This is a genomic window from Nitrobacter sp. NHB1 (assembly GCF_036964665.1).
GTDB lineage: Bacteria > Pseudomonadota > Alphaproteobacteria > Rhizobiales > Xanthobacteraceae > Nitrobacter.
In genome coordinates this window covers 1,314,736-1,430,078 of the sequence record NZ_JBAMDA010000001.1, presented here as the reverse complement: position 1 = coordinate 1,430,078, position 115,343 = coordinate 1,314,736, and the positions used below count along the sequence as shown (strand labels likewise).

Here is a 115,343-nt window from a genome sequence, read left to right as displayed (position 1 = left end):
CCGGGCGCATGGGATTCGTATGTCTGATTATAGTTCCAGCGAAAGAGCTTTCCGTCGCGAGTCACGGTGGGCCAGCGATTGAGCAAAATGTCGAGTCCTTCAGCCACGTCCGATCGAATATGCGGATCGCGCGAAGTGCGAAATGCATACATGAGAGAAAGCAGCCGGGTGGAGAAGGTGAGTGGACTACCTCTCGTAATCAGGGCCTGCCAATCGGTTTTGACCGTATCACGCGGGCGGAAGATGAGAGGCCCAATAACGTCCGGAGCGTAGTTGAATACGGAACCCGGAATCTCAGATTGGTGAGATTTTTGAGCGTGAGCAGCGTTGTTGCAACACATCAACGATATCAACGCAAATGTCGCGGCAATCATTCTGAACAAGTAAAAGCCGCCCGAAATTGAAAATTTTTTTGAACAGTAGTTGGTGTCCGGTTCTAATGCAACGCGCCCGCCCAGCGCTTGGGCCCAATGATTGATGGCCGGGTAGTCGCTGCAATGGAGTGATGTCCGCTGCGTGCGTCCCATTGCGACAGGCCGCCTCGATTAGCCCCGAGTTCAACAAATCGTTTCGGGCTTGCTGCCCCCCATTATGGGCCGCCACGCGATTGATCAGATCGCGCTGCTGCAAGCGGTTATTCGTGAGGCGACCCGGCGCGAACCCAGACTCTCGGCATCCCGTCGTAAACCACCCAAAAGGACCAATCCAATGCCCAGCGCAGCCTTGGCCGCGAGCGCTCCCGCTATGCCTGATTTCGAGGCGGCGTTGCGGCGCCTTTGGCCGCGCGGCAACAGCAGTATCGCCGGGCTGATCGAGGGCATGACGGCGACGGCGCCCGCGGTATTCGACAAGCACGGCATCGCCGCGCCGCTGTTGATTGCGCATGTCATGGCGCAGATCAGCCACGAATGCGGGGCCGGGACTGCGGTGATAGAGAACCTGAACTATTCGGCGATCCGCATGACGCAGGTGTGGCCGTCGCGCTTTTCGACCGCCGCCAGCGCTGCTCCTTACGCGCACAATCCGCGCGCGCTCGCCAACAAGGTCTACAACGGCCGCATGGGCAATCGCCCCGGCTCCGATGACGGCTGGAATTTCCGCGGCCGCGGCGCGGTGCAGACGACCGGGCGCGAAGGCTATGCACGACTGGCGGCGGCAACCGGGCTCGATGTCGTTCGCGAGCCGGGCCTCGTCAACGATCCCCGTTATTTCCTTGAGTGCGGCGTGGCCGATTTCGTCAATTGCGGATGTCTTACGTTCGCTCGGAAAGACGATTTGCGCGGCGTCACAAAGCGGCTGAACGGCGGGTTTGTCGGGCTGCCGCAACGCAAGGCGTGGCTTTCGAAATGGAAAGCCGCACTGACGATCTAACCGCCGCGCGACGGTCTCGCGCAATCAACACGCATAGTTGGAGATACAACATGACATCGGATTCGGTGTGGCAGGTCGTGCGCTATCTGCTGATCGCAGCCGGCAGCTTCGCGACCGGCAAGGGCTGGGTCACCTCCGATCAGGTGACCGGCATCATCGGCGCTATCGGCACGCTCTTTACCGTGGCGTGGGGCCTCTATGTGAAGTTCGGCACCCGCGCGACCACCGCGGACACCGCGGCGCGGACCGATGTGCCGGTCATCAGCGCCGCGACCGGCGCGGTCAGGTAATCCACCAACAACAGGAGGTCTCATGCGAAAGCTTGTCGCCGCGATAGCGGTCGTCTCCGGTCTGGCGCTGGCAGGTTGCCAGACCGCCGCGCTGCCGTCGCTGAATCTGAACACGTCGGTTGCGCTCAATACGATCTACGGCATCGAGAACGCCTACGGCGTCGCGGTGAACGCCGCCAATGCCTACAAGGCGCTGCCGCTTTGCCGGACCGGCACCGAGCCGGGTGCGGCCAACATCTGCGCCAGGCGGTCGGTGATCGAAAGGTTGCAGGCGGCGATGCGCAAGGCGCGCCTCGCCGTCAACAATCTGGTCGCGCTGCAGAAGGCCTATCCGTCCGTCGACATCACCAACGCGCTCTCGGCGGCGCGGTCGGCGCTGATCGGCGTCCAGCAAGTCCTCATATCGGGAGCACGGTAACATGGTCACCGCAGCAGAAATCGAGGCCGGCCTCGCAGCCGCCGAAGCCATCGTCAGCGCCATCGTCAAGGTCGCGCCCGCGATCGAGCAGGGCGTGGTCTCGTCGATCCCCTACGTCCAGGCCATCGCCGGCCTGATCGGCGGCAGCAACGCCACGCCCGAGCAGATCGACGCGGTGCTGGCCCGGGTCAACGCGGCGGCCGACGCGTTTTTGAGCCCGTTGCCGCCGGACGACGGCTCGACCACGACGTGAACACCGGGGGGAGAGCCGGGCGGCTGCGCCGGGCTCTGACCGCTTCCTGCGGAGGCGGCAGGAGCACCGAAATATGAGTATAAGCGGCTTTTGGCGTTCATTTGCCATTCACACGATGACGGTTCATCTTGGCCAGGCAAACCGGAATCAGCGGAGCCTGCCTTGCGCCTTCTCGTCGTCGAAGACGATCCCGATCTCAATCGTCAGCTCACGACGGCGCTGACCGACGCCGGTTATGTGGTCGACCGAGCGTTCGATGGCGAGGAGGGGCATTTCCTCGGCGACAGCGAACCGTATGACGCCGTCGTGCTCGATATCGGCCTGCCGAAGATGGACGGCATTTCGGTGCTGGAGGCCTGGCGGCGCAATGACCGCACCATGCCGGTCCTGATTCTCACCGCACGCGACCGCTGGAGCGACAAGGTGCAGGGATTCGACGCCGGCGCCGACGATTATGTCGCAAAACCCTTCCATCTCGAGGAAGTTCTGGCGCGGATTCGCGCGCTGCTGCGGCGGAGCACCGGACATGCGCAATCCGAACTGTCCTGCGGGCCGGTGACGCTGGATACCCGCACCGGGCGCGTCAGCGTCGGCGGCAATCCGGTCAAGATGACATCGCATGAATACCGGCTGCTCGCCTATCTCATGCATCATACCGGGAGGGTGGTGTCGCGCACCGAGCTGGTCGAGCATCTCTACGATCAGGATTTCGATCGCGACTCCAACACCATTGAAGTCTTTGTCGGCCGCATCCGCAAGAAGCTGGACGTCGATATCATCCAGACGGTCCGCGGGCTCGGCTACCTGCTGACGCCGCCGGCAGATGCGCGCTAGGCGATTTCGGGGCGGCCGCTCGAATTCGCTCGCAACGCGGCTGTTCCTGTCCGCGACCGCCTGGGTGGTGGTTATTCTGTTTATCACCGGCGTGGTGCTGTCGTCGGTCTATCGCGCGGCGTCCGAGCGCGCCTTCGACCGCCGCCTCAATCTCTATCTCCGCACCCTGATCGCCGAAGCGGCGACGCCGGACGAGCCGCTCGATCACCAGTTCCAGTCGCTCGGCGAGCCGCTGTTCGATCTGCCGCTGTCGGGCTGGTACTGGGAGATCGTCCGCACCGATCCGGACAAAAAAGAGATTCGTGCGTCCCGCTCGCTGTGGGACAAGAAGCTGCCGAAGCTGGAGGATCAGGGCATCGAGCTCTCTTCGTCGGGGGTCCGCGTCGGCTATGTCGACGGCCCCGAAGGGCAGACCCTGCGCATGGTGGAGCGGCCGGTCGATCTCGGCGCCGACGGCAAGTTCCGCGTCACGGTGGCCGGAGACGCCACCGAGATTTTCGATGAAACGCGGACCTTCGACTATTACCTCGGCGGCACGTTTGCCGCGCTCACGATCGGGCTGCTGCTGACCACGATCTTTCAGGTGCGATTCGGTCTCGCTCCGCTGAAACGCATTTCAGACGCCATCGCCGACATCCGGTCCGGCCGCGCCGAGCGGCTGGAGGGCGAGTTTCCGGTCGAGATCGCGCCGCTCGCCCGCGAGACCAATGCGCTGATCGATGCCAACCGCGAGATCGTCGAGCGCGCCCGCACCCATGTCGGCAATCTCGCGCACGCGGTCAAGACGCCGCTCTCGGTCATCATCAACGAAGCCAACGCGCACGAGCGCGATCCCTTCGCCGCCAAGGTGCTCGAACAGGCCGAGGTCATGCGCAATCAGGTGGTCCATCATCTGGAGCGCGCCCGCATCGCCGCGCGACTCACCGTCGTTGCAACGGTGACCGATGTCGCGCCCGTCATCGAGGCGCTGCGCCGGACCATGGAGAAGATTCACCGCGACCGCGGCGTTGCCATCGAGGTCGACCTCAGCGCGGCGGCGAAATTCCGCGGCGAGCGCCAGGACCTTGAGGAAATGGCCGGCAACCTTGTCGACAATGCCTGCAAATGGGCGCGGTCGCGGGTGTTCATCGAGGCATCCGTGTCTCCAATTGCCGGAGCCGGGCCGGCGATGCTGCACATCGTCGTCGACGATGACGGCAGCGGACTGTCGGATGCCGAGCGGATGCAGGCCTCGCAGCGCGGCCGGCGGCTCGACGAGACCAAGCCGGGATCGGGACTGGGGTTGTCGATCGTCACCGATCTCGCGGCCCTTTATGGCGGCAGCCTGACGCTCGGCTCGGCGCCGATCGGCGGCCTGCGGGCCGAACTGGTGCTGCCGGCGGCATGATAGTCCGCTGAGCGGAGACGAGCGGCCGCACCGCCGCAGTCCCGCCCGAATTGCCCGCTCCTGTGCGACCGGATGCAGAATCGTCCCGGCGGGTGGGCGCCGGAGGGGTCATGAGCAAAACGAATAGGCTGTTGGTTGTTGCGGTGGCGCTCGCTCTCGGCGGCTGCGACATGACGAGTTCCGGCGGCTCCGACGGTCCGGGGCTGCTGACCGATCCCGCGCGCGGGTATGCGGCGACGGCGACGGCGACCGCGCTCGGCGGACTGATCGGACCGAAACTCGGTTCGGCACTTGATGACGGCGACCGGCGGCTGGCCTATCGGGCCCAGATCGATGCCCTGGAACACGGCGCGCCCGGCGCGCCGATTGCCTGGCGCAATCCGGATACCGGCCGCCATGGCAATATCGTCGCCGGTCCGGAGTATGAGCTGAAGGGCGAGACCTGCCGCGGCTACTCCCACACCGTCACGATCGGCAGCCAGCTCGAAACCGTGCGCAAAACCGCCTGCCGGAACGCCGATGGGCGCTGGGCTGCGGTGGGCTGATCCGGCGACAAGGCTGAATCAAAAGCCGCGCCTATCCTTTTGTCGTGGCACGCTCTTTTTGCGAAAAGAGTGTCACCGCCTGACGTCGTCCGCCTTTGGTCAACCCATCCTTAAGACCGCTCCTGCTATGACATGCCACCGGCCCTTCCGGCGCGCGATCGTTCGCGTCAAGATTGGTATGCATGGACCAGGCCTCGATCGAACGGCTGAGGAACTATCTCGCGCAGCTCCCGCCGAAGTCGCAGGCGCTGCTGATGCGGGAGTTCGAGCGCGCCGTCGAGCGCGGTGAAGATGCCGCGGTCGCCAGCTTCGTGCTCGGGGAGCTGCGCAGGATCGCCCGTAGATCGGATGGCGGCGAGCGGCCGCGGGGCGACGATCCGGCTTGGCATCTGTTCCGTCCGCTGGAACCGTTTCTCGTTGAAGGCGGCTCCGCGCCGCGCCCCGGGCAGATCCGGCGCACGTCGCTCATGCCGGTCTGGCAGTGGCTGGCGCAGGACGGCGCGGCGGATGCCGCGCGTGCGTTCGAGGCCGTGCTCACGGCTGAAGCCGTGTCGGCGTCCGGGATCGAGGCGGCAGCGCGGACCTTCCAGGCGGCGGCTGCAGCCGCCATTCAGCGGATCTTTGCGGACGGAGCCGGTCCTGACCGCCAGCGGGCGCTGGGCCGTATCGGCGGTCCCAGCGTCGTTGAAGATCTGGCCGCGATCGGAGCGGTTCTGAACGCCCGCGAGGCCCTCGATACCCTCAATGGCCGGCTGCCGGGTTTTCTGCGCGTCTTCGGAGAGGCGCAGATCGCCGCCCTGGTGACCGCGCTCAACGTTCCCTCCCTGCAAACCCCGCTGGCGCTGCCGTTCGCGCTATCGCTGGTGATGCAACGGTTGTCGGCATCGTGGCAGATCGTCCGCCTGGCGATCAGGGTCGCGGGTTCGGACGACGAGATCCGGGTGGCGACGACGCCTTATGGCGTGGCGGTCACGCTGGCGCTCGACGATTTGTCGCGGACTTCGGCCGGTCTGCGTGCCGACATCCGGCGCGGACGTTTCGAAAATGTCTCCGAACATCTCAAGACCGTGTACGATGGTGTCCGGGGGCTGCGGACCGAACTCGATATCCGCGCCGATTCAAGCTGGGGCCGTCAGCTCGCGGCGATCAGGGTCGATATTTCCAATGGCCTGCAATCGGAAATCGACGGCGTCTCCGGCCGGGTGAGGCGTCTGCTCCGCCAGCGGTCCGACAAGGACATTCCGCCCGGAGCGCGGCTCGACCCGATCGAGGTCGAGGAAACCGCCGCGTTGATCGATTTCGTCGCGGTGTGCCGGACCTACGCCAGCGAACTGGCCATTAACGAGGTCACGATGCGCACCTATTCGGATTTGCAGCATTACGTTGAACGGACCGCCGAAACCCTGGTGGAATCGCTCCGCAACGGCGATGAGCGCGTCCGCGCGTTCCGGCAGCAGCAGGTCAAGGCGGCGATTCGCTTCTGTGAGGTTCTGTTCGGCCAGGATTATTCGTCGCTGATGAGCCGGGCGGCCGACAACGCGCTCACGGTCGAACGCAAGACGTCGTCGCGGGCGAGTTAAGTCCGTCAATCGCGCTTCTGAACCCAAACTATAATAAAAATCATAGGGTTGCTGGTACTCACCGCCAATTGTGCCGCAATTGTCAATTGCTTCCCCCTTCCAGTCGTGATGTAACCCCGCCATCGGGTCGGCCGTTTCCTGCGCCGGTTCACCGGAACCATGATGAAATGACGCTGTGGTTTGTGTTTGCGCTGATGACCGCTGGAGCGGCCTTTGCTGTGCTGTGGCCGCTCGGTCGCTCGGCCAGGCCGCGGAGCCCGGGAGGCAGCGAGACCACCGTCTACCAGGATCAACTCGCCGAGGTCGGGCGTGATGCCGATGCGGGCCTGATCGGCGCGCCGGAGGCAGCCGCGGCGCGGGTCGAGATCGGGCGGCGTCTTCTGGAGGCGGCCGATGCGGAAAGCCATCAGCCGCAAGCGTCTAAACTCTGGCTGCGACGCGCGGTGGCGGTCTTCGCGCTGGTCGGGATTCCCGTTTTGGCGCTCGGCGTCTACTTGCCGCTCGGATCGCCGCGACTGCCTGATTTCCCGCTCGCGGATCGCGTTCAATCAGCCGACGCATCGCAGCCGCTCGAAAACCTCGTGGAGCAGGTCGAATCGCACCTGGAAAAAAATCCCACCGATGGCCGCGGCTGGACCGTGCTGGCGCCGGTGCTGGCAAAACTCGGCCGCTTCGACGACGCAGCGCGCGCCTATCGCAACGTGATCACCTACGAGGGTGAAACCAGCGATCGCCGCGCCGATCTCGGTGCGGCGATCGCCGGGGCCGCCAATGGCATTGTCACCGCCGACGCGAAAAAGGAGTTCGAGCGGGCGGTCGCCCTGAATCCCCAGGAGGCGAAGGCGCGCTTTTTCCTCGGAATGGCCGCGGAGCAGGACGGCCGTACCGCCGACGCATCAAAGATCTGGCAGGCCCTGCTGGCCGATGCGCCTGCGGACGCGCAGTGGCGTGGCACCGTGCAGCAGGCGCTGGGGCAGGTCCGGGGCGGCGCGCCGGGTCCGACGCAGGGCGCGGTGGCCGCGGCGAGCGGCATGAATGAAGCGGATCGATCCGCGATGATCCACAAAATGGTCGGCAGGCTTGCGACGCGCCTGAAGCAGAACGGCAACGATGTCGAGGGATGGCTGCGTCTGGCCCGCGCCTATAAGGTGCTCAACGAGCCGGAGAAGTCGCGCACCGTGCGCGACGACGCCCGTCGCGCGCTCGGACAGAATGAAGCGGGTTTGCGCCAGCTCAACGAAGGGCTCAAGGCGCTTGGGATAGATGGATGACCAAGGTGTTCACTTTGCGCACAGGTGAAACGGCATGACTCGTAAGCAGCGGCGTTTGACGATGATCGGCGGATCGCTCGTGGTGCTCGGAATCGCTGTCGCGCTGGTGCTGAATGCACTGCGCGACTCCATCGTGTTTTTCTCGACGCCGGTGATGGTGTCGGAACAGCACATTCAGCCGGGCCAGCGCTTCCGGCTGGGCGGGCTGGTGCAGGATGGCTCGCTGGTCCGCGGCGACAATCTCATGGTCAAATTCAAAGTGTCCGACGGAAGCGCGACGCTTCCGGTTACCTATAAGGGCATCCTGCCGGACCTGTTCCGCGAAGGGCAGGGCGTGGTTGCCGAGGGTGCGCTCGACAGTTCTGGCGTGTTTCGGGCCGACACCGTGCTGGCCAAGCATGACGAGACCTACATGCCGAAGGAGGTCGCGGATGCCCTTAAAAAGCAAGGCCACTGGAAAGACGACTATGGCGCGCAAGCCAAAGCTGTTGAAGCCTCAGGCAAGCAGGGGGTATCGCAATGATCGCTGAAGCCGGACATTATGCGCTGGTGCTGGCGCTTGGCCTTGCGCTGATCCAGTCCACGGTGCCGATCATCGGCGCGAGACTGCACGACGGCGCACTGATGAACGTCGCGCGCTCGACCGCGCTTGCGCAACTGCTGTTCGTCGCCGTTTCGTTCCTCGCGCTGGTGACGCTGCACGTCACTTCCGACTTCTCGGTCGTCAACGTGTTCGAGAATTCCCATTCGCTGAAGCCGATGCTCTACAAGATCACCGGCGTCTGGGGCAATCACGAAGGCTCCATGCTGTTGTGGGTGACGATCCTCGCGCTGTTCGGCGGGCTGGTCGCCGCGTTCGGCAATAATCTTCCGCTGTCGCTGCGCGCCCATGTGCTGGCGGTTCAGGGCTGGATCCAGACCGCGTTCTATCTGTTCATCCTGCTGACCTCGAATCCGTTCATGCGGCTCGTCAATCCGCCGCTGGAAGGCCGCGATCTCAATCCGGTGCTACAGGATATCGGCCTCGCGGTGCATCCGCCGATGCTCTATCTCGGCTATGTCGGATTCTCGATCTCGTTCTCTTTCGCCATCGCCGCTCTGATCGAAGGGCGCATCGATGCCGCCTGGGCGCGCTGGGTGCGGCCATGGACGCTGATGGCGTGGATCTTCCTGACGCTTGGAATCGCGATGGGGTCGTACTGGGCCTACTACGAACTCGGCTGGGGCGGCTGGTGGTTCTGGGATCCGGTCGAGAACGCATCGCTGATGCCGTGGCTGGCCGGAACGGCGCTGCTGCATTCCTCGGTGGTGATGGAAAAGCGTAACGCGCTCCGGGTATGGACCATCCTGCTTGCGATCCTGACCTTCTCGCTGTCGCTGCTCGGCACCTTCCTGGTGCGCTCCGGCGTGCTGACATCGGTCCATGCCTTCGCCACCGATCCGACGCGCGGCGTCTTCATTCTGTTAATCCTGTGCACCTTCATCGGCGGCAGCCTGTCCTTGTATATCTGGCGGGCCTCCTCCTTGAAGCAGGGCGGGTTGTTCGCGCCGATCTCGCGCGAGGGCGCGCTCGTGCTCAACAACCTGTTCCTGACCACGGCCTGCGCTACCGTCTTCATCGGCACGCTGTATCCGCTGGCGCTCGAGGTCATCACCGGCAGCAGGATTTCGGTCGGCGCGCCGTTCTTCAACCTGACATTCGCTCCCTTGTTCGTCCCGTTGCTGATCGCGGTGCCGTTCGGCCCGATGTTGGCGTGGAAGCGCGGTGATCTGGCCGGCGCCTCGCAACGGTTGATGGCCGCCGGGATCGGCGGCGTGATCGCGGTGGCCGTGCTGTGGGCATGGACGCGCGGCGGCAGCACCTTCGCGCCACTGGCGATCGGACTCGCCGTGTACGTGATTCTGGGTGCGCTGAGCGATCTCGCCGAGCGCATCAACCTGTTTCGTGCGTCGCTTCCGGTGTCGTTCCGCCGCGCGAAGGGACTGCCGCGCTCGACCTGGGGCAGCGTCTTCGCCCACGCCGGTCTCGGCGTGGCCCTGATCGGCATCGTCTGCGAGACCACCTGGAACACCGAATACATCGCCTCCATGAAGAAGAACGACGTGGCGCAGGTCGGCGGCTACAGTCTGACCTTCGAGGGCACGGTGCAGCGGCAGCGATCCAACTTCCGGGAACAGGTTGCACGCTTCGCCGTGAGCAAGGACGGGCAACCGATCGCGGTGATGACGCCATCGAAGCGCAACTTCACCACGCGCGCGGCGTCCACTACGGAAGCCGCGCTGCTGACGCGGGGCGCGAGCCAGCTCTACATCTCGCTCGGCGATACCGCCGCCGATGGCTCGGTCGCGGTGCGCATCTACCACAAACCGATGGTGCTGTTGATCTGGTTCGGGCCGGTTCTGATGGCCTTTGGCGGCGCGCTGTCGCTGTCCGACCGCCGTCTGCGGGTTGGCGCGCCGAAACCGGCGAAGGTCAGCCGCATACTCCAGCCGGCGGAGTGAGACCGTCATGCATGGACTCATGCAAAGACTGTGGTTCGCGCCGGAGCTTGTCGTCGGGCGGCGCTGTGCGCCGACCCGTTGGCAGGGACTGTTCCGTGCGCGGGGCAGGCTCCTGCCTGTTTTCGGCGCACTCCTTTGCCTCGCGCTCGCGATGGCGTCTCCCGCCCATGCGGTGCAGCCAGACGAGATCATGTCCAACCCCGCGCAGGAAGCGCGCGCACGCACCCTGTCGCGCGAATTGCGCTGCATGGTGTGCCAGAACCAGTCGATCGACGATTCCGCGGCACCGCTGGCGCGCGACCTCCGCCTGCTGGTGCGCGAGCGCATCGCGGCGGGCGACAGCAATCAGCAGGTGCTGGACTTTCTGGTCGCCCGTTACGGCGACTTCGTGCTGCTGAAGCCGCCGTTCGAGAAGAGCACGTTGCTGCTCTGGCTGCTGACTCCGCTGCTTCTGGTGGGCGGCGGACTCGGGCTTTTGGGATTCAGCCGGCGACGCTCGAAAGCGATGCAGGCAGCCGCGGATGCGCCGCCGCGATTGAGCGAGGAAGAAGAGGCGCGGCTCGCGAAGCTGGTGGCGACGGAATCGTCTGCGGGCGAACCGGTCTAGCGCTATAGCGTTTTCCGAGCGAAGCATGTCCTCGGGCTTGACCCGTGGATGGGTACCAGTGCGCGTCAAAACAAAAAGCTGTGGAGCCCGGCTTTGACTCCATATCTCCATCAAAGCTGAAATAACTTTAGCCGTGCACCAAACAGCCGCACGAGGGCGCTCGCCCATTGTTACGAAACATTAATTTCCCGGCCAGCCCGCTGTAAGGCGCAAATCCCCATCTTCAAACCATGAAGTGCTGCCTTCGGCACTTATATTTCAAACTGGTTCTGGAGACCCCGCATGACCGACAGGCCCACTGATCTCTCGCCGCCTTCTCCGCCCAAGCCCGCCCGCCGTTCCGAGCTTACCGCGCGCAAGTTCGCGCTGATGGCGTCGGCCGTTGCCGGCCTCGGCCTGGCCGCATACGGGTTCAGTCCTCCGACGGACAAAGCCGATCTCTTCACCACTCCGGCTCATGCGCAGGTCGCCAACGACGTCAGCAAGGTCGCCCAGCCGATCGGCTTTGCGGATATCGTCGAGCGCGTGAAGCCGTCGGTGATTTCGGTCAAGGTCCGTATGAAGGACAAGGTGATCGTCGGCGACGACGATTCGCCGTTCCAGCCGGGTTCTCCGATGGAACGGTTCTTCCGCCGCTTTGGCGGACCGGACGGTCTGCCGCCGGGAATGCATGGCCGACATGGCCACGGCGTCGTGACGGGACAGGGCTCCGGCTTCTTCATTTCGGCCGATGGCTATGCCGTAACCAACAACCACGTCGTCGACGACGCGGACAAGGTCGAAGTCACGACCGATAGCGGCAAGACCTACAGCGCCAAGGTGATCGGAACCGATCCGCGCACGGACATTGCCCTGATCAAGGTCGAGGGCGGTTCGAATTTCCCGTTTGCGAAGTTGTCGGACGACAAGGCGCGGATCGGCGACTGGGTGCTCGCGGTCGGCAACCCGTTCGGCCTCGGCGGCACCGTGACCGCCGGCATCGTGTCGGCTATCGGCCGCGACATCGGCAACGGTCCCTATGACGATTTCATCCAGATCGACGCGCCCGTGAACAAGGGCAACTCCGGCGGCCCGGCCTTCAACATGAAGGGCGACGTCATCGGCGTGAACACCGCGATCTATTCGCCTTCCGGCGGCAGCGTCGGTATTGCGTTTTCGATTCCCGCCAACACCGTGAAGAGCGTCGTCGCGCAGCTCAAGGCCAAGGGTTCGGTGAGCCGCGGATGGATCGGCGTCCAGATCCAGCCGGTGACCGCGGACATCGCCGACAGCCTCGGCCTCAAGAAAGCCGAAGGTGCGCTGGTGGCCGAGCCGCAGGCCGACAGCCCGGCGGCCAAGGCCGGCATCGAGTCCGGCGACGTGATCACGGCGGTCAACGGCGCTACCGTCAAGGATGCGCGCGAACTGGCGCGGACCATCGGCGGCCTTGCGCCGGGGACCTCGATCAAGCTGAACATTCTGCACAAGGGGAACAACAAGGTCGTCAACCTGACGCTCGGCACCTTGCCGAACACCGTGGGCGCAAAGGCCGATCGGTACGGCGATGACCACGGGCCGTCGCATGGCGACGACGTTCCCAGGCTCGGCATGACGGTTGCCCCGGCGGGGTCGGTTGCGGGCGCCGGCACAGCGGGTGTCGTCGTCATCGATGTCGATCCGAAGAGCGCCGCCGCAGATCGCGGCTTCAAGGAAGGCGACGTGATCCTCGAGGTTGCGGGAAAGAACGTCTCCAGTTCTGAGGACGTGCGCGAGGCGATCAAAGCGGCGCACGCGGACCACAAGAACAGTGTTTTGATGCGGGTTCGCACCGGCGGTACGGCGCGTTTCGTCGCGGTTCCGATCGCGAAGGGTTAGAGCATGATCCCGAAAAGTGGAGACCGGTTTTCGGATAAGATCATGCTCAATCAAAAACAGGTGCGAGTCCTGCAAGAGGTGGGAAGCGTCGCCGGCACCGGTCGCCCCCGCTGACGGCACTTTCCGGGGGATGGGCCAAAAGCCCGTCCCCTTGAGTTTCCTTCCGATGGGAACAGCCCCCCTCCGTCGGAAGGACTAGGGCGGTGGAGTCGCCCCAAGCTCCACCGCCCGCTTTTTTGTGAATTGCGGGGGTTTGTCTCGCAGCCTTGCGCGCGGACGATGAGCGGGCCATGGTGATGGAAAGACAATACATCTTGGGCAATTCCAGCGACCAGATGCGCCTGCTGATCATCGAGGACGATCGCGAGTCCGCGGACTATCTCGTGAAGGCGTTTCGCGAGGTCGGTCATGTCGCGGATCTCGCCAGCGATGGCGAGGAGGGCCTCTCGCTTGCCGACGGCGGGGACTACGACGTGCTGGTGATCGACAGGATGCTGCCGAAACGCGACGGGCTCTCCGTCATCGGCTCCCTGCGCGACAGGGGCAACCGGACTCCGGTGCTCATCCTCTCCGCGCTCGGCCAGGTCGACGATCGCATCAAGGGCTTGCGCGCGGGCGGCGACGACTATCTGCCGAAACCCTATTCATTTGCCGAATTGCTGGCGCGGGTGGAAGTGCTGTCGCGCCGCCGCGGCGGTCCGGCCGAGGAAACCGTCTATCGTGTCGGCGATCTCGAACTCGACCGGCTGTCGCATCGTGTCGCGCGGGGCGAGGAGGAACTGACGCTACAGCCGCGCGAGTTTCGCTTGCTGGAATACCTCATGAAACATGCAGGGCAGGTCGTGACCCGGACCATGCTGCTCGAGAACGTCTGGGACTATCACTTCGATCCACAGACCAACGTCATCGATGTGCATATTTCGCGGCTGCGGTCCAAGATCGACAAGGGCTTCGAGCGGCCCCTGCTGCATACGATCAGGGGCGCCGGATACATGATCCGTGACGGCATGCACTCATCGAGAATCTGAAAATCATTCTGCTCAAAAGTCCATACCGGAAAAGGCCATGACCGATGCCGAATGGCGATCAGGCGGCAATAGCTAGAGCGTTTTCGAGCGAAGCAGGTCCTCGGGCTTGACCCGAGGATGGGTACCGGTTCGCGTGAAGAAAACGCGTCAAATCAAAATCATAGAGCCTCCCTTCTGATTCCATCAGAAGGGAGGCTCCAGGCGTGAAGATCGGCCTTTCGGAAATTGATAGACGCGAAGGCCGCGAGAAGGTACTATGTAAACTAGTTAACATTGTGGATTGCCAAGGACCGCATACGAAGTATCGTCGGGGAGCGTTGTTTGCCCGCTACGATGCGTAGGCGGAAGCGAAGCGTAATGTATTGGTCAAGCGCGATTCTCTATTAGTTGGGAGCAGTCGTCGTGGAAAATCCGGTTATCGGAGCTGATGCGGCCGAGCCGCAGGGCAACACGAGAGTTTTGTTTATATCGACCGTGGCGTTTTCGCTCGGTTTTGCGATTTGGGGCATGTTTTCGGCGCTCGCCCCCTTTCTGATCGAATGGTACAATTTCACGAGCACCCAGGTGCTTGTTCTGGCTGCGATGGAGCCGCTTTTCGCGGCCGCCATCAGCATCCCGCTCGGCATCTGGACGGACAAGTTCGGCGGCCGGACGGTTTTCACGCTTTTGCTTGTTTGCCTCTCCGTTGCCCTGCTTTTCGGGAGCTTCGCCGAGGGCTATTACTCATTTCTGGTTCTGGGAATGATGCTCGGACTTGGAGGCGCGACCTTCGTGGTCGGCAACGCTCATGTATCGTCCTGGTATCCCAAATCGAAGCAGGGGACGGCCCTTGGCCTCTTTGCTTTAGGCAACATTGGAATCACCGTCGGCATGATGGCGGTTACTTTCCTGATTACCCGCGTGCTGGACCTGAGTGACCCGGACGGGTGGCGCCTGATATTTCCGATCTTCGCCATCCCCACGCTGCTGATGGCGGCGGTCTACATGTTTTTTACATCCGACGCGCCGAACACGAATCTCAAAAACACGTCGACGAAAGAGATCTTCGCCGTATACCGGTCGGGCGTCATCGTATGGCTGGTGCCTGCACTTTACTGGGTAGCTTTCGGCACGCTGGTTTTCTTCGCGTCGACGATGCCGACTTATCTGGTCGACCACTGGCATGTGGAGCCCACCAGCGCATCCGCGTTTTACACCCCGCTGCTGGTCGTCTGCGTCGCCGTCACCCGGCCGCTGGGCGGCTGGCTCGCTGATCGTTATGATGTTCTGGGCATTCTGAGCTGGATGTTCGGGTTGATGTCCGCGCTGGCAGTGCTCCTGGCCTTGCAGATTTCACTGAACCTCGAACTGGTCGCCATTTATGGGCTTGCGTTGCTGTCCGGCGCCGCCGCGGCGGCGGTCATCAAACTGATCCCGATGTACTTCGTGCACGTCGGCGCGGTCAGCGGACTGGCCAAGGCCGCCGGCGCGGCCTGCGGCTTCACCATGACATCCGTGCTGGCCGCCGGCAACTTTCTGCTCGGTGGCTACACCCTGGGCTTTGTCGTCTGGGCGCTCATGAACATCGCTGCGTTCTACGTCTCGTTTTCGCGAGTCGGCTTCAGGAATGCCAAACTGGTCCATGGAGCGATTGCGGCTGCTCCCGCACATTGAAGCCGTCCATTTGGACGGCCTCCGATCTGCTGCGCATAGCAGCCGCAATGACGGTCCTGCGGAGGAAGAGGGGCATCGTCCAACTATGGCGTTTTGGTATTACTTTCAGTGTCTGCTTTGGCGGTCCCGTTTTTGATGGTCCCGTTAAGATAGTCTGCCATCGCCACGAGGTCGAAGCGGCCGTCGAGCGCGACAATTCCGTCCTTCCCCAAGGTGCTGCCGTATGCGTCCAGGTCTGCGGCCGCCTCCCGCAGCGCATCGTATAAGTCTTGCGGCGTTATCGGTTCCATTGTCGCCATTCCCTTCGCAGCCGTCGAAAGAAATAACATAATCACGATGGCCAACATTGCGCGGCCGGAGGAGGATTTGTGAGAATCGGCGTATGCCCGCGCCGAGGTTGAACGTAAACCTTCAGTAAGCCCGGGTGCCTTTACGATGGCGAGCTTTTTGTCGTTTCCAGGTTATTCGGTCGCACCGTTCCATCCGGCCAAGCCGATCTCGCAGGCATCGCGTCGGCTGGAGCATTTCCCGGTGAAGTGGACACCGGTTCACCGTAAAGGAAATGCGACCACTCGATAGCTTGGAGCGCCCGTTCTGATTCCATCAGGACGGTAAGCGCTCTAAAGGCTCATGACTTGGCGTTCATTACAAACCCCTCATGAAACTGGCCTATTGGCCGCTCATCTGGTCTGTTAGACTTCTGAATAACTGGCGGATGGCAGTGTTTTCAATGGTCTTATCGCGTTTTCGAGCGAAGTGGGTACCGGTTCGCGTGAAGAAAACGCGTCAAATCAAAATCATAGAGCCCGCTTCTGATTCTATCAGAAGCGAAAAGGCTCTAGAGTGATGACCCGTGACGGCGCTCGGTAAGCTGTTCCGCACTACGGCGTTTCGGCTGACGCTGGTCTATCTGTTGCTGTTCGCGCTGTTTGCGGCCTCTCTCCTTGGATATTTCGCCTGGAATACCCGCCGCCTGATCACCGACCAGATCGCGGCGACAGTGAGCGAGGAAATCGGCCTGCTCACGGGGGTCTTCAACCGCCGCGGCTTGCGCGGCCTGGTCCGCGCCATCGAAAATCGCGCGCTGCGGCCCGGCTCCAATCTTTATCTGGTGACGACGCCGGCCGGATTGGCCGTCGCGGGCAATATCGGTTCGCTTCAGCCCGGTGTGATGGAGACCACCGACTGGACCGAGACCGTCTACCGCCGGCTCGACGAGCAGGACCAGGCCCATCACCACGCGCTGGTGCGCGTGACCGAGCTGTCGAACGGTTTCCGGTTGCTGATCGGCCGCGATTTGGAAGAACGTCATCGTATTGTCGGCGTGGTCGCTTCCGCCGCGCAGTGGTCGCTGCTGATCGTCGTGGTCCTTGGTCTTGGCGGCGGCATCTTCGTGGCGCGGCGCGTGCTGCACCGGATCGACGCGATGACCGGGACCACGCAGCGCATCATGGCGGGCGACCTGAGCGGCCGGCTTCCGGTCGGACGCAGCGGCGACGAACTCGACCGGCTGGCCGGAAATCTCAATGCGATGCTCGAGCGCATCGAAGCGCTGATGAACGGGCTGAAGGAAGTCTCCGACAACATCGCTCACGATCTGAAGACGCCGCTGACGCGGCTGCGTAATCGCGCCGAGCAAGCGCTCGCCAAGTCCGGCAATGAAAGCGACTATCGCGCCGCATTGGAACAGACCATCGAGGAGTCCGACGGCCTGATCCGCACTTTCAACGCGCTTTTAATGATCGCGCGGGCGGAATCAGGACAGGCGCGCGACAACATGGCGGATTTCGACGCCGCGGACGTCGCGCAAAGCATTCACGAATTCTACGAGCCGCTGGCCGAAGATAACGGGCTGACGCTCCGGGTTCAGACCGAGCCGGCGCCGCTGCACGGCAATCGCGAACTGATAAGTCAGGCGCTCGCCAACCTCGTCGAAAACGCCATCAAGTACGGCCAGCCGCAGCAGCCGGCCGCGCAGCCGCTCGGTGCGGATGCAGCCGCTGCCGACGGCGCGATCCTGATCGAAGCCGGCCGCGATGGCGACCGCATCGTTCTCGCCGTAACCGATCATGGCTGCGGGATACCCGAAGCCGACCGCAAGCATGCCGTCGAGCGGTTCGTGCGGCTCGAGACCAGCCGCACCCTGGCGGGATCCGGGCTTGGCCTGAGCCTCGCGTCGGCGGTGGCCACGCTGCACGGCGGCGGCCTTACGCTCGACGATGCGCGTCCGGGCTTGCGTGCGACGCTGTCGATACCCGCGCGAAGCGGCGAGGGGCTTGCGGCGCCGACGCCGGACGTGCAACAGATTGGTGCATGATTTCATCCGCGAAGGGCGACGCGGACCGGGCCAGTCTGGCGGCGAGGCTTGCGGACGGACCAAAGGTGTTCGCGCCCGCTGAATCCGAACACCGTCTCAACGATTGGTTGTCCGACCTGACGCCGGAGCAGTCCGGCGCGATCGGGACTCTGATCGCCGGGTTTCCGCCGGTTCGGACCATCCTGCTCGGTATCGCGGAGTCGTCTCCCTATCTCTTCGACCTGATGCGTGCCGATCCCGATCGGACGCTGCGCCTGTTTCGCGGCGAGCCAGAGGGTCGTCTCGCGCGGCTGATCGCGGAGATGTCGGAAGCGGCGGAGGCCGGCGATGAAGCCGAGGCCATGCGGCGACTGCGCGCCGCCAAGGCAGAGGCAGCGCTCTTGATCGCGTTGTGCGACATCGGCGAGGTGTGGCCGGTGATGCAGATCACGGCGGGGTTGACCGACATTGCCGTCGCCGCGGTCCGGAGTGCGTTGCGATTCCTGTTGCGGCAAGAGACGGGGCGTGGTCGCTTGCAACCTCCCGACATCGACCGGCCCGAGGATGGCAGCGGCCTCGTCGTGCTCGCGATGGGCAAGATGGGCGCGGGCGAACTCAACTATTCCAGCGACATCGACCTGATCGTGTTCTTCGATCTCGCGGCGCCTTCGCTCGCGCCCGGGATCGAGCCGCAGCCGTTCTTCGTGCGCCTCACGCAAGGTCTTGCGCGCATGCTGCAACAAAGGACCGGCGACGGTTACGTCTTTCGGGTCGATCTGCGCTTGCGGCCGGATCCCGCGTCGACGCAGGTCGCCGTTTCGACCGCCGCTGCGCTCGACTATTACGAGCGGGAAGGGCGGACCTGGGAACGCGCCGCCATGATCAAGGCGCGGCCCTGCGCCGGCGACCGGACGGCAGGCGAGACCATGATCGCGGAGATTTCGCCCTTCGTCTGGCGCAAGCATCTCGATTTCGCCGCCCTTGCCGACGTTCACGACATGAAGCGGCAGATGCAGACCTTTCGCGGACAAAGCGAGATCGCGGTCGAAGGCCACAACGTCAAGATCGGACGCGGCGGTATCCGCGAGATCGAGTTCTTCGCACAGACCCAGCAGTTGATCGCCGGCGGACGGCATCCCGAATTGCGGGTGCGGCCGACGCTGGACGCGCTGAATATTCTCGCCTTAAGCAACTGGATCACGCATCAGGCGCGCGACGAACTGACCGCGGCATATCTGTTTCTGCGAAAGGTCGAGCACCGCATCCAGATGGTCGCCGACGAGCAGAGCCATGTTCTGCCTGCCGACGCCGAGGCGGTGGAACGGTTCGCGCGCTTCCTCGGGTTCGACGATCGGGCGAGTTTTGCCGCTGAATTGCTAATGCATCTGGATTGCGTGCAGGGGCACTACAGCCGGCTGTTCGAGGGCGACCCGGCCGGCACCGCTAACCTGCCGGCGGTGGATTATAGTGCCGGACCCGATGACGTGCGGGTTCTCGATCATCTGGTGAAGCTCGGCTTCAAGCAGCCGCGAATGGTCGCCGCCACCATCCAGCATTGGATAGCCGGCGGATATCGAGCCCTCAAGGTCGAGGCGATACGCACCGCATTCGAGGCGTTCGTGCCGGCGCTGATCGACGGTCTGGCGCGTGCCGAGGAGCCGGATAGCGCAGTGACGGCGTTTGATCGCTTTCTGCAAGCGCTGCAGCGCGGCGGCCGGCTGATCTCGCTGCTCAGCCAGAACAGGGATCTGGTCGCGCTGGTCGCGCTCGTGCTCGGTGCGGCACCCCGGCTCGCCGACATGCTGGCGCGCCGGCCGCAGATCATGGACGGGCTGATCGATCCACGATTCTTCGGCGCCATGCCGGACCGGCAGGAATTGTCGGCGCGGCTGGCGGCAACGCTCGAGGAAGCGAATTCCTATGAGGAATTTCTCGACCGGCTTCGGCTGTTCGGCCAGGAAAGTCTGTTCCTGATCGGGACGCGCATCCTGTCCGGCACCGTGTCGGCGCGGCAGGCGGGGCTTGTGTTCGCCGACGTGGCCGAGGGTATCGTCGATACCGTGCATGGTTTGGTGAAGGATCAGTTCGCCGACCAGTACGGCCGGATCGCGGGGCAGGAGACCGCGATCCTTGCGATGGGCAAGCTCGGCAGCCGCGAGATGACCGCATCGTCCGATCTCGATCTGATCCTGCTATATGATTTCGATTCCGAGCATCCGGACTCCGACGGAGCACGGCCGTTGCAGGGCACGCAATACTTTGCGCGCTTCACCCAGCGCCTCATCAGCGCATTCACCACGCGGACCAACTACGGCGTTCTCTACGAGGTCGATATGCGGCTGCGGCCTTCCGGACGCGCCGGCCCCGTCGCCTCGCATATCGACTCTTTCGCCGACTATCAGGATCATGAGGCATGGACCTGGGAGCACATGGCGCTCACGCGCGCGCGGGTGATCTCGTCGTCGCCGGAGTTTCGCGCCCGGATCGAGCGCGTCATCCGCAACGTTCTGACGCGGCGGCGCGATGCCGGCCTCATCGCCAGCGATGTCGCGGAAATGCGCCGCGCGATCGCGCTGGAAAAAGGCGAGCAGGACATCTGGGATCTGAAACACGCCGCCGGCGGCATGGTCGATATTGATTTCATCGCGCAGTATCTTCAACTCGTCCACGCGGCGGACAAGCCGGACATTCTCAGCGTCAATACCCAGCAGGCGCTCGATAACGCGCAGCGACTGGGTGTCCTGTCGTTGCCGGATGGGGAAGTTCTGCGGTCCGCGGCACGGCTCTATCACGACCTGACCCAGATCCTGCGGCTCTGCGTCAGCGACAAGTTCAAGCCGGAAACGGCGGGCGACGATCTGCTGCCGGTGATGGCGCGGGCGGGGGACGCCCCGGACTTTTCGGCGCTCGAGGCGCGCGTCCGCGATACCCAGGAAGATGTGCGCGGCGTATTTCTCAGGCTGATGGAAGGCCGGTCCTGAAGCCAGGTTGGGTCGATCTATCGTCATTGCGAGCGAAGCGAAGCAATCCAGACGCCACAAAGCACAAAAGAAAGAGCTGGATTGCTTCGTCGGCTATGCCTCCTCGCAATGACGCCGGCTCAACTCTGAGCGCATCTTGCTTTACGCGGCAACACTCGCTGCCGGATTGTCCAGGCGGCCGTGACGGGGCAGGGTGACGCGGACGACGGTCCCGGTTCCGGGCTTTGAGCGAAGCCGCATCGACCCGCCGTGCAGGTTGACCAGCGACTTGGCGATCGCCAGCCCAAGTCCCGATCCCGCGTAGGTTTTGGTCAACTGGCTTTCGACCTGTTCGAACGGCTTGCCCAGCTTTCTCAGCGAATGTGGCGCGATGCCGATGCCGGTGTCGGCAATCGTCAGGGCGATGGAATTCGCAAACACCTGGCTTCGCGCTATGACTCGCCCGCCGTCGGGCGTGAACTTCACCGCATTGGACAGCAGATTGACGGTGATCTGCTGGACCGAGCGATGGTCGGCAATGATGGAAATGTCATCGTCGATCCTGACGTCGAAGGTCAGCTTCTTGTCGCTGGTGCGACCTGTGACGACCCGCAGCGATTCCGCCAGCATCCTGGAGAGATCGAGCGGCTCCATGTCGAGCTTCATGCGGCCGGCTTCGATCTTGGACATATCCAGGATGTCGTTGATGACTTCGAGCAGATACTGGCCGCTGGTCAGGATGTCGTGGCAATATTCGCTGTATTTCTCCGAGCCGAGGGTTCCGAACATGCCGTTGCTCATGATCTCGGAGAATCCGATGATGGCATTGAGCGGCGTTCGCAGTTCGTGGCTCATGTTGGCGAGAAATTTTGATTTCGCCCGATTGGCGTCCTCGGCGCGATCCTTTTCCTTCGCGTATTTCTGCGCAAGGTCCGCAAGCTCGATCGCCTGTTGTTCGAGCGTCGCCTGCGTCCGTTTCAGATCGATGACGGTCGCCCGCAGCCGGAGATCGTTGTCGACGAGCTTTTGCTCGTGCTCCTTGATCCGGGTGATGTCGGTTCCGACCGACACATAACCTCCGTCCTTGGTGCGGCGTTCGCTGATGTTAAGCCAGCTTCCGTTATCGAGCTGCGCTTCGAAGGTCCGCGCGCCTGGAGCGGTTGTACCGGCTTCGGGTGGCCGTGCGCTGATTTCGTGCATGCGGCCGACCTCGATCACGGTCTCGTAGGAGGTGCCGGCCGCGACCGCGCTCTCGGGCAGCTTGTGCAGGCGCTGGAAGTGAGAGTTGCAAAGGACCAGACGATCGTCGGCATCCCAAAGCACAAAAGCCTCTGGGATGGTTTCGATCGCGTCCCGCAGCCGCAGATCGGCTTCGACGGTTTTCTCGGCGAGGCTCTTTTGTTCGGTGATGTCGACGGCGATCCCGATCAGATGAGCGGTGCCGCCGCCCGCATTCTGATTGAGTTCGCAACGGACGCGCAACCAGATCCAGTGTCCGCCGCTGTGCCGCATCCGGAAACTCTGGTCGATGTGGTGGATTCTCCCCGAGATAAGCTGATCCGCGATTTCGAACAGGTCGATGTCCTCGGAATTGACCAGCGCGTTGACCTCTCCGAAGGTGAGCAGGTCGCTGCGGCTTTCCAGCCCGAGCATGGTGAACATCGATTGCGACCAGAATATCCGCCCGCGCGACAGATCCCAGTCCCAGAGGCCGCATCGGCCGCGGTTGAGCGCGGTATCGATGCGACCGCGGACCGCATCATTGATGAGATCGCCCTCGCGCGCGCGGGTGGATTGCCAGTGAAATGCAAAGCCCAGGATCAGAACCACGAATCCGGTGGTGGCCGATAGCGTGATCGACAGCGCAGTATCCGGCCGCCACACTGAATCGGTTTTGTCCTGGATAACGGTGACATGGCCCAACAATGATCTGACGACGCGCTGGGTCGCGAGCGCGCTGCTGCCGTCGAGCAGGATGACGTCGGTGACGCTCGCGGGCGACGTGCCACGCAAGGCCGGCGATTGCGCGGTGCTGATGAGTTCGAGAATCCGGTTGCTCTCGCCAGGCGAAGCATCGATCGGCATCCGCGCGAGAACGCGCTGATCGGCGCCGGTGACGATGACATGGCGGCCGGCGGCGATGCCCCAGGATGGAATGAGGCTTGGCAGCAGGTTCTGGAGGCGTTCGATGGAGGCGGGGCGGTCCTGATGGATCACGCCGACATGCTCAAGACGTTCGGCCAGCAGATCGGCGAGCGCCAGCAGATCGTGTTTCGTCATCGCCTGTTTTTGCCGGGTCTGGTCGATGACCTGCACCAGGGCGCCGACACATATCGTAACCAGGAAAGCGATTATCAGGGCGGGGACGGCGCGGCGAAGCACGGGCTCGGCGATCAGCAGCCTGTGGTAGGCTGGTTTTGCGATCGATTGCGCCAATCCCTTGATCGAATCGGATTGAGCGCACGCGTTCGCCGCCTGAGCGCGCGCCATGCCTTGGACCCCCGCGAGAATTTTCCGTACACGCGATCGGAAGGACGCCCCGGTCTTTCCGAATCGCAGCGATTTGAATCCACTTTTTCGAGGCTGTCGAGAGTCAACGATTCGTTAATACGAAATAAATTTTGTCCAACGGAGAATCCCAGCACTCCGCGGTCGCCGCCGGTGAGTCCGAAACGGGAACGTGCGCCGTGTGGTGGTTCGGAAGGTCGCTTCATCGTCCCGGCGGGTCCGTCAAGCGAACTTCGGAATTGGGACACCAGGGCGACGGCCTTCGGCTTCAGCGCGCCGGCTCCGCGTGGCTGATGACGCGCTTGACGCTCGGGAAGGCGCGGCGCAACGCGCGTTCGATCTCGTCGACCTGCTCATGCACCCTGGCGACGCTCATCGACGGCGCGGCGCGGCAATGGAAGTTGACGATCTCGCCGGCTTCGGTGTCTCTGACGCGCACGTTGTGAATGTCATGGATCGCTCCGCCGGCGGCGAAACTTGACAGGGCCGTCCGGACGGCGGCGATCCGTGCGGGGACGGCATCCGTCCCCAGCGGAAGCTCGGGCTCCAGCGGCTCGATGTGCGTGTCCACCTCGACGTTCGCGCCGAACTCGTGGCGAATGTCGTGCTCCAGCCGGTGCGCGATCGCATGGGCGTCCACCAGCGCCATTTCACCGTCGACTTCGAGGTCGATGCTGACCGTCAGTTTTTCTCCGAGATCGTGCACGGTGACGTGATGAATGGCGAGGCCCGAATTGTGGGCGATCACCATGATGCGCTCGCGGATGCTTTCGTTGTCGCGCGCGACCGGTATCGCGGTGAATGTCAAATCGGCATCGCCGAGAGCGGCGGACACGGCGTCCTGCGCCTGCTGCTTGATGGCATCGATGCGGTCGATCGGATAGGTTCGCGGGACGTCGGCGATCACGTCGACGAAATGCCGGGGGCCGACCATCCGTACCCGCAACCGCTCGATATCGATGATACCCGGCAGCGCCCTGATCGCGGCTTTAGCCCTTTCCGCAGCGCCTTCCGGCGCGCGATCCAGCAGCGTTTCGATCGTGGCGCGTCCGAGCCGCAAGCCCAGCACGGAGATTAGGATTGCGACGCCGATCGCAGCAGTGGCATCGCCCCACGCATAGCCCAGTCCGGACAGCGCCAGCCCGATGATGACGGCGATCGATCCAAGGACATCGGAAGCAAAGTGCAGGGCGTCGGCCTCCAGCGCCTGACTGCGGGTGTCGAGCGCGGTCCGGTGCAGCGCGCGGGCACGCCAGACATTGACGGCGATGTCGACAATCAGCACGACAAACGGAATGGCGGAGAGCGTCGGGGCCGGCGCGCCTTCGCGCAAGTGGGCATAGGCCTGGACCACGATGCCGCCTGCAAGAACATACAGCATCGCAATGACGCCAAGGGCCGAGAGGCTTTCGATCTTGCCGTGACCGTAGTGATGTTCGTCGTCGGCGGGACGGTCGGAAACCCGCACCACGAACCAGGTGACGATCGTGGCGACCAGATCGACCGAACTGTGCAGCGCCTCGGAAATCAGAGCGAGACTCCCGATAGCCACGCCGACCGCGAATTTGATCGCCGCCATGCTGGCGCTGGCGATCATCGAGACGGCGGCTACTCTTGTTTTCGAACTGGAGGCGAGGCGTGGCATCCGCGGGGGTTTAGCAGTCCGCTACCCAGGATAAAAGCGCGCGCGATTGCGCAATCGCCACTCATTCGCGGCTTGGCTTGTTTGTTGCGAACTATTCCGATTTCAGGATGTTGCCGCCACGCGACCGCTCGAGCCGCCCGCCGAAACTCATCGGGATCTTGATCTGCGCCATCGCGCGGCAAGCCAGCCCATCGCGGCAGCGATCGCGATGCCGACACACGCCGTCGCGGCATCGACCAGAAAATCCTCCAGCCGCGCATGGCGGCCGGGCGCCCACAGTTGCATGATCTCGAGCAGGCCGATCAGCACGACGGATAGCGCCGCGACGCGCAATGGTCGCTGCGGAAACGCGAGGCCGACGGCGAGACCAACCAGAACGAAGGCAAGGGCGTGTTCGCCATCCTGTCCGAGCGGGGAGTGCGGGCGATAGCGCGCCGGCCCGAGCGTCGCGAACACGACCGCCGCGATCAGGATGGACGCGCCAATGCGGAAGATAATCTTCATCGCCAGCGCATAGCACGATTTGCCGCCACGCAAAGGCCCGCGTGAACCGTTCGCCGCCTCACATCTGTGCAAGATCCGGGGGGGCCGGCGCCTGTCGGAGGCGCCGGGGCGCTCGAAGTAAGCTGTTATAAATCTCATAAGGTGTGTTTTTTTAGCTGGATTTCGAAATATTGTTTTTCCGGGCCGAATCAACAGACAGGATCGATGATGGCAACCCAGATGACGAAATCGCAGCTCATTGAGAAAATCTCGGCTCAGGCCGAATTGTCCAAAAGGGACGTAAAGGGCGTTCTCGAGGCGCTTGCGACGACAGGTTACAAGGAGCTCAAGAAGACCGGTGTCTTTATGCTCCCGGGTTTCGCGAAGTTCGTGGTTATCAAGAAGCCGGCGACCAAGGCGCGCAAGGGCACCAACCCCTTCACCGGCGAGGCGATGACGTTCAAGGCGAAGCCCGCCCGAAAGATCGTCAGGGCGCGGCCGGTCAAGGCCGCGAAAGATGCGGTATGATGCAGGGGCCCTTCGGGGCCCTTGTGTTTTTGACCCACGCTGTTTCAGGTCGGATGCTTGCCGGCAGCCGGTGGCCGGCTGGCGCGGCGGTTTTATTGCCGGTTTGGTGCTCCGCGCCAAGATCATCAAATTTCCGTGCGGGACGCCGGGCGCGCGTCCCGCACAGGTAACGGGACAACCAGACATTGGGCGAAATGGCATACGACGAAGATTGAGAGTTACAAAATTCTCGGGCCATGGTTCTATTTGACCCATGAAAAACCGCCTGGGAGGGTCCTGTGTCCACGATCAGGCTGACCGTCAATGGCAAGTCGGTTTCGGCTGACGTTGAAGACCGGACGCTTCTCGTTCATCTGCTGCGCGACCATCTGGGACTGACCGGTACGCATATCGGCTGCGATACCAGCCAGTGCGGCGCATGCACCGTTCACATCGATGGCCGCGCGGTCAAATCCTGCACGGTTCTGGTCGGGCAGGCGAACGGTTCGAGCATCACGACCATTGAAGGCATCGCCAAGGGCGACGAACTGCATCCGATGCAGGCGGCGTTTCGCGACAATCACGGCCTTCAGTGCGGCTACCGCACGCCCGGCATGATCATGGCCTCGATCGACATCGTGCGCCGGCATGGCCGCGGGTTGACCGAGGAAATCCTGCGTCAGGAACTGGAAGGCAATATCTGCCGCTGCACCGGCTATTACAACATCGTCAAATCGGTGCTCGACGCCGCCGGCCGGATGACGACGGCGCAGGCTGCGGAATAGCCGCCGAGCAGCTCACGCAGGAAACCCGTGTCCGCCGCATTCGACGGAAGCGGCGCGACAACACTCCGGCAGGGAGAGCGGATCATGGGAATCGAGGGAATCGGCGCCCGCGCGCTGCGCAAGGAAGACAAGCGTTTCATCACCGGCAAGGGCCGTTACGTCGACGATATCCGTCTTCACGGCATGACCTATGCGGCGTTCGTTCGCAGCCCTCACGCCCACGCCAAGGTGGCCGCGATCGACACCGCGCCCGCACTGGAGATGCCAGGGGTGGTTGCCGTCCTGACCGGCAAGGAGCTGGTCGACGACAAGATCGGCAATCTGATCTGCGGCTGGATGATTCACTCCAGGGACGGATCGCCGATGAAGATGGGCGCATGGCCCGCGATGGCGCCGGAGACCGTGCGCTTCGTCGGTCAGGCCGTTGCCGTCGTCATCGCCGAGACCCGCAACCAGGCGCGCGATGCGGCCGAGGCTGTTGCGGTGACCTACAAGGAGCTTCCCGCCGTCGTCGACATGCGCGAGGCGGTCGCGAGCGGCGCGCCGCAGCTTCATCCGGAGGCGCCGGGCAATGTGATCTTCGACTGGACCCTGGGCGATGAAGCCGCCACCGATGCGGCCTTCAAGGCCGCCGCGAACGTGGTCTCGCTCGACATCACCAACAATCGTCTGGCGCCCAACGCGATCGAACCGCGCGCCGCGATCGCCGAATACGATCCGGCGGAGGAGCACTTCACGCTCTATACCACGTCGCAAAACCCGCATGTGGCGCGGCTCGTACTCTCGGCGTTCTACAATATCGCGCAGGAGCACAAGCTGCGTGTGATCGCGCCCGATGTCGGCGGCGGGTTTGGTTCGAAAATCTTCATCTACCCGGAAGAAATGGTGGCGCTATGGGCCTCGAAAAAGACCGGCCGCCCGGTGAAATGGACCGCCGACCGCACCGAGGCCTTCCTGACCGATGCTCACGGCCGCGATCATTTGAGCAAGGCCCAGATGGCGTTCGACAAGGACAACAGGATCACGGGGCTGCGCGTCAAGACCTATGCCAATCTCGGCGCCTACATGTCGCTGTTCTCGTCGTCGGTGCCGACCTATCTCTACGCCACGCTGCTGTCGGGCCAGTACAACATCCCCAGCATCTTCGCCGAGGTGATCAGCGTCTATACCAACACCACGCCGGTGGACGCCTATCGCGGCGCGGGCCGCCCTGAGGCGAGCTATCTCGTGGAGCGGCTGATGGAGACGGCGGCGCGCCAGCTCAAGGTCGATCCGACCGAATTGCGGCGCAAGAACTTCATCACCCAATTCCCGCATCAGACGCCGGTCATCATGGCTTACGACATCGGCGACTTTAATGCGTCGCTCGATGCGGCCATGAAGGCGATCGACTATGCCGGCTTCGCGGCGCGCAAGGCCAAGGCAAAGAGCGAGGGCAAGCTGCGCGGCATCGGCGTGTCCTGCTATATCGAGGCCTGCGGCATCGCACCCTCAAAGGCCGTCGGCAGCCTGGGGGCGGGGGTCGGACTTTGGGAATCCGCGGAGGTGCGGGTCAACCCGGTCGGCACCATCGAAGTCCTGACGGGATCGCATAGCCACGGTCAGGGTCACGAGACGTCGTTCGCGCAGGTGGTCGCCGGCCGGCTCGGAATCCCGATCGATCAGGTTCAGATCGTGCATGGCGACACCGACAAGGTGCAGTTCGGCATGGGCACCTACGGTTCGCGGTCGGCGGCGGTTGGGCTTTCCGCCATCGTCAAGGCGATGGAGAAGATGGAAGCCAAGGCGAAGAAGATCGTGGCGCATCAGCTTGAGGCGTCGGAGAACGACATCGTCATCGAGGAAGGCCAGTTCAAGGTGGCCGGGATCGACAAGGCAATTGCATTTCCGATGGTGGCGCTGGCCGCTTACACCGCACACAACCTGCCCGACGGCATGGAGCCGGGCCTGAAGGAGAGCGCGTTCTACGATCCGTCCAATTTTACGTTCCCCGCTGGGTCCTACATCTGCGAGGTCGAGGTCGATGCCGGTACCGGCAAGACCACCTTTGTCAACTTTGTCGCTGCGGACGATTTCGGCCGCCTCATCAATCCGATGATTGTGGAAGGGCAGGTCCATGGCGGTCTCGCGCAGGGCATCGGCCAGGCGCTGCTGGAGCACGCGGTCTACGACGAGAGCGGTCAGTTGCTGACCGCGTCGGTCATGGACTATGCGATGCCGCGCGCGGAGGATCTGCCGTCGTTCAACGTGCAGCACACGATGACGGAGTGTCCGGGCAATCCGCTCGGCGTGAAGGGCTGCGGCGAGGCCGGCGCGATCGGCGCATCTGCGGCGGTCATCAACGCCATCACCGATGCCATCGGCAACAACGATCTCGCGATGCCGGCATCGTCCGACCGCGTCTGGCACGCGATCCACGGCTGAACGGCGGCAGGGAGAAACGGCCATGTATCAGACCACCTATCATCGCCCCGCCAGCATCGACGAAGCCGTTTCGCTGTTCGCCAAGGGTGCCGATGCGACGTATCTCGCCGGTGGTCATACGTTGCTGCCGGTGATGAAGCAGCGACTTGCGGCTCCGTCCGACCTGATCGATCTTACGAGGATCAATGATCTGGTCGGCATTGAGGTGTCCGGAGACACGCTCACGATCAGGGCGGCGACGACCTATTACGACATCATGACCAATGCCGACGTGCAGAAAGCGATCCCGGCGCTGGTGCATCTGACGTCGTTGCTCGGCGATCCGGCGGTTCGTTACCGCGGCACCATCGGCGGATCGATCGCCAACAACGATCCGGCCGCCGACTATCCGGCCGCTGTTCTGGCGCTCGGCGCGACCGTGAAGACCAACAAGCGGTCGATCGCAGCCGATGATTTTTTCAGAGGACTGTTCACGACGGCGCTGGAAGACGGAGAGATCATCATCCAGGTCGCTTTCCCGATTCCGGAAAAGGCCGGCTATGCCAAGATGCGTCATCCGGCGTCGCGCTTCGCGCTGACGGGCGTATTCGTTGCCAAGACCAAAGCCGGCGACGTCCGTGTGGCCGCGACCGGCGCGTCGCAAGACGGTGTCATGCGGGTCGGTGCGATCGAGGCGGCGCTCAAGGCCGACTGGTCTTCGTCGGCGCTGGACGCAATCAACATTCCGGAAGCGACCATGATCGCCGACATTCACGGGTCGGCCGCTTATCGCGCCAATCTCGTCAAGGTGATGGCCCAGCGCGCCGTCCAGCAGGCTGGCTGATCCGGGCGATCTGAATCCCACGCATTATTCGGTCCGCGTTTTATCGCGCGCCCTTGCGGCGCGCGGTTTTCGTTTTACGGCGATGCTATGCGTAAAAGATATATTGACAGTGTATCTTTATAGAGCGAGTATGCCTTCATGTAAGGGTTATCTTACGCCGCCGGTTCTTGAGGACCGGCCGGACGCGGAGTTCATTCCGACGAAGCCATCAACGGGCGACGACAGGAGCGGCCATGTGTCAGACAAGTGAAGAGACGGATGTCACCGAGATCGACGTGCGCAGCCTGGTTCCGGCGCAGCGCCACGCCAGGTTTTTTCAGATCGTCGGCGATCTGAGGGCAGGCGACTCGTTCGTTCTGGTGAACGACCACGATCCCAAGCCGCTCTACTATCAACTTCAGGCCGAGCACCCCGACGCGTTCTCCTGGACTTATCTGGAGCAGGGCCCCTCGGTCTGGAAGGTGGAGATCGCCAGGCAGTTCAAGGTCGCTTGATTCGCACGCGGTTAGCTCACGAACCGCGTGCCTTTGTCGACAAGACCGATCTTCCGCAGAGATCGCTTGTCGACCGCGCCGGCGGCCTCACCCCGCCGGCGCTTCCCTTTCGAAAGGAGTGCCGCCGTGGTCGGCGTAGCGCTATCCCGCTGGACGATGTCCTATTTCGCGGCAGCCGTGATCGCGCTGCTTGCCGCCGAGGGACTGATGCTGGCGGGTATCGGCTATCCGCAGGCACCGGTCGGCGCGCCGGCTTCCCTGTTGCTGGTGCATCTGATTGCGATCGGCTGGCTCAGCCTGCTGATGTGCGGGGCCCTGTTTCAGTTCGCGCCGGTGCTGGTGGCCAAACCGCTCTACAACAACGCGCTGCCGCTGCCGACGCTCGGCCTGCTGATCGCAGGTCTGGCGGCGCTGTTGCTGGCCTTTCTTCAACTCGGCGGCACGATCCACGCGGTGTTCGGATTGTTTCCGGCGGCTGCGGTCCTGCTCGGCGCGGGGTTCGGCCTGATGCTGTGGAATCTCGGCCGCACGTTGTGGGCTGCGCGGCCACTGCCATTGCCGGCGCGCTTCGTCGTGGTCGGGCTGTGCTGCCTGGCGGCGACGGTGTTGTTCGGCATCGTCTTCGCGCTGGTGCGGGGCGGCGTCACCGCGCAATCGCAATTAGTCGATGTCGCCACGCTGGGCCTGCCGATCCATGTGATCGCGGGCCTCGGCGGCTGGCTTACTTTTACGGCCATCGGCGTCAGCTACCGTTTGCTGGCGATGTTCATGCTGGCGCCCGAGCTTGAAGGCCGCACCACGCGTGGTACGCTTTATTTCGGCACCGCGGCGCTCGCGGTCATCATCCTCGGCGGTGTAGCGGCGATCTGGACGGCCACCAACCTGATGTGGGCAGTCTGGGCCGCCGGTGTGCTCGGCATCATTGGGCTCGCGCTCTACGGCGGCGATATCCTGCATCTTTATCGCGCGCGCAAGCGGCGCGTCATCGAACTCAACAGCCGCATGGCCGGCGTGGCGTTGGCGAATCTGGCGGCAACCGTGGTTCTCGGTCTCGGCCTGCTGCTGACCGGACGTTTCACCGATCATGTCGGCGTCATCGTCTTTCTGGTCGCCTTTGCGTGGCTGACGGGCTTCGGCCTCGCCAAGCTCTACAAGATCGTCGCCTTCCTGACCTGGCTCGAATGCTACGGCCCGGTGCTTGGTAAGACCGCGACGCCGCGCGTGCAGGATCTCGTCAACGAGCCGCGCGCCAAAAAATGGTTCGCGCTGTATTTTGTCGCGGTGTGGGTCGCCGCCGTCGCCTTGCTGTTCACGCTGCCATGGCTTTTCCGACTCGGTGCCGGCGCGATGCTGGCGGCGACTATCGGCGTCGGCCTCCAGTTGCTGCGCACCCGCCGCCTCGCCAACGTCGCGCCGGCGTTGCGGCTGCCCCGGGGCGCACAGCCGCCACACCTGTTGCATTCATCGGTCCAGCCAAGCTGAAGGAGAGACGCATGACAACTCAATTCATGGACGTCGACGTTCGCCCGATCCTGCGCGCCGGCGGCGAGCCGTTCGGCGAGATTATAGCGGCGGTGGCGAAGCTGCAGCCGGGTCAGGGTCTGCGGCTGCTCGCGACCTTCAAGCCGACGCCGCTGTTCCAGGTGTTGGGCTCGAAGGGTTTCAGCTACGAGGCGCGGGAAATCGGGGGCGGTGACTGGGAGGTGCTGTTCACGCCGGGCACGGCGGCCGGCGCCGCTCCGGCGCGGACGACGACCGCGACCGACGACGGCGCGTGGCCGGAGCCCGTGCAGCACATGGATAACCGCGATCTCGATCCGCCCGAGCCGCTGGTGCGCATTCTCGCCGCGACCGAAGCGATGGCGCGGGGCGAGGTGCTGTCGGCGCTGCTCTGCCGTGAGCCGGCGTTCCTGTTGCCGGAACTGGCGAAGCGCGGTCACGCCTGGCACGGCGGCTTCGAGCCGGATGGCAAGACCTACAAGATCCTGATTCGCGTCGGCGCCGCCAAACAGGCCGCGTGAAAGGAGGCGGCATGACGCCCGAAGCGAGCGAAGCCCTCGCCGGCGAGGTCAAGGAGGCGTTGCGCCTCGTGATCGACCCAGAGCTGGGCTACAACATCGTCGATCTCGGACTTATTTACGACGTCGCCGTGGAGGACGGTGGCGTGGTTCGTGTCGCCATGACCACGACGACACGCGGCTGCCCGGCCACTGACTACCTCACGAACGGCGCGCGCGACGCGGCGTCGAGCGTGCCCTCTGTGGGTGCCGTCGATGTCGCGCTCACCTACAATCCGCCGTGGACGCCGGACATGATGACGCCGGACGCCAAGAGCCATCTCGGCATCGCCTGATGGCGGCCGGGCAATCGGCACGACCACGTCCCGAGTCATGGTCCGGGCGCGGCCGTCGCTGCTGGCATCGGCATCAGGTCAGGGGAATAGTCCAGATATCCTCGGCGTATTCGCGGATGGTGCGGTCGGACGAGAACCACGCCATGCGCGCGACGTTGAGAATGCTTGAGCGGGCCCACCCCGGACTATCCCATTTCATGTCGACGGCGCGTTGCGTGCGGTAATAATCCTCGAAATCGGCCGACACCAGATAGTGGTCGAGAAAACGCAGCGCGTGGGCGATGGGCGCGAAACGCGAAGGGTCGTCGGGCGAGAACACGCCGCGTTCGATGGCCTCGATCACACCAGTCAGCATCGGCGATGACGAGATGATGCCGGTGGCATCCAGTCCCGTGGCGCGGCGCTGGACAACCTCATCCGCTTTCATGCCGAAGATGAAGATATTGTCCTCGCCGACATGCTCGAGAATTTCGATGTTGGCGCCGTCGAGCGTTCCGATTGTGATTGCGCCGTTCAGTGCGAGCTTCATGTTGCCGGTTCCGGAGGCTTCCATGCCGGCGGTGGAAATCTGTTCGGACAGGTCGCTCGCCGGGACGATGATTTCAGCGGCGCTGACATTATAGTTCGGGATGAAGACGACCTTGAGAAGATCCCTGATCGCGGGATCGTTGTTGATTACGTTGCCGATGTCGTTGATGAACTTGATGATGAGCTTGGCCTGCCGGTAGCTCGCCGCGGCTTTTCCGGCGAAAATCTTGATGCGCGGCGTCCAGTTGCCTTCCGGATTCGCTAGGATGGCCTGATAGAGCGCAACCGCCTCGATCGCGTTGAGAAGCTGGCGCTTGTATTCATGGATGCGCTTGATCTGGACGTCGAACAATGCCGACGGATCGACGACAATGCCGAGCTGGCTGGCTATGACTTGGGCGAGCGCGACCTTGTTTGCCCGCTTGACCGCCTCGAAGCGCTGCTGGAACGCGCGGTCGTCCGACAGTGGCTCCAGCATCCGCAACCGCTCTGGCTCGTCGAGAACCGCAGCGCCACATGCATCCTGAAGCAGGGAGGTGAGTCCCCGATTGCATTGATGCAGCCAGCGGCGGAACGTGATGCCGTTGGTCTTGTTGGTGATGCGACCGGGATAAAGGCTGTTCAGATCGGCGAACACGGTTTCGCGCATGAGTTCGCTATGCATGGCGGAGACGCCATTGATGCGGTGGGAGCCAACGAAGGCGAGATGCCCCATGCGGACGCGGCGCCCGCCTGTTTCGTCGATCAGCGACACCGATGTCCGGGAGCAGGTGTTCGCTCCAAAATGCTTTTCCGCTGCGGCAAGATGGTCGACGTTGATCCGGTAAATGATGTCGAGATGGCGCGGCAGCATCCGCTCGAACAGTTCGACCTGCCAGGTCTCCAGCGCCTCCGGCAACAGCGTGTGATTGGTGTAGGAGATTGTCTTGGTGGTGATGTCCCAGGCGCCGTCCCAGCCGATCTGATATTTGTCCACCAGCAGCCGCATCAGTTCGGGAACGGCAAGGCTGGGATGGGTATCGTTGAGCTGGATCGCCGCATGGGATGGCAGCGACCTGATGTCGCCATCGGCGTGAAGATGGCGGTCGAGGATGTCCTGCAACGAGGCAGAGACGAAAAAGTACTCCTGACGCAGGCGCAATGCGCGGCCGGCCGGCGTTTCGTCGCTTGGATACAGAAATTTCGAGATCGCTTCCGCCCGCGCCATCTCCGACATCGCGCCGAGGTGATCGCCGCTGTTGAAGGTGTCGAGGCGCATCGGATCGACCGCGCGTGCGGACCATAGCCGCAGCGCATTGACGTGACGGCCGCGCCAGCCGACGATCGGCGTGTCGTAGGCGACCGCCTGAATGGTCTCATCCGGTACCCAGAGCGTCCGCGATGGTTGGCCGGTCTGCTCGATGCGGTCGAGATGTCCGCCATACTGGATATCGAACACCACGTCGCCGCGTTCGAATTCCCAAGGATTTCCGGAGAGCAGCCACTGTTCCGGAAACTCTTCCTGCCATCCGTCGGAAACGATCTGGCGAAACAGCCCGTGTTCATAGCGAATGCCATAACCTCGCGCCGGAATCGCAAGCGTCGCCATGCTTTCCATGAAACACGCGGCGAGCCGGCCCAGGCCACCATTGCCGAGCGCGGCGTCTGGCTCGACGTCGCGCAACGCGTCGAAATCAATGCCGAGGTCCTCGATCGCCGTGCGGAACGGTCCCATCAGCGACATGTTCGTCAGGGCGTCCGTCAGCAGTCGTCCGATCAGGAACTCGAGGGACAGATAATAGACACGCTTGTCGCCACGACTCTGAGCGGCATGATCGGATTGAAGCCATTGATAGACGATGCGGTCGCGCAGCGTCAGCGCCGCTGCGATGTACCAGTCGTGGAGATTGGCGCGCTTGACATCCTTTCCTGCCGCCAGCACGATTTTGGACAGTATCGCGCTCTTGATCTCCGCGACGATGTCGTCGTCTCCGGATTCGGGCCGGGTCGATGCGTCATCTTCGAGGATGCGATCTTGCTTGGGGGGGAATTCAAAGACCATCCTGAAATTCCGATCTGTTTCCGCCCATGTCGGTGGGCAGGTCGCGAACTCGCCAGACTTTAGAAGTTTGTGATGCCTTGCGCAGTCCGCGATCAGCGTGCGTTTTTGCCAAAATGGCCCTTGACCGGGATCGTATCGCGCTTGCTCCGTTTTTGGAACTCTTGTTCCAGCCGCCTGGAGCGAGCGATCTCGGACCTTGTAGAAATTCTCGCCGACAGCACAGCCGCCGGCAGCCGGTCAAACAGTCGCTTGAGGTCGAGTTTCCGTTCCATCACCGCCGGATGAATGAGAGCCAGGTTGCCCAGATCGACGCGGGCATCGAGGCTGTCAAACGTCGGCCACATCATGCCGGCGTCCGTGAATGACGAAAAATGCCGTAAGGCTACGACAACGACGGCTTCGCTGCGGTGGGTGCGGGCAAATGCGATGACGTGGCTGCGATGTGCGCCTTCGACGGTAAGCGGCCTGTAATCTCCATCGGTGAAGACTTTCGCATGGCGCGCCCGCATGTCCAGAAGGTGATGCGTCCATGCGAGCTTGACGCGACCGTCGCTCCAGCTCTCGGTGAGCACTGCCATATCAGCGTGTCCGGCGTCGAGAAAGGCTTCGCGCGCCGCAAAATCCACTGGCCGTCGGTTATCCGGATCGACCAGCGAGAAATCCCACAGTTCCGTGCCTTGGTAGAAATCGGGGACGCCGGGCATCGTCGCCTTCAGCGTGATCTGGCTCAGCGAGTTCAATGCGCCGATCAGCGAGGCCCGGCGTGCGAAGGTTTTCAGGGATTGAAGAAATTCGGACGACCTGCGTTCGTCCAGGATGCCGGCCAGAAATTTCCTGACGCCGGCTTCGTAAGATGCGTCCGGATTGAGCCAGCTTGTTTGCAGCTTGGCCTCGCGGCAGGCTTTTTCGGCGTAGGCCTGCATTCGCGCTACAAATGCAGGCGGGGTATTATCAAGGGGCAGGGGCAGGGTGCCGATCAGCGCCTGATACAGCATGTATTCGTCCGCCACGGACGGGCTGCGGACGCCGTTGTTGGTAGAAACCAATCCCGCATTGAGCGTCTTCCATCGCCCGACCATGCTCGCCCATTCGTCCGACAACTCGGTCAGCGCGAGGATCCGCGTGCGCGCGTCCTCTCCGCGTTTGGTGTCATGGGTTGCCGTGGCTGTCAGTCCGTGCGGTTGGCGGCCGGCGCGCTCCAGCATCTTGCGGTGAAAACCGGCAACATCGAGAGCCGGCGCGGCCGGGTTTCCGCCGACCTCGTTGAAAGCAAGAAGGCGGTGATAACGATAAAAGGCGGTGTCTTCGAGAGACTTGGCCATCGTCGGTCCGGTAAACTGCTGGACCTTGAGCGCAAACCGGCGGACCCGCTGACGGCTGTGCGTCGGCCTTCCGGCGGCCAGCAGATCGAGCGTCAGCGTATCCTGCAGGAAGTCAAAAATTCCGTCATCGGCGGCAAACCACTCCTGCCGCGCTTTCGCTATCGTCCCGGAGATGAGTTTTCGTTCGCCCTCGGTCGGTCCCGCCTGCGTGATGTAGGTGCGGTAAACCGGAAAATGCAGGACGAACAACTCGAAGGCCTGGCGAAGGCTGTCCGCGGAATAGTCGCGCGTGGAATAATGACCCGCCGCGATGCGGGCCAGCAACCGGGTGAGAACGGTGAATTCGCTTGCGAGCAAGGTCTCGATCACGCGCCGTTTGGCAGCGCGCAATACGGGATCGAAGGCGGGCGCGATATCGCCGGCCTGACGCCAGACCTCGTCGAGGTTCTTGAGACCATCCTCGTCGGCCAGGACATGGGTGATGGCGTTCAGCCACTCATAGCCCGTGGTGCCGTCGATGCCGGCGAATTGCGGCGGCGCTTCGTGATCTCCGAGAATTTTTTCGATCAGCAGATAGAATGGGCGGCGATCCGCGCCCTGGGCTTCGCGGATCAGGCGCCGCAAACGCCTGCAATACTGCGCAGGGTCGTACAGCCCGTCGATGTGATCGAGCCGCAAGCCCTGAATCTTGTTTTCGGCGATGAGCCGGCGAACAAGACCATGAATGCGGTCGAACGTATCGCGATCCTCGACGCGAAGTCCCGCCAGAGAGTTCACGTCGAAAAATCGTCGATAGTTGATTTCGCTGGTTGCAAGCTTCCAGTGCGCAAGCCTGTAATGCTGTCGTTCCAGCAATTGATGAAGAGCATTGGTCTGCGCGGGTTTGTCGGGCGCGGACCGGTAGGCCTCAAGGCCTTGATCGATCGCAGCAGGGCCGCCGGCGACAGCCGCAATGTCGCGTTTGAGGGCAGATGCATGATCGCGCCCGGGATTATCCCGACCGGCGTAGCGCCCGGCGATCGCCAGCAGATCGTCCCGGGCGGACGTCGGCGAAAGCTGGCTCGCGATTGTTTTGAGGATATCACTGTAGCGTTCCGGTGCGATCGGCAGCCGGTGCTCGAAATACCACGCTGAAAAACTTCCGCCCCGCGGATCGTACTTTAATTCGATGTCGCCTCGCGTGAGCGAAACGCCGTAGGCCGATCCCAAAATCGGAAGCAACAGTCCCGGCTTGTTGCGGAACGGAAGGATATCCCATTCGATATCGAAGGAATCGGCGAACGCCGACTTCGGCCCCCATTCGAGCACGTCCAGCCACCAGGCGTTGTCGGCATGGTGCACGCCCATGTGGTTTGGAACGAAATCAAGGATCACGCCGATCTCGTGAGACGTCAAAGCTGCACTCAGGCGATTGAAGCCGTCTTCGCCGCCGAGTTCGGGGTTGATGACATTGTGATCGACGATGTCGTAGCCGTGTGTGCTGCCCCGCCGCGCCTTCATGAACGGCGATGCATAGAGATGCGTGATGCCGAGTTTCTTGAGGTAGGGGACGATGGCCGCGGCATCGTCAAAAGTGAAACCGGACGTGAATTGCAGGCGATAGGTTGCACGGGGAATGCCGCCGTCCATCAGATCGCTCCCATGGACCAGAAGACCGACCAGGCCGGCAAGCGCGCCGGCGGCTCTCCGCCCCAGATCGGGCGACCCGGCATTGGAGGCACGTCATTGGTGACGTTGTGATCCGAGATGTTGGCGCGAAGATGTAGGAGTGCGCTGTTGCCGAGGCGCCAGTATGCGATCAGCAGGCGATCGTTTTGACGCAGCTCGGCCGAGGCGAACGTTGCGCTGCCAAGATGCGGCATGAGTTCGTGCCGGCGGATTCGCAACAGTTCCTTGACGAACTCATGCCGCGGCAGGTGTTGGTCCTCCTCAGGCCACACCAGAACCGCCGACTCGAACGTTGACTGCGCAAGGGGATCGGGGACGTCATCCCCGAACGCCTCATAGGCCTCGGCGTATTCCCTGCGCCGCCCGGCTCGCACCGCATCGGCAAGGTCGCCCTTGAAGTCGCAGAAAAATGGAAAGGGCGTGGTCGCTCCCCATTCCTCGCCCATGAACATCAAGGGCGGCATCGGCGCGAGCAGCGTGATCGCGAGCGCGGCCTCGATAGCCCGCGCGTCGGCGGTCCATTCGAGGCGGTCGCCCAGCGCGCGGTTGCCGATCTGGTCGTGATTCTGAAGGAAGTTCACGAAGGCGGCGGGCGGGAGCGCGCCGATCCGTTCCCCGCGAGCGCGCCCGCCGCGATAGGCCGAGGGTTCGCCCTGATAGGCAAAGCCGCCGCGCAACGTTCGCGCGAGCAGATGGCGCGGCTGCGTGGCATAGTCGCCGTAATAGCCGTGGGTCTCCTGGGTGAGGATGACATGCCAGACGTGATGGTAGTCGTCGTTCCACTGTGCGCGATACTTTCCCTCGGGGATGCCGGAAGAAGGATCGAGCAACGCCGCGCGGTTGTCGTCGTTCTCCAGCACAAGGTGGATATGCCGTCCGCTTTGCCGCGCCAGAACCCCGACCGCGCGGCTGATATCGTTCAGGATCGACGGCTCGCCAACCTCGGCGAGGGCATGTACCGCGTCGAGGCGAAGGCCGTCGAAGCGATAGTTGCCGAGCCAGTGCAGTGCATTGTCGACGGCGAAAGCGCGGACTTCCGGAACGCGATAGTCGATCGCAGCACCCCATAGCGTTTCCGAGCGGAAAAACTGCGGTGCGTAGCGCCCGAGATAATTTCCCTCCGGCCCGAAGTGGTTATAGACGACATCGAGAAAGACCATCAGTCCGCGCAGATGGGCCTGATCGATCAACTCCCTGAGATCGTCCGGCGTGCCGTAAACATGATCGGGCGCGTACCACAGCGCGCCGTCGTAACCCCAATTCCGCCTCCCCGCGAAATCGGCGACCGGCATCAATTCGAGAGCAGTGATTCCGGTCGAAACCAGATGATCGAGCTTGCCGATCATGGCCCGATACGTGCCTTCCGGCGTAAACGTGCCGACGTGACATTCGAGGATGACCGTTTCGTGCCACGGCCGCCCGCGCCAGTCGATTGCTTTCCATTGGAAACGGCTGTGGTCGACAACTTCGCTGGGACCGGACACATCATCGGGTTGATATGACGACGCCGGATCCGGCGCATTCAGGCTGCCGTCGATCCGATAGTGATAGCGTGTACCGGGCCGGGCCGCGGCCACCTCGGCGATGAACCAGCCGTCACTGTCTTTTGCCATCGTGTGCGCGGTGTCGGTGATGACCGCGACTTCGTCGGCCGCGGGCGCCCAAAGCCGGAACGTCGTGCCGTCCGGCCTGAGAACGGGGCCGAAGCGGCCGGCGCTCATGGCTGGCCTGCGAAGGCGATCACGCTGCGAGGCGGCGCCTGCATCGTCGCGTTGGGGTCGTGCGCGCTGCCTTCGGCATCATCGTCCGTGGTATGAAGCACGATCGACCAGGTCTTATACTGTTCCATGCTTGGAAGCCTGAATTCGACCGGCTCCGGCACCGCGTTGAGGACGACGTAGAGCGCCTGCCCACCGTGCTCCATCGGGCCGAGCACGTAAGAGAGAAACCGTCCTTCCGGGAAATTCCAGTCGGCTTCGGTCATTTCGTTGCCGTGCGGGGTCAGCCACAGCACGCCATAGGAGCCGTCCACCTTCTTGCCGACCACCCATTGTCGCGCCCTGATCTGCGCAAAGCGTCTTCGGATGGCGGTAAGGCGTCCGACGAAGCCGGTCATGTCGTCGTCCTCATGGCCAAGGCCGCTCCAGTCGATCCACCCGATCTCGTTGTCCTGGCAATAGGCGTTGTTGTTTCCATGCTGGCTGTTGCCGACCTCATCGCCCGCAAGGAGAAGCGGAACGCCTTGGGCGAGCAGCAGGCAGGCGAGCTGGTTCTTGCGAAGCTGGCGGCGGAGCGCAACGATCGCAGGGTCGTCCGTCGGTCCTTCGTGGCCGCAGTTATTGCTGAGATTGTCATTGGAGCCGTCGCGATTGTCCTCGCCGTTGGCCTCGTTGTGTTTTTCGTTATAGGAAAACAGATCGGCGAGCGTGAAGCCGTCGTGGACGGTGACGTGATTGATGCCGGCGCGAGGCGCGCGGTCGTCATGGTTGAAGAGGTCGGACGATCCGGTCATGCGGCCGCCGACATCGCCGATCAGATGTCCTTCGCCGGCCCAGTAGCGGCGTAGGATGCTGCGATATCGGTCGTTCCACTCCGACCATTGCGAAGGAAAGCCGCCGACCTGATAGCCGCCGGCGCCGACATCCCAGGGCTCGGCGACAAGCTTGACCGCGGCAAGAGCGGGATCCTGCCGGATTGCAGTAAAAAAAGAACTGTTGCGGTCGAATCCATGGGGACCGCGCGCCAGCGTGCTGGCGAGGTCGAAGCGGAATCCGTCGATGTGGCAGACTTCGACCCAATAGCGCAGCGAGTCCATCACCATCTGCAGCACGCGGGGGTGAGTGAGGTTCAGCGAGTTACCGGTGCCTGTGAAGTCGTCGTAGAAGCGTGGGTTATCCGGCATCAACCAATAGTAGGATGCGTTGTCGATGCCGCGGAACGACAGCGTCGGCCCGAGGTGATTGCCTTCGGCAGTATGATTGTAGACGACGTCGAGTATGACCTCGAAGCCGGCGTCGTGCAGGCGGGCAACCGACGTGCGGAATTCGTCCAGCGCGGCATCCTTGGCGTAGCGCTGCTCCGGTGCGAGAAACGAGATTGAATTGTATCCCCAATAGTTGCTCAGCTTGCGCTCGACCAGTTGACGGTCATCGATGAAGCCATGAACCGGCAGAAGCTCGATGGTGGTGACGCCGAGCCGCCGCAGGTGATCGATCATGGCTGGCGCCGCGAGCGCGCGGTAGGTTCCGCGCAGTTCAGGAGAAATATCCCGACGCGTCCTGGTCAGGCCTTTGACGTGAGCTTCATAGATGATCGTATCTTCCCAGGAAATGCTGGGTCGCGGTTCGCGCCGGCCCCAGTTGAATGTTTCGTCGATGACGGTGGCTTTCGGCATGGCGCGTGCGTTGTCGCGCCGGTCGAAGGACAGATCCTCGCGCGGGCTTCCGGTGCGGTAGGCGAAATGCGCATCGCTCCAGACGAGCCGTCCGCTGACTTTCTTCGCGTAAGGATCGAGCAGAAGCTTGTGGGAGTTGAACCGATGCCCGTGCTGGGGATCGTAGGGGCCATAGACGCGGTAGCCGTAGAGCTGACCGGGCGAAACGTCGTTGAGATAGCCGTGCCAGACGTCTTCATTATGCTCGGGCAACGCGACGCGTTCGATCTCCCGTCGCCCCTGGCTGTCGAACAGGCATAGCTCGACTTTTTCCGCATGTGCTGAAAAAAGCGCAAAATTGGTTCCGCGCCCATCCCAGTTCGAACCAAGGCGGACATGTGTGCCTTCCGAGATTTTCATCATGCGTGTTCCGGTACCAGAAAGATCACCGCGAGCGGCGGAAGCATCAGGCTGAGTTCGGGGATGACTCCGTCCAGCGTCTCGACCAAGCCGTTGTTCCCGACGTTGCTTCCGCCATAATGCGCGGAGTCGGTATTGAGCGCCTCGCGCCACCTGCCGGCGAAGGGTACCCGCACGCGGTAGTCGCGATGGATGGTCGGCGTGAAATTGGCGATCACCAGACAGCGCGCCCGTCCGCCTTCGCCTTTGCGCATCCATGCGAAGACGCTGCGATTGGCATCATTGGCGACGATCCATTCGAATCCGGCGGGATCGCAATCCAGTTCATGCAGCGCCGGCACGTCGCGATAGAGCGCGTTGAGATCGCGAACGACGGCCTGGACTCCCCGGTGGCTCGCCTGATCGAGAAGATGCCAGTCAAGTGCGTGGTCGTGGCTCCATTCGCGCTCCTGACCGAACTCCGCGCCCATGAACATCAGCTTTTTTCCGGGATGGCCGAACATGAATGCGTAGTAGGCGCGGAGGTTTGCGAACCGCTGCCACTCATCGCCCGGCATGCGGCCGAGGATCGAGCGCTTTTCGTGCACGACCTCGTCATGCGATAGCGGCAGGATGAAATTTTCCGAGAACGCATAGTGCAGCCCGAACAGGATCTGGCCGTGGTGATGCTTGCGGTAGATCGGATCCTTGCCGATATAGTCCAGCGTGTCGTGCATCCAGCCCATGTTCCATTTGTAGCCGAAGCCAAGGCCGCCAAACTCAATCGGGCGCGAGACCTGCGGCCATGCCGTCGATTCCTCCGCCACCGTGGTGGCTTGCGGAAACTTGGCAAATACCTCCCTGTTGAATCGGCGCAGAAATTCGATGGCTTCAAGATTTTCCCGGCCTCCGTGCTTGTTGGGAATCCAGCCGCCTTCGGGGCGGCTGTAATCGAGATAGAGCATGGACGCGACGGCATCGACGCGAAGGCCATCCACGCCGTAGCGATCGAGCCAGAACAGTGCGTTGGCGACGAGGAAATTGACGACTTCGGTGCGGCCGTAGTTGTAGATCAGGGTATCCCAGTCGAGGTGGCGTCCCTGCAACGGGTTGGCATGTTCGTATAGCGCCGTGCCGTCAAAATGGCCGAGGCCGTGAGGGTCGTCGGGAAAGTGGCCGGGCACCCAATCCAGCAAAATACCGAGTCCTTCGCGATGGCAGGCATCGACCAGATGCGCGAAATCCTCGGGCGGACCGAAGCGGCTGGTCGGTGCGTAAAGACCGGTGGGCTGATAGCCCCAAGAGCCGTCGAACGGGTGCTCGTTCACTGGCATCAGCTCGATATGGGTGAAGCCGAGGTCGCGGGCATAGCGCGGCAGCGTGTCCGCGAGTTCGCGATAGGAGAGCCAGCGGTTGTCGTCGCCGCGACGCCACGATCCGAGATGGACCTCGTAGATCGAGATCGGCGCGTTGCGTGCGTTGATCGTGGCGGCCGCAGGCGTGGGGCGCGGCAGCGCCGCTTCGTCGAATACGATCGACGCGGTGCTTGGTCGAACTTCCGCAGCGAACGCCATTGGATCGGATTTCAGCGGCAGCAAACCGCCGCCCTGATCCGTGATAGCGAATTTGTAGCGGTCGCCCGTTCGCGCGCCGGGAACGAACAATTCCCAGTATCCGTTGCCGCGCACGCGCATCGGATGGCGGCGGCGATCCCAGTAATTGAAATCGCCGACGACAGCGACGGCCCGTGCGTTGGGCGCAAGCACGACGAATCCGGTGCCATCCACGCCGTCCATTGTTATGGGATGAGCACCGAGCTTGTTATAGAGCCGCTGATCCGTGCCTTCGCCGAGCAGATAGAGATCGAAATCGCTGAGGATCGGGGGGAAGCGGTAAGGGTCATCGAGCTCGACGATGTCGGCGCCAAACCTGGCGCGCAGGCGGTAGCGCTCGGCGCCGTTCGGCAGGTCGCCGAGGAAAAGCCCGGCGTCATGAATGCGCGTCAGCGTCGTCTCTCCGCCGTGCTCGTCGACGACACGCACCTCGGATGCTTCGGGCAGATAGGCGCGAACCACGTTACGGTCGTTCTCGCGATGACGGCCGAGATAGTGAAAGGGATCGGAATGCCGCCCTTCGACGATGGCGCGGGCTTCGGAAGACAGTTCGATCATACGTCATCTCGCTTCCTATTTGCGTAGCACGCGAAGGGCGCCGCCCAATGCGACACGAAGCCAGTCCGGGCGATGTGCGAGTTCGTAGTCGATTTCATAGAACGCTTTCTCGAGCAGGAAGAACCGCAGCGCTCTGTCGGTGTCGTCCTCGTCCTGCGGCCATAGCCGGGGATCGGACATCGCATCACGGTAGGCGGTCAGGAAGGTTTGCGTCGCCTCGTCGCGCCATGCCGACAAGGCTTTGGCCAGTCGGCCGTCGTCGTCCGTTCCGCTCTTGAGGGCGCGCTCTTGCGCTGTGGTGACGGAATAGTCGATGGACCTGATCAGCCCGGCGACATCGCGGGCCGCCGGCGCCTTCATTTGCCGCTCGGGGAGGCTTCGACGGGGCTCGCCTTCAAAGTCGATGATAAAGACATCGTCGCGGACGACGAGGATCTGCCCGAGGTGAAAGTCGCCATGATGCCGAATGTTGTACATTTGAATTGAGGGCGGCAGCAGCTCGGTGAGCCGGCGATGCAACGCTGGGCGGATGCTTAAAATTTCGTCGGCAAGAAGCCGATCCGAATCGGAAAGCTTGGCTTGAGCGAGGCGATCGAACGTTTGCCCGGCGCGCACCATAAAACGATCGATGAGGTGCGCGACGTCCGAAGGAGCCACAGGTTCAGGGCGGAAATTTGCGATGTCGTCGCGGCTGGCCAGCGCGACGTGCATTTCCGCGACGCGCTTGCCGGTTTGCATCATGTAGCGCTGATACGCCGCCTTCTCTTCAAGTGCCGGAGCCGAATCGCTCGCTCCGACCAACCGCTGCTCGTCGATAAAGCGATCCAGTGCACCGCTGCTGACGGTCCATGCGTCACCCTGGTTGCCGACAAAGGCATGGACGATGGCGACGGTGGCCTGGACATCGGGTCCCGTCAGTTCGGCGCTGCCGAGCAGGGCAGGCGTATTGGCGAATCCGGCGACGTCGGTCAGGAAGCGTCCGACTTCCACTTCCGGATTGATGCCGTTTTCGAGCTTGCGGTAGATCTTGACGACGAACTTCTGGTCCACCAGCGCGGTGCTGTTGGATTGTTCGGTCTGGACGGCGCGCACGTTGGCAATCGGCTCTTCCGCAATCGAGGCCAGCCGTTCCGTTGGATGGTAGGCAAGCCGCAATTTGCCTTCCTCAAAGATCGCCCGGTGCCGCAGATCGTCGATGATGCCGGCGATCAGGTCGTTCTCATGGGCCGCGTCGATCAGGGTTCCCTCGCGCGAGCCCTGCCGCACGGCGGCGATGTTCTTGGCGTCATAGTTGCGCCGGTCGAGCCGATCCCATCGAATTCGGATCGGCATCGCGTATCGTCCCGATTGCCCCCGATAAGTGACGTCGAAGATCACCAGCCATGGCCGTGACACCTGGTCTTTCGTGAGCGGTATCGCCGCCGGGACACGCGCGGTGATGGCGCCGGCCGACCGCTCGGGGAACCAGCGCGAGCGGGCGAGATACGAGGGCAGAACGTCGCGCTCGAAGATCGATCGGGTCCGCGCCAGCGACATCCAGGTCGAGCCCAGCGGAACCACGAGGGTCTCATAGTCGGGCACGATCATTGGCGCGACATTTGGCGACGGCGGCTTTTCGTTCAGCCGGAACCAGTAGAATCCGTAGGGCGCCAGCGTGATCAGATAAGGCAACTCGCCGATATCTGGAAACGTCGTTCGTCCCAGCATTTCGAGCGGTGAGCGGCCCTTCCAGTGCGACAGATCGAGTTCGGAAGCCTGTGCCGATCGCGACAGGTTCGCGACGCAGAGCACGACCTCGTCGTCGTATTGCCGCACGTAAGCGAGAACGCTGCGATTCGAGGACCGCACGAAGGACATGGTGCCACGGCCGAAGGCGTAGCTGGATTTTCGTACCGAGATCAGCTTCTTCATCCAGTTCAACAGCGAGAACAGGCTTCGCGACTGCGCCTCGACATTGACGGACTCGTAGCCGTAGACGGCATCCATGACCGGAGGTGCATAGAGCCGCGCGGGATCGCATCGCGAAAATCCGCCGTTGCGGTCCGGTGTCCACTGCATCGGGGTGCGGACGCCGTTGCGATCGCCAAGATAGATGTTGTCGCCCATCCCGATCTCATCGCCGTAATAGATGATCGGGGTGCCGGGGAAGGACATCAGCAACGAATTCATCAGCTCGATCTTGCGCCGGTCATTGTCCATCAAGGGCGCGAGGCGGCGGCGAATGCCGAGATTGATGCGCGCGCGTGGATCGGCGGCATAGGTCGACCAGAGATAATCGCGCTCGATATCCGTCACCATTTCGAGTGTCAGCTCGTCATGGTTACGCAGGAACATCGCCCATTGGCAATTGCCGGGAATATCGGGCGTCTGCCGCAAGATGTCGGTGATCGGAAAGCGATCTTCCTGCGCGATCGCCATATAGATGCGCGGCATCAGCGGGAAATGATAGGCCATGTGGCACTCGTCGCCATCGCCGAAATAGGACTGGACATCCTCCGGCCATTGATTGGCTTCGGCCAGAAGCACCTTGCCCTTGGCGTAGGCGTCGAGTTCCGCGCGAATGTGTTTGATCACCGCATGGGTTTCGGGAAGATTTTCGTTGTTGGTGCCGTCCCGCTCGCAGAGATAGGGAATGGCATCCAGCCGAAAGCCGTCGACGCCTGCGTCGAGCCATCGCTTCATCACCTGAACGACCGCCCTGACCACGCGTGGATTGTCGAAATTGAGGTCCGGCTGGTGCGCGAAGAAGCGGTGCCAGTAGTAAGCATTGGCCTCGGCATCCCAGGCCCAGTTCGATTTCTCGGTGTCGGTGAAAATGATCCGCGTGTCCTGGTATTTCTTGTCGGTGTCGCTCCAGACATACCAGTTGCGCGCGCTCGATCCCGGCGGGCTGCGCCGGGCGCGCTTGAACCACCTGTGCTGGTCGGAGGTGTGATTGATGACGAGTTCCGTGATCACCCGAAGGCCGCGCCGCTTCGCTTCGGAGATGAAGCGGCGGAATTCCTTCATCGTGCCGAAGTCGGGGTTGATCGAACCGTAATCGGCAATGTCGTATCCATCGTCGCGTCCCGGGGATGGATAGAACGGCAGCAGCCAGAGTGTAGTAACGCCCAGTTCCTGAAGGTAGCCAAGCTTGTTGGTCAGACCGGCGATGTCGCCGATGCCATCGTTGTTGCTGTCGGCGAAGGCCTTGACATGAAGTTGATAGATGATGGCGTCCTTGTACCAGAGATCGTCGGTCTGGACATATCTGTCGGCATCGATTTGGGTCATCTCATTCATGACGGACCTCACGCCAGACAGCGAAACAAAAGCGCGGGATCGCGGAGCGGATCGATCCTCAAGCGCACGCCGCCCCACTCGATGGCGTGCCGCTCGCCGGTCATGAGGTTTTCCAGCGCGACCGGAGGCCTCGATTCGTTGGCGGTCCGGATCCGGATTGAATCCAGCGGCAGCCAGAATTCACAGCCGTCGCGCGACAGCGCGATGGCGCCGACGATCGTGTTGCTCGCGTCCGTGGTTTGCTTGGTGAACGCGACGATCTGGTCGTTGTCGATCGGGATAAATCTCAGATTGCGGGTTTGCAGGAACGCCGGGTTGGCGCGGCGCGCCTGATTGAGCGCGGTGATGTAGGGCTTGATGTTGCCGGGTGCATTCCAGTCGCGGACTTTGATCTCGTACTTTTCGGAATTGAGATATTCCTCGCGTCCCGGAATGGCTTCGTGCTCCAGAAGCTCGAAGCCGTTGTAGATTCCATAAGTGCTCGACAGCGCCGCCGCCAGCGCCACGCGCGACTTGAACATCCAGGATTCGCCGCTTTGCAGGTGGAAGGGCAGGATGTCCGGCGTGTTGACGAAAAAATTCGGCCGATAGTAGTCGCGCTCGGGATATCCCGTCAGCTCGTTGAGATAGGACTCGATCTCCCACTTCCGAGTGCGCCAGGTGAAGTAGGTATACGACTGCGTGAAGCCGAGCTTCGCCAGGCCCTTCATGACTTTCGGCCGGGTGAACGCCTCGGCGAGGAAGATGACGCCGGGGTCTTTCGTCTGGACCTCCCGGATCAGCCATTCCCAGAAATTGAGCGGCTTGGTGTGCGGATTGTCGATACGAAAGATGCGCACGCCCTGATTGACCCAGAACAGGATAGTGTCCCGTAGCACATTCCACAGCGAGCCTGCATCGTCGCAACCGAAATCGGGATTGACGATGTCCTCGTATTTTTTCGGAGGATTTTCCGCATAGCGCATCGAGCCGTCAGGACGCCGCTTGAACCAGTCGGGATGCTCCGTCAGCCAGGGATGATCGGGCGAACACTGCACCGCGATGTCGAGGGCGATCTCCATGCCGTGGGTTTTGCAGGCGGCGATCAGATCGCGGAAGTCGTCGAAGGTGCCGAGGTCCGAGTGGATCGCATCGTGCCCGCCCTCCTTGGCGCCGATGGCGTAGAGGCTGCCGGGGTCGCCCTCGGCGGCGGTCAGCGCATTATTGCGCCCCTTGCGATTGATCCTGCCGATCGGATGAATCGGCGTAAAATAAAGAACGTCGAATCCCATCGCGGCGATATCGGGGAGGCGGGCGATACAGTCACGGAACGTGCCGTGCTGGCCGGGGACCGCGCTCTGGCTCCGGGGCACCATCTCGTACCATGCTCCCGCCGCGGCGAGGCCGCGGTCGATCGTCAGCGGGTAAAGCTGCGATCGCGTGAGATCGCCGCGTTCGCGGCTTTCGGTCATCGCGCTCGCGAGTTCCGGCACCAGCAGGCTCGCGGGATCGCCGCCTTTCAGATAATCCTCGCACTGACGAACAATGACCGTCGTGGCTTCCTTGCCGCCATACTGCGCGCGCGTCAGTAGCGCGGCGCCCTCCAGCGCATCGAGCGCGACGTCCTGGCCGGCCTTCTGCTTCAGCTCGAAGCCATGCTTCCATGTGGCGAATTCATCGGTCCAGGCCTCGATGGCGTAGACATAACGTCCGGGTTCGTTGGGCGCGAAGCTGCCGAACCAGCGATCGTTGTCGTGCAGGGTCATCGGCGACTTGTGCCAGTCGCGGTCCTCTTCGCGCCGCCAGATCAACTGAGCGGCAATGATGTCGTGACCGCTTCGGAATATGTCCGCCCAGACCTCGACGGGGTCGCCTGCAAGCCGCTTGACTGGAAATCGTCCGGCGTCGACGTTGGGATACACGTCCTCGATGTGGAAGCTGCCCGCCGCTGCGCCCCGTTCGCCCGCCCGCAATGGTATGTTTTTTTGTGTCGATACGGACATCACGCGCCGCCAACCCACTTGTGAATGAAGGACCCGTCTATTTAACCCTCCCGTCGCTGCAAAGTTCCCGATGGAACCGCGATCTTGTTATGGCGTTGCCTCTCTTTGTACGAGACTCGTGTCCGGACGAATTCACGGACAGGCGTGCCGGGGTTTGAGGCGTGGGGATGGATGTTTATTCAAAAGCGCGCGACCTTGGCATCGATCTGGAATTTGTGGACGGGCAGGGCCACCGCCATGTGGTGAACGGCGAGCGGCTGAGCGCCATTCTCGATGGTTTGCCGTCTCTTTCGCAACGTCTCTATCTGAAGCAACCCGTTGTAATTGTAATCGGCTCCGGCGCGTGTCGCGTGCCGGTGGACGCCGCAGCGAACGGAATCGGTTGGCGGATCGTTGAACGTAATGCGGTGGTCGCGCGAGGACGCGTGGCCGGGGCGACAATCGAACTACCGCAATCGATGGCAATCGGCGCCTATCGGCTGGAGCTTGAGATTGGTAGCGGCGATACGTTCGATGCAGTTCCCTTGCTGGTGACGCCCGCGGTGGCCTATCAAGGTTCGTTCGATCGGGTCTGGGTGCTGTCGGTTCAACTGTATGGGCTGTCATCGTCGCGCAACTGGGGAATTGGCGATTTCACGGACCTCGCCGCGCTGATCGAATTGGCCGCCGAATGGGGATGCGCGGGAATCGGACTCAATCCGCTTCATGCGCTGTTCGATGATCGCCCCCTCGAATGCAGCCCCTATGCACCGAACAGCCGGCTGTTCCTCAATCCGCTTTACATCGACCCTGAGCGGTTGCCGAACCTTCCGCGCGCGTGGCTGGCGCAGCATCGCGAGCAACTCGATCAGGCCCGCCACGGCGAACTGATCGACTACGCGGCCGTCGCGGAATTGAAATTCGCCGCGCTCCGGCACGCGTTCGAGACCTTTAGCACCGCAAATACGACCGCTCGAGTCGAATTCGAGGCGTTCAGGCACGACCGCGGCGAATTGCTGCAACGCTTTGCCTGCTTCGAGGTGCTGCGGCGGCAATTCGGCTCGCTGCCGTGGTGGCAATGGCCGGAAGAGTGGCGCCGCCCAGACGGTACGCGAATCCAAGCCTTTCGAAACGGTCCGCGGCGTGCAGAGGTTGAATTCGTGGAGTTCGTGCAATGGTGCGCGGCGGCCCAGTTGCAGTCATGCGCCGACCTCGCCGTTGAACGCGGAATGGCGGTCGGCCTTTATATCGATGTCGCCGTCGGCGTTCAGCCCGGCGGGTTCGACGCCTGGAACGAGCAGAATGCCATCTCGCGCGGGCTTTCGGTTGGTGCGCCGCCCGATCAACTCAACACGGCCGGGCAGAACTGGGGACTGGCGGGGTTCAATGCTGCTGGACTCGAGGCGAGCGACTTCGCACCGTTTCGGGAGATGCTGCGCGCCTCGATGCGTTTTGCGGGAGCCATACGGCTGGATCACGTCCTCGGCCTCAACCGACTCTATCTGATACCGTCCGGTGCGTCGCCGCGGGATGGCGTGTATGTGGAGATGCCGTTGGAGGCGCTGCTCGGCGTCATCGCGCAGGAGAGCGTCAGTCAGCGCTGCATCACGATCGGGGAGGATCTGGGAACGGTGCCGGACGGCTTTCGTGACACTCTCGCGGATTGGGGCGTGTGGTCCTACAAGGTGATGATGTTTGAGCGCGGCCATGACGGCGCTTTTATCGGGCCGTCGAGTTATGCCGCAAATGCCCTTGTCACTTTCAACACGCATGACCTCGCGTCGTTTGCAGGCTGGCAATCGCATTCCGATCTCAGGGTCAAGCGAGAGCTTGGTCTCGATCCCGGCGAGACGGACGCGGTGCGGGCGGATACGCTCCTTGCGTTCGAATGGAAGATGGGCGAAGAACATATCGCACTGAGGAATTTTTTCGGGGTCGTCGAATTTCTCGCGCGTACGCCGTCGCGCATTCTCGCGGTCGCGCTCGACGATCTGATTGGATTGAAGGATCAACCGAACATTCCAGGCACGGTGACCGAGCACCCGAACTGGCGGCGGCGGCTTCCGGTCGAGCTGAACGATCTCGGCCTTCGCATCGATCTCGACGCACTTCGGCACGCACTCCGCGACCGCTGAAGCGCCACGCTGTTCGCAATGAGGCGCGCAGGCCACCGCTCCGCGCCGTCACAATGTGATTCGAGAACTTTTCAGGGATAGCCGTTCAGCATCAATCGATCTGGACGGACTTCCCAGCTTTCGAGCCGATTGAGAAAACTCATCCCCAGCAGGTTGGTTTTCATCTGGCCGCGCGGAACCACCAGCGCGGGCACGGATCGCTCGACGAGCTTGCCGACCGCAAGCCGGTCAAGCGTCAGCCGCGCCGCGCGCGCATGCCCGCCGGCCGTCTCGACATCGACGTCGTAATTCAGCAATTCCAGCGGCAACCCCGCCGCTTTCGCGGTCTCGTAGGTGAGGACGACGGAGGTTGCGCCGGTGTCGATGATCATCGATGTTTTCACACCGTTGATCTTTGCGTGCAGACTGAAATCGCCACCCTGGGCGCGGGGAATCTGGACGCTGCGTGGCGGCCCCGCGCCGGCCTCGCGCAGCATGGTGGAGACCAGGTTTCCCGCAGCCGATATTCGCGCGGGATCGCCATAGGCGACCACGGCTCCCGCCGTCGCCGCCAGCATTCCGATCACGAGCAGGATACGGATCACAACGCACCTGCCATGTTTTCGGCTACGCGCATGATCTTATCCGAAAGCTGGTTTCCACTTTTCGGGATCATGCTCTAAAGGCCCGTGCCGGCATTCATGATCGGCTTGTTCCGCAAGCGGTGTCTCGCATCCGCTGCCGGATCGGCCGTTTGTGCGGGTTGAAGCGGCGGAGCTTCCTCCGCCATCGGCGCGAGAGCGGACATCACGCGCTCCGGCGGAAAGGTGACGATGACTTCGGTGCCGATACGGAGCTTGGACCGCAGGGTGAACGTACCGCCGTGCATGTCGATCAGGCTCTTGGCGATCGGCAATCCGAGACCTGCGCCTTGCTCTGCGGACTTGATCGAATTCGTCCCTTGTCCGAACGACGCCAGCACGATCGGGATTTCGTCTTCCGCGATCCCGGAGCCGCTGTCCTTGACGCTGAGGTATTGCCCGCCTGAAGCGGTCCATCCCGCCTTCAGCCAGATCTCCCCGCCCTGTGGCGTGAACTTGATCGAATTCGACAACAGATTGAGAACGATCTGGCGCGTGGCGCGCTCGTCGCCCCAGATGCGCGGCATACCTTGTTCGAACACCTCATGAATGGTGATGCCGCGGCTGGAGGCTCGCAGCTTCAGCAGGTGGTGACAGTCCGCGACGACATGGACGAGAGACACTGCTTCTTCGTTGAGTTCGTAACGGCCGGCCTCGATCCGCGACAGGTCGAGGATCTCGTTGATCAGATTCAGCAGGTGAACGCCGGAATTATGAATGTCGGCCGAATAGCTCTTGTAGACCGCGACCGCGTGCTCGCCGAAAATTTCGCTCTTCATCACTTCGGAGAATCCGAGAATGGCGTTCAGCGGCGTCCGCAGTTCGTGGCTCATTTGCGCGAGAAATCGTGATTTTGCGACGTTGGCCGATTCCGCGCGATGTCGCGCTTCATCCGAAATGGCCTTGGCCTGCTCCAGTTCACCGATCAGAGCGTCCTTTTCCGCGCGTGCTTCGAGTGTCGCCAGCGTCGTGGAATGCAGGCGATGCGCAAGCAACGCGAAGTAACCCTCTGCGGCCAAAGCGAGAACGGCGAGAATGTAGTTGTTGAAGGTGCCGCCGATCGCAAACTTCAGTGCGATCGCCGAGGTCACCGGGGCGGTCGCGGCAATGGCGGCAATAGGCAGACTGGCGGCGAGCATGCTCGATACCGCTACGACCAGCAGCATCAGAAACATCATCAGGGTATTGGTGACCGGGTCTGTACCGGCTGGATGAATCAGAATCATCGTCCAGCACAGGCCGTACAAAAGATCGAGCAGGATGAAACGCGCGCGCCATTTGCGCGAACTGTTGAAGGACGATGGCTTCTTGAGGTAATTGTTGCAATTGTAGATGGTTACGGCGTGGATGCAGAGCATCCCGAACGTCCATACGGCCGCCGACGCAGGCTCCATCCAGAAGCCGAACAGCACGCCGGTCGCGACCACAAGCAGCATCACGACGAACGACGCCGACAGCCGTGTTTGCGCGTACTGCCGGAGCAGTTCGTGATCGAATGCCGGGCGGGTTCCGCTTGTCGAGGTCAACCGGTCCCGCGCCTCGCGGACCCGCTGCGTGGCGGCGCGGCGATGGCGTGCGGACGGCACAATCGCGGGGGCGACCGGAAGCTGGACGACTTCAGGTTTATCGGCGGGGGTACTCATCAACAAACACAAATCCTGCACGCGGCCGCGCGAGCCTTTACTCGCCTAATTCTGGCGCTAAATCATTAAGGGCTACCTTAAAGAGCAGGATATTCCGGTTAACTGGAGGTTAATTCCCCTGCGAATACGACATTTGGCGGCAATCGACCCGGGCCGCGGCCATCGTGAATCCAGTAGCCCTTAACGCTCGAGCCGCGCCAGAAGACTGGACGTGTCCCAGCGGTGGCCACCCATTGTCTCGACTTCCGCGTAAAAGGCATCCACCAGGCTTGTGACCGGAAGGCTGGCGCCGTTGCGGCGGGCCTCAGCGATGCAGATCGAAAGGTCCTTGCGCATCCATTCGACGGCGAAGCCGAGATCGAACTTGCCTTCGCTCATCGTCTTGTAGCGGTTTTCCATCTGCCACGATTGGGCAGCGCCCTTCGAGATCACTTCGACCACCGAATTGACGTCGAGTCCCGCCTTCTTGGCAAAGTGGATGCCCTCGGACAGCCCCTCCACGAGGCCGGCAATGCAGATCTGATTGACCATTTTGGTCAACTGACCCGCGCCGGCCGGGCCAAGCCGTTTGCACATCCTGGCATAGGCTGCGATGATCGGTTCGGCACCGGCGTAAGCATTCTCCGTTCCGCCGCACATCACGGTGAGAACGCCGTTTTCGGCGCCGGCCTGTCCCCCCGAGACCGGGGCGTCGACAAAGCCGAAGCCGCGCCTGGTCGCCTCGGCATCGAGTTCGCGCGCGACCTGAGCGGAGGCGGTCGTATGATCGACAAAAATTGCGCCACGCTTCATTCCGGCAAAGGCGCCGCCGGCGCCGATCGTGATCGCGCGCAAGTCGTCGTCGTTGCCGACGCACGCCATCACGAAATCCTGACCTGCGGCAGCCGCTTCCGGCGTCGGCGCTGTTTTCCCGCCGAATGTCTCAGCCCATGCCTTGGCCTTGGCCGGCGTTCGATTGAACACGGTCACCTCGTGGCCGCCCTTTGCGACGAGATGTCCTGCCATGGGGAATCCCATGACGCCGAGACCGAGAAATGCGACTTTAGCCATGTCCGAACCTTGTTCACTGGGTTTTCGCCATCATCGCGGCTGAGCCTGCTGAACGGCTCTTTTGCGGATCAGAGCGGGATGGGGATGCTGCGATCAGCAGGTTGCAAAAAAAATCTCGCCAACTGTGCGGCCGCCCAGCATAATCCTTGAGACTCCAGCGGCAAAGACCGGAAAATCCTGAAACAGCGGGACGTGGCGTTGACCGGGGTGAGGCGGGTAGCCATGTTGAGCCTGTTTTGAAGCAAAGTGCGCCCCCGGAGAGACGACTTGAACGTAACACCGCAACAGGTTCTCGATCGACTGGCCGGCGTCCTCTCTCCCCGCGGTGTGGCACTGACCGGCGCCGACGTTCTGTCGGAGATCGTTGTCAACGGCGACAAGGTGTTTTTCTCCATCAACGTTGAGGCGTCGGAGATCCGGGCATGGGAGGACGTTTGCGCCCAGGCAGAGGTGGCCGTCCGCGCGATCCCGGGAGTGTCGGTTGCGATGGTCGCCTTGACCGCCGAACGCAAGCCGGGCAGCGCCGCTCCGCCGCGACGGTCGGCGCAGGGGATTCCTCCTGTGTCGACACATCGCACGCCGCAAAATCCGGCGGCAGGTTCGCCGATGGCGCGACAGGCGGATATTCCCGGAGTTGCCGCTGTCATTGCCGTTGCATCCGGCAAGGGCGGCGTCGGCAAATCGACTACCGCGCTCAATCTCGCGCTGGGCCTGCGCGATCACGGCCTGCGCGTCGGTCTGCTCGATGCCGATATCTATGGGCCCTCGATACCGAGACTGACCGGTATTCGGGAAAAGCCGCATTTGAACGACGACAAGAAGATGGTCCCGATCGGGCGTTTTGGCCTCGCGATCATGTCGGTCGGCTTTCTGGTCGAGGAAGAAAGCGCAATGATCTGGCGCGGTCCGATGGTGACGTCCGCGATCAGGCAGATGCTGCGGGATGTCGCCTGGGGCGAACTCGACGTTCTGGTCGTGGACATGCCGCCTGGGACCGGCGATGCGCAACTGACGCTGGCTCAGACCGTGCCGCTCAAGGGCGCCGTCATCGTTTCGACGCCGCAGGATTTATCGCTGATCGACGCGCGGCGCGGGCTGGCGATGTTCAGAAAAGTCAATGTGCCGGTTCTCGGCATTGTCGAAAACATGAGTTTCTTTCAGTGTCCGCATTGCGGGACGCGAAGCGATATTTTTGGCCACGGCGGCGCGCGACAGGAGGCGGAACGGCTGGGGGTGCCGTTTCTGGGCGAAATCCCGCTTCACATGTCGATTCGCGAGACATCCGATTCGGGTCATCCGGTGGTGGAGAGCGAACCTGACGGACCGCACACGGCGATCTATCGCGTCATTGCCGGACGTATCCGCGACCGGCTCCAGGGTGCGACCGCCGCAGCATAGAGCCCCGTTTCATAGGCCGTTCCGATTTTGATTTATGGACCATCGGACGGCATGCCGTGCGTTTTCAACGGCCGAACTCTCTGTTAGAGATCGCGCTAGGGCGTTTCGTGTTTTTGACAGAACCGCTTTGCAACGTCATTGCCGGACATAGCGGTTCGAAGAACGGCGTCGCTTCCGCTTGTCTATGCGGCAATCCATCTTTCGTCAAAAAGTATTGGGTGCGCGGATCAAGTCCGCGCATGACGATTATTGATTCCGTCAAAAGCAGAAAGACTCTAGAGTCGACTCCGGTTGTGCTGAAGCCGCGCGCGTCTGCGACCGCTCGCTCGAATTCAAAAGAAACATCCTCATAAGGAGAGTCCGTATGAAACGTCGTGATTTTTTGAAGGTTTCAGCAGCCGGCGCCGCTGTCGCGGCCGTAGCCTCGCCGGCAATTGCACAATCGGCGCCCGAGATCAAATGGCGCATGACGTCGAGCTTTCCGAAGTCGCTCGATACGATCTATGGCGGCGCCGATTATTTCGTAAAGCAAGTTGCGGAAATGACCGACAACAAATTTCAAATTCAGCTCTTTGCTGCCGGAGAGATTGTCCCCGGATTGCAGGCGTTCGATGCAACGGCCAACAATACGGTCGAGATGAGCCACACGGTGTCCTATTATTATGTCGGAAAGGATCCGACATTTGCGATCTTCGCGTCTGTCCCGTTCGGTCTCAACACGCGTCAGCAGAATTCCTGGCTGTATCAGGGCGGAGGGAATGAACTCGCCAATGAGTTCTTCAAGAAGTTCGGTGTCATCGCTTTTCCCTGCGGCAACACCGGCACGCAGATGGGTGGCTGGTTTCGCAAGGAGATCAAGACGGTCGCCGACTTGTCGGGCCTGAAGATGCGGATCGGCGGTATTGCCGGGCAGGTGCTCCAGAAGGTCGGTGTCGTACCGCAGCAGCTTGCCGGCGGTGACATTTACCCCTCGCTTGAAAAAGGCACGATCGATGCGGCCGAGTGGGTCGGCCCATACGACGATGAAAAGTTGGGTTTCCAGAAAGTCGCGAAGTACTACTACTATCCCGGCTTCTGGGAAGGCGGCCCGACGGTTCACGCTTTTTGCAATCTTGAGAAGTGGAATACGTTGCCCAAGACCTATCAGGCGATCCTGATGAATGCCGCGGCCAACGCCAACACCTGGATGACGGCTCGCTATGACATGCAGAATCCCGGCGCCCTCAAGCGGCTCGTCGCAGGGGGTACGCAACTACGGCCGTTCAGCAACGAAATCCTTGATGCCTGCCTGAAAGCCACGAATGAGTTGTGGGGTGAGATTTCCGCGACGAATCCCGGCTTCAAGAAGACCATCGAGACCATGCAGGCCTATCGCTCCGACGAGTACCTGTGGTGGCAGGTGGCTGAATATACCTACGACACTTTCATGATCCGATCGCGCACGCGCGGCTGATCGCGCAAGTCGTAGACTGTCAGCGCCGGGGCGCCCGGCTTTCGCAAAAAAAAGCCGGACGTCGTTCCGTCACTCCCGCTCGTCGCCGATCGTTCTCTTCGGAGAACTCTTTCCGACTCGCATTAATGATTCAGTTATTGCCGTGTTTCGGCCCGGGACCGAAATCGAGCGGTGCCATCTCGATATCGGGGACCTCGATCTTGATCTTGTTGAGATCGACAGTCGTCGGTTTGCTGAGCAGGCTCGTCACCGTCGCGGGGAACGCGATGACAAGAACGACCATGATGACCTGCAATCCGATCCAGGGCATGGCGCCCCAGTAGATGTCGGAGCTCTTGACCTCGCGCGGCGCGACGCCGCGCAGGTAGAACAATGCGAAACCGAACGGAGGGTGGAGGAACGAGGTCTGCATGTTGACGCAGATCATGACGCCGAACCAAATCAAGGCGGCGTCCGCGCCGACGATCGGAGCGAGAAGCTTCTGGGCCACCGGCGCGATCATCGGCAGGATGATGAAGGCGATCTCGAAGAAATCGAGGAAGAACGCCAGGAAGAAAATGAAGACGTTGATGAAGACGAGAAAGCCCCACGCGCCGCCCGGCAGCGACGTCAGCAGGTGTTCGAGCCACTCGCCGCCGGATACGCCGAGAAACACCACGGAGAAACAGGTCGAGCCGATCAGGATGAACGTCACCATGGTGGTGAGGCGCATTGTCGATTGATAGGCCTGTTTGATGAGGTCGCGAAGCTCGGGAATGCGGACGGCTTCCAGACCGATCCACACGACAGCGAGATAGGTGACGGCGAACGCGATCTTGAAGACCGGTCCCTCGGGCACGAAGATCCCGACGAGCGTGCCGATGCCGCCCGCGATCGCGCCGACGATCAGGAATTTCCGGCCGGTGCTGCTGAAATCCGTGTGGTGAATGGCCGCCAGCACGATAGCACCCACGGCGCCCATTGCACCTGCTTCCGTCGGCGTCGCAAGCCCCATCATCATGGTGCCGAGCACGACGAAGATCAGGACGGCGGAGGGAATGATGCCCATCAGGCACTTGCGCCAAAGCGGCCAGCCGGTGAGCGTGCGAAATTCCTTCGGCACCGGGGGGACATGATGGGGTTTGAAGAGGCCGAGCAGGAACGTGTAGCCGACGAACAGCACGATCTGGAACAGCGAAGGCCCCCAGGCACCGAGATACATGTCGCCGACCGACTTTCCGAGCTGGTCGGCGAGAACGATCAGCACCAGGGAGGGCGGAACGAGCTGGGTGATGGTGCCGGATGCCGCCAGCACGCCCGTGATGTAGCGAATGTTGTAGCCGTACCGCATCATCACGGGCATCGAGATGAGCGCCATGGCGATCACCTGAGCGGCGACCGTACCGGTGATGGCGCCGAGGATGAATCCGACGAGTATGACCGAATATCCCAGACCGCCGCGGATGGGTCCGAACAGTTGGCCCATCGAGTCGAGCATGTCCTCCGCGAGGCCACAGCGTTCGAGCACCGATCCCATGAACGTGAAAAACGGAATCGCGAGTAACAATTCGTTGGACAGCACGCTGCCGAACACGCGCCCCGGAATGGCCTGAAGGAAATTCAGGTCGAAGAAGCCAAGATGGATGGCGAGGAAACCAAATGAGAGTCCGACCGCAGCCAGTGTGAAGGCTACCGGAAAGCCGATCAACATCGCCAGAACCAGGCCGCCGAACATCATCGGCGGCATCATCTGGAGCGTAATCATTGAGTCGGTCTCTCGTACCTGGCGTCGATCGTGACAACGCCTAGTAGCGCCGCGACGCGCTTGATCACTTCCGAGACGCCTTGAAGCGCGAGCATGACGAATCCGACCGGGATGACAAGTTTGATCGGCCAGCGGACCAGACCGCCGGCATTGCCGGATATTTCGCCGACCGCGTAGGACTGCATGAAGAACGGCCACGACAGATAGCTCAGCAACAGGCAGGCCGGAATGAGAAGGAAAAGGGTGCCTATGAGATCGAGCCAGAGCTTGCCGCGCTCGGACAGGAACATATAGAAGATCTCGACGCGGACATGTTCGTTGCGTTTGAAGGTGTACGACGCTCCGAACATCACGAGGACGGCGAACATGTACCACTGCAATTCGAGCCAGCCATTGGAGCTGTAATCGAAGGCATATCGGACCATCGCATTGCCGGCGCTCACCAGAACGGCGAGCAGCACCAGGATATTGCAGACATATCCGACCTTTTCATTGAGCTGGTCGATGGCCGCGCTGAGAGCCAGTAACGGACGCATCAGACCTCCTCGCGGCGACCGACCGCGATCGCGGAAGCCGGGCTCCCGAACCTGCATCGCGCGCGAAAAGCCGCAGATACCGTCTCCCTCATGGTGCCACTGCGGGCCTCGCCGCATCCCCAGAATGCAGCGGGCCTTCGGGACGCGCTACGATAAAGCGCACCATTCCAGCGCGACGTTGCCGCCGTCAATCGGACGTTTGGTAATATTCTGGGGGTTTGTCGAGCGGTCGGGCCGTCACGAAAACAGGCGCTGCCGCCTAGCCGCCGGTTACGCTCATGTGCCGGCTTACGCTCGGACGGTTGTGACGGTCGATGATGAAGTCGTGGCCTTTCGGCTTGAGGCCGATGGCGCGATCGATCGTCTCATACAGCAACTCGTCGCCGGCCGATGCGCGGAGCGGCCGCCGCAGGTCCGAGGCGTCTTCATGGCCGAGGCAGGTATGCAGGGTGCCCGTACAGGTGATGCGGACGCGGTTGCAGGATTCGCAGAAATTGTGAGTCATCGGTGTGATGAAGCCAAGCTTCCCACCGGTTTCGCTTACCTTGACGTAGCGGGCGGGGCCGCCCGTATTGTCGTCGACGTCGGTGAGGGTGTACTGGCCGGCGAGCCGCGCGCGCAACATGGACAGCGGCAGATACTGGTCGGCGCGGGACGCGCCGATATCGCCCATCGGCATGACCTCGATGAGGGTCAGTGCCATGCCTCGGCCGTGCGCCCACTCCATCAGGGATGGAATTTCGTGGTCGTTCAGGTTTTTGAGTGCGACCGCATTGATCTTGACGGCGAGGCCCGCGGCTTGCGCGGCATCGATGCCGGCCATGACCTTCTGGATATCGCCCCAGCGCGTGATCTCGTGAAACCTGGCCGGGTCGAGCGTATCGAGCGACACGTTGATCCGCCGCACGCCGCAATCCTTCAGCTCGGCCGCGAAACGGGCCAATTGCGATCCGTTTGTCGTGAGCGTCAGTTCGTTGAGCGCCCCGGTCCCGAGGTGGCGGGACAAGGAGCGTATCAGCGACATCACGTTGCGACGAACCAGTGGTTCGCCGCCAGTCAGCCGCAGCTTGCGCACGCCCTTGGCGATGAATGCCGAGCACAGGCGATCGAGTTCTTCCAGCGTGAGCAGGTCCGCCTTCGGCAAAAACGTCATGTCTTCGGACATGCAATAGAAGCAGCGAAGATCGCAGCGATCCGTGACCGACACGCGCAAATAGCTGATGGTCCGGCCATACGGGTCGACCATTTTCCGGGAGTCCGAAGTCTCAGCGAGGGTAGAAAAACCGGTCATTCAATTTGCCTTGTCGCAACGGCGTAAGTGGTACTGTCCTGCAATGTAGGCGCGTTGTAGCTGCCATACAATGCGCAATGCGCCGGGTTACGGTTTGCTGCGGTGCGCAAGAAATTAATGCTCCGGGGCGGGCGCAGGAGCGGCGGTTGGTTTAGGGAAAGGCGACGCCGCCGCCGCTTTGGGTGCGCGCGGTTTGCGTGGCCTTTTCTGCACCGGTTTCGGCGGCGTCACCGGCTGCAGTTCACGGACCACCGGGTTAGGGTCGGCCGTCGTGGTCGCACGGGATGTCAAACCACGAGTTGAATTCCATAAGCTAAATCAGCCGGTTACGTTCAGCGTCTCGGCCTGTAGCGCGGCGACGGCGTCCGGCAGCTCCCTCATGTGGCCGATGAGGCGATCGGGTTTGAGTTCCGCGATCGGGACCTCGGTATAGCCGAACGTGACCCCAATGACCGGAATCCCGGCCCGGCGCGCTACCCCTATGTCGGGGCCTGCATCGCCGACCATGATGGTGGCCTTCATGCTTCCGCCCGCGCGCGCGACCGTTTGCTGCAAAATCGCCGGATCCGGTTTGGATACGCCAAAGGTATCGCCCCCGCAGATCGCAGAAAACCGCGAACTCAATCCCAACTGGTCAAGCAGCAGCTTGGCAAGCGGTTCCAGCTTGTTGGTGCAGACCGCGAAACGGTATCCTCGCGCCGACAGGTCGTCGAGCGCCTCGATGAGTCCCTCGAACGGACGCGATGCGTCGGCGATATGCGCCGTATAGTAGTCGACGAAGTCGCCCATCATCCGCGTGACGTCATCCGGCGTCGCGGCGCGATCCTCATGTTCGAGGCCGCGTTCGATCATGCGGCGAACCCCCGCGCCGATCATCGAGCGAGCCGTCGGCAACGGCAGCGTGCGCAGACCCTCACGATCCAAAACGAAGTTGAGCGCGGCGGCGAGATCTGGCGCGGTATCGACCAGCGTCCCGTCGAGGTCGAATACGACCATGGGAGGGGGGGAAGATGTCATGATGGCGGATCGGTACCCGCCTCCCGCCGGACATGCAAGGGCGACTTGCGGATCTGGTCGGGTGCTGGAATCGAGACGTCCGGAAAACGCCCGATTGCCCTGTTCCTTACGGTGGAACGACGCTAATGTGGTGGCTTCCCGGGTTCGCTTGTCCTTGCGGCACCCCTTGACGCGAACTTTGGAATCAAAAAGGGGCGCCAGCAACCCCATAACCACAGAATTATGATGCGGGTCCGGAGTTCGCTTGACCGAATTCCCGAACCACCCCGGAATGCCTCGCCGGACAGGGCGCGGCTGCGCAAAATCGAGGTCGTGATGACGTTGGATGCATTGAAAAGACAGGCTGCGGCGCGTGCCCTTGAATACGTCGAGGACGGCATGAGGCTGGGTCTTGGAACGGGATCCACCGCCAAGCATTTTGTCGAGCTTCTGGGCGAGCGCGTCCGGGACGGGCTGAAGGTTGTTGGGGTGCCGACCTCCGAATCAACGCGAGCCGATGCGGAGCGGTGCGGCATTCCCCTAACCACGCTGGACGACCTCGACCGGCTCGATCTGACGGTCGATGGCGCCGACGAAATCGACGCCGATTTGAATCTGGTCAAGGGCGGCGGCGGGGCGCTTCTGCGCGAGAAGATCGTGGCTGCGGCGTCGGAGCGCATGATCGTGATCGCGGACGAGACAAAGTGGGTGGCGGGGCTTGGCCGCTTCCCCCTGCCGATCGAAGTCATTCCCTTCGGGCTCGCGGCGACGCGACGTGCCATTACCGAGGCGTTTGCGAAAGTCGGCGCTTCCGGTCAAATGGTCGTCAGAAAGGGGCTTGACGGCCATGCTTTCGTCACCGATGGCGGCCACTGGATTTTCGATGCCCATCTCGGGCAAATACCCGATGCATCCCATCTGGCCGGGCTGTTGAATCCGATACCTGGCGTCGTCGAGCACGGCCTGTTCATTGGCCTCGCGCGCGTGGCGATGTTAGCGGGCGCACAGGGAATTCGCGTTGTTGAGCGGCGATAGCACCGCAACCAGGAGAATTGAGATGAAGGGTCTTTCAAGGTTTCTGCCGGCGGCTTGCCTTGCCGTGGCGCTGGTGTTCTCAGGCAGCGTTCAGGCTCAGAAGCCCGCGCAACCGACAGCCGCCGCAATCGCTTCGGCCAAGGAACTTCTGACGCTGAAGCACGCGGACGCGATGTACGCGAATGCCGTTCCGGGCATGGTCGAGCGGACCAAGACCACGCTGCTTCAATCCAACTTGAACTATCAGAAGGATCTCAACGAGGTCGCTCTGATCGTTGCCAAGTCGCTGGCGGGCCGCGAAAAGGAGATCGGTGACGGCATGGCGAAGATTTATGCCAGCCATTTTACCGAGCAGGAGTTGAAGGACCTGGTCACGTTTTACAAGTCTCCGCTGGGGCAGAAGTTGATCGCGCAGGAGCCCAAGGCGATCGAGGCCAGCATGGCATTCATGAACAATTGGGCGCATCAGTTCGCGGGCGTGGTGAACGGAGCGTTTCGCGCGGAAATGCGCAAGCGCGGCAAGGAAATCTGAGTTCGGTCGAGCTCCGGCATGGCTGATTTCGACGTCGATCTGTTCGTCATCGGCGGTGGATCGGGCGGCGTGCGCGCTGCGCGCATCGCTGCCGGATATGGCGCGCGCGTCATGATTGCCGAGGAGTACCGGATGGGCGGCACCTGCGTCATCCGGGGGTGCGTGCCGAAGAAGCTGCTTGTCTATGGATCTCACATCCGCCACGACATAGAGGATGCCGCCGGTTTCGGCTGGTCGATCCCGTCCGCGACGTTCGACTGGCCGACGCTGATCGCCAACAAGGACAAGGAGATCGCCCGGTTAGAGGCGGCCTATACCTCCAATGCCGAGAAGGCGGGCGCGCGCATCGTCAAGACGAGGGCGGTGTTCGAGGATCCGCACACGCTGCGACTGGCGACGGGCGAAACCGTCCGCTCGAAGCATGTTCTGATCGCAACGGGCGGCGCGCCCAACCACGGGCGGGCCATTCCCGGCATCGAACATGTGATCTCCTCCAACGAGGTGTTTCACCTCACGGAGTTGCCGAGACGAATTGCGATTCAGGGCGGCGGATATATTGCGCTCGAGTTTGCCTGCATCTTTGCCGGATTCGGCAGCGATGTGACGCTGATCTATCGCGGCGACAATATCCTGCGCGGTTTCGACGACGATGTTCGCGCGCACGTTCGCGCGGAGATGGAGAAAGACGGCATCACGGTCCTGACGGGCTGCACCGTCGACAGGGTCGATCGGCAAGGCGACGAATTCACGTCTCATTTGTCGAATGGGTCGAGCGTTGCCTCCGATCAGGTGCTGTTTGCGATCGGCCGGCATCCCAACGTTGCAAATCTCGGTCTCGAGAACGCGGGCGTCGCCATCAATCCGAACAACGGCGGTATTGCCGTTGACGGCTTTTCGCAAACCAACGTGCCGCACATCCATGCGGTCGGCGATGTCACGCATCGCTTCAACCTGACTCCGGTTGCCATCCGCGAGGGCCACGCGTTTGCGGATACGGTGTTCGGCAACAAGCCCACGCGCGTGGATCATGCGGACATCCCGACCGCGGTCTTCTCGCAACCCGAGGTCGGCACGGTGGGCCTGACCGAGGCGCAGGCGCGCGCGCAGTTCACCAACGTCGATATCTACAAGACGACCTTCCGGCCGATGAAGGCGACAATGTCCGGTCGCGATACCCGTATCCTGATGAAGCTTGTCGTCGATGCGACGACGGATCGCGTGCTGGGTTGCCACATCGTCGGCGATGGCGCCGCCGAGATGGTGCAGGTTCTCGGTATTGCGATCAGGATGAAGGCGACCAAGGCCGACTTCGACGCGACGATGGCATTGCATCCCACGGCGGCCGAAGAACTGGTGACGATGCGGACGCCGACCGCACGCCACGCGCGTGAAGCGGCGGAGTGAAAGGCTTTAGTTCGGCTTTAACGGCATCAAAGCCGGGCTCCAGCTTTTCGCCGGAGCCCCGCGGTGCTGGCAGAAATTCCGCAAATACGAATTCGGCTTTTGCCGCAAGCTCTTGTACGGTAAGACTTAATTCCAACTGGCGCAGCGTGGCCAGCCTGTATATATACCGGCTCCTCACGACCAGCTAGAGAGTCTGATTCAACTGTATTGAATCAGACTCCAGCCGTATCCTTTTGATTGAGCATGATCTTATCCGAAAACCGGTTCCCACTTTTCGAGATCATGCTCTAAGCGACTGTTTTTGCTCAGGAGTTGACCTCATGTCCGAGCGGTGGACACCCGATAGCTGGCGCACCAAGCCGGTGCAGCAGATCCCGGTTTATCCGGATGCGAAGGCATTGGGTGAAGTCGAGGCGCAGCTTGCCGCGTTTCCGCCGCTGGTTTTTGCCGGTGAGGCGCGCAATCTGAAGAAAGTCCTGGCCCGAGTCGCAAACGGCGAGGCGTTTTTGCTGCAGGGTGGCGACTGCGCCGAGAGCTTCGCCGAACACGGCGCCAACAACATCCGCGACTTCTTCCGTGTGCTGCTGCAGATGGCGGTGGTTCTGACCTATGCCGGCGCGCTGCCGGTAGTGAAGGTCGGCCGCATTGCCGGTCAGTTCGCCAAGCCGCGCTCCTCGCCGGTCGAAAAGGTCGATGGCGTCGAATTGCCGAGCTATCGCGGCGACATCGTCAACGACATCGCGTTCAACGCGCAGTCGCGAACGCCGGATCCGCACCGTCAACTCATGGCCTATCGGCAATCGGCGGCGACGCTGAACCTGCTGCGCGCCTTCGCGACCGGAGGTTTCGCCAATCTTGGCAGCGTGCATCAGTGGATGCTGGGTTTCCTGAAGGATTCCCAGCAGTCGCGGCGCTACAAGGAACTGGCCGATCGTATTTCCGACGCGCTCAATTTCATGCGCGCCTGCGGGCTCAACCTCGAGAGCCATCCGGAACTGCGGGCGACCGATATCTATACCAGCCACGAGGCGCTGCTGCTCGGCTACGAAGAGGCCTTGACGCGGATCGATTCCACAACCGGCGACTGGTATGCGACATCGGGCCATTTCATCTGGGTCGGCGATCGCACCCGTCAGCTCGACCATGGCCACATCGAATATTTCCGCGGCATCAAGAATCCGATCGGCCTGAAGTGTGGCCCGTCGCTCAAGCCGGATGAACTGTTGAAGCTGATCGACGTGCTCAATCCGGACAATGAGCCGGGGCGTCTGACGCTCATCGGCCGCTTCGGCTCGGACAAGATCGGCGATTATCTGCCGCAACTGATCCGCGCGGTGCAGCGCGAGGGCCGCGCTGTCGTATGGTCGTGCGATCCGATGCACGGCAACACCATCACCGCGACCAGCGGCTACAAGACCCGCCCGTTCGACCGCATCCTGTCGGAGGTCAAGTCGTTCTTCAGCATTCATGCCGCGGAAGGCACGCACGCCGGCGGCGTTCATCTGGAAATGACCGGGCAGAACGTCACCGAGTGCATCGGCGGCGCACGCGCGATTACGGACGAAGATCTCAACGACCGCTATCACACCGTCTGCGATCCGCGCCTGAACGCCGAGCAGTCGATCGACATGGCATTCCTGATCGCCGAATTGCTCAGACACGATCGGGAAGGCAAGGTCAAACCGATCCCCGCGGTCGCGGGGTTTTGAGATTGCGTTTATGGCGCGCCACCATCAATAGCTGGAACGGATTGATCTTTGCCATCCGTTCCGAACATGCCATCCGGGAGGAATTGTTCGCGCTTCTGCTGGCATTGCCACTGGCGTGGCTTGTCGGAGCAACAACGGTCCGCCGTATCGAACTCGTTGCGGTGGTCCTGCTGCTTCTGGCGGTTGAGCTTTTGAATACTGCGATCGAAAAATTGGCGGACCGATTGACGACCGATCACGATCCGCAGATCGGGCACATCAAGGATATGGGCTCGGCTGCAGTGGGCGTGGTGCTGCTCATCATCGGTCTGACCTGGGGCAGTGCCATCGTTGAACGCATGGGTCTTCTTTAGGTATTGATCGGGTGTGTTTTCTTGACCCGAACCGGTGTCCACTTGGCGCGAAACCGCTATAAGCGTGACAATTGAAAAAAGGCGAGGCCTGCGGGCACATGCGTCCATGACCGAAACCACCTTCAAGATCACGCTCGGCCAGTTGAATCCGACGGTCGGAGACATTGCCGGCAATGCGGCCAAAGCGCGCGTCGCGCGCGCCCAGGCCAAGGCCGACGGCGCGGCGCTGGTGGCGCTTCCGGAATTGTTCATCGCCGGCTATCCGCCCGAGGATCTGGTCCTGAAGCCCGCGTTTCAGGCGGCGTGCCGCGAGGCGGTCGAGAATCTCGCACGCGAGACCTCCGACGGCGGACCGGCCATGCTGATCGGCACTCCGTGGGTGGACGACGGCAAACTCTATAATGCGTATGCGTTGCTGGATGGCGGGCGGGTCGCGGCGATCCGCTTCAAGGTCAATCTGCCGAACTACGGCGTGTTCGACGAAAAGCGCGTGTTCGCGAGGGGACCGGTCGGGGGACCCTTGAAAATTCGGGGCGTGCGGATCGGTGTGCCGATTTGCGAGGACACCTGGGTCGAAGAGTCCGCCGAGTACGAGAACGTCGTCGAGTGCCTGGCGGAAACCGGCGCGGAAATTCTCGTCGTTCCCAACGGCTCGCCCTATGCGAAAGGCAAGAGCGACATCAGGCTGTCGATCTCGGTGGCGCGCGTGACCGAGAGCGATTTGCCGCTGGTCTATCTCAATCAGGTCGGCGGTCAGGACGAACTGGTGTTCGATGGCGCGTCGTTTGTCCTGAACGCCGATCGCTCGCTGGCCGCGCAGCTTCCGGCCTTCAGGGAAAGTGTCGTCACGCTGCACTGGACCAAGTCCGCGGCGGGATGGCAGTGTGCAGGACCGGTGGCGCCCCAGATCGACGACGACAAGGCCGACTACGCCGCATGTGTGCTGGGCTTGCGCGACTACGTCCAGAAGAACGGATTTCCGAGTGTCCTGCTCGGCGTGTCCGGCGGCATCGACTCGGCCTTGTGCGCAGCCATTGCCGTCGATGCGCTGGGGGCGGAGCGTGTCCGCGGCGTCATGTTGCCGTTCCATTTTACGGCGCAGGTCTCGCTCAACGACGCGGCGACGCTCGCGAAGGCGCTCGGCATTCGCTACGAGGTGCTGCCGATTGCGCCCGCGGTGAACGGTTTCGAGGAGGTTCTCTCCGGCACCTTCGCGGGGCTCCCGCGCGACGTCACGGAAGAGAACCTGCAGTCGCGCGCCCGCGGCACGCTCTTGATGGCGATCTCCAACAAGCTGGGTGCGATGGTGGTGACCACCGGCAACAAGTCGGAAATGTCGGTGGGCTACGCGACGCTGTACGGTGACATGAACGGCGGCTTCAATCCGATCAAGGATATCTACAAGACCGAGGTGTTCCGGCTGGCCAGCCTGCGCAACGCATGGAAGCCGGACGGCGCGCTCGGCCCGTCGGGCGAAGTGATCCCGGTCAACATCATCACCCGGCCGCCGACGGCGGAGCTGCGCGAAAACCAGCTAGATCAGGATTCGCTACCGCCCTACGATCTGCTCGACGCGATCCTCGAGGGGCTGGTCGAGCACGAGGAACCGCTGGCGTCGATCGTCGCCGAGGGCTTCGACCGCGACATGGTCGCGCGGATCGACCGCTTGCTCAACGTCGCCGAATACAAGCGCCGGCAGGCGGCGCCGGGCGTCAAGGTCACGCGCAGGAATTTCGGCCGCGACCGCCGCTACCCGATCACCAACCGGTTTCGCGATCCCGGCACACCGTTGCCGAAGCCGGATGAAGACCTCGTCTCGCGGTCAGGGACGGTGTCGGCGGAAGCTTTTGAGGGATGACGGCGTAAGAGCCGCTATTGCGCGGGTATAAACGTCGGTCCCACTGAACGGATCGGCTTGTTCGGTGGTGTCGTATCGGTCAGCGCTGCACCGGCGGGGGTGGTCTTGGGGGTGGCGGGCGCATGGGAGGTCGTCGCGGTTGTGTCCTTCTTTTGCGAGCCTTTGCTGCCGGCCGGCTGAGACATCTTCCTGGCGCCGTCTTCCGTGACGATGATGTCACCCTGCTGCGCCGCCGCGGCCTTGTCGTCGAGTCCCTTCAATGCCTCCGCCCAGGTCTCGCCCGCCGGTTTGCATGAGCACGATGGATTGAATGTCTGACGGTATTTGAATGCGTTCGGCGACGACGAATAAGGCTGTCCGTTGATCGAGACGGCCTGATGCATGTCCTCGCCGGGATTGCGATAGGCATAGAGAGTAGCGTCCGCCGCTGGGCAAAGGTTCTTGCAGGTTCGTTCGTCGTCGGGAAACCGGCTCGGAACGGTGGCAAACGAGATCGGAAAGTAAAAACCATCGCACGAACGGACGCAGACGGTCCGATACGTCCCGGATTGCACGCCTCCCGAATCGACCGGCGGTGGGATCGGTTGATTGTCGGGGTGGTTGCCGAACAGGTTGTCGAAGAAGGAGCCCTGGTTCCGCGCGGCCGCGGCATATTGCGGGCCGCAATCGTTCTGCGCCAGCGCCACCAGCACGGAGCGCCGCTGACTGTCGCGGTCGGGGTTGCCGGCGCCGCTGCTGGCTCGCAGCCGCTCCAGGTTGGTGGTGAGCTGCTCGAGATTGGCCCGCATTTGCTGGATCTGGTGGCTGACCGGTCCGCACTGCGCCGACTGGCCGTTGAATAGCTGGAAGAACCCCGAACTGTCGCAGCCCATGCGCCGGGCTTGCGCGGTTACGCGTTCGAGTTCGGCCTGTTGCCGGCCTGCGGCATCCTCATAGCGGCGAATCTGGCCGGCTCGCGCCGGATCGACGCCGGCGCGGTCGATGCTTGCGAGTTGCGCCTCGAGTCGCGGGCACATCGGATTGACGCCTGGCGGAGCGCCCTGCGCCAGGGCATCGGCGGCAGGAGCCGCGATGCCGAGGGCGGCGGCGCAGGCCAAAATCCGCATCGTGCGGCGGGCAAACAAAAGGTCAGGCATGATCCGCCATCAGAGCGATCCCGGGGCGATGCTGCAAACTTGCTCTACGAAGAGGTGTTGTGTTCCGAACGCAGACGCGCCCATCGCGGTGACTTTTTTTACGCAATCCGGGCGAGCCTGATTGCGTCGCAAGACGCTGATGGTACAGGCCGGATGCGTTACTGGAGCGGCCGTTCGACAGCGTGGCCATGTCATATCCGCTTCTCGCGGCAGCGTCACGTCGTTTCCGGGGCACGAGTGTGGCGGCTCGGCGCGATACCGACTTTCCCACTATGGATCGACGGGTCAGCGTTGACAGGTGATCGCGACGTATTCGTTGCAGCCGCTGTGCCGACAGGAGCCTGTGGACCCCGGAATCGAATCCGTCATCTCATCGGGCCTGATGCGCCGGTAAGCGGTGGCCCGTGCAAAATCGCGTGACCGGCAATAGGAGTGCGCGGCGTAAGCGCCGCACCTCTCGCCTTGGGCGAGGCACTGGTCGACGCCGTATCCGTCGGCCTGGTTGGCGATGATGAAAACGCGGCTATCGGCCCATGCGGTGGCTCCCACGAAGAGAACCACGGCCGCCAGAATTACGGGAATAATACGCATTGTGTGCCGGGAAATGGAGACCATCGCCGTTGCGAGCCACGACGAGCCGGGGCGATTTCGCGGCGAAATGAGGCGTTTGTGGGGCGTGGCCTTGACGCCGCACCCCCGGTCGTTCCATGATATCGGGATGAACGGTCTCCTCGCCATTTCTGGCATTTGCCGCGAGATTATGCGCTAGCGATTCGCTGGCTGAGGCCGTCTTTTCTCACAAGAGATCACTGGACGCCCGGCCGTTGGGAACGGGATTCCATGGAACTGCGCCTTTACGATACCCTGACCAAGGAGAAGCGGGCTTTCACGCCGATCGATCCGTCGAACGTGCGGATGTATGTCTGCGGTCCGACGGTCTACGACTTCGCCCACATCGGCAATGCGCGGCCGGTCATCGTGTTCGACGTGCTGTTCCGGCTGCTGCGGCATCGCTACGGCGCCGACCATGTCACCTACGTCCGCAACATCACCGACGTCGATGACAAGATCAACGACCGCGCGGCGCGGGACTTTCCGGGCCTTCCGCTGAACGAGGCGATCCGCAAGGTCACGGAAAAAACCGCCGACCAGTTTCAGGCCGATGTTGCGGCGCTCGGCTGCCTGCCGCCGACCCATCAGCCGCGCGCCACCGAGTTCGTGTTGCCGCGCGCCGACGGCCGGGCCGACATGGTGACGTTGATCCGGCAGTTGATCGCGCGGGGGCACGCCTACGAGGCCGGCGGCGAGGTGCTGTTCGACGTGCAGTCGATGCCGGACTACGGCGCGCTGTCGGGCCGCAGGTTAGATGAGCAGAAGGCCGGTGCGCGAGTCGCGGTGGACGCGCACAAGAGGAATCCGGCCGACTTCGTGCTGTGGAAATTGTCATCCGAGAACGAGCCGGGCTGGGACAGCCCGTGGGGCAGGGGACGGCCTGGCTGGCACATCGAATGCTCGGCGATGAGCGCGGCCTATCTCGGCGGTGAACGTGGCGACGAGGTCTTCGACATTCACGGCGGCGGCCTCGACCTGATCTTCCCGCATCATGAAAACGAGATCGCGCAGTCGCGTTGCGCCCACGGTACACACGCGATGGCGAACTACTGGATGCACAACGGCTTCCTGCAGGTCGAAGGCGAGAAGATGTCGAAGAGTTTGGGCAACTTCGTGACGATCAATGATTTGCTCAGGGACTGGCCCGGCGAAGTCGTACGTCTCAACATGCTGAAGACGCATTATCGCTCGCCGATTGATTGGACGCTGAAGGGGTTAGAAGAAAGCCGTCGTGTTCTTGATGATTGGTACAAGGATGTCGCCGACATTGAGCCTTCAGACGATATAGACCCTGAATTTCTGGACGCTTTATTGGATGACCTGAATACTCATAAGGCCATTACCAGATTGCACCAGATTTCACCGACACTCCGTTTGAGCGAGGGCCGGCTTGACGATTGGTCCGGTGATGCGGCGCGACGTCACAAGAAATCGGCAGCATTGCTGCTCGGCTTGTTGCCTCAGACCGCGGCTGAGCGAACCGAACGTGGGCGATCCTTGACCGGCATTGATACGGCCCGCATTGATCAGTCGATCAATGATCGCGCCGCTGCCCGCGCCCGAAAAGACTTCAAGGAATCCGATCGCATCCGCGACGAACTCGCTGCCATGGGCGTCGTGCTGAAGGACGGCAAGGATGCCGACGGCAAGCCAAAGACGACATGGGAGATCGCGCGATGAGCGCGCAGTCGAGTCTTCCCTCTCCCCTTGCGGGAGAGGGTGCCGAGCGCCTTCGGCGCGAGGCGGGTGAGGGGTCGTCTCGAAAAGCAACGGCTCGAAGTTTACGATCGCGGATGACCGACGCTGAGCGGAAGCTCTGGTTTGCGCTCAAGGACCGGCGCTTTCAGGGCCTCAAGTTTCGCAGGCAGGTGCCGGCCGGACCCTACGTTGCGGATTTTCTCTGTTACGAACTGCGGCTCGTTGTCGAGGTGGACGGCGGTCAGCACGCGGAGTCGGTGCATGATGCCGAGCGTGACCGCTGGTTCGCGGACAATGGGTTTCGCACGCTCCGGTTCTGGAACAATGACGTGCTGTCGAATTTGGAAGGCGTGCTGACTGCAATTGCCGAGGGAACGGCAACCCCTTACCCGACGGCTCACTTGCGCTCGCCGCCACCCTCTCCCGCAAGGGGAGAGGGAAAAAAGAAGGCTTCACAATGAATGCACCTGCGCTGCGGCCGATGCTGCCCGCCGACGTTCCCGTTCTGGCGGCGATCTTTGTCGCCAGCATCGAGGAACTGACCGGCGACGACTACAGCAAGGCGCAGCAGATCGCATGGGCCAGTGCCGCCGATGACGAGGGCAAGTTCGGCGCGCGGCTCGCGAACGAATTGACGCTGGTGGCAACGCTGCAGGGCTCGCCCGTCGGCTTCGCATCGCTCAAGGGCGCCGATCACATCGGCATGCTCTATGTGCATCCGGGCGCGGCGAGGCGCGGGGTCGCGACCACGCTGTGCGATGCGCTCGAAAAGCTTGCTGGCGCCCGCGGCGCCACGGCGCTGACCGTCGAGGCCAGCGATACGGCACAGCGATTTTTCGCCAAGCGCGGTTACGTCGCGATGCAACGCAATTCGGTGACGATCGGCGACGAGTGGCTGGCCAACACCACGATGAAAAAGACGCTGGCGGCGGGAGGTGCGGCATGAGCCGCGAGCACCTCTATCTGTTCGATACCACGCTGCGCGACGGCGCTCAGACCAACGGCGTCGACTTCACGTTGCAGGACAAGCAGGCCATCGCGAAGATGCTGGACGATCTCGGCATCGACTATATCGAAGGTGGCTATCCCGGCGCCAATCCGACCGACACTGAGCTGTTTTCGCAAAAGCCCGCGCTTCGCCATGCGCGGTTCACCGCCTTCGGCATGACGCGGCGGCCGGGGCGATCCGCCGCCAACGATCCGGGGCTGGCCGCGCTGATCGAGGCCAAGGCGGATGCGATCTGCTTGGTGGCAAAATCCTCGGCCTATCAGGTCAGAGTCGCGCTTGAGACGACGAACGACGAAAATCTGGCGTCGATCCGCGACAGCGTGAAGGCCGTCGCGGCTGTGGGCCGCGAGGTCATGATGGACTGCGAGCATTTCTTCGACGGCTACAGGGAAGACCCGGCGTTCGCGCTGGCCTGCGCCATGGCGGCTTACGACTCCGGCGCGCGCTGGGTTGTGCTGTGCGACACCAATGGCGGCACCATGCCGAACGAGATCGAGGCGACGGTTCGCGAGGTTGCGAAACACATCCCCGGCGACCACCTCGGAATCCACGCCCATAACGACACCGAGCAGGCGGTCGCCAATTCGCTCGCGGCGGTGCGCGCGGGCGCGCGGCAAATCCAGGGCACGTTGAACGGCCTCGGCGAGCGTTGCGGCAATGCCAATCTCTGCTCGTTGATCCCGACGCTGAAGCTGAAGACGGAATTCGCCGATGCCTTCGAGATCGGTGTGTCCGAGGATCGCCTTGCGACCCTGACGCAGGCGTCGCGCACGCTCGACAACATGCTCAACCGCGCGCCGAACCGGCACGCTCCTTACGTCGGCGAAAGCGCGTTCGTCACCAAGACCGGCATTCACGCCTCCGCGATCATCAAGGATCCCGCGACCTACGAGCATGTCGCGCCGGAATCGGTCGGCAATCGCCGCAAGGTGCTGGTGTCGGATCAGGCGGGCCGCTCCAACGTGCTCGTCGAACTGGAGCGGGCACACATCGCGTTCGACAGGAACGATCCCAAACTCGGACGGCTGATCGAGGAGATGAAGGCGCGCGAGGCGGCGGGCTACGCCTACGAATCCGCCAATGCGTCGTTTGATCTTTTGGCGCGGCGCACGCTCGGCCGCGTGCCGGAATATTTAGATGTCGAGCAATTCGACGTCAATGTCGAGCAGCGCTACAACTCGCACGGCGAGCGCATTACCGTCGCGATGGCGGTGGTGAAGGTGAGGGTCGACGGCCAGACACTGATCTCGGCCGGCGAAGGCAACGGTCCTGTCAATGCGCTCGATGTCGCCTTGCGCAAGGACCTCGGCAAATACCAGAAATATATCGAGGGACTTAAACTGATCGATTATCGCGTGCGTATTCTCAACGGAGGCACGGAAGCCGTGACACGCGTTCTGATCGAGAGCGAGGACGAAGAGGGCGAGCGCTGGACCACGATCGGCGTGTCGTCCAATATCATCGATGCGTCGTTCCAGGCCCTGATGGATTCGGTATTCTACAAGCTGGTGAAGTCCGGCGCGCCGGCGTAAGGGGTCCGCTGCGGTTATAGCCGACCGGCGACGTCGGCCGGCATCTGCTTGGAGTTCAGCGCGTCGCTCGCGGCGGCGCGAAGTTTCGGCAGGATGTCCTCCACGTGATCGGCCTGCAGGATATTGACGGCGAGCGTCGGCCGGATGAAGGCGGTGGCCCGCATGTGGGCGAGCAGCGCCAGCAGCGGTTCCCAGAAGCCGTCGACATTCGCCAGCATGATCGGCTTGCTGTGCCGCCCGAGCTGCTGCCAGGTGAGCTGCTCGACCAGTTCCTCCAGCGTGCCGACGCCGCCGGGCAGGGCGACGAACGCGTCCGACCGCTCGAACATCAGGCGCTTGCGCTCGTGCATATCGCGGGTGACGATCATCTCCTGCACGCGCGACAGCGCATGTTCGCGTGCGGTCAGGAAATCCGGAATAATGCCGGTGACGGTGCCGCCGTGATCGAGGGTCGAGGTCGCGATGGCGCCCATCAGCCCGACCGAGCCGCCGCCATAGACCAGCCCGACGTTGTTCCGGGCGAGCGCTCTACCAAAAGCGACGGCGGCTTCGACGAATTGGGGATTTGTACCGGGGCCTGAGCCGCAATAGACGCAGACCGTTTTGATGGTGTTCATGGAATCGATGTGGCCCGGAACAACTGCGGCGTCAAGGTTCGGCTATTGTCGGCACGGGGTCAAGCGCCTGCGGGGCCGCCCTCCGCAGCGAAAAATCGCCGGGAATAGGGTGTACGCAGCACCCAAACGCTCTATATGACGTCGATATATGACCTCGATCAGACGATATTCGCGGCGGTGGACGCCATTTTCGGGTTCAGGCCTGAGCGATGGCTGACGCGGCTGCGCATCCGGCGAGCGCGCCGGCAAAACCGTCCGATGATCCGACCCGAAGCGCGACGCTCGGCCGGGCGCTTGTGCATCTGTGGCCCTACATGTGGCCCGGCGATCGCGCCGACCTGAAGATGCGCGTCGTCTGGGCGATGCTGCTGTTGCTTGTGGCCAAGGTCGCCACCCTGATCGTTCCGTTCACCTTCAAGTGGGCGGTCGATGCGCTGAACGGCGCGGGAAGCGCGCCCGTGCAGCCCGACAACTGGGCGATGTGGTTGATCCTGTCGCCGCTGGCAATGACGCTGGCCTACGGTTCCGTCCGCGTGCTGATGGCGCTGCTCACCCAGTGGCGCGACGGCATCTTTGCCAAGGTCGCGATGCACGCGGTGCGCAGGCTGGCTTACCGGACGTTCGTCCACATGCACGAGCTGTCGCTGCGTTTTCACCTCGAACGCAAGACCGGCGGGTTGACGCGCGTGCTCGAACGGGGCCGCAACGGCATCGAGGAGATGGTCCGGCTCGTCATCCTCCAGCTTATTCCGACTGCGGTCGAAGTCGGGCTGCTCACCGCCGTTCTGTTGTGGCAATTCGACTGGCGCTACGTGCTGGTGACGCTCGTGACCGTCGTGGTCTACATGGCCTTTACCTACAGAGCGACGCAGTGGCGCATCGAAATCCGCCGCCGGATGAACGAATCCGATTCCGACGCCAACGCCAAGGCGATCGACTCGCTATTGAACTACGAAACGGTGAAATATTTCGGTGCCGAGTTGCGGGAAGCGAAACGCTACGACCGCTCGATGGAGCGGTTTGAGGCCGCAAGCGTCTCTACTTACACCTCGCTGGCTGTTCTCAACGGGGGACAGGCGGTCATCTACACGGCCGGTCTGACGACGATCATGATCATGTGCGCGATCGGCGTGCGCAACGGCACTCATACGGTCGGCGATTTCGTCATGGTCAACGCCATGATGATCCAGCTCTACCAGCCGCTCAACCTGATGGGCATGGTCTATCGCCAGATCAAGCAGGCGATCATCGATATCGAAAAGATGTTCGGCGTGCTGACCCGCAATCCGGAGGTGAAGGATCGCGCCGGCGCGCAGCCATTGCATGTTGGGCACGGTTCGGTGCGGTTCGAGGATGTGCGGTTTTCCTACGATCCGAATCGCCCGATCCTCAAGGGCATGACGTTCGACGTGCCCGCGGGAAAGACGGTGGCGATCGTCGGGCCGTCGGGGGCGGGGAAATCGACGATCTCACGCCTTTTATTTCGCCTTTACGATGTGTCGAGCGGCCGTATCCTGATCGACGGCCAGGATATCCGCGACGTCACGCAGGTCTCGCTGCGCGCTGCGATCGGGATGGTGCCGCAGGACACCGTGCTGTTCAACGACACCATCCGCTACAACATCCGCTACGGCCGCTGGAACGCGACCGACGAAGAGGTCGAGATCGCCGCCCGGACGGCGCAGATCGACGGCTTCATCAGGATGTCGCCGAAGGGCTACGAGACAGAGGTCGGCGAGCGCGGGTTAAAACTGTCCGGCGGCGAGAAACAGCGTGTGGCGATTGCGCGCACCGTACTGAAGGCGCCGCCGATCCTCGTGCTGGACGAGGCGACGTCGGCGCTCGACAGCCACACCGAGCATGAAATCCAGGAGGCCCTCGAAGGGGTCTCGCGCAACCGCACTTCGCTGGTGATCGCGCACCGGCTGTCGACCATCGTGGGCGCCGACGAGATTATCGTGCTCGATCAAGGCCGAATCGCCGAGCGGGGAACCCATACGGAGCTTTTGGCGGCCGACGGTCTTTACGCCAGCATGTGGAACAGGCAACGCGAGGCGCAGGAGGTGCGGGAGAAACTGGCGCTGATCGGCGATGACGACGACGTCCCCAACCGTGCCCCGCCTCCTGTGGACGATCCGCTGGTGGCGCCGGCCGCCGCGGCAGAGTAGAATAGGCCTAAGGCAGCCCCCCGAATCAGGCATCGTGTTTCAATACGGATGCCGAGCGAGGGGGCGTGACGCGTTCCCATAAAGCCACTTTCACCTCAGATTCATTCGCAGATCATCAGGTGCTCATGTCCATAGATCGACAGACTCTCCTATCCGTCGCCAAATCCATCCGCTCCGGTGCCAAGTCCGTCCGAGCACAAATTTCGCCAATTCATCCGAAGGGTTATCCCTTCGTCGGTGGCTTCGCAGTGGTCAGTCTTATTCTGTTCTGGATCTGGACCCCGCTGGGCTGGATCGGAACGCTGCTCACGGTGTGGTGTGCGCTGTTCTTCCGCAATCCGGCCCGTGTGACGCCAATCCGCGAGGGCCTCGTCGTCGCGCCGGCGGACGGCCGCATCTCGATGATCACGCAGGTGGTCCCGCCGTTCGAGCTCGAACTCGGCGAGCAGCCGCTAGTGCGCATTTCGATCTTCATGAGCGTGTTCAATTGCCACGTCAATCGCAGTCCGGTCGCGGGGCGGATCGAACGGATCGCCTATCGTCCCGGCAAATTCATCAACGCCGAACTCGACAAGGCGAGCGAGGACAACGAGCGCAACTCGCTCGTCATATCGACGCCGAACAACGGGACGGTTGGGGTGACTCAGATCGCCGGGCTGGTTGCGCGACGCATCGTCTCGTTCGTGCACGAGGGGCAGACGATCGAGGCGGGCGAACGCTTCGGGCTGATCCGGTTCGGTTCGCGGCTCGACGTCTTCCTGCCGGAGGGGACGCAAGTGCTGGTGTCCGAAGGCCAGACCGCGATCGCCGGCGAAACGGTGCTGGCCGATTTTAAGCAGGAAGACGGCGTGCGGACCTATCGCAGCAGTTAGCCGCTCGGGCGGTTTGCCCGGGTGTCCGGCAGATGGCGGACCGGGCAAAGCCCTGCTATATTAAGGCCCTGCTATATAGGAGAAGTGCAGACGCCATACGATCCGAAATCGTCCGAGATACGCCGTCGCCGGTTTCGCCCGATTCCGGTGCGGATGCTGGTGCCCAATTTCATCACGCTGCTTGCTATTTGCGCGGGACTGACGGCAATCCGGCTCTCGACCGAGGGGCGGATGGAGCTTGCGGTGGCTGCTATCGTGTTCGCGGCTGTGCTCGACGGGCTCGACGGGCGGGTGGCCCGGATGATCAAGGGACAGTCGAAGTTCGGCGCCGAACTCGACAGCCTCGCTGACTTCGTCAATTTCGGTGTCGCGCCCGGCCTGATCCTCTACTTCTGGCAGTTGCACGACCTCAACAATGTGGGCTGGATCGCGGCGATGATATTCGCGATCAGCGGCGGCCTGCGGCTCGCCCGCTTCAACGCGACGATGGACGATCCCAACAAGCCGGCTTTTGCCGCAAAATTCTTTACCGGCGTGCCTGCGCCGGCGGGTGCGATCACGGTGCTGTTGCCGATCTATCTGGCGTTCCTGGGCGTCCCGCATCCGCCCGCGGTGCTGACGGCGTTTTATACGCTGCTGATCGCGATCCTGATGGTTTCGCGGTTACCGGTCTTCTCCGGCAAGATGGTTGGGATGCGCGTGCCGCCGGAACTGGTGCTGCCGGTCTTCGTGTCGGTGGTGTTCTTCATCGCACTCCTGATCAGTTATCCATGGGTCGTCCTGTCCTTCTGTTCAATCGGCTTTCTGGTGAGCCTTCCGATCGGTTGGAAATCCTATCGCGATCAGGACCTCAAGGCGGCTGTGGAGCAGACGTTTCCGGCCGAGCCGTCATCCGCCGAATTCACCGACGCCGCATCGCCGGTTGCGCCGCCCCCCGGGGCCAAGTCGCCAACCATTCCGATCAGGCCACGGAAGCAGGACAACCGGTCTCCCCGCCCGAATTGAGAAACCTTGCAGACGTGCAGCGGTCCGGCGTCCGGTGCGTTGGACGCTTGAACGGCAACATGTCGATGCCTCGTCGTTGGTGGGAATCATAGCCGTTCCTCAAACGGTTGTGCCCGCCCGCGAGCCGCTTTGGTTCGGTATTAACACATTGGCAACGATTACCTTTCCGGTAACGGGTCTTTAATGGCGCCAAAGTTAGGGTGTCGACGCGTGGCTCAGAACGGGCCGCGCCGCCGTCCAGGATGGCCGGTCGAGTATGCGTGGAGTTCTCATGGATATCATGACGGGTGCCGGACTCGCTTTCGGCATGATCGTAGTCGCCGTGATGGTCTTTATGGGCGGCGATCTCCACATGTTCGTCAGCGAACATGCCTTGATCATCATTTTCGGTGGTGCGACCGCCGCCACGATGATCCGCTTCCCGCTCGGCGCAATTCTGCACGGCTTGCCGCTCGGCGCCAGGTTTGCCTTCACCATGAGCCGGCTGACGGCGCGCGACCTTGTCGACGAACTGGCGCGGATCGCCGAAATCGCCCGCAAGCAGGGGCCGGTGGGCCTCGAGAAAGTCGAAACCAACGAGCCGTTTCTCGCCAAGGGAATCCGGTTTGTGGCGGACGGTTACGATCTCGAATTCATCCGTGACAATCTCGAGCGCGACCGCGACAATTTTCTCATGCACCTCGATGAGGGAAGCAAGATCTACCGCGCCATCGGCGATTGCGCTCCGGCGTTCGGCATGATCGGCACCCTGATCGGCATGGTGCAGATGTTCGCCAACATGACCGATCCCTCCAAGCTCGGTCCGTTCATGGCGACTGCGCTGCTCGCGACGCTCTACGGCGCGCTTGTCGCCAACCTGTTCTGCCTGCCGATTGCGGACAAGCTGCACGGCAAGCTGCTGGACGAGGAAACCAATCGCACCCTGATCATCGACGGAATCCTGATGATCCGGGATTCCAAGAGTCCGGCGCTGGTGCGCGAAATGCTGCTCGCCTATCTGCCGGAGAAGCATCGCCAGGAGGAAGGCGAGCCGGTTCCGGCGTGATCTGGGGAGAGCATTTCAATAGCTTGGGAGCGCCCGTTCTGATTCCATCAGAACGGTAAGCGCGCTAGTCGGGAAACCAGCAATGGCCAAGAAAAAACGCGGCGATGCGCATGGCGGAGGGCACGGCTGGTTCGTCACGTTCGCCGATCTGATGGGCTTGATGATGAGCTTCTTCGTGATGCTCGTCGCGTTCTCCACCATGGACAACAACAAGCTCAAGATTGTCGCGGGCTCGATGCGTGACGCCTTCGGCACCCAGACCGAGGTGCGATATTCCGGCATCATCGAATCGGATGGCTTGCCGACACGGCCAAAACTGAAGAACTCCGCGCACGTCCCGCCGGAGGAAACCTCCGCCACCCCGACTCCCAACGAGCAGGAGCGCTCCAAGACCGCGGGCGCGCGCCTCAAGACGGATCGTGAGTTTGCGCTCGCTTCCGCGTCGCTACGGCAGGCGCTGCAAGACATGCCGGAGCTGACCGAGCTCTCCAAGCACATCATGTTCGAGGAGACCAAGGAAGGTCTCAACCTGGAGATCGTCGACCAGGACGGCCGATCGATGTTCGCGGACGGATCCAAGGAGCCTTACGAGCGGACGCGGATGCTGATCCGGAAGCTTGCGGCGCCGCTCAAGGCGACGCCTTTGCGGATTTCGATCACCGGTCACACCGCCTCGAACTTCATGCCGACGCGCAGCGACTATGACGGCTTCGATCTGTCCGCGGACCGCGCCAACGCCGTTCGCCAGATTCTCGAGCGCGAGGGGCTGCCGCCGAGCCATATCTTTGCGGTAGCGGGCAAGTCGGACAGTATGCCTCTGTTTCCGGACGATCCCTCGCTGGCGGCGAACCGGCGCGTCACCATCACCCTGATGCGCGAGGCACCTCCGTTGCCTCCGAATTTGAAGCCCTGATCGCCAACCATACTATTTTACCGTGGGCGAGCTTCCTGCCGGACGAATCAATGCAGGCTGTCAATGCCATTCGATGGATTGACGGCTCTCTCCTTGTGGGCGATAGCCCCGGATCAAAACCACCATCAGAGCGTTGCAAGACACCATGGCCGTCAGCGATCCACCCGCCGAAGCCGGAGGCGAAGCTTCGGCAACGAGGAGCGGCTTTTGGGCGTTAACGCTCGGAAGCATCGGCGTGGTCTTTGGCGATATCGGGACGTCGCCCTTGTATGCGTTCCGCGAGGCGGTCAATCATGCCGCGCAACAGGGAACGGTGACGCCGGTGATCGTGCTCGGCGTGCTGTCGCTGATCCTGTGGTCGCTGTTCATCGTCGTCACCGCCAAGTACGTTCTCCTGCTGCTGCGGGCCGACAACAACGGGGAGGGCGGAACCCTGTCGCTGATGGCGCTCGGGCAGCGGGCGCTGGGGCGACAAAGCCTGCTCCTTCTGGCGCTCGGCGTGGTCGGCGCCTCGATGTTTCTCGGCGATTCCATGATCACGCCGGCGATCTCGGTGCTGTCCGCGGTCGAAGGATTGAAACTCGCGGCGCCGGAGTTCGACGACTACGTCGTCCCGCTGACGTTGCTGATCCTGGTCGTGCTGTTCGCGGTGCAGAGCCGCGGCACGGCGCGCGTGGCCTCGGCGTTTGCTCCGGTGATGGCACTGTGGTTCGTGGCTATCGCTGTCCTCGGCGCTCTGCACATCCACGAAGACCCGAGCGTGCTGTTAGCCGTCAATCCCTGGTACGCCATTCACTTCCTGCTCAATCATGGCCTGATCGGCCTCGTCATCATGGGGTTGGTCTTTCTGTCGGTCACGGGCGGCGAGGCGCTGTATGCCGATCTCGGCCACTTCGGCCGCAAACCAATTCAGGCGGCGTGGTTCTGTCTGGTGCTGCCGGCGCTGCTGCTGAATTATTTCGGACAGGGGGCGCTGGTCCTCGCCCATCCCGACGCCATCGAGAACCCCTTCTACCGTCTGGCGCCGGCGCCGATCCTCCTGCCGCTGGTCATTCTGGCAACCGCCGCCACGGTGATCGCCAGCCAGGCCGTCATTACCGGCGCCTATTCGCTCATTCGTCAGGCCGTGCAGCTCGGCCTGTTGCCGCGTTTCGAGGTGCGCTACACCTCCGAGACCCATGCCGGCCAGATCTACCTGCCGCGTGTGAACATTCTGTTGCTGATCGGCGTGCTGCTTTTGGTGCTGTTGTTCCGCACCTCCAGCGGGCTCGCCTCGGCCTACGGGATTGCGGTGTCCACCACGATGGTCGCCGACGGCATCATGGGCTTTGTCGTTGTCTGGAAGCTGTGGAACTGGCACCCGGCGACGGCTGCCGCATTGGTCGTCCCGCTTGTCGTCGTCGACATCATGTTTTTCAGCGCCAATCTCCTCAAGCTGCTTGAGGGCGCATGGGTGCCGCTTCTGTTCGGCCTCATTATGGTTGTGCTGATATGGACGTGGCGCCGCGGCGCGGCCATCCTCATCAAAAAGACCCGGCGCACCGAGGTGCCGCTTCTGGATCTCATCAAGAGTCTGGAAAAGCGCCCACCGCACATCGTCAAGGGCACAGCGGTGTTTCTGACCAGCGATCCCAATTTCGTGCCTACCGCGCTTTTGCACAATCTCAAGCACAACAAGGTGCTTCACGAACACAACGTCATCCTGACGATCGAAACCACGCAAACCCCCCGCGTCGATCCCACCGAGCGGGTTCGCATGGAAAATATCAGCGAGAAGTTCTCGACCGTCAGCCTCCGCTTCGGGTTCATGGAATTGCCGAATGTCCCGAAGGCCCTGGTGATCGCGCGCAAGCTCGGCTGGCAGTTCGACATCATGGCGACGTCGTTTTTCGTCTCGCGGCGGTCGCTGAAGCCGTCCGCGCAGTCGGGAATGCCGCTCTGGCAGGATCACCTGTTCATCGCGATGAGCCGGTCGGCCAACGATGCAATCGATTATTTTCAGATTCCGACCGGGCGGGTCGTGGAAGTGGGAACGCAAGTCATCATTTAGACAAGCCGTCATTTAGAATTGTGGCGGCGCTTGATTTTGTCGGCGCAAGGGGCGACCTTGCGCGGCTGGAGAGAGGGCGAAACCGGCTATGAGCTGGTGCGGGCGCCTGAATGCGGGGACGAGGAGGTTGCGTTGGCGAATCTGAATTTTGTCGTTCACGACTTGACGCCGGAAGATGTCTCGAAGGGCATTGCCGACGGACGCTATCTGCTGGTTGACGTCCGCGAGCCGAACGAGATCGCGGCGGAAGCTTTCCCGCACGCGGTCGTTGTCGCCCTGTCGAGTTTCGACCCCAAGGCGATTCCCGACCCGCAAGGCAAGCAGGTGGTGTTTGCCTGCCGCTCGGGCAAGCGCTCGGTGACCGCTTCGCTGGCGGCGCAGGCCGCTGGCCTCGCCTACGACAAGCATCTCGACGGCGGAATTCTGGGATGGAAAGCGGTGGGGCTGCCGACCCGAACCGGCGGCTGAGATTTGACGCTCTCGATGAACAAGGTCTTCGCCGACCTTCCGGTCACGATCTTCGAGACGATGTCGCAGCTCGCGCGCGACAACGATGCCATCAACCTGGGGCAGGGCTTTCCCGACGATCCGGGGCCCGAGGATATCCGGCGCGCGGCGGCGGACGCCGTTCTCGACGGCTACAATCAATATCCATCCATGATGGGAATTCCGGAGTTGCGGCAGGCGATTGCCGCGCATTACACCCATTGGCACGGCCTGTCGCTCGATCCGATGACAGAGGTCATGGTCACCTCGGGCGGCACGGAGGCGTTGACCAGCGCGATACTCGCCATGGTCGAGCCGGGCGACGAGGTCATCGTGTTCCAGCCGGTCTACGACTCCTATCTTCCGATCATCAGGCAGGCCGGCGGCGTTCCGCGCCTGGTCCGTCTCGAACCACCGCACTGGCGGCTGACGGAAGACGCGCTCCGCGGCGCATTCACCCGCAAGACCAAGGCGGTGCTTTTTAACAATCCGCTCAATCCGGCCGCGGTGGTCTATCCGCGGGAGGATCTGGAATTGCTGGCGCGGTTTTGCCAGGAGTTCGATGCGGTCGCGATCTGCGACGAGGTCTGGGAGCATGTTGTCTTCGACGGCCGCGAGCATATTCCGCTGATCGCCATCCCCGGTATGCGCGACCGCACCATCAAGATCGGCTCGGCCGGGAAGATATTTTCTCTGACGGGCTGGAAGGTCGGCTTTGTCTGCGCCGCGCCGCCGCTGCTGCGGGCGACCGCGAAGGTGCATCAGTTTCTGACGTTCACGACGCCCCCCAATCTTCAGGCCGCGGTCGCCTATGGTCTCGCCAAGCCGGACGATTTCTTTTTCGCAATGCGCCGCGATCTGGCGCGACGCCGGGACCGTTTGACCCGCGGCTTTGAAGACATCGGGTTCCCCGTGCTGCAATCGCAGGGGACCTATTTCCTGACGATCGATCTTGCGCCGCTCGGCCTCAATGAAACCGACGAGGCGTTTTGCAGACGCATCGTGACGGACCACAAGGTCGCGGCGATCCCGGTTTCCGCGTTCTATGAACAGGAAGCGGTCACCTCGATCGTGCGCTTCTGTTTCGCGAAGACGGATGCCACGCTCGACCGCGCGCTGGAGCGTTTGTCCGATGCCGTGCATGTTCTTTAGAGCCCCGCTTCTGATTTCATCAGAAGCGGTTCTCTATGTTTTTGGTTTGACGCGTTTTCTTCACGCGAACCGGTAGCCACTTCGCTCGAAAACGCTTTAGGGACTGTGCAAGCGATGGTTTCAAATCGATACACATGGGTCTGGGTTGCCGCCGCGATCGCGCTTGGCTTCAGTGGAGCGTCATCGCGGCCAGCCCATGCGGCCGAGCGGACCGTCAATTTCTACAACTGGTCGAATTATATCGCGCCGGGCGTGCTCGATGCCTTCACCAGGGAGACCGGCATCAAGGTGGTCTATGACACCTTCGATGCCAACGAGACGCTGGAAACCCGGCTGCTCGCCGGCAAGTCTGGCTACGACGTGGTGGTGCCCACGGCATATTTCCTGCAGCGCCAGATCCACGCAAATATCTTCCAGAAACTCGACAAGACGAAGCTGCCGAACCTCGCCAACGCCTGGCCGGAGGTGACGGCGAAGCTCGCAGTCTACGATCCGGGCAACCGCTACGCCGTGAACTACATGTGGGGCACGACCGGCATCGGCTACAACGTCAAGGCGGTGCAGCGCATTCTTGGACCCGACGCCAAGATCGATAGTTGGAATATCATCTTCGATCCGGACAAGCTGGCAAAGTTCAAGGACTGCGGGGTCCAGATGCTCGATTCCGCCGACGATATTTTGCCGGCGGCATTGAACTATCTGGGTCTCGATCCGAATTCTATAGCAAAGGCCGATCTCGAACGTGCGGCGGCCCTTGTCAGCAAGGTCAGGCCCTTTGTTCGGAAATTTCATTCCTCGGAATATCTGAACGGTCTCGCCACCGGCGAGATCTGCCTTGTCGTCGGCTGGTCCGGCGATATCAAGCAGGCGCAGAGCCGCGCCGCCGAGACCCATAACGGCGTCGAGATCGGCTATGCGATTCCGAAAGAAGGCGCGCAGATGTTCTTCGACAATCTCGCCATTCCGGCGGATGCCAAGAATGTCGCCGAAGCCTATGAGCTGATCAACTATCTCTATCGGCCCGACGTGGCGGCGAAGAATTCCGATTTCCTGTCCTACGCCAATGGCAATCTGGCCAGCCAGAAGCTGATCGATCCGAAAATCTTCAACGACAAAACGATCTATCCGGACGCGGCCACGATGAAGCGGCTGTTCGTCATCACCGCGCGCAACCCCGCGACCCAACGCGCGATCAACCGGCTCTGGACCCGCGTGAAAACCGGGCGATGATCGGACCGACCGCTTCAGGCTTACCGCCAGCGGCGGTGCAGCCATAGCCATTGATCCGGGTGTTCGCGGATCCAGCCTTCGATCACCGAGGTGATGGCCTGCATCGTGCCCTGCACGTCGATCTGCCCGTTCGCATCCCGCACCGGCGCGACCTCTTCGGACAGTTCGGCGCGAAAGCGATGGCCGGGCAGGCGAATGATCCGTACGCCGTGGATCGGACACTCGATCTGCCGCAGCAAACGCGCCAGCATCGGATTGGCCCTGGTCTTGCGGCCGAAGAACGTGACCTCGACGCCGTTGGTTAAATACTGGTCGACCAGCATGGCGACGTGCCGGCCGCTTTGCAGCGCCTGCGCCAATTTGAACGGCGCGGCAGGACCGGCCGGGATCAGCGTGCCCATGTTGACGGAACGCAATTGCTCGATCGCGCGATCGGCCGATGCGATATTCGGTCTGCGAAACAGCACCGCCGCATCGAGCCCGTGCGCGACGGCGGCGACGGCGGGGAGTTCCCAGTTGCCGAGATGGCTTGCGAAAATCAGCGCCGGCTTGCCGTCGAGCCGCAGCTTGTGGAACAACTCGCGGGTGCGCGGTCCGATTTCGATGCGGCTGTCCTCGGGACGATCCGGATCGTGTTGCCAGATGTGATCGAGGTGGGCGAACTCCGCGCCGATGCGTCCGAGATTGTTCCACACGCCCGCCAGGATCGTCTCGATCTCGTCCGGCGACTTTTCGGGAAACGCGGCCGTCAGGTTGGCGCGCCCGATCTTCTGCTCGCGCAGCATAGGCCCGATCTTTTGCGTGATCTTGCCGAACAGGTTTGCCGTCTTGATCGGATCGAAATAGCGCGTCGTGCGCAACAGCCCGATCGTCAACGCGCCGATGGCGGCGGCGCCCGCGGGTTTGACCGCGTCGCGTAGTCGGGCACGAGTTCGAAGGAGGAGGCGGCGCACCGGCGCCGTCAGACCGGTTCGCGCGTCAGAATCAGCGACGCGTTCTGTCCGCCGAATCCGAACGAGTTCGACATCACCGTGGCGACGCGCGCATCGCGGGCTGCGTTGGGAACGACATCGAACGGGATCGCCGGGTCCGGCACGTCATAGTTGATGGTTGGCGGAATGCGCTGGTGTTCCAGCGTTAATAGCGAGAACACCGCCTCGACGGCTCCCGCCGCCGAGAGCGTATGGCCGACCATGGACTTGTTTGACGATACCGGGATCTGCCTGGTGCGCTCGCCGAACACGGTCGAGATGCCGAGATATTCCATCTTGTCGTTTTCCGGGGTGCCGGTGCCGTGTGCGTTGATGTAATCGATCTGCTCGACGGTCACGCCGGCGTCCGCCAGCGCGTTGCGGACGCATCCGATGATCGGTTTGCCGTCGGGGCTAGAGCGCGTCCGGTGGAAGGAGTCCGCCAACTCGCCGCATCCCGCCACGATGCCCAGGATTTTCGCGCCGCGCGCGGCCGCTGCCTCATAGCTTTCGAGAACCAGCGCGCCCGCGCCCTCGGCCATCACGAAGCCGTCGCGGTTTTTGGAAAACGGCCGTACCGCGGCCTGCGGGGGGTCGTTCTGGGTGGACAGCGCCGACAACAGCGAGAACCGGATCAGCGCTTCGGGATTGACCGAGCCATCGGTCGCGACGCACAGCGCGGCATCGGCCTCGCCGCGGCGGATCGCTTCGACGCCGAGTTGAATTGCGGTTGCTCCCGATGCGCAGGCCGTCGAGAGCGAGATCGGCGAGCCCTTGGTGCCGAAGGTTTCCGCGAGATGATCGGCAACCGAGCCGAACAGGAAGCGGCGATGATATTGCTTGAACCTGCCGCCGCCGCTGACCCGCAGCATCTGATCATAGTCGATGTCGGTATCCGCACCGATGCCACGGCCGAGCTCCTGACGCTGCGGCCACTCAAGCTCGACCGGGGCGACCGCGAGAAACAGCGGGCCTGGAAAATCACCGGAGCTGCCGATCCCCGCCTGCGCGACGGCTTCCTTGGTCGCGATGTCCGCGAGCCGCTCCGAGAGATCGGTCGACGAGAACGGCTCGACCGGGACGAAATCGATCGTGCCCGCCATCGTGGTTCTCAGGCCGTCGGTCGGGAAGCGCGTGATCGTCCTGATGCCGGATTCGCCTGCGCAAAGTCTGGCCCAGTTGTCGGTCTTGCCGGAGCCCAGTGACGTCACGACGCCCATGCCCGTGACGACGACGACAGGTCTGCCGGATTTGTCGCGCATTGCGCTCATGGTTCCCCCGTCGAATCTTAGTCTTCAGCCGATCGCTTCAACCAACGCCATGCCTTCGCCGCGCCAGTGTCCGGCTCCGATCACGACAATCTGGGCCGGAGGCTTGGACATATCAATCTCCTGGCCCGACGAATCGGCAGGTGCGAACAGCGCTCCGCGCGACAGCGACAACGCGGCAACGGCCAGTCCAAGCGGAAACTGCGCCTCCAGGGTGTGACCGAACATTGTTCCGGTCGCGCGGACCGGGATGTCCGGATGGGCGCGCAGGAACGCGCGTTCTTCCGACGTGACCGGCTCGGCGCCGGTGGCGCCCGTGATGATCGCGGCGGCATCAGTGCGGTTGCCGAACTTCGACCACAACGATTCCAGCGTCGATGTGGTATCGCCGGAGCGTTTGCGGCGTGCATGATCGGCGACAACGTTGGTCAGGCGCGCAAACGGCTTTGCGCCGCGGGCCTCCGCGTGGGCCCTGGATTCAATCACCAGAAAAGCGCCGCCGGATCCGAGCGCGAAACCGCCGTTGTGTTCACGCGCCCAGACCGGCGCGTATTTTTCCTTCAGGTTGAAGCCGCCGAATTCGTAGAGCAGGAGCAAATCCTTACGCTCGCCGTTATGGGCGGCGCCGACCAGAGCGATGTCGCTTTGACCGGCGGCGATTCGTGCGAGCGCGATGCGCACCGCGTCGACGCCGGCAGCTTCTTCGCCCATGAATGTGCGCGACGAGCCGGTGACGCCGTGAACGATGGCAATGTTGCCCGCGAGAAGGTTGGACAACTGCGCCAGGAAGAGGGTCGGCCGCAGGTCGTTCATCAGCCGTTCGTTGAGAAAGCCGGGCGTGGAGTTGCCTTTCGCCTCGGCGTTCAGAATCCCGGCGTCGACGACAAGGTCGCGTTCGCCTCCACCTGCGGCGACGATCATGTCCATCCGCGCCAGTATATCCTTGTTGCCTTTGACGCCGGCTGAATCGAGCGCCAGTCCCGCCGCGTAGGTTCCGATGCGCTGCCAGGCTTCCATCTGGCGCTGGTCGCCCTTTTTCGGAATCTGCGCGTCGAAGTTGAGGGGCGCCAGCGGATGAACGATGTAGGGTGCGAAGCTCTTCTCGTCGGCATTGATACGCCGCTGGTTCAGCGCATCCCAATGCGCATCAAGGCCCTCGCCGAGCGAGGTGGCGAGCCCGATCCCGGTGATCCAGGCTTCAATCGGTGCTGAACGCGATGGTATCTCAGCCATGAGCAATCAATTGTTGCGGGAAGCCGATACGCCTGGCCATGGCCTCCATGTGTCCGCGCATATCCGCGTTCGGGAAGGAGGCGATACCAAACGTGATCGTCGCGTTGCACCGCCGTTTGCCGCCGACACTGACTTTGGCTTGGGTGACGGCATAACCCGAACCTTCGTGAACGATGCTTGCCTCGATGCTCAAAAGTTCGCCGGGAGTCACAAAAGTCCGCATCTTGGCTTCCTTGACCGCAGCGAGAAACGGCATGCGCTCGAACTTCATCGACGCGATCAACAACCAGCCCGACGTCTGCGCCATCGACTCGATCAACAGAACGCCCGGCATCAGCGGATATCCGGGGAAGTGACCCTCGAAGATGGTGTTTTGCTGAGGCACCTGAGCCTCAACCGCGATCGTTTTCTCGCCGATATCGAGGTCGGTAATGCGGTCGATCAGGTGAAAGTGTGCGAGATCCATGGCCGCGTGATTACGCGCCCTTGGCGGCGACCAACTCGTCGATGCGCGCGCTGAGGTTTTTCAGGACGAAGTATTGCTCGGTGGTCGCCTTGCCGTCGTTGACCTCCTGAGTCCACTTCTCCAGCGGCAGCTTAATCCCGAACGCCTTATCGATTGCAAAAGCGATGTCGAGGAAATCCAGGCTGTCTATCCCCAAATCATCAATGGCATGGCTCTCGGGTGTGATCGTATCGCGGGGGATGTCGCAGGTTTCCGCGATAATGGAGGCGACCCGATCGAATGTGGAGGACATCACTAAGCCTTTGATATATTGAGGACAAATGTCGTATCGGCGTGCAACGGCGGCGTCGCCCCCGCAACGCCCAAGCCCATCGTGCGGAGTCGAGTGCCCATATATCGGAGCGCTGTCCCGAGTTCAATGGCGCGGCACTTCCGCAAAACCGTATTCCGCAGCCAAATCAGGGCGCTCTCTATTTTTGCAGCCGTGTCTTGGGGGCGTTGCGCTATGTGTGCGATCCTGAAGTCCCGTCAGGGCGTGGGCAAATCGGCGATGCTCATGGCCAGCCACAGCCCGACGGCGATCAATGCGACTGTGAAGGCGAATGCGGCCGCATTCGCGAGCATCCGGTGGAGGAAATCGTCCGGCTGGTCGCGGGCAGGTTGATGACGCGGCGGATGGTTGGCTTGGTTCGGGGAGCCGGCGTTGGCTGTATTTGCCGACGGCCGTTGTCCGGGCAATCTTGCAGGACGACGCGGCCGGAACTGAAGCACGACGTGCTCTTCCTCCGACGTTTTGGGTCGCTGTGTTCCCATGGGTGCCAGGTCCGCGGGTATCAGGTCCGCAAGCTCCAGCGCGCATTTTATCACGCCGCGCGCGATCCTCACACAGAAAGTCGTCATGACGGACGAATGAAAATTCAAGACGCCGCCGGCCTCGCTGCCCGACGGTATTTTTGCGACCGCCGCCGGGTCAGGCCAAGCGCAAAATGCGAAGCTGGCTTGTCCCGCAGGCATCCCGGCTATCCACGCGGCTTTAGCGCAACGGCCTTTTCAGAAGCGTGAAACGGTCGGGATCGAGGCCAAGCGACGGCTGCAGCATCGGCGCGTCCAGCATGCGCGCAACCGGCCTTTCCATGGGGCTGGGGTCGTTGGGCGCGTCGCGATGCGAGGTTGCCCCGCGCCAGCGCTCGAGAACGGCGTCGACGAACTGCATGTCGTGGCCGCGGTTGGCGGACGGCACCGTCGAGATCGTGGCTTCGCTGCGCGGCAACTGGTGCGCCGGGACTTCCTTGAAGCGGAGCCGGGTAGGAAGCGCGACGCCTTCGCCGAAGGCCAGCACCTCGCGGGTTCCAAGCGACGGCACGAACGACAGCAGGTTCGCCGCCGCATCCGAGACCGCCGAACGCAACAGCGCCTGGTCGCGGTCGTTGGCGAGGCGCATCGTGAACAGCGTGCTGCACTGGGAAATGATGGTGGCGTCGAGTTCGGCCGGGCGCTGCGTCACGAGGCCAAGGTAGACGCCGTACTTGCGGCCTTCCTTGGCGATACGGGAAATCGCCTTGCGGGTCGGACCGAAGCCGATATTGCGGTCGGCCGACGCATAGCGGTGGGCTTCCTCGCAGACGAACAGCAGCGGTGAGACGCCGTCGCTCCACAGCCCGAAGTCGAACGCCATGCGGCAGAGGACCGACACCACGGAGTCGACGACCTCCGCGGGAAAGCCCGCAAGCTGCATGATGGTCATCGGCCTGCCGTTGGCGGGCAACCGGAACAACAGGCTGACGACTTCGGCCATGGTATCGCCGCCGACATTCGCATTGTCGAACATGAAGGCGTAGCGGGGATCGTTCCGTACGGTTTCGATGCGCGAGATCAGCTTGTGGTAGACGATGCGCGACGAGCGGTTTTCCAGCTTGCCCATGCGCTCGTCGATCAGCGAGATCAGGTCGACCAGGCGATAGGGCACCGGTGTGTCGGCGGTGAAGCCGACGCTCCTGGGATCGATGCGCTTGAGGCCGAGACGATCGGCATGCTGGTATTGCGTATAGATTCCCTTCGCAATCGGAATCACCTCGGCGAGAATGTCGAGTTCCTCCGGCACGCCGGGACGGCCTGCGAACAGGACGTCGACGATTTCCTCGAAGTTGAACAGCCAGAACGGTAGTTTCAGGTTGCGCGGGTTGAGCACGAGGGCGCGTTCGCCAAAACACCGGCCGTACTCATTGTGCACGTCGAGCAGGAAAATGCGGAGATTGGGTCGCGATTTCAGAATTTCGTTAATGAGCAGCGAAACGCCGCTCGACTTGCCGACGCCGGTTGAGCCGAGTACGGCGAAGTGCTTGCTGAGCATTTCCTCGACGTCGACATAGGCTGTGACCGACTGATCCTGCTGCAGCGTGCCGACGTCGATCTGATCCGATCCGTTGGGTGCGTAGATGGTGCGGAGTTCCTGGTTGGTGATTAGCTCCGCCGGGTCGTCGATCGCCGGATAATTGGTGACGCCGCGCTGGAAACGGGGGCGGAGACTGGAGCTGTCGAGGATTTCGCCAAGCAGATCGACCGAGGCGCTTGCCATGAACTCATCCGAGGACGGCAGATGTTCACAGGAGACCTCGGTGATCATGGCGACGATCGTGGAGGTCGCGCTGCGCAGGCTGACGGAGCGGCCGACGGTGGCGCGCGCGGCCGCCGACGACATGCAGCCGGTCTTCAGAATGCCGACGCGCGCCTGCGATCCGCGTACGGAAATCACACGTCCGAAGGAATTGGCGGAATTCGAATGAAGCATTTTTCTGATCACATTTCTTGTGCAGTTCTGCCTCCCGACTATCGCATGTGGTTATTGCTAAAACTGTTAAACCGGACGGTATCAGGATCGTGGCGCGACAGGTCTGCCATGCGCGGCGCGCAGCTGCATTGCCGCCGGCTTCATGACTCGCGCTGTTTTTATGGAAGAATGCCGGAGGGCGCGGGTCCGGCTCGACGCCGGGGCGCCACCCGGCTTAAAGGTTCATTTACCTTAACGGTAGCGTGGCCCGGGATCGGAGGCGCCATAACGCCGCGGCCGGGATCGTCGGCGACCGCATCGGCCATCGCAATCCGTCGGTACCGATCGGAGCGATCACGCCACGCCGAACTCTGATATATCGATTTTGTATGGATTCAATATATTCGCGACTCCCCGATCGAAACCAGCGGCAGGACAGCACCGGCGGCATTCCACTGGCGTTCGGCGCGCTGTCGCCGCAGGGACTTGCCGCCACTTTCGAGGGCGAGTTCTCCGACACCAACGAAAACTATGCTGGCAAGGGCGTGGTCCGATACAGTTGGTGAGTGGGGCGCAGAGACAGAAGTTGAACGAACTTTGTCCTGCGCTCGAAAACGAAATGAAGAACCGTTCCGGCAAGCTTTGATTGATTTCGAAGCGGTCATCGAATTTCTAGAATACATCGTCTGCTCCCTGCCGGGAGAGTGGTAGCAAAGGACTCGCATCAGCGGCGGAGCGTGCCCCCAGTCCGTCGATACCGCGTGAAACGGTTGCATTATATCTGACGGTCGTGCCCGCTTCGCGTAAACGCACGATGCCTTCCATTCCCGCACGGACCGTTCGCACGCGATCTTCGCTCAACGGTACTGCGGGTGAAAGCGCTAGAAAATTGATCGATTCACGCTTTTCAGTCAGGCTGGCCTCGTCACTTCCAACGGAGACGGCATCTCGGCCGTGACGTTGACGAGTGCCGGAGGTAACGGGAGGCATCGGCGACTCACTAACTTTCACACGGTCGGCGTCGGGCATTGGATTTCGTTGCTTCTTGGGCTAGAATCGAAAAAGCTGTCCCAAAGGACGGCCCACAGTTTTCTTTTTATGATTTGAAAAATTCGAAAATGATGCTTTTTGTCCGCCGGACGTTCACAGTCTTTGTGCAGTTAACCGGCAATATCTTTAAGATGATTTTCTATATCGATTTGTGGCTGAGGCCTCAAAAGCGATACGTCATTCCTCCAGTTGCGCCTGCATTAATTCGCAAGTCTTCAGCAAAATCGATACCGCGCATCGCGTGGCTGACCAACTATACAAACGAAGTCACGCTTTCCATCTACGTGAACTATCTGTTCAACCGGTTCATAGCTGCATCATTTGAGTTTCGGTTTTGCGGTGACAATGACCGCATTGGCTTTATCAAGGAAAACTTCTCAGCCGAAATTTTCGATTGCTACTCGCGCTTGCAGATAGGCGCTGCCCAAGCCGACCTCTGGCGCACCCTCGTGTTGCTTAAACATGGCGGAATATATCTGGACATAGATGCCACTCTGACATGGTCGCCGGAACTCTTTCTCGATCCCGATCAGACTGAGCTTCTTGTTCGCACGAGAAACGACGGCCTGACCAATTACTTTATGGCAACCGTCCCAAATAACTCGATTTTTAAAGTGATCGCGGACCGGATCATAGAAAACATAAAGGACGATTCAATCACCAGCGTTTATGATATGACGGGTCCCACCGTCGTCAACGCTGTACTCGCCGGCATGCGTGCTCATATTGAATCGTACAATGTAATCTGCAAGCAGGGTCTGTTCACCAACAAGGATTTCCAATATCCCGATAGCAGGACGCACTACTGGGCAACGGCACAAGGCCTTACCAGCATTGTAAAGAAGCGCGTGCCGCCAGAGGCATAATGTTTTGAATTTCTCAATTGGCGGTTTAATCGGTGCCAGCACTACAGCCGAATCGGAATCAAAGAACTTCTCACCATCCCACAACATACCGATGCTGGCTTTCATATCAGGATCAGGAACAAGCGCCGTGGTCGCATGCCAATCTTGGCGAAGCGCATCAGAACGCCGTCGCTGTCCCGCGCAATGGCATAGCGCGTTTGGTCCGGCGTCGGTGTCTCGCCCCACGTCGCACCGGGGACAAGGGCATTTGGAGCCGGACGAACGCTCTCGCCCTCATTTCCAATGTTTGTGACATTGAGAACAGCACCATCAGCGCCGACGATAACCAAGACCTAGAAGAAGGAGCGCAACGCGCGGTTTAAGCTGGTGATTCCGCTCGGAATCTGGCGATTGGCTGGGGAACTAGGATTCGAACCTAGACAAACAGAGTCAGAGTCTGTTGTGCTACCGTTACACTATTCCCCAAGTTTAATTCAGCTTTTGCAATGCGTTATAGCACTTTGGCAGCATTGTGACGGCACCGTCGCCAAACGTTGGTTCTTCTACTCGCTCGCTCCATGCCTTGGCAAGCTGTCTTGGCAAGCGCGCGGGCGAGGTGGGGGCGAGTTTCGTTCGGGCCGGATCCGGAGGCTGGCTTGCGGCATCGAGCCTGCGCTATTCGGCCGCTTCCTTGACCGAGGCGTTGCCTGACAGGTCGTGATCGCCGCCAGCATTGCCCGCGCGCCCCAAGCCGGACAGCCAGTTGGAGAACTGGTCGAGGTAGAGATAGACCACCGGCGTGGTGAACAGCGTCAGCGCCTGACTGACCAGCAGTCCGCCGACCATGGCATAGCCGAGCGGCTGGCGGATTTCCGCGCCGGTGCCGGTGCCCAGCATCAGCGGCACGCCGCCGAGCATCGCGGCCATGGTCGTCATCATGATCGGCCGGAAGCGGAGCAGGGCGGCCTTGCGGATGGATTCCTCCGGCGACAGATGCTCCTCGCGCTCGGCCGCGATCGCGAAGTCGACCATCATGATGCCGTTCTTCTTGACGATGCCGATCAGCAGGATGATGCCGATCAGCGCGATTAGGCTGAAGTCGTAGCCGAACAGCATCAGCGTCGCCAGCGCACCGACGCCCGCCGACGGCAGCGTCGACAGGATCGTGATCGGGTGAATGTAACTCTCGTAGAGAATGCCGAGGATCAGGTACACCACGACCAGCGCGGCGAGGATGAGCAGGGGCACGGTGCTGAGCGACTGCTGAAACGCCTGCGCGGTGCCCTGGAAGCTGCCGTTGAGGGTGCCGGGCGTGCCGAGTTCTCGCATGGCGCTCTGTATGGCATCGGTGGCTTGTCCCAGCGCCACGCCTTGCGCGAGGTTGAAACTGATGGTGATCGCCGGAAACTGGCCCTGATGGCTGATCGAGAGCGGTCGCACCGGCACCGTCGTCCACTTGGCGAAAACCGAGAGCGGGACCTGTTCGCCGGTGAGCGGCGACTTGACGTAGATCTTGTCCAGCGTGTCGACCTTGCCCTGTAGCTCGGGAAGGATTTCGAGGATCACATGATAGCTGTTGAGCTGCGTGAAGTACTGCGCGACCTGCCGCTGTCCGAAGGCGTCGTAGAGTGTGTCGTCGATGAGCTGCGGTGCGATGCCGTAACGGGCCGCGGCGTCGCGGTCGATTGTCAGCGTCACCGTGGTGCCGTGGGTCTGCTGGTCGGTGGCGACGTCGCGCAACTGGGGCAGCGTGGTCAGCTTTTCCAGGACTTTCGGTGCCCAGCTATTCAATTCGTCGAGATTGGCATCCTGAAGCGTATATTCGAACTGCGTGCGGGTGGCGCGGCCGCCGAGCCGGACGTCCTGCGACGCCTGAAGAAACTGCCGCGCGCCTTCGACCTTGTCGAGCTTGGGCCGCAGCCGCGCGATGATCTGCTGCGCCGATGCGTCGCGCTCCTCGCGTGGTTTCAGCGTGACATACATGCGGCCGTTGTTGAGAGCGCTGCCGCCGCCGCCGATGAACATGGCGATGCTGGCGACGCCGGGATCGGCCATCACGATTTGCCCCAGCTCCTCCTGCTTCTTCTTCATCTCGTCGAACGAGATGTCCTGCGCCGCCTCGGAGGTGCCGAGGATCATGCCGTTGTCCTGCTGCGGGAAGAACCCTTTCGGGATGATGACGAACAGATAGACCGACAGGCCCAGCGTCAGGAAAAACACGAGAAGCGTGGTCCTCCGCCAGCGCAGGACCAGATCGAGTCCGCGGCGATAGGCGTTGAGCATGGCATTGAAGCCGCGTTCGCTGATCTGATAGAGCTTGCCATGCCGGACGTTGTGTTGATTTCGCAGGAAACGCGATGCCATCATCGGGGTCAGCGTCAGCGACACGACCAGCGACACGAAGATCGCCATCGCCAGCGTGACCGCGAATTCGCGGAACAGGCGTCCGATGATGCCGCCCATCAGCAGCAGCGGGATCAGCACTGCGACCAGCGAAATGCTGATCGACATGATGGTGAAGCCGATCTCGCTCGCGCCTTTCAGCGCCGCCGCCATCGGCGTTTCCCCGTGTTCGATGTAGCGGCTGATGTTTTCCAGCATGACGATGGCGTCGTCGACGACAAAGCCAACCGAAATCGTCAGCGCCATCAGCGAGAGATTGTCGAGCGAATAGCCGAACGGCCACATCAGCGCACAGGCGCCGAGCAGCGCCAGCGGAACGGTGACGCTCGGGATGATGGTCGCCCAGAAGCTGCGCAAGAACAGAAAGATCACCATCACGACGAGGCAGATGGTGATGAGCAGCGTGATCTGGACGTCTTCGACCGCGGCGCGAATGGTGGTGGTGCGGTCGCTGATAATCTTGATCTTGATCGCGGGTGGGATCGTCGCGATCAGCTTTGGCAATTCCGCCTTGATCCGGTCTACGGTGTCGATGACATTGGCGCCGGGCTGCTTGAAAATGACGAGGAACACGCCGCGCTCGCCGTTCGCCCATGCCGCCCGTTTATTGTCCTCGGGGCCTGACACGGCCCGGCCGATATCGCGGATGCGCAGCGGCCCGCCGTTGCGGTAGGCGATGATGACGTCGTTCCAGTCCTTCGACGCGGTCAACTGGTCGTTGGCATAGATGGTATAGCTGCGCGTTCCGCCGTCGATGCTGCCTTTCGGGCTGTCGACGGTGGTCATGGTGATCTGGCTGCGGATATCCTCAAGCGACAGGCCCTTGGCTACGAGCTTCGCCGGATCGATCTGGATGCGGATCGCGGGCTTCTGCTGGCCGCCGACGAAAACCTGTGCGACGCCGGAAATCTGGCTGATCTGCTGCGCCATCTGGGCGTCGGTATCGTCGCTCACCGTCGTTAAGGGCAGGGTGTCGGACGTTGCCGACAGCAGCATGATCGGCGAGTCGGCGGGATTGACCTTGCGATACGTCGGCGGACTCGGAAGGTTCTTCGGCAACTGGCCGCCGGCGGCGTTGATCGCGCCCTGAACGTCGTTGGCGGCGCCGTCGATGTTGCGATTGAGGTCGAACTGGATCGTGATCGCGGTCGATCCGATCGAACTGGTCGACGTCATCTGCGCGATGCCGGGAATCTGCGCCATTTGTCGCTCGAGCGGCTGCGCCACCGACGACGCCATGGTTTCGGGGCTTGCGCCCGGCAGGGTGGCCGAGACCTGAATGGTCGGAAAATCGACCTGCGGCAGCGGTGCGACCGGGAGCAGAGGGAATGCCACCAGGCCGACAAACAGAATGCCCGCCATCAGCAACGAGGTTGCAATAGGGTAGCGAATAAACGGCGCGGAAATGCTGTTCATTCTAGTCGGCCTTGCCAGCAGCCTTGCCGTCAGATGGCTCGGAGTCCGCGACTGTGGTGGTCACCACCGACCCCGGCTGAACCCGGTATTGTCCAGCAATTATAACATGGTCTCCGGGGGTCAGGCCGCCCTCGATGACGGTTTGGCCATCGATCGACGGCCCGACCTTGATCTTGCGAAGCTCGGCCTTGTTGTCCCGGTTGACGGCGTAGGCATAGAGCCCGTCGGTTCCATGCTTGACGGCGTCGTCGGGGGCCACGACGGCATCCTTCAGGGTGGATACGAGCAGCCGGGTCGCGACCGACTGCCCGGGCCACAGGACGTGATCCTTGTTCTTGAAGATCGCCTTGAGGCGGATAGTACCGCTCGTGGTGTCGACCTGATTGTTGATAAGCGCCAGCGTTCCCTCGGACAGGATCCGCTTGCCGTCGGTGGAGTACGCGATCGTCTTCGGCGATCCGGCGGCGAGGGCGTCCTTGATCTGCGGCAGATGCTCTTCCGGCGCGGTGAAAATCACGGCGATCGGCTCGATCTGCGCGATGGTGACGATGCCGGTCTGCGTCGAGGCGTTGACGATGTTGCCCTGATCGACCTGACGGAAGCCGGTGACGCCCGCGATCGGCGCGCGGATGTTGGTGTAGTCGAGCTGAGTTTGTGCGTTGGCGATCGCGGCTTCGTCCGCTACGATCTGCGCGGTGAGCTGCTGCACCGTGGATCGCTGGGTGTCGGTCTGCTGCCGCGTCGCGAATTCGCCGAGCTGGGTATAACGCCGCAAGTCGAGGTTGGCATTGGCCAGACTGGCTTCATCCTGCGCCTTTTTGGCCTTGGCCTGATCGAGTGCCGCCTGGAATGGCCGCGGATCGATATGGGCGAGCAGGTCGCCTTTCTTGACCATCTGCCCTTCCTTGAAGGCGATCTGGTCGATCTGGCCGTCGACGCGGGTCCGCACCACGACGGTGTTGAAACCCTGGACTGTCCCGAGTCCGGTCAAGTAGATCGGGAAATTGCTTTTCTTCACGATTGCGGTCTTGACCGGGACCGGGCGGCCCGTTGCGGCATCGGCACGAGTCGCGCTGTTATGCGCTTTCGTATTGTGCTGCCAAAGCGCGTAACCGCCCGCAAGAGCGATCACCGCGACGAAGGACGCCCAACCGAGAGTTCGCAACCGGGACATGATGGCTCGAAGCATTGAAAAGTCAGGACTTCAAAAATTGTCCGGGTAGCCGTGGATATATGCGTGCATATTATGTGTAAACACACTATAACTTGAGAATCCCTAAACAATCGGAAAGCTTTGGGACCGATGTCTCTCGATCTCAAACGCCAGTTCATCTCGCAATTGGTCGAAAGTTCGCGTCTGCTCCGCAACTATATCGACCAGCGCGCCAAGGGACGCGGGACCACGCGGGCCCAGTGGATTGTCCTGTTCCGGCTCCGTCAACAGGAAGGTCTATCGCAGGTCGATCTGGCTGAAGTCCTCGAATTGCAGCCGATTTCGCTGGTCCGCCTGCTCGATCGCCTCGTCGACCACGGCCTTCTGGAGCGGCACCCCGACCCGCGGGACCGCCGGGCCAATCGTTTGTTTCTGACCGAGGCGGGTCGCCGGCTCGTCGACGATCTGGACAGCCTGCGCGACTCCATTGCCGCGGATGTCTTTCAGGGGATGCCCGCGAGCACGATCGAAACCAGCCTTGAGGCTCTCCGCGACATCAAGCGTCATATCAAGAGCGCCTCCGAAAACAGGAGCGCCTCCGACAATCCGGACGATGTTGCGATCAAATAGCGGTGGCCTTCGACACGGCGTAGGCTCACGCGAAGCTTCCAAAAATCAGATTGTCACCGGAGATTGCTTCTTCCATATCACCTTCAGTGCAAAAACGTCGTGCGATGCTGCAGGGCGCGCAAAAGCGCAAAAGGGAGCCAACGATGGACGAACTGAACGGCCGGATGATAGCCTGTCAGATCATGATTACGGGTTTGATCGCACGCGTGGCCAACGGTTCTCCGGACCCGCTTCGGTTTCTGACCGATTTCCGCGACGAGATCAGAGCCGTGGTGCGGCAGGTGAACATCGCCGGGACCGACGACACGGATCGCATACGAAGCGTCGCACAAAAGACCGTCGACGAAATGCTTTCGTTGATGAAGCCGCCGAGCGCCGATTGATCTCTTGCCACGCTCCGGCAACCTAAAATTGTTTCATAAATAGCGCAGTCAAAGGAATTGACCACAAGACATCACGCCAGATCGGTCAACTAGTTTAGAATCGTTTTGATCTAGAGGCATTCAAAAAACTTCATACCACAATTTTGTCAAATCACGTTGACCCTCAAAATCCTGATCGGTACTGCTCCCCGCGTGGCAAATTAGCGCAGCGTCAACTGCGCTTATTGACCTATTTCTTGATTGGGGGCGCTTCATGAGCAATGCAAAGATGCCGCGGTCGTTGCGGACGATCGCAGCGGCCGATTCGATCGGCAAGTCGTCGTTGGAAATCAACTCCGTCGGCAAGGTTTCCACCGTTGCAGGACTCATCGCGGTTGCCTCTTTCTCCGCCGCCGAAGCGCAGCAATCCAACCTCCCGGCGGTAACGATCGATGCCCCGGTCGTTCGCCCGCATCATGCCAGGTCGAAGCCCACGGCGGATCATGTCCGGGCGCGCACGGCATTGCGCCACGCGGCGCGCCGCGCCCAGCCGGCGCAGGTCGCGCCGGTGCCGTTTCCCAACGCCGGCACCCTTGCGGCGGATCGCGATCCCTACGCGGATGCGGCCGCGCCCTACAAGGTCGATCACTTGCAGGCGTCCGGCAAGTTTCCGGAGCCGCTGCTGAACACGCCGAAGACGGTCACGGTGCTCAGCAAGGAAGTACTCGCGGACAAGGGCGCCACCTTGCTCAGGGATGTGGCGCGCACCACGGCCGGCGTCACCCTCGGCACAGGCGAGGGCGGCAACGCTTTCGGGGATCGCTTCTTCATTCGCGGCTTCGATGCGCGCAACGACGTTTTCATCGACGGCGTTCGCGATGCCGGCGTCAGCGTCCGCGAGAACTTCTTCACCGAACAGGTGGAAATCCTGCGCGGGCCGGGCTCGTCGTTCGCGGGCCGCGGTACCACCGGCGGCGCGATCAATATCGTGACCAAGCAGGCGACGACCGAGAAAAGCTTCTACAACATGGACACGATGTTCGGCACCGACCAGACCAAGCGGGTTGTGCTCGACGTCAATCAGGTCATCAGTCCGACATTGGCCATTCGCGCGGGCGGCCTGTTCCAGGACGCCAACGTCGCAGGCCGAAACTATACCACCGACGATCGCGGCGGCGGTTTCATCGCGATGACCTGGAAGCCGGTCGACGCCATCAAGGTTCAGGCCAACTACATCCACACCGATCTGCACGGCATCCCCGACTTCGGTGTTCCCTATTATCGGCCCGGCTCCTCGCCCTACACCTCGACCGCAGGCGGTCCGTTCCCGCAATTCGGCCTCAATCGCAATACGTTCTATGGTTTCGTCAATCGCGACTTCCAGTCCTACAAGCAGGACATCGGCACGCTGAACCTCGAAGCACAGGTGACGCCGGATATTCTCGTCACCAACAAGACGCGCGTGCAGCGTTCCGTTCTGAACTATATCGGGACGCTGCCGGAACGCCCGGACCTGACCAATCCGAACCCTGCTCTCTGGACGCTTTCTGCCAATCCGCAGAGCCGCTTTCAGCCCACCGACGTCATCGCCAACCAGAGCGAGGCGACCTACAAGTTCGGCACCGGACCGTGGCGCCATACCGCGCTGGCGGGTTTCGAATATTCGAACGAAAGGTCCAGCATCGACAAGTATTCAGGGTTGAGTTCGGAGCAGTTGCCCGGCGGTTTCAGCGGCTCCGGTTCGCTGCCGGGCGTCAACGTCTTCAACCCGCAATACACCAATCTGCCGTTCGGTACCGAGCCGTCGCTCGTGGGGCTGCCGACCAAAATCAATATCGACACCAAGAGCGTCTACCTGCTCGATACCGCCAACTATAACGACTTCATCATTCTCAACGGCGGTATCCGCTACGACGACTACCACATCGGCACCAGCGGTTACGGCACCGTGAATAGCGTCCCGAACGTGTTCGGTACCCAGTCGCTCGACAGCGGGCTGACCAACTACAATCTTGGCGCGGTCATCAAGCCATTGCCGTATGCGAGCATCTATGCGGCCTACGCGACGTCGTCCAATCCGGTCGGCGCCGAGTTCGACGGCACCAGTGCTCAGTACGGAGGGCTCGCCCCAATCCTCAACGGCAACTCCAGCCAGATATTCGGGCCGGAAAAGAACCGCGCCGCCGAAGTCGGCACCAAGTGGGAGTTGTTCGATCGCCATCTGCTGGTCTCGGCCGCGTTGTTCGAGACCTGGAAGGACAACGCTCGCGAGTCGCAGAACGTCACGGTGCCGGGCATTGCGGGAAGCGTCTCACAGATTTCTGCAGGCGCTGCCTATCGTATCCGCGGCATCGACATCGAGGCCGCCGGCAAGATCACCGACAAATGGAGCGTGTTCGCCGGCCTTGTGCTGATGCAGTCGGAGGTGACGAAGTCGCTGGTCCCGTCGGCGCAGCCATTGCTCTACGCGAGCAATGTCGGCCGCCCGCTTGCCAACATCGCGCATCAGTCGTTCAACATTCTGTCCAAATACCAGTTGAGTGATGTCTGGGAAGTCGGCGGGCAGGCCACCTATCGCTCGCAGATCTACGGCGGCACCTTCCTCGCGGCCAACCAGGGCACCTCGCTGCCTGACTACTGGCGTTTCGATGCGTTCGTCGAAGCCAAGGTCAACAAGAACTGGGAAGTGAAGCTTGCCGTCAACAACATCACCAATCAGCTCTACTATGACGCCTTGTATCAGAGTGCGGCGCCGTTCGTATTCGTGGCGCCGGGCCGCGTCGCTTACTTGACGCTGTCCGCTCGTTACTGATCGCGATCCATGTTCGGGGATGCGGATACATGCTGACTTGCGTCCCCGGCGTATTGGGAAAGGATGATGTGGTGGATTTCCGCCGCATTATGGACGCGGCCGAATGGGAGGACGGCCGCTCCACGGCCGGCGCTCAGTCGGCGCTGGTCAAGAAGAACGAGCAATTGCCGCCGGACAGCGAAGCGGCGCGAACGCTCGGCAACCGGATCATTTCGGCGCTGACAGCGAATCCGCGGTTCATCTCGGCTGCGATCCCGCTGCAGATTTTTCCGCCGCTGTTCAATCGCTACGTCGCGGCCGACGGGCATCATTTCGGCGTTCACGTCGACAACGCCGTGCGCGGCGATCGTTTGACGGGCCTGCGCATTCGCACCGACCTGTCGGTCACGCTATTTTTATCGGAGCCGGATGATTATGACGGCGGCGAACTGGTAGTTGAAGACAACTATGGTTCGCATGAAATCAAGCTGCCGGCCGGCGATCTGGCACTTTATCCTGCGTCCAGTTTGCATCTGGTGACACCGGTAACGCGCGGCGCTCGTGTAGCGTCTTTTTTCTGGCTTCAGAGCATGATACGGGATGACCACGCGCGCGGCCTGATTTTCGATCTCGATACGGCAATTCAGCGCCTTGTCGAGCGTCTCGGGCGCGATGACCCTGAAACGGTCAAATTGACAGGCATCTATCACAATCTCATTCGCTATTGGGCCGAGGTATGAGCGCGGTAATGTTTAGAACGCTTCTAATAAGTATGCCGATGGCCGTCGCGTTGGCGCTGGCGTCGCTCGCAGGGCCTGCGGCCGCACAGCAGAGCAGGACCACCGCACCGCCGCCGTCCGCCGCACAGCAGTTGCCGTCGCCGTCAGTGCCGGTCGTCTCACCGGTTCAGGCACCGACATCAGCGCCCCCTGCGATATCGCAACAGCAGCCTGCCGCCGATTCCGCGCCCGCTTCGAACGCCGCCGCCACCAATCTGCTGAAACCGGAACCGACGACGCCTCATGAATTGTCGCCGTGGTCGATGTTTCTGTCGGCGGATATCCTGGTCAAGCTGGTGATGATCGGTCTGGCATTTGCCTCGCTGGTGACCTGGACGATCTGCATCGCGAAAATGATCGAACTGTCGTTCGCGCAACGCGCGCTGCGGGCGGCGCTGACGAAAATCAGCGAGTCGCGCTCGCTCGCGGAAGCGCAGATGGCGCTTGGCGCCAAGGACGGCGTGCTGGCCTCGTTGCTGGCGGCGGCGATGCGCGAGGCGCGGCTGTCGGCCGGAATCTCCAGCGATGCCGGCATCAAGGAAAGAGCAGCGTCGAACTTTGCCGAAATCGTCCGCGCGGAATCGCGTCGCATTCGGCTCGGCATGGGTCTGCTTGCGACCATCGGTGCGACGTCCCCCTTCGTCGGCCTGTTCGGCACGGTCTGGGGCATCATGAACAGCTTCATCGGGATTTCGAAGGCGCAGACCACCAATCTCGCGGTGGTGGCGCCCGGCATCGCCGAAGCCCTGCTCGCGACCGCGCTCGGCCTCGTCGCGGCGATCCCGGCGGTCATCATCTACAATCACTTCGCCCGCGTGACGAGGGGCTACATCGAACTGGTCGGCCGCGCGTCGGGACTGGCGGGCCGCCTGCTGTCGCGCGATCTTGATCGCACTCATGTCAGTTCCATTGGCGAGGCGCGCTCGCGCGCGGCGGAGTAGGCGATGGGTGCGTCGATTGCAGAAGGCGGTTTTGACGACGACGAGGAATACGCCGAAGCGCATGAAATCAACGTCACGCCGTTCATTGACGTTATTCTTGTCCTCCTGATCATCTTCATGGTGGCAGCGCCGCTGTCGACCGTCGATCTGCCGGTCAACCTGCCGACGTCGAGCGCGACGCCGCAAAAGAAACCGGACAAGCCGACCTATGTCAGCATCAAGGCCGATCTTGCCATCGCGATCGGCGAAAACATGGTCAAGCGCGTCGATCTGGTCCGGACGCTCGACACCACTCCGAATATGACCAAGGACAGTTTCATCTTTCTACGCGCGGATCGCGCGGTGCCTTACGGCGACCTGATGGACGTGCTGGAGATCCTGCACGCAGGCGGCTACGCGAAAATCAAGCTGGTGGCGCTCGAGGGCGTGCCGGACGCCCAGTCCGTTCCGGCCACAGACAACACAAGGCTTTGAACTATGTCTGAGATGATCGCCGAGTCACCGCCGTCCCGTCGGCTCTGGGTTTTCGCGGCGGCCGCGGCGATCACGATCCATCTCGGCTGTGTGGCGCTGGCGATGGCTCACATGCAGGCCGACGAGTCGGATGAGGATCTCGGCGCACCGGCGATCGAGATCGGACTCGACCTGTCCTCGCCGCATCGCGAGGCGACCGACCTGCCGCCCGGACCGGACACCGACGCGTCAGTCGCGTCGCCCGCGCTTGCCGAGCAGAAGGCGGTCGTGAAGGAAACCGATCTGCCCAAGGATACGCCGACCGAGACCGAGGATCCGGATCGGATCGTCACCGAGAACGAGTCGAAGAAGCCGGTCGATGACGATCCCGAGAAGGCGGCCGTGCAGACGTCGGCCTCGCAGGAGTCGGTGGCCGCCGAAGCGACCGCGATGCCGAGCGTCGAACATGCACCGGAATCGGAGCATTCGGTCGCGCCGCAGCAGGGCACTGGCGCGAGCGCCCGCCGCATCCGCGCGACCTGGCAGAAGGAATTGGTCGCGCATCTCGACAAGCACAAACGCTATCCGTCCGAACGCACGCGCAAGGGCGCGGAGATTCTCGTCAATTTCGTGCTTGATCGTCTCGGCCATGTCGTTTCGGCCACCGTCGTGAAGGGATCGGGAGATCCGGTCTTCGACAGGGCCGCACTCGCCATGGTGCACCGGTCCGATCCGGTGCCGCCGCCGCCGCCGCTGGTAGCGGACGAGGGATTGAGCTTTACCCTGCCGGTGGTCTTCCGGGTGAAGGGCAAGGGCTGACGTCGTCGTCACTGACGTCGTCCCGGTCGGTGACGCGTCGCAGCACTGCCCGGATTATCGTAAAAGATAATACCGGATGCCGACGTAAATCACGATGAGCAAGATGAAGATCAGCGCGACCGGCAGGCGCGGCCTTGCAGTCGTCCCGGAATTTACGGTCTGCGGCTGTTGTGGTGCGGGCCGTTTGAAGGCGGTGACATTATCGAGTTCCACGATCGGGTCTTTCGGCACCGACTTGATGTCCGGCGGCGTTCCGGTGCCACCCATCTCCGCATAGTAATTCTTGTACATTAGCCCGATGGTGGCCTCGCTCGCCTCGGTCTCCGGCATCGTTTCGAGAAAGTTCCTGTAGCTCGAAAGGAAAGCCAGAGCGTCGTCGGGTAGCGACGATGCGCCGTTCAGCTTCGCCATCATCTTCCAGGTCGCTAAGTCGGTGCGTGCCTTGGTGTCGGCACGCCTTGCAATCATTTTGTCCTGCGCTTTGATCAACTGACTACGCCCCTTGCAACGTCTTTATCATATGTTTTTATCATATATTGCCCGTGACCAGCAGCAGAAGCTGTATCACAAAACCCGTGACTGTTCTCACGATGGTGGAGATCACGTCAAGATTGAGACCGATCTGGCTGCCGAGCATCGGAAGCAGCAGGAGGATGCCGACGAGGATCAGCAGTCCGTAGGGTTCCAGGCGGGAGAGCGGGACCGCCAGAACGTTCGGCAGCAGGCCAACCGCGACCCGTCCGCCGTCCAGTGGCGGGATCGGCAGCATGTTGAACACCGCAAGAATGACATTGATGATCAGCGCGTTCTTCAGGTTGTCGGCGACCCATTGCACGCTGTTGTCCGGGACCAGGCCGAGCCCGTGAAATGCCAGTGCCGCGAGCAGCGCCAGCAGGATATTGGTGGCGGGTCCGGCGAGCGCCACCCAGACCATGTCGATGCGGGGATGGCTCAAATTTCGGAAATTCACCGGCACCGGTTTTGCGTAGCCGAACAGGAACGGCGCGTGTGACAGCAGCAGAATCCCCGGCAATATCACCGTGCCGAAGGGATCGATATGCTTGAGCGGATTGAAGCTGACGCGGCCGAGTTGCCAGGCGGTGTTGTCACCCAGCCGGTGCGCGACGAATCCGTGCGCGGCTTCATGAAAGGTGATGGCGATGACGAGCGGCAGCACCCAGACCGACAGCGTGTAGAGTGAAATGCCCGACAATCGGCGGCCTCGTGCGGTTCGGCGGATACGAGACCCATACCACAGGTTGCCGCGGCGATGACAGAGGGACAGGAGCGGTCGGCCTGCCCGGACGGACCATTTTGACGGTCAGAATCGGACCACCAGGGCCGCACGCCGGGCCGGCTACGCGTCTTTCAGATAGTAATTCGCCTGCTTGCCGAGCGCGATGCGACGCAGGATTCGCCGCATCGCCATCGAACCGCGCAACGGCCGGACCGCCGTCGTCGCCGTGCGATAGAACGCCAGCTTGACCGCATCGAACGCGGGCCGCGCGCCCGGCGGCTGCTGCGGCCAGCCGAGGCGGCGCAGCATGGAATTGAAGTAGTGCAGATCGTTGACGCGGCGGACCTCGCGCGTCTTCCAGGTGATGGCCATCGAGATCGAGTGCGACCCGGCGGTGCGCACCCAATGTGGCCACTGGTAAGGCACGAAGCAGCCGTCGCCGTCGAACAGGTGAAATTCGGTGCCGCGGCGCGCGAAACTCTCGTCGAATTTCAGATTGCGATGTTTGGTCATTGAGCGCTCGATCTCGTCATCGGACACGAGACTGCGGTCGTTATTGTCGTAAATCGTGAAGAATTTTTCGCCGTGGATATGGACGAAGAAGTTGTCTTCGCTATCGAGATGGAATGGCGTGGTCGAACCCGGAGAGGACACGAACAGAAAGCCCTCGATCTGCTCGAAGCCGGCATCGTGCAGGCCGTCGAAGCCGCGCGCGCGCGCGACCGAAAGCAGTGCATCCTCGAGCAGGCGGCGATATTCGGGCGAGTTCTCCACGTGTTTCAGCACCATCCAGGCGCCGGCGGTTTCGATCCGTTCCACCACCTCGACCGGATCGAGGTCGACCGTCGGGATCGCATCGGGGTCCTGGCTGATTGCGACCTTGCCGGAATTGTACTCGATCAGGTCGCGCGGCAGCTCGGCAGCCAACTGCGCGATGCGCGGCAGCGTCAGCAGCGGATGCCCCGCAAGCTTGTGCCGGATCGCGAAAGGCTTGAGCGGGAAGTCGCGTCGAAGCGCATCGTTGGCAGCGGCGATGACCGGCGTCGGTTCGGAGGCGTTCATGCATTTCTCTCCTGACGTTTGCGGATGACATGAACGGCGCGGCGCGCGGCCACGCGCATCAGCCCGCGCAACGCGATCGCCGCCCTTGCAAGTGGAACGGTGGGGTCGCGGCGGCGAAGCGGGATCAGCACATCGCCGATCGCAAGCCGTCCGCGCCAGATCGGGTCGATCATCGGATGCCCCGGGTTTGCCGTGGAATCCGCCACTGCAATCGCCGGGTCGGCGCAGAGGTGGCGCGTGAGGTCGAGCGTCAACTGCACGCCGGGTGAAAACTTCGCGAAATTTTCGTCGACGCCAAGCTTGAAATAGAATGCGCGGTCCTGATGGCGCAATACGATAGCCGCCGCCACCGGCGTCGGGCCTGCGAGCAACGTTACGATTTCACACTGGCCTCGTTTGGCAAGCGCCGGCGCTGCGCGGCGGATGAAGGCCGCATCGCCGCCATGCTGGAGCAATGCGGTCCCCCGCCGCGCCTTCCAGCCACTGGCTTCCAGCACAAGGAAGGTTTCGAGCGCTTGCGCGACGTCGCCGGGAGCGGACGCGACCTGAAACGAAACCTCGCCATGGTCCGCAAGACGATTGCGCTGGCGGCGCAGCTCCTTGAGCTTCTTGACGCCGAGCGCATCTCGCAGCAATTCATCCGCCTCGCGTGTTGCGTCGAGGCAGGCTCGCACATGGCCATGCAGCGTATGCGGTTTAATGCCGTCGTGTTCGAGCGCTGCCGTGAAGGCCTTCATGGCCGCGCCGTCGAGCGCGACGTTGCGCAGGATCAGCGCGTGCTGACCGATGGCGCGCGCCTCGCGCAGCAGCGTCGTCGCGGCTTCATTCGCGAGGCCGTCGCCGAGCAGCGGGGTGCAGAGGGTTCCATAGGGATCGGCGCTGACCAGAACGGAAAACGGAATCCGGTAGGCTCTCCAGGCGGAGATCACGGGGATCAGGCCGATGAGAGCGTCGGCACCGGACTCCGCGGACCTGCCGTTATGTGCCGTCAGTGCGGACGCGTTGGTCCGGTCGCGCGCCGACGCGTCGAGTGGCAGTTCCCAGTCGGCGAGGTAGTAGGCGTTCGGCTCGACAGCGCGGTCGGCAAGCGTTCGCCATTGGTCGATGTCGATTGAGGCGAGTGCCGTGGCCCCGCGGGGTGTTGCGCTCCAGGACGGACGCGCAGCGAACCTGCTCATCGATGGGCGACGAATCGGAGCCCAATTGACCATATCGACCATGTCCCCAATCCCCATTTGCGATGGATTACGAGATCACAGGGGCGCAGCCGTGCACCGCCGCCACCTTGCTCGCGGCAGACGCTATTTGCAACATTCGAAGATAACGTTGGTTCCGACACCAAATATACGCATCGGCGTTAACCGCACGTTCACCGTGGCGACGAGGCCGAACCTGACTGTTCCGCTTGCGTTCAACAGTGGTGCCCAAAACTCACGAACATCCGAGCCGCACCACGCCGTCTCCGCCAGTACGGGCGTCGAGATCCTCACCATTGTGAGAAATGTCTGCGACTTGCCACGACGTCAGCCGCGGCGAGGCGCTTGAAACCGAAAGGATCGGGCGTCTATGGTATGGGCGTGAGTTCGGTGAGGCCGGGGCCATGGCGCGGCGTTTATCCGCCATCCCCGGTATTGTCGCTCGCGTTCCGACCTTCAACAATCGAGCGGCCCCGGTGCCGGCAGGGAGGAGTTTTGATGAAGGTTCTACGCGCATCCATGCTGATGGCGGTCCTGTTGTCGGGGCCGGCCTTTGCCCAGGCGCCGCATCTCAACCTGCTTACCGACGGACCCGGCAAGACGCAGGAAGAGATCGAGAAACAGAAGGCGATCGAAAAAGCCTACAAGGATACGCTGCGAACGATCCCCGACGCTGCGGTAGCCAACGATCCGTGGGGTGGCGTGCGAAACGAGCACCAGCCCAAGGCCAGCACCAAAAACAAGCCAAAGTCCAGGATAGGGGCCGCAGGCGGCACGGCAAATTAGATGGTTTTCCGGGTTTTGACGGTGCGGTCTTTTCGTAACGGACGCGGCTGGTTGCCGATGTACGGGCTTAGCGAAACCTGACGCCGATCCGCTTTTCCTTGCGCCAGATCACGCGACATTGGTGTCGTTTATGGTCGGCCGGCATGAGAAGCGTGAACTCATCCGGGATGCCGACCGGACTGGCAACGTCCAGCGCCGCGCCGTCCTGCGACAGGTTACGGACGGTACAGTCGATCGCGCCGCCGTGGACCTCGATGGTTCCGGCCTTCAGAACACGGCTCCGCGCCGTCATCCGTTTTTCAGTCATCCGAGTCTGCCGCGTTCGACAGTGACGACCCTCGAAACAACAACGTCACCGGAGCGGAATATGATCGCCCGGTGACGCTGTGCCTAGACTGGGCAATGCAATCCCCCAGCATATTCTCTGTCGCCGCACCGCGCGAAAGGTTCAAGCTGCATTGTAAACAGAAACAGGTGAAACCTTCTGCATTTTGGCTGGAGTACGGGTGAAAGCTACTGCCGGTCCAGATCGTGTAGGGGATTGCCCGGCTGGTCCGCCGCCCCGGAGGGATCGCGGGGCCCAGGATCATGGCGCAATGTCGTCTGCCGCCGCCCGGCTGGTCCGATAGCCAATCCGGGAAAGCCTGTCCGAAAGTTTTGATTAAGATTCAGCGCTCATTCTCCGCAAAGTTGTTTTGCGTATCGGGAGAAATGTCATGCTGACCACCGAACCTGGTTTAGCCCGGAGTTTCCTCAATATTGCGTTCGCCGGCTTTGGCGTGCTCGTCGCTGTGCTGATTGGGGTGGCGCTGGCCTGAAACACCTGCAAGATACTCACGGCCAGCCAAGGGGCAGCAGACATTTGTCCGGGACGCTGCAGCTCAATCGACTGGAGCGACCGACGTGAGTAACAGCAGCGGCATGGACAAGGGATTGCTGGCCCTGATCCAGAACGTTTTGGGGCCGCGCCATAACGCGCCGCCGCCTCAGCCAGAACTGCCGGAAGGCGATTCGCCCGCTCCACCGGAATCGCTCCGGACCGAAACCCGGCGAGAGGAGGCCGACGGCCCGGCTGTGGAAGCCATCGCCGCGACACTGCCGGATCAACCGGCGGAGAGCTATGACCGCCGCAAAACCGCAGACGAACTGGCGGGCATCATCCTGAAGGCGCTGCAAACGCTCGACGGCGCGCCGGCCCGTGGATTCGTGGTGACCGTCTACGGCGGAAACCCATGGAACGCGATGCTGACGATCAAGCCGGAGGCCGGGCCGATCGCCGATCCGGACTTGTGGCGCTCGCGCGTCCGGGACATGGCGGCGCGGTTACGTCAGGATTTCGACCTGGTGGAGACGTGACCGCCGAATGGAGCAGGGCGGCACGAACGGCGTCGTCGTCCGGTTAAGGCCGCGACCAATAACCGTCAATCGCGTGGGCCAGGAAAATGCCGACGCTCATAATTCCAAAGACGGCGGTGATCGTTTCCAACATCGTACTCATCCTACTACCCAGCGCCTGCCAGCAAAGGCAAATCGCCTTGCACAGTCAAAAGGATTCTGGCCGCGCGTCCGACTCCGCTCTGCGCTGATGATTTCTGGCAACACCGCGGTTGGCTGACCTCGTCTGTCCGAAGGCAGGTGTGGTCTTCGGATAGTGCCGAGGCCGCGCATCGAGGCGGCCTCCGGTCGATCCGCCGAAAGCGGCGCTATAGCGTTTTCGAGCGAAGCGGGTACCTGTTCGCATGAAGAAAACGCGTCAAATCAAAATCATAGAGCCTCGCTTCTGATTCCATCAGAAGCGAAAAGGCTCTAGACACGGGGGATGGCGTCTGATTTCCCCCGCAGCACGATCAGCGAATAGTCTACTCGCGGCTCCTTCACTACTTGCTATTCGTTATTCGCTTTTTAGGGCTGACGTGGCGCTTTGCGTTCGCTATAGAGGCTCCCGCTAGGAGTGTAGCTCAATTGGTAGAGCACCGGTCTCCAAAACCGGGGGTCGCAGGTTCGAGCCCTGCCACTCCTGCCAGTTAATTCGTTGAAATGCCCGTGCTTTGCGACCGTTATCCCAAGCGGGCCGCAGGCCATACCCTTGACCTTTCGATCTGCCGGCAGTAGATAACCGCACCTGCTGTCGGCCCGCTTTGACGGATATCCGACGCGGCCCTGAATTCCCCGGACAGTCGAGCCCGCTTGGCGGCTCTGCCCTCGAAGAGAGGGTTGGGCGCCCGAGAGGGCTGTCCGGATATCCGAAATCAGACCGGCATAAGACGAAAGCGGATTATCAACGATGGCTTTCAGCCCGTTCAAATTCCTGCAGGAAGTGCGCACGGAGACCGCGAAGGTCACCTGGCCGTCCCGTCGCGAGACCACGGTCACGACGATCATGGTGTTCGTGATGGTGGCGCTGGCGTCGCTCTTCTTCTTCTTCTCGGATCAGATTATCCGCATTTTCATCACGTTCGTGCTCGGCCTTCATTAACGACACGAATGACACGCGCACGGAACTGAACAATGAGCATGCGCTGGTACATCGTCCACGCCTATTCAAACTTCGAAAAGAAGGTCCTGGAATCGATCCGCGAGCAGGCCAAGCAGCGGGGGCTCGAGGATCTCTTCGAGCAGGTGCTGGTGCCGACCGAGAAGGTCACTGAAATCAGGCGCGGCCGCAAGGTCGATGCCGAGCGCAAGTTTTTCCCGGGTTACGTGCTGGTGAAGATGAACCTCACCGACGAGGCGTTCCATCTCATCAAGAACACCCCGAAAGTCACGGGCTTCCTCGGCGCCGAGAACAAGCCGATGCCGATTTCGGAAGCCGAGGCTATGCGCATCCTGCATCAGGTGCAGGAAGGCGTGGAGCGGCCGAAGGCGTCGGTGTCGTTCGAGATCGGTGAGAACGTCCGCGTGGCCGATGGCCCGTTCGCGTCGTTCTCCGGCGTGGTGGAAGAAATCGACGAGGCGCGCTCGCGCGTGAAGGTCGCGGTGTCGATCTTCGGCCGTGCAACGCCGGTCGAACTGGAGTTCGGTCAGGTCGAGAAGGTTTAGGCTGGAATTGCCGTCATCACCGGGCTCGACCCGGTGATCCATCATCTCCATCATCTTCGCAAGATCCTTGTGAAATTTGATGGATGCCCGGATCAAGTCGGGGCATGACGTGTGGAGAGAAATCTCCGAAGACCCGTGGGAGGAGACAGCCGGTCGCCAGCCGGCCTGTCGAACCGCACCACGGTCCCTGAAGGTCCGGATGGTCCGGGCCATTGAAGGAGTGACGCATGGCAAAGAAAGTGACCGGATACCTGAAATTGCAGGTGCCGGCCGGTGCGGCGAACCCGTCGCCACCGATCGGTCCCGCGCTCGGTCAGCGCGGTCTCAACATCATGGAATTCTGCAAGGCATTCAACGCCCAGACGCAGAAGGAAGAAAAGAACACGCCGATCCCGGTGGTGATTACGATCTATGCCGATCGATCCTTCACCTTCGAGATGAAGACCCCGCCGATGGCCTACTTCCTCAAGCAGGCAGCGAAGATCCAGTCCGGATCAAAGGCGCCGGGCCGTGATTCCGCCGGCCAGGTGACCAAGGCGCAGGTGCGCGAGATCGCCGAGAAGAAGATGAAGGACCTCAATTGCGACACCGTCGACGCGGCCATGAGCATGGTCGAGGGGTCCGCCCGCTCAATGGGCCTTCAGGTGGCGGAGTAACGAACCATGGCAACCGGAAAACGTTTGAAGAAAGCCCGCGAAGGCATTGATCGGGAAAAGCTTTATCCTATCGCCGAAGCGATCAAGTTGATCAAGGAACGCGCCAAATCGAAATTCGACGA

General features: G+C 62.1%; 98 protein-coding genes and 2 tRNA genes (2 of these 100 only partly in view). 63 read left to right on the top strand and 37 right to left on the bottom strand.

Going from position 1 to position 115,343, the window contains the following annotated elements:
- Window positions 1-527: the beginning of a D-glucuronyl C5-epimerase family protein gene (locus tag V4R08_RS06710; protein WP_335578634.1), read on the bottom strand. 1,282 nt of this gene lie to the left of the window's left edge; only the first 527 of its 1,809 coding nucleotides appear in the window; it begins with the start codon at window positions 525-527; the stop codon falls past the left edge of the window.
- A gap of 181 nt (window positions 528-708) precedes the next feature.
- Between V4R08_RS06710 and V4R08_RS06705 the strand changes: the two genes are divergently transcribed.
- The 15 genes from V4R08_RS06705 (at window position 709) to V4R08_RS06635 (ending at window position 15,593) form a co-directional block, all read left to right on the top strand.
- Window positions 709-1,371: a glycoside hydrolase family 19 protein gene (locus V4R08_RS06705; RefSeq protein ID WP_335578633.1), complete on the top strand. Its 663-nt coding sequence runs from the start codon at window positions 709-711 to the stop codon at window positions 1,369-1,371.
- A gap of 50 nt (window positions 1,372-1,421) precedes the next feature.
- On the top strand, window positions 1,422-1,661 hold the full coding sequence (locus tag V4R08_RS06700; RefSeq protein WP_335578632.1) for a Pam3-gp28 family putative phage holin: 240 nt from the start codon (window positions 1,422-1,424) through the stop codon (window positions 1,659-1,661).
- 22 nt (window positions 1,662-1,683) lie between these two features.
- Window positions 1,684-2,079 (top strand): hypothetical protein, encoded by a 396-nt coding sequence (locus V4R08_RS06695; RefSeq protein ID WP_335578631.1) that lies wholly within the window; start codon window positions 1,684-1,686, stop codon window positions 2,077-2,079.
- 1 nt (window position 2,080) lies between these two features.
- Window positions 2,081-2,332 carry a hypothetical protein gene (locus V4R08_RS06690; protein ID WP_335578630.1) on the top strand — a complete coding sequence of 84 codons (252 nt, stop codon included), beginning with the start codon at window positions 2,081-2,083 and terminating at the stop codon, window positions 2,330-2,332.
- A gap of 162 nt (window positions 2,333-2,494) precedes the next feature.
- Window positions 2,495-3,166, top strand: a complete 672-nt coding sequence (locus V4R08_RS06685) for a response regulator transcription factor (protein ID WP_335578629.1) — start codon at window positions 2,495-2,497, stop codon at window positions 3,164-3,166.
- Window positions 3,156-4,553, top strand: coding sequence for an ATP-binding protein (locus tag V4R08_RS06680; protein ID WP_335578628.1), 1,398 nt, complete (start codon window positions 3,156-3,158; stop codon window positions 4,551-4,553). The genes V4R08_RS06685 and V4R08_RS06680 overlap by 11 nt, the downstream gene beginning before the upstream one ends.
- A 110-nt stretch (window positions 4,554-4,663) precedes the next feature.
- Entirely contained in the window at window positions 4,664-5,098 is a 435-nt protein-coding gene (locus V4R08_RS06675) for an RT0821/Lpp0805 family surface protein (RefSeq protein ID WP_335578627.1), read from the top strand.
- A 182-nt stretch (window positions 5,099-5,280) separates the two neighbouring features.
- Window positions 5,281-6,678, top strand: coding sequence for a hypothetical protein (locus V4R08_RS06670; RefSeq protein WP_335578626.1), 1,398 nt, complete (start codon window positions 5,281-5,283; stop codon window positions 6,676-6,678).
- A gap of 167 nt (window positions 6,679-6,845) precedes the next feature.
- Window positions 6,846-7,949, top strand: a complete 1,104-nt coding sequence (gene ccmI, locus V4R08_RS06665; protein ID WP_335578625.1) for a c-type cytochrome biogenesis protein CcmI — start codon at window positions 6,846-6,848, stop codon at window positions 7,947-7,949.
- A 34-nt stretch (window positions 7,950-7,983) separates the two neighbouring features.
- Window positions 7,984-8,472: a cytochrome c maturation protein CcmE gene (gene ccmE, locus V4R08_RS06660; protein WP_335578624.1), complete on the top strand. Its 489-nt coding sequence runs from the start codon at window positions 7,984-7,986 to the stop codon at window positions 8,470-8,472.
- On the top strand, window positions 8,469-10,451 hold the full coding sequence (locus V4R08_RS06655) for a heme lyase CcmF/NrfE family subunit (protein WP_335578623.1): 1,983 nt from the start codon (window positions 8,469-8,471) through the stop codon (window positions 10,449-10,451). The genes ccmE and V4R08_RS06655 overlap by 4 nt, the downstream gene beginning before the upstream one ends.
- A gap of 7 nt (window positions 10,452-10,458) precedes the next feature.
- Window positions 10,459-11,058 (top strand): cytochrome c-type biogenesis protein, encoded by a 600-nt coding sequence (locus V4R08_RS06650; protein ID WP_335578622.1) that lies wholly within the window; start codon window positions 10,459-10,461, stop codon window positions 11,056-11,058.
- A 282-nt stretch (window positions 11,059-11,340) separates the two neighbouring features.
- Window positions 11,341-12,912 carry a Do family serine endopeptidase gene (locus V4R08_RS06645; protein WP_335578621.1) on the top strand — a complete coding sequence of 524 codons (1,572 nt, stop codon included), beginning with the start codon at window positions 11,341-11,343 and terminating at the stop codon, window positions 12,910-12,912.
- Window positions 12,913-13,247: 335 nt separating this feature from the next.
- A complete protein-coding gene (locus V4R08_RS06640; RefSeq protein WP_335580198.1) occupies window positions 13,248-13,940 on the top strand; it encodes a response regulator transcription factor in 693 nt (230 codons plus the stop codon).
- Between the two features lie 402 nt (window positions 13,941-14,342).
- Complete coding sequence (locus V4R08_RS06635) at window positions 14,343-15,593, top strand: MFS transporter (protein WP_335578620.1); 1,251 nt, start codon at window positions 14,343-14,345, stop codon at window positions 15,591-15,593.
- 83 nt (window positions 15,594-15,676) lie between these two features.
- Here the strand turns inward: V4R08_RS06635 and V4R08_RS06630 are convergent, their stop codons facing one another.
- Window positions 15,677-15,940, bottom strand: coding sequence for a hypothetical protein (locus tag V4R08_RS06630; protein WP_335578619.1), 264 nt, complete (start codon window positions 15,938-15,940; stop codon window positions 15,677-15,679).
- A gap of 506 nt (window positions 15,941-16,446) precedes the next feature.
- Here V4R08_RS06630 and V4R08_RS06625 point away from each other — a divergent pair.
- Together V4R08_RS06625 and V4R08_RS06620 are read left to right on the top strand one after the other, a co-directional pair.
- On the top strand, window positions 16,447-17,910 hold the full coding sequence (locus tag V4R08_RS06625) for a sensor histidine kinase (protein ID WP_335578618.1): 1,464 nt from the start codon (window positions 16,447-16,449) through the stop codon (window positions 17,908-17,910).
- A complete protein-coding gene (locus V4R08_RS06620) occupies window positions 17,907-20,870 on the top strand; it encodes a bifunctional [glutamine synthetase] adenylyltransferase/[glutamine synthetase]-adenylyl-L-tyrosine phosphorylase (protein ID WP_335578617.1) in 2,964 nt (987 codons plus the stop codon). Before V4R08_RS06625 ends, V4R08_RS06620 begins: the two co-directional genes overlap by 4 nt.
- 141 nt (window positions 20,871-21,011) lie before the next feature.
- On the opposite strand, the gene V4R08_RS06615 is transcribed toward V4R08_RS06620, so the two are convergent.
- The 3 genes from V4R08_RS06615 to V4R08_RS06605 all read right to left on the bottom strand — a co-directional run bounded on the left by V4R08_RS06615 (window position 21,012) and on the right by V4R08_RS06605 (window position 25,506).
- Window positions 21,012-23,339, bottom strand: a complete 2,328-nt coding sequence (locus V4R08_RS06615) for a PAS domain-containing sensor histidine kinase (RefSeq protein WP_335578616.1) — start codon at window positions 23,337-23,339, stop codon at window positions 21,012-21,014.
- Between the two features lie 286 nt (window positions 23,340-23,625).
- On the bottom strand, window positions 23,626-25,002 hold the full coding sequence (locus V4R08_RS06610; RefSeq protein WP_335578615.1) for a cation diffusion facilitator family transporter: 1,377 nt from the start codon (window positions 25,000-25,002) through the stop codon (window positions 23,626-23,628).
- Window positions 25,003-25,149: 147 nt separating this feature from the next.
- Window positions 25,150-25,506, bottom strand: a complete 357-nt coding sequence (locus V4R08_RS06605; protein ID WP_335578614.1) for a VanZ family protein — start codon at window positions 25,504-25,506, stop codon at window positions 25,150-25,152.
- Window positions 25,507-25,713: 207 nt separating this feature from the next.
- Here V4R08_RS06605 and V4R08_RS06600 point away from each other — a divergent pair, with 207 nt between their 5' ends.
- The 8 genes from V4R08_RS06600 to V4R08_RS06565 all read left to right on the top strand — a co-directional run bounded on the left by V4R08_RS06600 (window position 25,714) and on the right by V4R08_RS06565 (window position 32,871).
- A complete protein-coding gene (locus tag V4R08_RS06600; protein ID WP_335578613.1) occupies window positions 25,714-26,013 on the top strand; it encodes an HU family DNA-binding protein in 300 nt (99 codons plus the stop codon).
- Between the two features lie 278 nt (window positions 26,014-26,291).
- Entirely contained in the window at window positions 26,292-26,777 is a 486-nt protein-coding gene (locus tag V4R08_RS06595; protein WP_335578612.1) for a (2Fe-2S)-binding protein, read from the top strand.
- Window positions 26,778-26,861: 84 nt separating this feature from the next.
- Window positions 26,862-29,201: a xanthine dehydrogenase family protein molybdopterin-binding subunit gene (locus V4R08_RS06590; protein ID WP_335578611.1), complete on the top strand. Its 2,340-nt coding sequence runs from the start codon at window positions 26,862-26,864 to the stop codon at window positions 29,199-29,201.
- Window positions 29,202-29,223: 22 nt separating this feature from the next.
- The gene (locus V4R08_RS06585; protein ID WP_335578610.1) at window positions 29,224-30,024 is read left to right on the top strand and encodes an FAD binding domain-containing protein; all 801 of its coding nucleotides are present in this window, start codon (window positions 29,224-29,226) and stop codon (window positions 30,022-30,024) included.
- Window positions 30,025-30,257: 233 nt separating this feature from the next.
- Window positions 30,258-30,518 carry a DUF2249 domain-containing protein gene (locus V4R08_RS06580; protein ID WP_335578609.1) on the top strand — a complete coding sequence of 87 codons (261 nt, stop codon included), beginning with the start codon at window positions 30,258-30,260 and terminating at the stop codon, window positions 30,516-30,518.
- A gap of 126 nt (window positions 30,519-30,644) precedes the next feature.
- A complete protein-coding gene (locus tag V4R08_RS06575; protein ID WP_335578608.1) occupies window positions 30,645-32,000 on the top strand; it encodes a hypothetical protein in 1,356 nt (451 codons plus the stop codon).
- 11 nt (window positions 32,001-32,011) lie between these two features.
- Window positions 32,012-32,539 carry a DUF2249 domain-containing protein gene (locus V4R08_RS06570; RefSeq protein ID WP_335578607.1) on the top strand — a complete coding sequence of 176 codons (528 nt, stop codon included), beginning with the start codon at window positions 32,012-32,014 and terminating at the stop codon, window positions 32,537-32,539.
- 11 nt (window positions 32,540-32,550) lie between these two features.
- A complete protein-coding gene (locus tag V4R08_RS06565; protein ID WP_335578606.1) occupies window positions 32,551-32,871 on the top strand; it encodes a metal-sulfur cluster assembly factor in 321 nt (106 codons plus the stop codon).
- A gap of 73 nt (window positions 32,872-32,944) precedes the next feature.
- Here the strand turns inward: V4R08_RS06565 and V4R08_RS06560 are convergent, their stop codons facing one another.
- From V4R08_RS06560 to V4R08_RS06530, 7 genes are all read right to left on the bottom strand, one after another.
- Window positions 32,945-35,440, bottom strand: coding sequence for a glycogen/starch/alpha-glucan phosphorylase (locus V4R08_RS06560; RefSeq protein ID WP_335578605.1), 2,496 nt, complete (start codon window positions 35,438-35,440; stop codon window positions 32,945-32,947).
- Window positions 35,441-35,532: 92 nt separating this feature from the next.
- Window positions 35,533-38,391, bottom strand: a complete 2,859-nt coding sequence (treY, locus tag V4R08_RS06555) for a malto-oligosyltrehalose synthase (protein ID WP_335578604.1) — start codon at window positions 38,389-38,391, stop codon at window positions 35,533-35,535.
- Entirely contained in the window at window positions 38,391-40,151 is a 1,761-nt protein-coding gene (gene treZ, locus V4R08_RS06550) for a malto-oligosyltrehalose trehalohydrolase (RefSeq protein WP_335578603.1), read from the bottom strand. Before treZ ends, treY begins: the two co-directional genes overlap by 1 nt.
- Complete coding sequence (gene glgX, locus V4R08_RS06545; protein WP_335580197.1) at window positions 40,148-42,223, bottom strand: glycogen debranching protein GlgX; 2,076 nt, start codon at window positions 42,221-42,223, stop codon at window positions 40,148-40,150. Before glgX ends, treZ begins: the two co-directional genes overlap by 4 nt.
- A complete protein-coding gene (glgB, locus tag V4R08_RS06540) occupies window positions 42,223-44,373 on the bottom strand; it encodes a 1,4-alpha-glucan branching protein GlgB (RefSeq protein WP_335578602.1) in 2,151 nt (716 codons plus the stop codon). The genes glgX and glgB overlap by 1 nt, the downstream gene beginning before the upstream one ends.
- Before the next feature lie 15 nt (window positions 44,374-44,388).
- On the bottom strand, window positions 44,389-47,655 hold the full coding sequence (gene treS / locus V4R08_RS06535) for a maltose alpha-D-glucosyltransferase (RefSeq protein ID WP_335578601.1): 3,267 nt from the start codon (window positions 47,653-47,655) through the stop codon (window positions 44,389-44,391).
- Window positions 47,656-47,663: 8 nt separating this feature from the next.
- Complete coding sequence (locus V4R08_RS06530; RefSeq protein WP_335578600.1) at window positions 47,664-49,637, bottom strand: alpha-1,4-glucan--maltose-1-phosphate maltosyltransferase; 1,974 nt, start codon at window positions 49,635-49,637, stop codon at window positions 47,664-47,666.
- 167 nt (window positions 49,638-49,804) lie between these two features.
- Here V4R08_RS06530 and malQ point away from each other — a divergent pair, with 167 nt between their 5' ends.
- Entirely contained in the window at window positions 49,805-51,751 is a 1,947-nt protein-coding gene (gene malQ / locus V4R08_RS06525; RefSeq protein ID WP_335578599.1) for a 4-alpha-glucanotransferase, read from the top strand.
- A gap of 71 nt (window positions 51,752-51,822) precedes the next feature.
- Here the strand turns inward: malQ and V4R08_RS06520 are convergent, their stop codons facing one another.
- From V4R08_RS06520 to V4R08_RS06510, 3 genes are all read right to left on the bottom strand, one after another.
- Window positions 51,823-52,335 carry a TIGR02281 family clan AA aspartic protease gene (locus V4R08_RS06520; protein WP_335578598.1) on the bottom strand — a complete coding sequence of 171 codons (513 nt, stop codon included), beginning with the start codon at window positions 52,333-52,335 and terminating at the stop codon, window positions 51,823-51,825.
- 74 nt (window positions 52,336-52,409) lie between these two features.
- Window positions 52,410-54,014, bottom strand: coding sequence for a sensor histidine kinase (locus V4R08_RS06515; protein ID WP_335578597.1), 1,605 nt, complete (start codon window positions 54,012-54,014; stop codon window positions 52,410-52,412).
- A 180-nt stretch (window positions 54,015-54,194) separates the two neighbouring features.
- The gene (locus V4R08_RS06510) at window positions 54,195-55,064 is read right to left on the bottom strand and encodes an NAD(P)-dependent oxidoreductase (RefSeq protein WP_335578596.1); all 870 of its coding nucleotides are present in this window, start codon (window positions 55,062-55,064) and stop codon (window positions 54,195-54,197) included.
- A 267-nt stretch (window positions 55,065-55,331) separates the two neighbouring features.
- Here V4R08_RS06510 and V4R08_RS06505 point away from each other — a divergent pair, with 267 nt between their 5' ends.
- Together V4R08_RS06505 and V4R08_RS06500 are read left to right on the top strand one after the other, a co-directional pair.
- The gene (locus tag V4R08_RS06505) at window positions 55,332-56,462 is read left to right on the top strand and encodes an Mrp/NBP35 family ATP-binding protein (RefSeq protein WP_335578595.1); all 1,131 of its coding nucleotides are present in this window, start codon (window positions 55,332-55,334) and stop codon (window positions 56,460-56,462) included.
- Window positions 56,463-56,826: 364 nt separating this feature from the next.
- Window positions 56,827-57,915 (top strand): TRAP transporter substrate-binding protein, encoded by a 1,089-nt coding sequence (locus tag V4R08_RS06500; protein ID WP_335578594.1) that lies wholly within the window; start codon window positions 56,827-56,829, stop codon window positions 57,913-57,915.
- Window positions 57,916-58,045: 130 nt separating this feature from the next.
- Here V4R08_RS06500 and V4R08_RS06495 read toward each other — a convergent pair whose 3' ends face one another.
- The 4 genes from V4R08_RS06495 to V4R08_RS06480 all read right to left on the bottom strand — a co-directional run bounded on the left by V4R08_RS06495 (window position 58,046) and on the right by V4R08_RS06480 (window position 62,503).
- On the bottom strand, window positions 58,046-59,659 hold the full coding sequence (locus V4R08_RS06495; protein WP_335578593.1) for a TRAP transporter large permease: 1,614 nt from the start codon (window positions 59,657-59,659) through the stop codon (window positions 58,046-58,048).
- Window positions 59,656-60,195, bottom strand: coding sequence for a TRAP transporter small permease subunit (locus V4R08_RS06490; RefSeq protein ID WP_335578592.1), 540 nt, complete (start codon window positions 60,193-60,195; stop codon window positions 59,656-59,658). Before V4R08_RS06490 ends, V4R08_RS06495 begins: the two co-directional genes overlap by 4 nt.
- 259 nt (window positions 60,196-60,454) lie before the next feature.
- A complete protein-coding gene (moaA, locus tag V4R08_RS06485; protein WP_335578591.1) occupies window positions 60,455-61,486 on the bottom strand; it encodes a GTP 3',8-cyclase MoaA in 1,032 nt (343 codons plus the stop codon).
- Window positions 61,487-61,804: 318 nt separating this feature from the next.
- Window positions 61,805-62,503, bottom strand: coding sequence for an HAD family hydrolase (locus V4R08_RS06480; RefSeq protein ID WP_335578590.1), 699 nt, complete (start codon window positions 62,501-62,503; stop codon window positions 61,805-61,807).
- A 315-nt stretch (window positions 62,504-62,818) separates the two neighbouring features.
- On the opposite strand from V4R08_RS06480, the gene rpiA reads away from it, so the two are divergent.
- From rpiA to V4R08_RS06450, 6 genes are all read left to right on the top strand, one after another.
- The gene (gene rpiA, locus V4R08_RS06475; protein ID WP_335578589.1) at window positions 62,819-63,517 is read left to right on the top strand and encodes a ribose-5-phosphate isomerase RpiA; all 699 of its coding nucleotides are present in this window, start codon (window positions 62,819-62,821) and stop codon (window positions 63,515-63,517) included.
- A gap of 22 nt (window positions 63,518-63,539) precedes the next feature.
- Window positions 63,540-64,049, top strand: coding sequence for a DUF2059 domain-containing protein (locus V4R08_RS06470; RefSeq protein ID WP_335578588.1), 510 nt, complete (start codon window positions 63,540-63,542; stop codon window positions 64,047-64,049).
- Between the two features lie 18 nt (window positions 64,050-64,067).
- A complete protein-coding gene (gene gor / locus V4R08_RS06465) occupies window positions 64,068-65,453 on the top strand; it encodes a glutathione-disulfide reductase (RefSeq protein WP_335578587.1) in 1,386 nt (461 codons plus the stop codon).
- Window positions 65,454-65,773: 320 nt separating this feature from the next.
- A complete protein-coding gene (locus tag V4R08_RS06460; RefSeq protein ID WP_335578586.1) occupies window positions 65,774-67,162 on the top strand; it encodes a class II 3-deoxy-7-phosphoheptulonate synthase in 1,389 nt (462 codons plus the stop codon).
- A 2-nt stretch (window positions 67,163-67,164) separates the two neighbouring features.
- Complete coding sequence (locus V4R08_RS06455; protein ID WP_442935679.1) at window positions 67,165-67,515, top strand: diacylglycerol kinase; 351 nt, start codon at window positions 67,165-67,167, stop codon at window positions 67,513-67,515.
- Window positions 67,516-67,621: 106 nt separating this feature from the next.
- Complete coding sequence (locus V4R08_RS06450) at window positions 67,622-69,373, top strand: NAD+ synthase (RefSeq protein WP_335578584.1); 1,752 nt, start codon at window positions 67,622-67,624, stop codon at window positions 69,371-69,373.
- Window positions 69,374-69,387: 14 nt separating this feature from the next.
- On the opposite strand, the gene V4R08_RS06445 is transcribed toward V4R08_RS06450, so the two are convergent.
- Window positions 69,388-70,509: a DUF2865 domain-containing protein gene (locus V4R08_RS06445; RefSeq protein WP_335578583.1), complete on the bottom strand. Its 1,122-nt coding sequence runs from the start codon at window positions 70,507-70,509 to the stop codon at window positions 69,388-69,390.
- A gap of 285 nt (window positions 70,510-70,794) precedes the next feature.
- Window positions 70,795-71,100 (bottom strand): hypothetical protein, encoded by a 306-nt coding sequence (locus V4R08_RS06440; RefSeq protein WP_335580196.1) that lies wholly within the window; start codon window positions 71,098-71,100, stop codon window positions 70,795-70,797.
- A 249-nt stretch (window positions 71,101-71,349) separates the two neighbouring features.
- Here V4R08_RS06440 and cysS point away from each other — a divergent pair, with 249 nt between their 5' ends.
- Genes cysS through cimA form a run of 4 tightly spaced genes read left to right on the top strand, consistent with a single transcriptional unit; the run spans window position 71,350 to window position 75,360 of the window.
- Window positions 71,350-72,801, top strand: coding sequence for a cysteine--tRNA ligase (gene cysS / locus V4R08_RS06435; RefSeq protein WP_335578582.1), 1,452 nt, complete (start codon window positions 71,350-71,352; stop codon window positions 72,799-72,801).
- Window positions 72,798-73,280, top strand: a complete 483-nt coding sequence (locus V4R08_RS06430) for an endonuclease domain-containing protein (RefSeq protein ID WP_335578581.1) — start codon at window positions 72,798-72,800, stop codon at window positions 73,278-73,280. The genes cysS and V4R08_RS06430 overlap by 4 nt, the downstream gene beginning before the upstream one ends.
- Complete coding sequence (locus V4R08_RS06425) at window positions 73,277-73,765, top strand: GNAT family N-acetyltransferase (protein WP_335578580.1); 489 nt, start codon at window positions 73,277-73,279, stop codon at window positions 73,763-73,765. The genes V4R08_RS06430 and V4R08_RS06425 overlap by 4 nt, the downstream gene beginning before the upstream one ends.
- A complete protein-coding gene (gene cimA, locus V4R08_RS06420) occupies window positions 73,762-75,360 on the top strand; it encodes a citramalate synthase (protein WP_335578579.1) in 1,599 nt (532 codons plus the stop codon). Before V4R08_RS06425 ends, cimA begins: the two co-directional genes overlap by 4 nt.
- A gap of 14 nt (window positions 75,361-75,374) precedes the next feature.
- Here the strand turns inward: cimA and V4R08_RS06415 are convergent, their stop codons facing one another.
- Window positions 75,375-75,977 carry an LOG family protein gene (locus tag V4R08_RS06415; RefSeq protein WP_335578578.1) on the bottom strand — a complete coding sequence of 201 codons (603 nt, stop codon included), beginning with the start codon at window positions 75,975-75,977 and terminating at the stop codon, window positions 75,375-75,377.
- 209 nt (window positions 75,978-76,186) lie between these two features.
- Between V4R08_RS06415 and V4R08_RS06410 the strand changes: the two genes are divergently transcribed.
- The 9 genes from V4R08_RS06410 (at window position 76,187) to V4R08_RS06370 (ending at window position 86,898) form a co-directional block, all read left to right on the top strand.
- On the top strand, window positions 76,187-78,145 hold the full coding sequence (locus V4R08_RS06410; RefSeq protein ID WP_335578577.1) for an ABCB family ABC transporter ATP-binding protein/permease: 1,959 nt from the start codon (window positions 76,187-76,189) through the stop codon (window positions 78,143-78,145).
- A gap of 125 nt (window positions 78,146-78,270) precedes the next feature.
- Window positions 78,271-79,017, top strand: a complete 747-nt coding sequence (locus tag V4R08_RS06405; RefSeq protein ID WP_335578576.1) for a phosphatidylserine decarboxylase — start codon at window positions 78,271-78,273, stop codon at window positions 79,015-79,017.
- Between the two features lie 153 nt (window positions 79,018-79,170).
- Window positions 79,171-80,022 carry a CDP-diacylglycerol--serine O-phosphatidyltransferase gene (pssA, locus tag V4R08_RS06400; RefSeq protein WP_335580195.1) on the top strand — a complete coding sequence of 284 codons (852 nt, stop codon included), beginning with the start codon at window positions 79,171-79,173 and terminating at the stop codon, window positions 80,020-80,022.
- A 271-nt stretch (window positions 80,023-80,293) separates the two neighbouring features.
- On the top strand, window positions 80,294-81,067 hold the full coding sequence (locus tag V4R08_RS06395) for a motility protein A (RefSeq protein ID WP_335578575.1): 774 nt from the start codon (window positions 80,294-80,296) through the stop codon (window positions 81,065-81,067).
- Window positions 81,068-81,149: 82 nt separating this feature from the next.
- Window positions 81,150-81,980 (top strand): OmpA/MotB family protein, encoded by an 831-nt coding sequence (locus V4R08_RS06390; RefSeq protein WP_335578574.1) that lies wholly within the window; start codon window positions 81,150-81,152, stop codon window positions 81,978-81,980.
- Window positions 81,981-82,125: 145 nt separating this feature from the next.
- On the top strand, window positions 82,126-84,030 hold the full coding sequence (locus tag V4R08_RS06385) for a potassium transporter Kup (protein WP_335578573.1): 1,905 nt from the start codon (window positions 82,126-82,128) through the stop codon (window positions 84,028-84,030).
- A 132-nt stretch (window positions 84,031-84,162) separates the two neighbouring features.
- Window positions 84,163-84,498, top strand: a complete 336-nt coding sequence (locus V4R08_RS06380) for a rhodanese-like domain-containing protein (protein WP_335578572.1) — start codon at window positions 84,163-84,165, stop codon at window positions 84,496-84,498.
- Between the two features lie 15 nt (window positions 84,499-84,513).
- A complete protein-coding gene (locus tag V4R08_RS06375; RefSeq protein ID WP_335578571.1) occupies window positions 84,514-85,668 on the top strand; it encodes an aminotransferase in 1,155 nt (384 codons plus the stop codon).
- 114 nt (window positions 85,669-85,782) lie between these two features.
- A complete protein-coding gene (locus V4R08_RS06370; RefSeq protein WP_335578570.1) occupies window positions 85,783-86,898 on the top strand; it encodes a polyamine ABC transporter substrate-binding protein in 1,116 nt (371 codons plus the stop codon).
- A 20-nt stretch (window positions 86,899-86,918) separates the two neighbouring features.
- Here V4R08_RS06370 and V4R08_RS06365 read toward each other — a convergent pair whose 3' ends face one another.
- From V4R08_RS06365 to V4R08_RS06335, 7 genes are all read right to left on the bottom strand, one after another.
- Window positions 86,919-87,851, bottom strand: a complete 933-nt coding sequence (locus tag V4R08_RS06365) for a lipid A biosynthesis lauroyl acyltransferase (protein WP_335578569.1) — start codon at window positions 87,849-87,851, stop codon at window positions 86,919-86,921.
- 8 nt (window positions 87,852-87,859) lie between these two features.
- Window positions 87,860-89,140 (bottom strand): beta-ketoacyl-ACP synthase, encoded by a 1,281-nt coding sequence (locus V4R08_RS06360; RefSeq protein ID WP_335578568.1) that lies wholly within the window; start codon window positions 89,138-89,140, stop codon window positions 87,860-87,862.
- Between the two features lie 24 nt (window positions 89,141-89,164).
- The gene (locus V4R08_RS06355) at window positions 89,165-90,370 is read right to left on the bottom strand and encodes a beta-ketoacyl-ACP synthase (RefSeq protein WP_335578567.1); all 1,206 of its coding nucleotides are present in this window, start codon (window positions 90,368-90,370) and stop codon (window positions 89,165-89,167) included.
- Window positions 90,363-90,836 carry a 3-hydroxyacyl-ACP dehydratase FabZ family protein gene (locus tag V4R08_RS06350; protein ID WP_335578566.1) on the bottom strand — a complete coding sequence of 158 codons (474 nt, stop codon included), beginning with the start codon at window positions 90,834-90,836 and terminating at the stop codon, window positions 90,363-90,365. The genes V4R08_RS06355 and V4R08_RS06350 overlap by 8 nt, the downstream gene beginning before the upstream one ends.
- 10 nt (window positions 90,837-90,846) lie before the next feature.
- Window positions 90,847-91,128: an acyl carrier protein gene (locus V4R08_RS06345; RefSeq protein WP_335578565.1), complete on the bottom strand. Its 282-nt coding sequence runs from the start codon at window positions 91,126-91,128 to the stop codon at window positions 90,847-90,849.
- Window positions 91,129-91,364: 236 nt separating this feature from the next.
- Entirely contained in the window at window positions 91,365-91,721 is a 357-nt protein-coding gene (locus V4R08_RS06340; RefSeq protein ID WP_335578564.1) for a hypothetical protein, read from the bottom strand.
- Between the two features lie 148 nt (window positions 91,722-91,869).
- Window positions 91,870-93,624, bottom strand: a complete 1,755-nt coding sequence (locus tag V4R08_RS06335) for an ATP-binding protein (RefSeq protein ID WP_335578563.1) — start codon at window positions 93,622-93,624, stop codon at window positions 91,870-91,872.
- Window positions 93,625-93,992: 368 nt separating this feature from the next.
- Here V4R08_RS06335 and V4R08_RS06330 point away from each other — a divergent pair, with 368 nt between their 5' ends.
- Both V4R08_RS06330 and V4R08_RS06325 read left to right on the top strand, forming a co-directional pair.
- Window positions 93,993-94,169: a hypothetical protein gene (locus V4R08_RS06330; RefSeq protein WP_335578562.1), complete on the top strand. Its 177-nt coding sequence runs from the start codon at window positions 93,993-93,995 to the stop codon at window positions 94,167-94,169.
- A gap of 462 nt (window positions 94,170-94,631) precedes the next feature.
- On the top strand, window positions 94,632-95,519 hold the full coding sequence (locus V4R08_RS06325; protein ID WP_335578561.1) for a glycosyltransferase family 32 protein: 888 nt from the start codon (window positions 94,632-94,634) through the stop codon (window positions 95,517-95,519).
- Between the two features lie 391 nt (window positions 95,520-95,910).
- On the opposite strand, the gene V4R08_RS06320 is transcribed toward V4R08_RS06325, so the two are convergent.
- The 3 genes from V4R08_RS06320 to V4R08_RS06310 form a co-directional block, all read right to left on the bottom strand.
- Window positions 95,911-95,984, bottom strand: a tRNA-Gln gene (locus V4R08_RS06320).
- Between the two features lie 189 nt (window positions 95,985-96,173).
- A complete protein-coding gene (locus tag V4R08_RS06315) occupies window positions 96,174-99,317 on the bottom strand; it encodes a multidrug efflux RND transporter permease subunit (RefSeq protein ID WP_335578560.1) in 3,144 nt (1,047 codons plus the stop codon).
- Between the two features lies 1 nt (window position 99,318).
- A complete protein-coding gene (locus V4R08_RS06310) occupies window positions 99,319-100,491 on the bottom strand; it encodes an efflux RND transporter periplasmic adaptor subunit (RefSeq protein WP_335578559.1) in 1,173 nt (390 codons plus the stop codon).
- Between the two features lie 129 nt (window positions 100,492-100,620).
- Between V4R08_RS06310 and V4R08_RS06305 the strand changes: the two genes are divergently transcribed.
- The 7 genes from V4R08_RS06305 to V4R08_RS06275 all read left to right on the top strand — a co-directional run bounded on the left by V4R08_RS06305 (window position 100,621) and on the right by V4R08_RS06275 (window position 107,245).
- Window positions 100,621-101,100 carry a MarR family winged helix-turn-helix transcriptional regulator gene (locus V4R08_RS06305; RefSeq protein ID WP_335578558.1) on the top strand — a complete coding sequence of 160 codons (480 nt, stop codon included), beginning with the start codon at window positions 100,621-100,623 and terminating at the stop codon, window positions 101,098-101,100.
- 143 nt (window positions 101,101-101,243) lie between these two features.
- Window positions 101,244-101,483, top strand: a complete 240-nt coding sequence (locus V4R08_RS06300; RefSeq protein WP_335580194.1) for a hypothetical protein — start codon at window positions 101,244-101,246, stop codon at window positions 101,481-101,483.
- 253 nt (window positions 101,484-101,736) lie between these two features.
- On the top strand, window positions 101,737-104,274 hold the full coding sequence (locus V4R08_RS06295) for a TonB-dependent receptor (protein WP_335578557.1): 2,538 nt from the start codon (window positions 101,737-101,739) through the stop codon (window positions 104,272-104,274).
- A gap of 29 nt (window positions 104,275-104,303) precedes the next feature.
- Window positions 104,304-104,993: a Fe2+-dependent dioxygenase gene (locus V4R08_RS06290; protein ID WP_335578556.1), complete on the top strand. Its 690-nt coding sequence runs from the start codon at window positions 104,304-104,306 to the stop codon at window positions 104,991-104,993.
- 38 nt (window positions 104,994-105,031) lie between these two features.
- Window positions 105,032-105,973 carry a tonB-system energizer ExbB gene (gene exbB, locus V4R08_RS06285; RefSeq protein WP_335578555.1) on the top strand — a complete coding sequence of 314 codons (942 nt, stop codon included), beginning with the start codon at window positions 105,032-105,034 and terminating at the stop codon, window positions 105,971-105,973.
- Between the two features lie 3 nt (window positions 105,974-105,976).
- Window positions 105,977-106,447: a TonB system transport protein ExbD gene (gene exbD, locus V4R08_RS06280; RefSeq protein WP_335578554.1), complete on the top strand. Its 471-nt coding sequence runs from the start codon at window positions 105,977-105,979 to the stop codon at window positions 106,445-106,447.
- A gap of 3 nt (window positions 106,448-106,450) precedes the next feature.
- Complete coding sequence (locus V4R08_RS06275; RefSeq protein ID WP_335578553.1) at window positions 106,451-107,245, top strand: TonB family protein; 795 nt, start codon at window positions 106,451-106,453, stop codon at window positions 107,243-107,245.
- A 54-nt stretch (window positions 107,246-107,299) separates the two neighbouring features.
- Here V4R08_RS06275 and V4R08_RS06270 read toward each other — a convergent pair whose 3' ends face one another.
- From V4R08_RS06270 to V4R08_RS06255, 4 genes are all read right to left on the bottom strand, one after another.
- Window positions 107,300-107,734, bottom strand: a complete 435-nt coding sequence (locus V4R08_RS06270; RefSeq protein WP_335578552.1) for a hypothetical protein — start codon at window positions 107,732-107,734, stop codon at window positions 107,300-107,302.
- Between the two features lie 40 nt (window positions 107,735-107,774).
- Window positions 107,775-108,458 (bottom strand): site-2 protease family protein, encoded by a 684-nt coding sequence (locus tag V4R08_RS06265; protein WP_335578551.1) that lies wholly within the window; start codon window positions 108,456-108,458, stop codon window positions 107,775-107,777.
- A gap of 144 nt (window positions 108,459-108,602) precedes the next feature.
- Window positions 108,603-109,544 carry a lysine-specific demethylase gene (locus V4R08_RS06260; RefSeq protein ID WP_335578550.1) on the bottom strand — a complete coding sequence of 314 codons (942 nt, stop codon included), beginning with the start codon at window positions 109,542-109,544 and terminating at the stop codon, window positions 108,603-108,605.
- Entirely contained in the window at window positions 109,541-110,764 is a 1,224-nt protein-coding gene (locus V4R08_RS06255) for a GNAT family N-acetyltransferase (RefSeq protein WP_335578549.1), read from the bottom strand. The genes V4R08_RS06260 and V4R08_RS06255 overlap by 4 nt, the downstream gene beginning before the upstream one ends.
- A gap of 474 nt (window positions 110,765-111,238) precedes the next feature.
- Here V4R08_RS06255 and V4R08_RS06250 point away from each other — a divergent pair, with 474 nt between their 5' ends.
- The gene (locus V4R08_RS06250; protein ID WP_335578548.1) at window positions 111,239-111,526 is read left to right on the top strand and encodes a hypothetical protein; all 288 of its coding nucleotides are present in this window, start codon (window positions 111,239-111,241) and stop codon (window positions 111,524-111,526) included.
- A 67-nt stretch (window positions 111,527-111,593) separates the two neighbouring features.
- On the opposite strand, the gene V4R08_RS06245 is transcribed toward V4R08_RS06250, so the two are convergent.
- Window positions 111,594-111,833 carry a PilZ domain-containing protein gene (locus tag V4R08_RS06245; protein WP_011510034.1) on the bottom strand — a complete coding sequence of 80 codons (240 nt, stop codon included), beginning with the start codon at window positions 111,831-111,833 and terminating at the stop codon, window positions 111,594-111,596.
- Window positions 111,834-112,429: 596 nt separating this feature from the next.
- Here V4R08_RS06245 and V4R08_RS06240 point away from each other — a divergent pair.
- From V4R08_RS06240 to rplA, 6 genes are all read left to right on the top strand, one after another.
- The gene (locus V4R08_RS06240) at window positions 112,430-112,882 is read left to right on the top strand and encodes a hypothetical protein (RefSeq protein WP_335578547.1); all 453 of its coding nucleotides are present in this window, start codon (window positions 112,430-112,432) and stop codon (window positions 112,880-112,882) included.
- Between the two features lie 591 nt (window positions 112,883-113,473).
- Window positions 113,474-113,549: transfer RNA gene (locus tag V4R08_RS06235), tRNA-Trp, on the top strand.
- Between the two features lie 261 nt (window positions 113,550-113,810).
- Window positions 113,811-114,002, top strand: a complete 192-nt coding sequence (gene secE / locus V4R08_RS06230) for a preprotein translocase subunit SecE (RefSeq protein ID WP_335578546.1) — start codon at window positions 113,811-113,813, stop codon at window positions 114,000-114,002.
- 32 nt (window positions 114,003-114,034) lie between these two features.
- Window positions 114,035-114,565 carry a transcription termination/antitermination protein NusG gene (gene nusG / locus V4R08_RS06225; protein WP_011510037.1) on the top strand — a complete coding sequence of 177 codons (531 nt, stop codon included), beginning with the start codon at window positions 114,035-114,037 and terminating at the stop codon, window positions 114,563-114,565.
- A gap of 227 nt (window positions 114,566-114,792) precedes the next feature.
- The gene (gene rplK, locus V4R08_RS06220; protein ID WP_335578545.1) at window positions 114,793-115,221 is read left to right on the top strand and encodes a 50S ribosomal protein L11; all 429 of its coding nucleotides are present in this window, start codon (window positions 114,793-114,795) and stop codon (window positions 115,219-115,221) included.
- Window positions 115,222-115,227: 6 nt separating this feature from the next.
- Window positions 115,228-115,343 carry the 5' end (the start) of a 50S ribosomal protein L1 gene (gene rplA, locus V4R08_RS06215; RefSeq protein ID WP_335578544.1) on the top strand. The gene runs 577 nt beyond the window's last position, so only the first 116 of its 693 coding nucleotides appear in the window; the start codon lies at window positions 115,228-115,230; the stop codon falls past the right edge of the window.

Bases quoted from the DNA above. Each gene is read 5' to 3' on its own strand.
- V4R08_RS06300 (WP_335580194.1), top strand. From the start codon at position 101,244: ATGGACGAACTGAACGGCCGGATGATAGCCTGTCAGATCATGATTACG.
- pssA (WP_335580195.1), top strand. From the start codon at position 79,171: ATGCTGGTGCCCAATTTCATCACGCTGCTTGCTATTTGCGCGGGACTG.
- V4R08_RS06510 (WP_335578596.1), bottom strand. From the start codon at position 55,064: ATGGCTAAAGTCGCATTTCTCGGTCTCGGCGTCATGGGATTCCCCATG.
- V4R08_RS06430 (WP_335578581.1), top strand. From the start codon at position 72,798: ATGAGCGCGCAGTCGAGTCTTCCCTCTCCCCTTGCGGGAGAGGGTGCC.
- V4R08_RS06245 (WP_011510034.1), bottom strand. From the start codon at position 111,833: ATGACTGAAAAACGGATGACGGCGCGGAGCCGTGTTCTGAAGGCCGGA.
- V4R08_RS06290 (WP_335578556.1), top strand. From the start codon at position 104,304: ATGCTGACTTGCGTCCCCGGCGTATTGGGAAAGGATGATGTGGTGGAT.
- V4R08_RS06275 (WP_335578553.1), top strand. From the start codon at position 106,451: ATGTCTGAGATGATCGCCGAGTCACCGCCGTCCCGTCGGCTCTGGGTT.
- V4R08_RS06450 (WP_335578584.1), top strand. From the start codon at position 67,622: ATGACCGAAACCACCTTCAAGATCACGCTCGGCCAGTTGAATCCGACG.
- moaA (WP_335578591.1), bottom strand. From the start codon at position 61,486: ATGACCGGTTTTTCTACCCTCGCTGAGACTTCGGACTCCCGGAAAATG.
- V4R08_RS06375 (WP_335578571.1), top strand. From the start codon at position 84,514: ATGAACAAGGTCTTCGCCGACCTTCCGGTCACGATCTTCGAGACGATG.
- V4R08_RS06445 (WP_335578583.1), bottom strand. From the start codon at position 70,509: ATGCCTGACCTTTTGTTTGCCCGCCGCACGATGCGGATTTTGGCCTGC.
- gor (WP_335578587.1), top strand. From the start codon at position 64,068: ATGGCTGATTTCGACGTCGATCTGTTCGTCATCGGCGGTGGATCGGGC.
- V4R08_RS06410 (WP_335578577.1), top strand. From the start codon at position 76,187: ATGGCTGACGCGGCTGCGCATCCGGCGAGCGCGCCGGCAAAACCGTCC.
- V4R08_RS06305 (WP_335578558.1), top strand. From the start codon at position 100,621: ATGTCTCTCGATCTCAAACGCCAGTTCATCTCGCAATTGGTCGAAAGT.
- V4R08_RS06650 (WP_335578622.1), top strand. From the start codon at position 10,459: ATGCATGGACTCATGCAAAGACTGTGGTTCGCGCCGGAGCTTGTCGTC.
- V4R08_RS06705 (WP_335578633.1), top strand. From the start codon at position 709: ATGCCCAGCGCAGCCTTGGCCGCGAGCGCTCCCGCTATGCCTGATTTC.
- V4R08_RS06670 (WP_335578626.1), top strand. From the start codon at position 5,281: ATGGACCAGGCCTCGATCGAACGGCTGAGGAACTATCTCGCGCAGCTC.
- cysS (WP_335578582.1), top strand. From the start codon at position 71,350: ATGGAACTGCGCCTTTACGATACCCTGACCAAGGAGAAGCGGGCTTTC.
- secE (WP_335578546.1), top strand. From the start codon at position 113,811: ATGGCTTTCAGCCCGTTCAAATTCCTGCAGGAAGTGCGCACGGAGACC.
- V4R08_RS06690 (WP_335578630.1), top strand. From the start codon at position 2,081: ATGGTCACCGCAGCAGAAATCGAGGCCGGCCTCGCAGCCGCCGAAGCC.
- V4R08_RS06495 (WP_335578593.1), bottom strand. From the start codon at position 59,659: ATGATTACGCTCCAGATGATGCCGCCGATGATGTTCGGCGGCCTGGTT.
- treS (WP_335578601.1), bottom strand. From the start codon at position 47,655: ATGAATGAGATGACCCAAATCGATGCCGACAGATATGTCCAGACCGAC.
- V4R08_RS06565 (WP_335578606.1), top strand. From the start codon at position 32,551: ATGACGCCCGAAGCGAGCGAAGCCCTCGCCGGCGAGGTCAAGGAGGCG.
- V4R08_RS06350 (WP_335578566.1), bottom strand. From the start codon at position 90,836: ATGGATCTCGCACACTTTCACCTGATCGACCGCATTACCGACCTCGAT.
- V4R08_RS06605 (WP_335578614.1), bottom strand. From the start codon at position 25,506: ATGAAGATTATCTTCCGCATTGGCGCGTCCATCCTGATCGCGGCGGTC.
- V4R08_RS06345 (WP_335578565.1), bottom strand. From the start codon at position 91,128: ATGTCCTCCACATTCGATCGGGTCGCCTCCATTATCGCGGAAACCTGC.
- V4R08_RS06515 (WP_335578597.1), bottom strand. From the start codon at position 54,014: ATGAGTACCCCCGCCGATAAACCTGAAGTCGTCCAGCTTCCGGTCGCC.
- V4R08_RS06440 (WP_335580196.1), bottom strand. From the start codon at position 71,100: ATGCGTATTATTCCCGTAATTCTGGCGGCCGTGGTTCTCTTCGTGGGA.
- V4R08_RS06560 (WP_335578605.1), bottom strand. From the start codon at position 35,440: ATGGTCTTTGAATTCCCCCCCAAGCAAGATCGCATCCTCGAAGATGAC.
- V4R08_RS06415 (WP_335578578.1), bottom strand. From the start codon at position 75,977: ATGAACACCATCAAAACGGTCTGCGTCTATTGCGGCTCAGGCCCCGGT.
- treY (WP_335578604.1), bottom strand. From the start codon at position 38,391: ATGGACGGCGGCATTCCCCGTGCAACCTATCGCCTGCAATTCACGTCC.
- exbD (WP_335578554.1), top strand. From the start codon at position 105,977: ATGGGTGCGTCGATTGCAGAAGGCGGTTTTGACGACGACGAGGAATAC.
- V4R08_RS06530 (WP_335578600.1), bottom strand. From the start codon at position 49,637: ATGTCCGTATCGACACAAAAAAACATACCATTGCGGGCGGGCGAACGG.
- V4R08_RS06695 (WP_335578631.1), top strand. From the start codon at position 1,684: ATGCGAAAGCTTGTCGCCGCGATAGCGGTCGTCTCCGGTCTGGCGCTG.
- nusG (WP_011510037.1), top strand. From the start codon at position 114,035: ATGAGCATGCGCTGGTACATCGTCCACGCCTATTCAAACTTCGAAAAG.
- exbB (WP_335578555.1), top strand. From the start codon at position 105,032: ATGGCCGTCGCGTTGGCGCTGGCGTCGCTCGCAGGGCCTGCGGCCGCA.
- V4R08_RS06260 (WP_335578550.1), bottom strand. From the start codon at position 109,544: ATGAACGCCTCCGAACCGACGCCGGTCATCGCCGCTGCCAACGATGCG.
- V4R08_RS06700 (WP_335578632.1), top strand. From the start codon at position 1,422: ATGACATCGGATTCGGTGTGGCAGGTCGTGCGCTATCTGCTGATCGCA.
- rplK (WP_335578545.1), top strand. From the start codon at position 114,793: ATGGCAAAGAAAGTGACCGGATACCTGAAATTGCAGGTGCCGGCCGGT.
- V4R08_RS06395 (WP_335578575.1), top strand. From the start codon at position 80,294: ATGGATATCATGACGGGTGCCGGACTCGCTTTCGGCATGATCGTAGTC.
- V4R08_RS06335 (WP_335578563.1), bottom strand. From the start codon at position 93,624: ATGCTTCATTCGAATTCCGCCAATTCCTTCGGACGTGTGATTTCCGTA.
- V4R08_RS06600 (WP_335578613.1), top strand. From the start codon at position 25,714: ATGGCAACCCAGATGACGAAATCGCAGCTCATTGAGAAAATCTCGGCT.
- V4R08_RS06370 (WP_335578570.1), top strand. From the start codon at position 85,783: ATGGTTTCAAATCGATACACATGGGTCTGGGTTGCCGCCGCGATCGCG.
- V4R08_RS06255 (WP_335578549.1), bottom strand. From the start codon at position 110,764: ATGGTCGATATGGTCAATTGGGCTCCGATTCGTCGCCCATCGATGAGC.
- V4R08_RS06295 (WP_335578557.1), top strand. From the start codon at position 101,737: ATGAGCAATGCAAAGATGCCGCGGTCGTTGCGGACGATCGCAGCGGCC.
- V4R08_RS06310 (WP_335578559.1), bottom strand. From the start codon at position 100,491: ATGTCCCGGTTGCGAACTCTCGGTTGGGCGTCCTTCGTCGCGGTGATC.
- ccmI (WP_335578625.1), top strand. From the start codon at position 6,846: ATGACGCTGTGGTTTGTGTTTGCGCTGATGACCGCTGGAGCGGCCTTT.
- V4R08_RS06585 (WP_335578610.1), top strand. From the start codon at position 29,224: ATGTATCAGACCACCTATCATCGCCCCGCCAGCATCGACGAAGCCGTT.
- V4R08_RS06580 (WP_335578609.1), top strand. From the start codon at position 30,258: ATGTGTCAGACAAGTGAAGAGACGGATGTCACCGAGATCGACGTGCGC.
- V4R08_RS06655 (WP_335578623.1), top strand. From the start codon at position 8,469: ATGATCGCTGAAGCCGGACATTATGCGCTGGTGCTGGCGCTTGGCCTT.
- V4R08_RS06615 (WP_335578616.1), bottom strand. From the start codon at position 23,339: ATGGCGCGCGCTCAGGCGGCGAACGCGTGCGCTCAATCCGATTCGATC.
- V4R08_RS06675 (WP_335578627.1), top strand. From the start codon at position 4,664: ATGAGCAAAACGAATAGGCTGTTGGTTGTTGCGGTGGCGCTCGCTCTC.
- cimA (WP_335578579.1), top strand. From the start codon at position 73,762: ATGAGCCGCGAGCACCTCTATCTGTTCGATACCACGCTGCGCGACGGC.
- V4R08_RS06460 (WP_335578586.1), top strand. From the start codon at position 65,774: ATGTCCGAGCGGTGGACACCCGATAGCTGGCGCACCAAGCCGGTGCAG.
- V4R08_RS06315 (WP_335578560.1), bottom strand. From the start codon at position 99,317: ATGAACAGCATTTCCGCGCCGTTTATTCGCTACCCTATTGCAACCTCG.
- V4R08_RS06480 (WP_335578590.1), bottom strand. From the start codon at position 62,503: ATGACATCTTCCCCCCCTCCCATGGTCGTATTCGACCTCGACGGGACG.
- V4R08_RS06645 (WP_335578621.1), top strand. From the start codon at position 11,341: ATGACCGACAGGCCCACTGATCTCTCGCCGCCTTCTCCGCCCAAGCCC.
- V4R08_RS06630 (WP_335578619.1), bottom strand. From the start codon at position 15,940: ATGTTGGCCATCGTGATTATGTTATTTCTTTCGACGGCTGCGAAGGGA.
- V4R08_RS06330 (WP_335578562.1), top strand. From the start codon at position 93,993: ATGGATTCAATATATTCGCGACTCCCCGATCGAAACCAGCGGCAGGAC.
- V4R08_RS06490 (WP_335578592.1), bottom strand. From the start codon at position 60,195: ATGCGTCCGTTACTGGCTCTCAGCGCGGCCATCGACCAGCTCAATGAA.
- V4R08_RS06470 (WP_335578588.1), top strand. From the start codon at position 63,540: ATGAAGGGTCTTTCAAGGTTTCTGCCGGCGGCTTGCCTTGCCGTGGCG.
- V4R08_RS06390 (WP_335578574.1), top strand. From the start codon at position 81,150: ATGGCCAAGAAAAAACGCGGCGATGCGCATGGCGGAGGGCACGGCTGG.
- ccmE (WP_335578624.1), top strand. From the start codon at position 7,984: ATGACTCGTAAGCAGCGGCGTTTGACGATGATCGGCGGATCGCTCGTG.
- V4R08_RS06405 (WP_335578576.1), top strand. From the start codon at position 78,271: ATGTCCATAGATCGACAGACTCTCCTATCCGTCGCCAAATCCATCCGC.
- V4R08_RS06640 (WP_335580198.1), top strand. From the start codon at position 13,248: ATGCGCCTGCTGATCATCGAGGACGATCGCGAGTCCGCGGACTATCTC.
- V4R08_RS06425 (WP_335578580.1), top strand. From the start codon at position 73,277: ATGAATGCACCTGCGCTGCGGCCGATGCTGCCCGCCGACGTTCCCGTT.
- V4R08_RS06360 (WP_335578568.1), bottom strand. From the start codon at position 89,140: ATGAGCGCAATGCGCGACAAATCCGGCAGACCTGTCGTCGTCGTCACG.
- V4R08_RS06620 (WP_335578617.1), top strand. From the start codon at position 17,907: ATGATTTCATCCGCGAAGGGCGACGCGGACCGGGCCAGTCTGGCGGCG.
- rpiA (WP_335578589.1), top strand. From the start codon at position 62,819: ATGACGTTGGATGCATTGAAAAGACAGGCTGCGGCGCGTGCCCTTGAA.
- malQ (WP_335578599.1), top strand. From the start codon at position 49,805: ATGGATGTTTATTCAAAAGCGCGCGACCTTGGCATCGATCTGGAATTT.
- V4R08_RS06500 (WP_335578594.1), top strand. From the start codon at position 56,827: ATGAAACGTCGTGATTTTTTGAAGGTTTCAGCAGCCGGCGCCGCTGTC.
- V4R08_RS06610 (WP_335578615.1), bottom strand. From the start codon at position 25,002: ATGCCACGCCTCGCCTCCAGTTCGAAAACAAGAGTAGCCGCCGTCTCG.
- treZ (WP_335578603.1), bottom strand. From the start codon at position 40,151: ATGAGCGCCGGCCGCTTCGGCCCCGTTCTCAGGCCGGACGGCACGACG.
- V4R08_RS06385 (WP_335578573.1), top strand. From the start codon at position 82,126: ATGGCCGTCAGCGATCCACCCGCCGAAGCCGGAGGCGAAGCTTCGGCA.
- V4R08_RS06680 (WP_335578628.1), top strand. From the start codon at position 3,156: ATGCGCGCTAGGCGATTTCGGGGCGGCCGCTCGAATTCGCTCGCAACG.
- V4R08_RS06590 (WP_335578611.1), top strand. From the start codon at position 26,862: ATGGGAATCGAGGGAATCGGCGCCCGCGCGCTGCGCAAGGAAGACAAG.
- glgB (WP_335578602.1), bottom strand. From the start codon at position 44,373: ATGATCGAACTGTCTTCCGAAGCCCGCGCCATCGTCGAAGGGCGGCAT.
- V4R08_RS06355 (WP_335578567.1), bottom strand. From the start codon at position 90,370: ATGGCTGAGATACCATCGCGTTCAGCACCGATTGAAGCCTGGATCACC.
- V4R08_RS06250 (WP_335578548.1), top strand. From the start codon at position 111,239: ATGAAGGTTCTACGCGCATCCATGCTGATGGCGGTCCTGTTGTCGGGG.
- V4R08_RS06570 (WP_335578607.1), top strand. From the start codon at position 32,012: ATGACAACTCAATTCATGGACGTCGACGTTCGCCCGATCCTGCGCGCC.
- glgX (WP_335580197.1), bottom strand. From the start codon at position 42,223: ATGAAAATCTCGGAAGGCACACATGTCCGCCTTGGTTCGAACTGGGAT.